Consider the following 110,786-nt stretch of genomic DNA (forward strand, 5'->3'; position numbering starts at 1 on the left):
AGTACCAGAGCCGGTCCGACCGCCAGTACCCCGTGGTCCGCCTCACCCGGCGCTGAGCTCGCGTGTCCGGCGGGTCAGGCTGAGCGGTGCGCGGTCGCCAGCCTGACCGCGAACGCCACCAGCAGGCCGCCGGTGACGCGTTCGATCGCCGCCTTCACGCGGGGGCGGCGGAGCAGCCGCCCGAACCCGTCGACCGCGGCGACGTACAGGCCGAACCAGGCCAGGTAGAGGAGCGCGAACACCGCCGACAGCAGCAGGGCCCGGCCGCGCGCGGCACCCGCCGACTCGTCCGGCAGGAACTGCGGGAGGAACGTGACGAAGAACAGCGCCACCTTCGGGTTCAGCGCGTTGCTCAGGAACCCCTGCCTCAGCGCGGTCGACGGCCGCCGCCGCGCCCGCTCGGCCCGCTCGGCCGGTGCCTCCTCCGGCTCGCGGCGTGAGCGGGAGGCCGACCGCAGGGTCTGGACGGCCGTCCACAGCAGGTAGGCGGCTCCGACGATCTTCAGGGCGGCGAAGGCGGTCGCCGAGGCGAGCAGCAGCGCGGACAGCCCGATCGCGGCGGCGCCGGCGTGCACCGCCAGCCCGGTCACGCCGCCGGCCGCCGTCAGCAGCCCGGCCGCCCGGCCCCCGGCGAGGGTGCTGCGGGTGATGAGCGCCTGGTCCGGCCCCGGAATCATGATCAGCACGAGCGCCGCGAGGGCGAAGGCCGCTATCGAGCTCTCCATGCCGTCCACCCTGGCGGCTCCGACTCATGGGGTCCAATGCCTATGATCGTTGGAATCCATAGACGGAGTGAATATGTTGGACCTCGCCCGCCTGCGCGTCCTCGCCGCCGTGGCCCGTACCGGCTCGATCACCGCGGCGGCCAAGGACCTGCACTACACGCAGCCGTCGGTGAGCCACCACATCGCCCGGCTGGAGAAGGAGACCGGGGCCGCACTGCTGCAGCGCGTCGGCCGCGGCGTCCGGCTCACGCCGGCCGGCGAACTGCTGGCCGAGCGCGCCATGGAGATCATCGGCCGCGTCGACGCCGCCGCGGCGGAGCTGTCGGCCCACGTCGGCCTGAGCGCCGGCAAGGTCAGGCTCGCCGGCTTCTCCTCGGCGATGAGCACCCTGGTCCCGGCCGCCGCCGCCGTGCTCGCGGACACCCACCCGGGCCTGGAACTGAGCCTCACCGACACGCACCCGCCAGAAGCGCTGCGGCTGCTGCGCACTGGCAAGGCCGACGTGGCGGTCGTCTTCCGCTACGACGAGTCGCCGCCGGAGGAGCCCGGGATCAGGCTGCATCACCTGCTCGACGACCCCACCTACCTGGTCACTCCGGGGCCGTCCGCCACCGGGGCTCTGGAGGCGCACCGCGACGCGCGCTGGGTCGCCGGCTGCGAGCGCTGCCAGGGCCATCTGCTGAACCTGTGCGCCCGGGCCGGTTTCACGCCGGACATCGCCTACAGCACCGACGACATGGTGGTGATGCAGTCCCTGGTCGCGGCGGGGATGGGCGTCACCATCCTGCCGGGCCTGGCACTCCGGGCCCACCGCGGCCCCGGCGTCGAGGCGGCCGAGATACCCGGGTCGACCCGCCGGGTCTACGCCGCCACCTACGGCGAGCCGCCCGACCCGCCGGCCACCGCGGCCCTCCTCACCGCCCTGCGCCAAGCCGCGTGACCCGCCTGCCGCGCCGGCTCGGTGGCGCCGTCCGCGGGCGGCCTTCACGGCCTGGAGTCAGAGGGCGCGCCTATCCAGCGGTGATAGGCGTCCAGGTCCCGGCTTACAGCCCGGAGCCGCCCGTCGCGTCGATCACCTGGCCGGTCACCCAGCGCGCGTCGTCGGAGGCGAGGAACGCCACGATGTCGGCCACGTCCTCGGTCCGCCCGATCCGGCCCAGCGCGGACAGGGCCGCCGCCTGGGCCTCGGCCTGCGGGTTTCCGCGCAGCCAGCCCGCGTTGACGTCGGTGTCGATGATGCCCGGCGCCACCGAGTTCGCCGTGATGCCCCGGGGGCCCAGTTCCTTGGCGAGGTTGAGGGTGAAGGTGTCGAGCGCGCCCTTGGTCGAGCCGTAGGCCATGATCTCCGGCAGGGCGATGCGGGCCGCGCCGCTGGAGATGTTGATGATCCGGCCGCCGTCGCGCAGCCGCCTCAGGCCCTGCTGCACGATGAAGAACGGCGCGCGGACGTTCACGGCGAAGACCTCGTCGAAGTCGTCCTCGGTCAGCGACGCCAGGTCGGGGCTCCGTCCGATGCCCGCGTTGTTGACGATGATGTCGACCGCTCCGCCGGGCGCGTACTCGCCGGCATGGGCGTCGAAGGCGGCCCACAGGCGGGCCGCGTCGCCATGCCGTCCCAACTCCGCGCGCAGCGCGAAGGCCCGGCCGCCGTCCTTGCGGATGCGTTCGACGACCTCCTCCGCCGCCGCCTCGTTGCGGGCGTAGGCGACGGCGACGGCCGCGCCGTCGCGGCCGAGCCGCTGCGCGATGGCCCGTCCGATGCCGCGGCTCCCGCCGGTGACCAGCGCGAGCTTCCCTTCGAGTGCGCGTGCGCCCATGGCTGTGACCACTCCCTCAGTATTCTTGAGCGATGACTCAAGAAATAACCTAGCACGCCTTGTTGAGCGCTCGCTCTAAAATGTGGGGGTGAGCGACACACGCGCGAAGCGGGGGCGGCCGAGGGCGTTCGACCGCGACACGGCACTGGACGCGGCCACGCGGCTGTTCTGGGAACGCGGCTACGAGGCCACCTCCGTCGGCGAGCTGACCGAGGCGATGGGCATCAGGCCCGGCAGCCTGTACGCGGCCTTCGGGGACAAGAAGTCGCTGTTCAAGGAGGTGGTGCACAGCTACGGGCGCTCGGCCGTCGGCGCGTTCATGAGCGTCGCGCTCGACGAGGAGCCCACCGCCTACGGCGCCTTCGCCCGCATCCTGCGCGAGGCGGCCGTGATCTACACCGACCCGTCCCACCCGGCCGGCTGCCTGACGATCAGCGCGGCCACCAACGTCACCCCGCAGGACGCCGAGGTGGCGGCCTTCCTCCGTGATCTGCGGAACAGGAACCTGGACGTCTTCCAAGCCCGGCTTCAGGCGGCGCAACGGGCGGGCGAGCTACCCGCCGCAGCGAACCCGCGCGCCCTGGCCGCGTACTTCGCCGCGGTCATCCAGGGCATGTCGCAACGCGCCGCCGACGGAGCGACGGCAGCCGAACTCACCGAAACCGCCGAACTGGCCCTCACCGCATGGCCCACTTCACCCGAGTGACCCCACCGGCCGTCCCGGGACCGGTACCTGGGGGAGGCTGAGGCTTGCAAGGGGCTCGTCCATCAACTCTCGGGTGGAGAGCCGTAGGAGGCGGCCATCGCGGCGGCGCGGTCGCGCAGGGCGGTGCGCAGCCACTGCGGGGCCAGGGCCTCCGCGCTGGTGGCCAACTGCCACAGGGCCCATTCGGCATGCCTGGGATCTTGGAAGGCCACCTCCATCCGCAGCCGGCCGTCGGCGTCGGCCTCCTCGGCGCGAACGGCAAGCGCGGTGCCCACCAGGTCCTCCCGCCGCCCCGGGTCCACCCGGACCAGCACGGTGACCTGGTCGCCGCCCGTCCGGAACCGCGTGCTGCGCTCCTGCCAGGCGCGGTCCAGGTCGACCCGGTCCGGCCGCGAGGCGGGTTCGGCGAGCTCCTCGGCGGCGAGGATCCGGGACAGCCGGTAGGTGCGGTCCGCGCCGGACCTCGTGGCCAGCAGGTAGCCCTGGTCTCGCACGGTGACCAGGCCGATCGGGTCCACCGTCCGCCACTTCGGGCTCTGGTCCGCGGCCGCGTAGTGGATGCGCAGCTTGTGTCCGGCGAACACCGCCCGCCGGACCTCGGCCACCACGGCGTCGGGCACCTCGTCGGCGACCAGCCGGCGCGAGAGGAGATCGGTCTCCGGGTCGATGAGCAGCCGCTCGGCCGCGCCGGCCGCGGTGTCGCGGTAGCTCTCGGGCAGCGCGTCGACCACCTTGAGCATCGCCGAGGCGAGCGCCGAGCCGAGGCCGAACGCCTGCGCGCCGCGCCGCGAACCCGCGACCAGCAGTGCGAGCGCCTCCTCGTGGTTCAGTCCGGTGAGCTCGGTCCGGAAACCGGGGAGCAGCGCGAACCCCCCGTGGCGGCCGCGTTCGGCGTAGACCGGGACGCCGGCCGCGGACAGCGCCTCGATGTCGCGCAGCACGGTGCGGGTGGACACCTCCAGCTCCCGGGCCAGCGCGGCCGCGGACATCCGACCGTGCCGGCGCAGCAGCAGCACCAGCGAGACAAGCCGGTCGGCGCGCATGCGCGAAGTCTACGGAAATACACGACACAGGATGTCGTGATTTGTTGGGAGCCTCATCAGCGCGGCCCGAAAGATGCGGCCGCCAATGCCGATGGACGTACGCAATGGAGCTGATGTGGCAATGGAGCGAACGGCGGTCAACCCGTGGGCGTGGTCCGTGGAGATGGGCTACAACCAGGGCGAGATCGTCTCCGGCAACACCCGGACCCTGTACTGCGCCGGGCAGACCGCCATGGACGGCGACGGCAAGCCCCGGCACGCCGATGACATGGCGGCGCAGCTGGCGCTGAGCCTCGACAACCTGGAGGCCGTACTCGGCGAGGCCGGCATGTCCCTCGCGGACCTCGTCCGGCTCAACGTCTACACCACCGACGTCGACCGGCTCTTCGAGCACTACGGCGTGCTGGCGTCGCGCCTGGGCGCCGCCGGGGCGGCGCCGTCCACCACGATGCTCGGGGTGACCCGGCTGGCGATTCCCGCCCTGATGGTGGAACTCGAGGGGACCGCCGTCGCCTGACGCGCCCCCGCCGCCTCCGGCACGGGCGCCGGAGGCGGCGCAGCGCGAGTGACGGGCCTGCGGGGACGCCGCGCTCACTTGGCTCCGCCGTCGTCCGGAGCAGCGGACTCGGCGGCCTTGCGTTCGACGCCCCGGCGCATCGCCTCCAGGAAGACCTTGGCCACGATGCCCAGGAAGACCAGGTCGCCGAGCATCTGCACGGCCGTCAGGGCGCGGGCCGTCTGGGACGTCGGGACGATGTCGCTGAAGCCGACCGACGTGAAGATCGTGATGGTGTAGAAGAGGGCGTCGATGTGCGTCAGCGGCTCGGAGAAGCCGGGCGGGGTGTCGTGGCTCATCAGCCGGTAGCTGGAGGCGAACACCAGCACGAAGAGCGAGACGGAGGTGCCCAGCGCCTCGACGGTGCGCATCCGGGGGGAGTGCGACTGCGTGATCGACCGCGCCTGCCACGCGACGAGCAGCCCCAGGGAGATCAGCGAGGCGCTCAGCACCGTGCCGGTCACCGCGGTGAACGACCTGTTCAAGGGGGCCGTGAAGTACACGACGAGCAGGGCCGCCGTGGTCAGCGTCGTGCGCAGGACCACCCAGGTCAAGAGCCCGAACCGGGCCCTTCGCGAGGGAGCGTTCACTCTCCGTGCATGCCCAGGACCGTCCCGTCTGATCCGTGGACCGGGCCACTCGCCCCGATGCCCGCTAGATGAGGCCCTGGGCGAGCATGGCATCGGCCACGCGCTCGAAGCCGGCGATGTTGGCGCCGACCACGTAGTCGCCCGGGGCGCCGTAGCGCTCGGCGGTCTCGTAGCAGGTGTCGTGGATGCTCGTCATGATGGCCGACAGCTCCTCCTCCACCTGGGAGAACGGCCAGGAGGCGCGGCTCGCGTTCTGCTGCATCTCCAGCGCGCTCACCGCGACGCCGCCCGCGTTGGCGGCCTTGCCGGGGCCGAACGCGACGCCCGCGTCCTGGAGGATGTGCACGGCGTCGGGCGTGGTCGGCATGTTCGCGCCCTCGGACACGGCCTTCACGCCGTTGCGGACGAGGATCGCGGCGGCCTCGGCGTCCAGCTCGTTCTGCGTCGCCGACGGGAGCGCGATGTCGGCGGGGACGTCCCACACCCGGCCGCCCGGGACGAACCGCGCGGAGGCGCCGCGCAGGTCGGCGTAGTCGGAGACGCGGCCCCGGTCGACCTCCTTGACCTGCTTGAGGAGGTCGAGGTCGATCCCCTTCTCGTCCACGACGTAGCCGCCGGAGTCGGAGACCGTGATGACGTTGGCGCCGAGCTGCTGCGCCTTCTCGATCGTGTAGATCGCGACGTTGCCGGAGCCGGACACGACGATCTGCTGGCCGTCCAGGTCCTCGCCGCGGCGGCGCAGCATCTCGGCCGTGAACATCACGTTGCCGTAGCCGGTCGCCTCCGTCCGGACGGCGGAACCGCCCCACAGCATGCCCTTGCCGGTCAGCATCCCGGCCTCCCACCGGTTCGTGACGCGGCGGTACTGGCCGAACAGGTAGCCGATCTCGCGGGCGCCGACGCCGATGTCGCCGGCCGGGACGTCGGTGTGCTCGCCGACGTGGCGCTGCAGCTCGGTCATGAACGACTGGCAGAAGCGCATGACCTCCGCGTCGGAGCGGCCGTGCGGGTCGAAGTCGCTGCCGCCCTTGCCGCCGCCGATGCCGAGCCCGGTCAGCGCGTTCTTGAAGATCTGCTCGAAACCGAGGAACTTGACGATGCCGAGGTTCACCGTGGGGTGGAAGCGGAGCCCGCCCTTGTACGGCCCGAGCGCGCCGTTGTACTCGACGCGGAAGCCGCGGTTGACGTGGATCTCCCCGTTGTCGTCCTCCCACGGGACGCGGAACATGATCTGGCGCTCCGGCTCGATCACCCGCTCCACCAGCTTGGCGGTGGCGAGCCCGGGCCGGGCGGCCAGCACCGGGCCGAGGCACTCCAAGACCTCGTGCACCGCCTGGTGGAACTCGACCTCACCCGGATCGCGGCGCAGCACGCCCGAGTAGGTCTCCTCCAGGACGGCCATGGTCTCGGGCGGGGCCGGCAGGCGTGAGGCGAGGGGCATAGCGGGGATCCTTCCTTCAGACCCCTTCACTCTAAAACCCGTTTCCGGGTGCCGGAGGAACGCCTCGCCGCGGCGACCTCGCCAAGACGGCCGCCGATCCGGCCCGCACGTGCTGTTCACAAGTTCGGGGAGGTATCGCTCCGGTGGATTAGGGCACGCTGTCGAGGCAAGGATGTGACCGAGAGTGTTCGGCCGGCCGCGCGCACGAGATCGGCGTGGTCGGTGGAGACCGTGGCGGCGGAGGGAAAGGTGCCCGACCACGGTGGAGGTCGTTACGGGGGGTTACCGATGACGCGGTGGTCATGATGGCGACGGCGGTCTACTCGTTCAGGATGTACATCGCAGGGCGCACGCCAAGGTCGCTCAGCGCGCTGGCCAACCTGCGGTTCCTGTGTGACTCCTTCGTGCCCGACCACCACGACATAGAGGTCGTCGACGTGTCAGAGCGGCCGGATCTGGCGGAGCGGGACGGTGTTCTGGCGACACCGATGGTCATCAGGACCCGGCCGCTTCCGCAGAGCCGGGTCATCGGGGACCTGTCCGATCACCGGAAGGCCGCCGACTTCCTGGGCCTGGTCGAGGTGGACCGGTCGTCTCCGGTGGAAGGGGGCAGTGATGGTCACTGAGGTTCGGCGCACCCCGACCGGGATCAGCGGCTTTGACGAGGTGGCCGTGGGCGGGTTTCCGGCCGGTCGCTCCACGCTGGTCACCGGTACCGCCGGCAGCGGGAAGACCCTGTTCGCTCTGGAGTTCCTCGCCCGGGGGATCATGAAGTACGAGGAACCCGGAGTATTCGTCACCTTCGATGAGAAGCCCGAGGACCTCCGGAGCAACGTCGCCTCCCTCGGCTTCGACATCGCGCGCTGGGAACGTGACGGCAAGTGGGTCTTCGTGGACGTCTCCGCCGTGGAGGAGGAGATGTTCTCGGTCGGCGGGTACGACCTGGGGGGCCTGATTTCGCGGGTCGAGCACGCCGTGGGCCGGGTCGGGGCCGGGCGGGTCTCGGTCGACTCGCTGGGGACGCTGCTCATCCGTTTCCAGGACCGGGAGCTGATACGCCGCGAGCTGGCCAGGCTCACCCGGATGCTGGAGTCGCTCGGGGTCACGTCGGTGCTGACCACCGAACGCGACAGCGAGTACGGCGCCCTGACCCGGCACGGCGTCGAGGAGTTCGTTCTGGACAACGTCCTGATCATTCGTAATGTCCTGCAGAACGAGAGGCGCCGCCGGACACTGGAGATCGTCAAGTTCCGCGGTACCACGCACCGCACCGGGGAGTGGCTGTTCACCATCGACCCGAAGGAGGGCCTTGTCGTCGTTCCCCTGGCGTTCCTGGCCCCGCGCGAGCAGGCGTCGCAGACGCGGGTGTCCACCGGGACTCCGGGACTGGACGAGATGGTCGGCGGCGGGATCTTCCGTGACGCGCTGGCCCTGGTGACCGGACCGCCCGGCTCCGGCAAGACGCTCATGGCCCTGCAGTTCGCCGACGCGGCGTTCCAGGCGGCCGAGCGCAGCCTGTTCTACGTCTTCGACGAGACCCGTGACCAGCTCCACCGCAGCGCCGCCGGCTGGGACATGGACCTGGACGCCATGGAATCCTCGGGGCTGCTGCGGATCACGGCCGGCTACCCGGAGGAGGCGTCGGTGGAAGATCACTTCCTGAGCGTCCGGAGGGACATCGCCGACTTCGCGCCGAGCCGGCTGATCATCGACAGCCTGTCCGCCCTGGAGCGCCGAGGAGCACCGAGGACGCTGCTGGACTTCGTGATCGCGCTGGGCGCCCTCGCGCGGGAGCACGAGATCACGACCCTGTTCACCTCCTCGACTTCGTCCGACACGTGGGCACCGGTCCCCGCGGCTTCGGCCATGGAGGTCGCCAGCATCACCGACGTGACGATCCTGCTGCGCTACGCCGAGAACGCGGCAGTGGTGCAGCGCATCGTCGCCGTGCTGCAGAGCCGCGGATCGCCCCACGATCCCGCCGTGCGCCGAGTCGACATCGACCACACCGGCATGCGTGTGGGAGGCCCCTACACCGCCGGATCCCGCCTGTTCCCCGCCCCGGACGCTCCGCCGCCCGAGCGGCGGCCGGAACGCTGAACGCGATGAGCACGGATGGGTGAGTTCGAAGGGGCTCCGGCCACGCCGGACACCGGACCGGGGTGGCCGGTCGACTTCGCGCGCGAAGCGGGGCCCACGCTGGTGTCGGCGCTGGCGGACGGGCTCGTCGCGGTCGACGACCAGGGCGTCATCCGCGTCTGCAACGCCGCGGCCGAGGTACTGCTCGGCCGTCCGGCGAGCGAGCTGATCGGCCGCCCGTTCGGACACCCGGTCGTCGCCGACCACTCCACCGAGATCGATCTGGTGCTGCCGGGCGGAGGCACCCGGGTGGTCGAGATGTGCGCCAGCGCCACGACGGTGTCGGGACAGCGCCTGCACCTGGCCTCGCTCCGCGACATCACCCTCCGGCGACGGGCGTGGGAGCGGCTCGAAGCGGAACTGGACCTCCAGGGGACGATGATCGCCGTCATGGCCCACGAGATCCGCAATCCCCTCGCCGGGATCGGCCTTCTGATAGACCTGCTCCGCGAGCCCGCGGAAGACCTCGCCGACGACGAACGGAAAAGGATCCTCGACCGGGTCGCCGATCGCATCGCCCGCCTGCAGTCACTGGCGGCCAGGCTCCTGACCACGATCAGGACCGGCGGAGAGCTCCCGCGCCCGACCCCCGAGCCGGTCCCGCTGCTGGAGATCACGCTGCAGTGCCTGGCGGACTTCGGTGAGCTGGCGCAGGACACGCACGTCTACTGCGACGCCGAGATCCAGGTGCTGGCCGACCGTGGCGAACTGGCAGAGATGCTGGTCAACTATCTGCAGAACGCCTTCCGCTACGGAGACCCGCCGATCGAGATCCGAACGACCGTCGCGGGCGACGCCGTCGAGGTCCGGGTATGCGACAGCGGGCCGGGAGTACCCGAGGAGTTCGTGCCCAGCCTGTTCGAACGCTTCACCCGCGCGGAAGGGGCCCAACGCCGCACCGACGGATCGGGGCTGGGTCTGTGGATCGTCCGGCGGCTGGCCCAGGCCAATGGCGGAGAGGCCTACTACCGGCCGGGCGAGCCCCAAGGCGCGTGCTTCTGCCTGCGCCTCCCGCGGGCAACGGGATGAAGGCGCCGGTCAGCGGCAGCCGCGGGGCGGTCAGCCGGAGTCGCGGAGCCGGTCGGCGAGGACGGCGGCCTGGCTGCGGTCGATGTCCTTTGTCGCGGTGAGCAGGGTCACGGTGCCCTGCCGGGCGAGTTCCCGCAGGTGATCGAGAGCCTCGGCCCGCTCTGGCTCGGCCAGTTCGGCGTCGTAGCGGCGGGTGAACTCCTCGAACTTGTCGGGGTCGTGCCCGTACCACTTGCGGAGGTCGGTGGAGGGGGCGACGTCCTTCTCCCACTCGTCCAGGTGCGCCTTGTCCTTCGACAGGCCCCGCGGCCACACGCGGTCGACCAGGATTCGCGTCCCGTCCTCGCCCGATGGCGGCTCGTACACCCTGCGCAGCTTTACCTCCATGGCGGCTGTATACCCGGGGTCAGGGACGACACGCACGTCCCCCTGATCCTTGGCTCACTGCGGGGTTCGCGGGTGGCCCGGCGGCGTCGCCAGGGGTGGGCGGCGGGGCCCGTCGGGGTCCGCTGGGACGGGCGCCGCCGGTGGAGACGCCCCGAGGGCGCGCTCCCCGCCGGGGACGTCGTCCAGGGCCCGGCCGCGGTCGGCGGCGGCGCGGCGGGCGAACTCGGCGGCGGCCGTCCGGCGGGCGAACTCCCCGGCGAGGGCGCGGCCGAGGACGTCGTCGTCGGGATGGTGCCTTTCCAGGTATTCGAGGGCCTCGGCCAGTTCGGCGGTGGTCAGTCGCCGCACGGGCTTCCCGGTCCAGCGCGGAAGGACGCCGAACCGTCCGGCGGACGGTGCGGCGCGGGGTTCGGTGGTCATGTGCGGGGGTCCTTTCAATTCCGGTGCGGCAAGGTTTTCCTCCGAGACCGCCGCGCCCTTGCCCGTCCGGCCGGAACAGCGGCGCGTCCCAGCGAAATACCGGTGCGCCCGTGGAAGGGGGCGCACCGGTATCTCGCGAGTCTCAGGCGTCGCTGAACGATTTGCGTTCCGCACGTCCGTTCGTGCTCGGCCCCCGTCCGTTCGTGCTCGCGGACCGGCCGTTGGTGCTCGGGGCGAGGCGGGAGGTCTTGGCGGGCGAGGGGCGCGGCGGCGCGGTCTCCACCAGGTAGTCGTGGTCGGGCGCCGGGACGGCCGGACGCTGCTCGGCGCCGGCCGCCGGGCGGGGCTCGTCGCGGGGCCGGTCCCGCAGCCGCCGGGCCGCCTGCCGGAGGGCGCGCTCGCCGACGAGCCGCGCCAGTTCCAGGCCCCAGCAGTCCAGCTTGTCGGCGTCGGTGAGGTCGTCGCGGCCGTTCAGCTCGGCCGCGAGGCCGCCGAGCCGCTGCGCCTCGGACAGGTCGAACTCGCGCATGAGGTGGCAGCACAGCTCCGCGAGGGCCGCGTGGTCGCGTTCGAACGACAGCCCGGCCAGGTCGTTGTGCGACAGCCTGCTGAGCGCGCGCTTGCGCTCCAGCTCGCCGTCGGCGAGCCGCAGGATGCCGCTGAGGAGGGCGACGGGACCGGTGCCGCCGCGGCTCTGCGCGGGGGCGAACGACATGCGCAGCACCGCCGCGGAGCCGATCCCGGCGGCGATGACCCGGACGACCATGAGGCTCGCCGGGGGCGTGGCGGGGGGCAGCCCGAACGTCCAGCCGGAGGCGGTCACCGCGATCAGCGCGACGATCGAGGCGCTGGCGTTGACGAAGACGTACAGCAGCCCGCCCGGGGAGAGCAGGGCCGCGACGGGCTTGTCGCGGTAGCGCGCGACGAGCTCGGCGAGGCCGATCGCGCCGCCGATCAGGGCGGCGAAGAGCATCTCGATGGTCATGGACTTCCCTTACGCGCTGCGGGCGGACAGCCGGCCGAACGGGGACTCCTCGGTCCTGCCGCGCCGGGACGGCAGGGGGGCGGGGCGCCGCCGGGACGCCGGCTCGCCGCGTCCGACCTCCAGGAAGACCAGCAGCCACTCGGCGGGCCCGGAGGCGGCCCCGGTGTACGTGCGCAGCGCCTGCTCGCGGGCGCCGAGAAAGGCCAGCATCCACTCGGCGGGGCCGGTCGCCCCGGTGGCTCGAATTCGTGAATCCATGCGGGAGACCATTCCGCAGCCGAAGATCGAAGTCGACTCCTTCCGGGTCAATTTTGCGGGTCCCGTCTCACACGCCGACCATTTTCCGTCATGTCGGAAACGTCGGCCGGGCAGCGCGATCTCCTTCCCGGTGGCACGGCGGACGGAAGGTTGGAACGGGCGCGAGGGTTCCTTTACAAAGAATTGCGGCAATGCGCCGGGCGACCTGCCAGCGGGAGATCCCGATTTATGCGACGGTGCCGCGCCCGCACGCCACCGAGCCGCCCCTCACGACACGCCACGGCGGCGCTGAAGATGGTCCAGGAGATCGAGAGGATCATCCCCGACTACGCGCGCCCGCCGCCGAGCCCCGTACGGGCGGGACGCCCCGTCGCGGACGGTGGTGGCGGCCGAGCGGGGGTGGCCGCCACCACCGTCAGGGACCGGCTGGATCAGCCGGTCGGGCAGGTGCCCTCGTACTGGGCGATGGTCGTGCTCGGGCTGGGTTCGGGGCAGAGGAGCTGCTCGTAGCGGGCGTCATCGTCCACGAACCGCTTCATCCATGCGATGGCGTATTTCGCGATCGTCGTGCTCGGCGCGTTGAACGTCGTGTGCCCGGCGTTCCTCAGCTCCAGGTACGCCTTCTCCGGGACGGCCGTGAGGGTGCCGTAGTACCTCTCCGCCATCGAGTCGGCCGGCGCGATGGTGTCGTTGTCCGCGCCCATGATCATGGTGGGGGCCTGGACGTTCTTCCAGTCGTAGTTCGTGTCCCACGGCGCGAGGGGGACGGCGGCCTGCAGCGACGCGCGCTTGTTCGCCGCCTCCAGCGTCCCGCCGCCGCCCATGGAGTGGCCCATGACGGCGAGGCGGGACGCGTCGATCCGGTCCTTCGCCTTGCTCTTGCCCGTCATGTAGTCCAGCGCGGCGAGGAGCTGGTCGCCGCGGGCGGCCGGGGCGTCGAGGAGGCTCCTGGTCTCCAGGGTCATGACGACGAAGCCCTGGGACGCGAGCCGGGGCCCGTACCAGTCGATCACGCTCTGCGGGGACATGAACCCGGGCGAGACGGCGATGGCGCCGAACGTCCCCTGGCTCGTGTCGGTCGGCGCGTAGATGGTGCCCCTGTTGAAGCCGGTTCCGCTGCCCGCCGGAACATCGATCTTCTCGATGGCGAACGGGCCCCGCTCCGCGGTGACGCTCGCCTCGGTCGGCGCGGGCCCGCGCTCGTAGGGGCCGGCGGCGGCAGGGGCGGCGAGGGGACGGGCGGGGAGGGCGGCGGGGCAGTGCACGGAAACGGACGGAGGGGCCACTCCCCCCGAGTGACCCCTCTCCCCCCGTACCGCCGTCGCCGTCCCGGCGCGGGCACAGGACCGGCCGCTCCCCCCGAAGCGGCTCGCGCCGGTCGTTCGGCGGATGCGAAGACCGTAGCGAGCGGTCCGCGGGCGCATCCCGGCTTTGCCCGGCCTTGTCGACGAACGGGCCGCCGCGTGCGATGAGCGGAGCACACCGCGCGTCCGGCGTGATCGGCGCCGAGGACGTCCGGGCGGAAGCCGCCGGTCAGCCTCGCCAGACGGGCAGGTGGACGGCGGAGGGGCGGTCCCGGTCGCGGAGGACCTCGAAGCGCGTGCGCCGGGACGCGACCGCCCGTCCGGCGGGCTCCGCGGTGCCGTGGTTGCGGGCGAAGCGGGGGAACGCGCCGCCCGCGAGCATCACGCGCAGGCGGTGGCCGCGCCGGAAGCGGTACGCGGTCGGGTGCATCTCGATCTCGGCGCGGACGAGACCGGTGGAGGTGATGCGCAGGATGCCGTCGGTGACGTTGCGCGAGACGCCGCCCCGGTCGACGTCGCAGAGCCGGACGAACAGGTCGCCGCGCCCGGTGCTGGTGCGCACGTGGACCGTCGCGGAGACGGGCCCGATCACGTCGAGGTCCTCGGGGAGCGGCGCACCGGTGAGGACGGCCACATCGTCGCGGCCTTCGAGGGGGGCGTTGTCGCGCTGCTTTCCCTTGCCCGGCGACAGCAGCGGGCCGCCGACGTTCGGGGTCGGGTCGAGGGGGTCGTAGGTGAACGTGGCGGGGTCCGCGTCCGGCTCGTCCCAGACGAGGCCGTGCGAAAGGTAGAGCGGCGTGGGCGTGGTCTCGGGCGGGGGCCACTGGTCGAAGTCCAGCCAGGTGTTGGCCTGTTGCAGGTGCAGCCTTACCGGCGCCCTGCGGAGTTGGGCCCTGTCTCCGTTCAGGTGGGCGTTCAGCCAGGAGACCTGGTCGTAGAGCGTCGCGCGGAGGGCTTTGGCGTCGTGCCCCCAGGGGCCGATGGTGATGCGGACCTGGCGTCCCTCCGCGCGCATGGCGGCGAAGTCCCTGAGCTGGCCGCGCAGGAAGAGGTCCCACCAGCCCGTGACCATCGTGGTGGGGGTGGTGGTCGCCGGGACGGCGGCGCTGTGGTCGGTGGCCTTCCAGAAGTCGTCGCCGGGCTCGGCATGGGCCGCGACCTCGCGCAGGAACGGTTCGGGGCGTCCGATGGCCGCGAGGTCGGCCTCCCCCACCGGCAGGTGCCGCATCGCCTGCCGGACGCGCCGGTTGTGGAACGGCCGCCTTCTCCCGTCCTGCGTGCCCATCAGCGACGACCAGACGAGGGTGTTGTGCAGGGCGAGGGCGCCGCCCGGGTAGAACGAGCTCGCGAACTCGGACGCGGTGATGCCCAGTCCCATCGCGGCCAGCGGCGGGTCCGCGTACGGCGCGACGGCCCACTGGGTGAACCCGAGGTAGCTGGCGCCGGCCATGGCGACCCGCCCGTCGCACCAGGGCTGCGCACGGAGCCACTTGAGCGTGGCCAGGCCGTCGTCCTTCTCGTCGTGGAAGGCATGGAACTCGCCGCCCGACCCGAAGACGCCGCGCACGTTCTGGACGACCACCTGGAACCCGCGGCGGACCAGGACGCCCGCGAACAGCCGGACGACGGCCTGCCGCTTGCCGTAGGGGGTGCGTATCAGCACGACGGGCAGCGGCCCCGCGCCGCGCGGACGGTAGAGGTCGGCGACGAGCACGACGCCGTCCGGCATGGGCATCCGCAGGTCCCGTGCCGCCTCGACGTGCGGGGACGGCGACTCGGGGAGGCCGAGGACGCGGTCGACGAGCCGCCCCGAAATGGTCACTGACCGATCCTTTCCGGCGATTCCGATGTTCCGCTTGTTCCCGTAGTGTGCCGGGACGAGTCCGTGTTCTAGATTGCAGGAATGATCGCAGTGCTCGACGCGGCGTCCAACCTGGGGCTCCGCCCGCCGCGCGAGGGCCACGAGCCCGGTGTGCGGCGGCTCGCCCGCGCGCTGCGCGGGCACGACATCGTCGCCCGGCTGAAGGCCGAGGACGCGGGCCGGGTGGACCCGCCGCCCTACGTGTTCGGCCCGGACCACGAGACCGGCTACCTGAACGGACCGGGCATCGCCGACTACACCGAGCGGCTCGCGGCCCGCATCGGCGAGATCCTGGACCGCGGCGACTTCCCGGTGGTGCTCGGCGGGGACTGCGGCGTCCTGCTCGGCCCCATGCTCGCGCTGCGCCGGCGCGGCGCGTACGGCCTGGCGCATCTGGACGGGCACGACGACTACTCGCCCCGGCGGGACCCGTCGGCCGTCGCCGGACGGCTGACGGCGGGCGGGGCGGCGCTCGGCCTCGCCACCGGGCGCGGCCCGGCCGCGCTCACCGGCATCGAGGGGCTCGCCCCCTACGTGCGGGAGGAGGACGTCGCGCACATCGGCGTCCAGCGGGAGCCCGAGGACTTCGAGCTGTTCGACCTGGACGCGTTCGACGCCTCGCACGTGCGGAGCTTCCCGATCGAGTACATCCGCGAACACGGCGCGGACTCGGCCGCCGAGGGGGCCCGGGCGCACCTGGAGGCCGCTCCGATCGAGGGGTTCTGGATCCACCTCGACGTCGACATCCTGGACAAGAGCGTGATGCCGGCCGTCGACTCCCCCAACCCGGATGGTCTGTCGTTCGAGGAGCTGACGTCCGTCCTGCGGACCCTGGTGGCGAGCCCGCGCGCGGTTGGGATGCACATCGCCATCTACGACCCGGAACTGGACCCGGACGGCGTGGCCGGAGCGGCCCTCACCGAGACGATCGTCGCGGCGTTCTCCTAGCCGTGTCGTCCTGGTGAGCCGTGTCGGCCAACGTCCACTTCGTCTCCAGCGAGGCGATCGACCCCGCTGAGGTCCACGAACTGGTCGTGTCGCTGGGCGGCGACCGCGACCCCCTGCATCACGTCCCGGGCGAGGCGGCCCTCACCCGGGACGGCGCCTGCGTCAACGTCTCCACGCGGGCCGTCGAGGAGGCCGAGCGGGAGCGGCCCCACGTGGCCGCCTGGGAACGGGCGCTCGGCGCCCCGGCCCGGACCCTGGTGACGATGGAGCTGGTGAGCCGGGACCACGCCCAATGGCTCGCCGCCGAGATCGTGCTGGCCTCCGCCGGCCGCTGGCACCTCGTCGTCGAGGACCTCGCGGAAGAGGCCGTCACGGTCCCGGAGTTCGAGCGGCGCCTCGCCAGGCGCCAGGGCGGCTTCTTCCTGCCGGACCGCTGGCTCGATCCCTCGCCCGCCGCGCAGCGCCGCCATCGCACGAAGGACGCCGCGCTGCTCCTGCCGGGCCGTGTCACCGCCGAGCGGTTCCTCGGGCTCGTCCGGTTGCTCGGCGGGGATCCCGCCCCGGACGACCGCACCGACGCGGTCCTCTCGCGCGGCACCGCCCGGGTATGGGTGCGCACTCAGCCGCCGGGGTTCGCGGGCGTCCCCCCGCAGGGCGTCCTGGGCGACCCGCCCTACAACGCGGTCGTCGTGGAGATCTTCGAGGCGGCCGGTTCGCAACCGCTGGCCGCCGAGCTGGTGGAGGCCGCCGCCGCGCACTGGCCGGTCCTGGTGCGGGGCTTCTCGGGGCGGCTGATGACCGTGGACGACGTGCGGGCGCGCGTCGCGGCGGGCGCGCACGACATCTTCGACCCGTGACGGGCGGTCAGACCGCGATCAGTCGTTCGTACTCGTAGAGGACGCCGGCGAACTCGCCCGTCGGCACCTCGCACGTGTGCCCGGGCAGCCACAGGTGCTCCAGCCGGACGGTCTGGACGTCGATCCTGACGTGGCAGGCGTTCCCCGTGTGCTCCCAGCCGGGGCGCGCGGCGCGGACGACTTCCAGGTGGTGGCGGTGGCTCTGCACGTCGTGGAGCAGGAACGCCGTGAGGACGTGCCGCGGCCCGTTCACCGAAGGCGTGAACGCGCCGGCGCTGGAGGCGGCGGCCGCCAGGTCGACACCGGAGTCGGCGAGTTCGGGGAAGAACACCTTGACGCGCCGGGCGACACCCCCGATCTCGATGGGCTCGCAGGGGAGCCGCAGGACGGACTCCGGGTCGACGTAGCCGTGCACAGGCACCCCGGCGACGACACCCGACCACGCCCCCGGGATCCCATTGAGGAAACGTGCCTGGGTCAGGGCGTTTCCCAGCTCGCCCATGAGGCGCTCCGGGTCGATGCCCTTCGGCATGAACGTCTTGGTGCCGCTGCGTAGGCGCGTACCCGATTCGTCCAGGACGGCGAGGTCCGCCCAGCAGGCACCGGAGCCGGTCTCCATGACGCCGTGCGGCAGGCAGGCGTCCGGGTGGGGAGTCAGGCCGGCCAGATCCTCCAGCACGGTGCGAGGGGTCTGGACGAGGCCCCATCCCTGCGTCCGCTGGGAGACCGAGCCGAGGGCGAGGGAGGCGGCCATGGGCTCGCCGCTGCCCGGGCGGCCGAGGTCGCGTTCCACGCTGCGGCGGCTCTTGAGCGCGCCGACCTGCTGGAGGTACTCGTCCAGGCACCGCCGCAGGACGGCCGGATCGAGGTCGCAGGACGCCCATCCGCCGACGTCCCGCACGTGCACGGTCGTCCCGTCGAAGTCGAGGCGGTGGTAGCGGTACTCCTCCTGCCAGGGCCGGGCCGCGCCGTCGCTCAGCCGCCCCTGGGCGCGCGCTATCGCCGAGACGTCCTCGCCCAGGTCGTTGATGAGAAAGTCGCGCAGCGGGGCGTGCAGGGGATCGGTCTCCACCGCCACCCGGACCCCATCGCTGCGGAACCGCACCGGAAGCGACATCGCCATTCGCGTGATTATGCCTATAAGCGAAGATCATCACCGGTATGGCGGAATGTTCGTTCCGATCAGACGGGTTCGTCCGCCATGTACGGGGGCGCGGGCTCATACTGGATGTAGCGGCGAACCGCTCGCGCGTGGTCGCGGCCGTGGATGCGTCCGACCAGCCAGAGGGCCATGTCGATCCCGGCGGACACGCCCTGGCTCGTGACGAGGCCGCCGTCCACGACATAGCGCGCGTCACGGATGACCGTGACGTCGCCCTTGGCCTCCAGAACGTCCTCGGAGGCCCAGTGAGTCGCGACCCTGCGCCCCCTGGCCGGGCCTGCGGCATGCAGCAGGATCGACCCGGTGCACACGCTCGTCACCCAATCGGCCTGTTCGGCGACCTTCGCAATCCAGCCGGTGACGGCCGGGTTGTTCGGCTGCGTCACCCTAGCGCCGCGCCCACCGGGAACCAGGAGGACGTCCAGCTTCGGGTGGTCGTCCAAGGTGTGGTCCGGCACGACCCTCATGCCCTTGTTGCAGCGGACGGGATCCGTCCCCTCGGCTACCAGGACCGCCCTGTCGCCTTGCTCGCGCAACATCGCCGACGCCGTGAACACCTCCCACGGGCCCACGAAGTCCAGCTCCTCGGCCTCCTCGAACACCAGCAGCCCATACGTGGTCATGCGTACTCCCTCGTGCCTCTGAACCGGTCCCGGTAGTCCGACGGCGCGACGCCGACGTGCCTGTGGAACGCCCTGCGCAGCGTCTCGCCCGTCCCGAAGCCCAGCCGCCGCGCCAGCGCCTCGACCGGCTCGTCCCCCTCCGCCAGCGCCCGCCTGGCGGCCTCGATCCGGACGCGCTCCACGTACGCGGCGGGCGGGACGCCCAGCTCGGCGGTGAACCTGCGCTGCAGATGCCGCTCGCTGAGGCCGGAGCGCTCGGCCAGGTCGGCGATGGTGTGCCGCGCTCCCGGATCGGCCTGGACGGACGACACCGCCGCGCGCACCGGGTCCGTCGCGGGCTGCGCCGACCACAGCGGCACGCTGAACTGCGACTGGCTGCCCGGCCGCCGCAGGAACATCACCAGCTCCCGCGCCACCGCGTGCGCGACGTCGCGCCCGTGGTCGTCCTCCACGAGGGCCAGCGCCAGGTCCATCCCCGCCGTGACACCGGCGGACGTCCAGACGTGCCCGTCGCGGACGAAGATCGGATCGCAGTCCACGGCCAGCCCGGGATGCTCCGCGCGGACTTGCTCCTCGCGGGCCCAGTGCGTCGTGACGCGCCGGCCGTCCAGGACCCCGGTCTCGGCGAGCAGCAGCGCGCCGCTGCACACCGACGCGACCCGCCGCGCCGTCCGCGCCACGCGCGCGACCCAGCCGACGAGCTCCGCGTCGCCTCGCGCGTCGTCGACCCCGGCGCCGCCCGCCACGACCAGCGTGTCGATGCCCTCGGGCGCCAGGCCCGTGTCGAAGGGAGCGTGGACGCGGAGCCCGCCGGACGCCGTCACCGGCCCCACGCGCGGGCCGACCACCAGGCACTCGTACCGGCCGGTGGTCTCGAACACCTCGTGCGGGCCGGTCAGGTCCAGGATCTGGAAACCGTCATAGATCACGAACACGACGCGCATGCGTCCAGGCTGTCACCCGGGCCGGCATGGCGTCCACGACGGGCACCCCACAGATCACGCCACCCGTTCGCACACCTCGTCGCTCGCCCGGCTCTCGCCGCGCTGGACGGGGATGCCGCCGGACGTCCGGACGCGCGTGAAGCCCGTCCCGATGACGAGGTCCACGACACCGGGGGCCGTCTTGGCGCGCGGCGCGACCCGTGCACCCGGAAGGAGGCGGGCGAGCGCCCTCGCCTGCGGCTCCGCGCCCGTCCCGTAGCGGACGTAGCTGGCCTGGGGGCGGGACCCGAGGTCGCCGACCCCGGTGACCTGCCAACCGGCGTCCTTGAGCTGCACCGCCACCTGCCCGGCACGGCCGTCGACCCCGGACGCGTTGAACACCCGCACCTTCCCGGGCGGCACGGCCGGGGCCTTGGCAGGCGCCGGCGCCACCACGTCCCTGCGGAGGGCGTCGAAGAACTCGTTCGCGGCGGGCTGGGTGAGCACCACCCGGTTCCGGTTCAGCGCGTACGGCCCGGACGGCACGGTGACGAACCGCAGCTTCCCGGCGTCCAGGTCGCGCATGCCCTGCGCGATCTTCAGCATCTCCCCGGCGCTCAGCCCCTTGTCGGTCGTCAGCGACTCGGCCGTGGCCCTGAGCAGCGCGTTCAGGCGCCCCGGATCGGTGAGGACGCCCGCGCTCATCGCCTCCTTGGCGAGCGCGCCGAAGAAGTGCTGCTGCCGCGTGATGCGCTCGGTGTCGCTCCCGTCCCCGAAGCCCTTGCGGCTGCGGACGTAGGCCAGGGCCTGCTCGCCCTTCAGGCGGTGCCGGCCCTTGGCGAGGGTCAGCCCGGAGTCCTTGTCGTGGACGTCGCCCGTCACGCACACGGGCACGCCGCCGACCGCCGTCGCGATGCGCTTGAAGCCCGTGAAGTCCACCTGCACGAAGTGGTCGATGTGGACCTTCGTGAGCTGCTCGACGGTGTTGACCGTGCAGGTGGGCCCGGCACGGCCGATCGCCTCGTTCAGCATGGCGGCACTGCCGGCCGGCGCCTTCGTCCCGTCCCTGCGCGTGCACGCCGGGATCGGCACCAGCAGGTCGCGGGGGAAGCTGACGGCGACGGCCTGCCCGCCGCCCGGCGACAGGTGCAGCAGCACCATCGTGTCGGACGCGGGCGGCTTGCCCCGCAGGCCCCGCCCGTACCGGGCGTTGGCGCCCTCGCGGGTGTCCGACCCGAGCACGAAGATGTTGACGGCCTCGTTGAGCTTCTTCGGCCGGTTCCCGCCGATCAGCCGGTCGACGTCCTCGTGCTGGACGGCGTTCTGCAGCCGCCAGTAGTACCCGTACGCGGACAGCCCGCCCGCCACCATCACCGCGGCCACCGCGACGGCGACCCAAGCCAGCAGCTTCATGAAGCCTCCCGGCATGTATCGCCGCTTCTCCGGCGCCGGGTTCACGCGTCTTCGCGCGTTCCGTTCCCGCGCCCGGTCCACGCACTGGCGGAATTTATTGGTTGACACGCGTCCGGAGGTATGGCTAACTATTCACCATGAAGCTTTGATTCTTCTCCGGTCGAGCCGCCCCCGGCATTGCCGCGGGCCCGCTCCCGTCTCCTCACCTGGCGCACCCTCCTCGCACGGGCACCTCTGTGTCCTGCGACGATGCCGCGCGCCTTTCTCCACCTTTCTCGCGGCCTTTCACGGCCGAATTCAGACGTGCCCGGAGGTGATCTCTTCATGCGTGCGATGAACCATGAAACGAGCGGCGACCCCTTCATCAAATCCCGGAAGAAGGGCAAGCGGAAGAACTCCGACTTCAGGTCGGCGAATTTCGCGAACAACCGCCGCAACGCCCGGCAGATGCCGACCCGGCAGCTCAACCGGGGCCGCTGACCGGCGCCTCCCGGCCCCGGTCCCGCCCATCGCCGGCGACCGGGGCCGGGAACTCCGCCCACACCACCGTCCGGGCGCCGTCCGCCCGGAACCCCCATCGCGACGCGAGCGCGTCCACGATCCGCATCCCGCGCCCCGTCTCCGCGCCCGTCTCGTCCTTCAGGTGGGGGCGCCCGCCCGCCGCGCCCTCGTCCGCGACCTCGACCCGGTACCTCCCGTCCCCGGCCAGGACGGCGACCGTCACCAGCCCGCCCTCCAGCCCGGACGCCGTGTGCGTGATCGCGTTCGCGACCGTCTCGCTCACCACCAGGACCAGGTCCTCCAGGGCGGGATGCCCGGCCGCCACACACCGGACGAAGCTCCGCGCGCACCCCACCGACCGCCGCACCCCCGGAAGCGTGATCTCGCCGATCACCACACGGTCCCGCGTCCCGACCACAGCACCGCCTCCCCGTCCCGACCGCCCTCACGTCCGGAAGGCGGCCCGTCACCCAGGATGTACGGATCGCGGCCCCTGTCCTGTTCACGGCGCCTCGCCCCGGCGCCGCACGCGGACCTCCGCCCCTCACGTTGCGTCACTTAGAGTGACGTTGTGCACGGTTCCGGGATTCCACTGTGACGACGGTGAAGCGGGAGCACGCCCACGTGCTGAGCAGGCGCCTGCTCTTCTCCATGCGGGGGCGCGCGACCCTCATCACCGTCGCGGTGTCGGCGCTGATCCTGCTGCTGGCACTGGTCCTGATGCTGCTGCTGGCGCGCGACTGGGCCGAGAACACGGTCGCGCGGGAGACGGAGCGGACCGCCGAGCGGATCGCGTTCGGCGTCTCCAGGGGGACGAACCCCGGGATCATCGACGTCCGCCCGGACGAGGCGCAGATGGTGCAGGTCGTGAACACGCGGGGAGAGGTCGTGGCGGCCAGCGAGGCGATCCGCGGGCGCCCGGCGCTCGCGACCGCCGACCTGGCGCGCGGCGAACTGCTGATCGACCAGCGGGTCTGCCCCGGCTACCTGGACAAGTGCGTGTGGGCGTTCGGCCTCCGCCTCCGCACGTCGCCCTGGGGCCCGGACGTCATGGTCATCGCCGCGGCGCCGCTGCCCGGCCTGCTGAACGTGTGGCTGCTGCCCCTCACCCTCTTCGGCCTGCTGGTCGCGCTGCTCACCCTGATCGCGTGGTGGACGTGGCACACGATCGGGCAGGCGTTCGTCCCGGTCGACCTGATCCGTGCCGAGATGGCCGGCATCAACGAGCGGGGCCTCGACCACCGGGTCCCCGTCCCGGAGGCCGGCGGGGGGATCCAGAGCCTCGCCGAGACCGTCAACGCCACCCTCGACCGGCTGGAGGCGGCGGCGAACCGCGAGCGCCGCTTCGTCTCCGACGCCTCCCACGACCTGCGCAACCCGATCACGGGCCTGCAGACGCGGCTGGAGGTCGCCCTCGGCGAGCCGGACGACGCCGACTGGAAACCGATCGTGCGCGGCGCGCTCCGCGACACGCAGCGCCTGAACGACATCGTCGCCGACCTCCTGGAGCTGTCGCGGCTCGACGCCCGCGCGCCGCAGCCGGTGGAGCCGGTCGACGTCGCCGCCCTGGTCCGCCGCGAGGTCGGCATGCGGGGCGGCGACGTCCCGATCACGACGCGCCTGGAGCCCGGCGCGGTCGTCCGCGCGAACCCGGTGCGGCTGAGCCGGGTGCTCGGCAACCTGCTGGGCAACGCCGAGCGGCACGCCGAGTCACGGATCGAGGTGACCGTGTCGCGGGACGGCGGCGACGCGGTCGTGGAGGTCCTCGACGACGGCTCCGGCATCCCCGAGGACGCCCGCGAACGCGTCTTCGAGCGCTTCGCCCGCCTTCCCGAGTCGCGGACCCGGGACCCCCACGGCACCGGACTCGGCCTGCCCATCGCCCGCGAGATCGCCGAGATCTACGGCGGCTCCCTCCGCATCGCCGACTCCGGCGCCGGTGCCCGGTTCGTGCTCCGCCTCCCGCTGGTCACCGGCGGCGGATCGCCGTGATCACGCTGGACAGCCCGTCCTCGCCGTGACCGGCCTCCACGGCCCGCCAGAACAGGTCCCGCAGGGCGGTCGGGCCCGCGACGTCGATCCCGGCCTCCCGGGCGGCCTCCACGACGTGGTCGGCGCCGACGGCCTGCATGCGGAGGCTGTTGTCCGCGCCCGGGGAGGCGCCCGCGTCGATCTCCTCCGCGAGGTGCTTCAGGAAGCCCATCGGCCCTTCGCCGCCGAGGTCGAGCAGCATTGACGCCGCGAACGGGCGGAACCGCTCGGCGGAGACGCCCGCCGTGCCCAGCAGCGCGACGGCGTGCATGTAGGCGGTCAGGGTCGACCAGAAGAGGTACAGCTGCGACTGGTAGTAGAGCATCGCCAGGCCGGGGTCCTCGCCGACGAAGGTGACGTCCCCCAGCTCGCCCAAGGTCTCGCGGTGGCGCTCCAACACCTGCTCAGGGCCGCTGTAGAAGACGTACGAACCCGGCCGGCCGATGCCCGGCGGAGGCACCATGATCCCACCGGTGATCAGGACGCCGCCGCGCCCGGAGACCCCTTCGCTCGCGCGGCGCAGTTCGCCGGGGCTGCCGGAGCTGAGGTTGACCAGGACGCGCCCTTTCAGGTCCGCGCCGTCGAGCGAGTCGTGCATCGCCGCGTAGTCGGTCTGGCTCACGACGACCAGTTCCGAGGCCGCGAGGGCGTCGGCGGCGGTGGGGGCGAGCGTCGCCCCGGCCTCCACCAAGGGGGCCGCCTTGGACGCCGTCCGGTTCCAGACCGTGGTCGGGTGGCCGTTCTCCAGGAACGTCCTCGCCATCGTCGCGCCCATGGGCCCGAGGCCGATGACGGTCACTGGGGTGCTCACATGTCCTCCTGAGATGTGTTTCCTCCACACTCGCCTCGGCCGCTACGGACCTTCCTCGGGTCCGTCCGTAGCGGTGGCTACGCTGGCGCCGTGCGTTTCGGGGTGCTGGGACCGCTCGCGGTGTGGACGGACGCCGGGGCGCCCGTCCGCGTACCGGAGGCGAAGGTCCGCACGCTGCTCGCCGTCCTGCTCACCGAGCCCGGCCGTCCCGTCCCCGTCGACCGGCTGATCGACGCGCTGTGGGGCGACCGGCCGCCCCGCAACCCGCTCGGCACGCTCCAGGCCCGGGTCTCGCAGCTCCGCAAGGCGCTGGAGGAGGGCGAGCCGGGCGGCCGCGGCCTCGTCGCCGCCCGCCCGCCCGGCTACGTGCTCGACACCGCTCCGGAGGCGGTCGACGCCGGGCGGTTCATGGCGGCGCTCGGCCGCGAGGCCGCCGACCCCCTCGCCCGCAAGCGGCTCCTCGGCGACGCGCTCGCGCTGTGGCGCGGGCCGGCCTTCGCCGACTTCGCCGACGCCGAGTTCGCCCGCACCGCGGTCATCGAGCTGGAGGAGGCGCGGCTCGCGGCGCTGGAGCGGCACGCGCAGGCCCGGCTCGACCTCGGCGAGCACGCGGCGGTGGCGGCCGAGCTGGCCGCGCCCGCGGCCGACCATCCGCTGCGCGAGCGGCTCCACGCCCTCCACCTGCGCGCCCTCCATCTGGCCGGCCGGCAGGGCGAGGCCCTCGCGGGCTACCACGCGCTGCGCGAGCGGCTCGCCGAGGAGCTCGGCGCCGACCCGAGCCCTGAGCTGGCGGCGCTCCACATGTCGATGCTCGCGGGCGACTCCGTCCCGCCGCCGCGGCCTGCGCCCCGGCTGCCCGCCGCGCTCGACGAGCTGATCGGCCGCGCGGACGCGGTCGAGCGGGGCCGGGCCCTGCTGGCCGAGCACCGGCTGGTGACCTTGACCGGGCCCGGAGGCGTCGGCAAGACCCGGCTCGCCGTGGAGATCGCCGCCCGGTCGATCGCCGAGCATCCCGACGGGGTGTGGATGGTCGATCTGGCCGCCGTCGACGACAGCGCCGGCGGCGTGGCCGGGCAGGTCGCCCGCGCGCTGGGCCTGCGCGAGGAGTCCGCCGGGCGGCCGATCGCCGACGCGCTGCGGGGCCGGCGGGCACTGCTCGTCCTGGACGACTGCGAGCGCGTGCTCGAACCCGTCGCCGAGCTCGCCGGGCGCCTCCTCGCCGACGCGCCCGGCCTGCGCGTCCTCGCGACCTCGCGCGAACCGCTCGGGATCGCCGGGGAGCGGCTCCAGGTCGTCCCGCCGCTCGACCTCCCCGGCCGCGACGCCTCTCCGGACGCGCTGCGGGAGGCGGGCGCGGTCCGGCTGTTCGTCGCGCGGGCCGCCGCGGCCTCCCCCGGCTTCGCGCTGGACGGCGGCACCGCACCGTGGGTCGCGGCGATCTGCCGCCGCCTGGACGGGCTGCCGCTCGCGCTCGAACTGGCCGCGACCCGCGTCCGCGCGCTCGGGGTGCGGGAGCTGGCGGCGCGGCTGGACGACCGCTTCCGCGTGCTGGCCGACGGGCGGCGCGGCGGCCCGGCCCGGCAGCGGACGCTCCGCGCGGTGATCGACTGGAGCTGGGACCTGCTCACCGCGCCCGAGCGGGTCGCGCTGCGGCGCCTCGCCGTCCACGCGGGGGGCTGCACCCCGGCCGCGGCGGAGGCGGTCTGCGGGACCGGCGTCGAGGTGCTCGCCCGGCTGGTCGACCGCTCGCTCGTCGTCCGGACGGAGCAGGGCCGGTACCGGCTGCTGGAGTCGGTCGCCGCCTACGCCCTGGAACGCCTGCGCGAGGCGGGCGAGGAGGACGAGTTCCGCCGCCGCCACGCCGTCCACTACACCGGCCTGGCCGAGCGGGCGGCGCAGGGGCTGCGCGGGCCCGAGCAGGGCCGCCGACTAGCGGTGCTCGACGAGGAGGCGGCGAACCTCGGCGCGGCGCTGGCCGGCGGCACGGGGTTCCGGCTGGTGAACGCGCTGGCCTGGTACTGGTACCTGCGGGGACGCTTCGAGGAGGCCCGCCGCGCGTTCGCCGCGGCCCTGTCCGCACATCCGCAGGCGTCACCGGCCAGAACCGAGGCCGCGACGTGGCTGACCGCCTTCACCATGCTGGTCGGCGAAGGCGTCGATTCGGAGGAGCTCCGGCAAGCCGCCTTGGCCGAGCACGACGATCCGCTGGCCAGGGCCAAGGCCGAGTGGCTCCTGAGCCACGTGCACTGGGCGTACGGCGACCTGGCCATGAACGAGCGGCGCGTCGACCGCGCCCTTGCGGTGTTCCAGGAGCAGGGCGACCGCTGGTTCACGGCCGCCGCGCTCGCGACGCGGGCCAAGCTCGCGGTCGGGCACGGCGACCTGGCCTCCATGGAGAGGGACGCGGTGCGCAGCGCCGCGCTGTTCGCCGAGCTCGGCGACCCGTGGGGGCGGCTGGAGGCGTCCGACGCCCTCGTCCGGCACGCCGAGATCACCGGCGCGTACACCGAGGCCGCGGGGCTCCTGCGCGACGGTCTCCGGCTGGCCGAGGAGATGGGGATGTGGCCGGAGGCCTCGTTCCGGCTGGCCGGCCTCGGCCGTGTCGCGCTCCTCACCGGCGCCCTCGGCGAGGCCCGCGACCTGCACGAGCGGGCCCTCGACCTGGCGCGCCGGCACACGGCGCGGTCGGCCGAGGAGTTCGCCGAGGTCGGGCTGGGGCTCGTGGCCCGCGCCCGCGGCGACCTCGCCGCCGCCGAGACCCACCTGCGCGCCCGGCTCGGCTGGCTGCGCGGCATCGGCGGGACGGCCGGCATCGCGTTCGTGCAGGCCCAGCTCGGCTTCATCGCCGAGGAGCGCGGCGACGCCGTGGCCGCGCTGGCCCTGCACACCGAGGGGCTCGCCGCCGCGCGGGCCGTCGGCGACCCGCGCGGGATCGCCCTCGCGCTGGAAGGGCTGGCCGGGGCGCGGTCCCTGGCGGGCGAGCACGAGGCGGCGGCCGGGCTGCTCGCCGAGGCGGGCTCGCTCCGCGCGGCGGCCGGGGCGGCCCTGCCGCCCGCCGAACGCCGCGACGTCGAGCGGATCGCCGGGAGGATCCGGGGCGCCTCCGGTGTTGTCGCCAGGGACGGTGGTCCGGCGCCACCGGGATGATCGGCACCGGCGGGGAGAGGGAGACATGAGCGAGGACCTCGGATACGGGTGGGAGGGCGAGCTGCTCGACCTGCCCGCCTACCTGAAGCGGATCGGCCACGACGGCGACCTGGCCCCGACCGGCGCGACGCTGCGGGCCCTGCACCGCGCGCACGTCACGTCCATACCGTTCGAGAACCTGGAGATCATGCTCGGGCGGCCGATCGACCTGTCGCTGGAGGCCGTCCAGGCGAAGCTGGTCCAGCGGCGGCGCGGCGGCTACTGCTACGAGCACAACCGGCTGTTCGCGGCGTTGCTGGAGAAGCTCGGGTACGAGGTCACGGCCCTGGCGGGGCGGGTGACGCTGGGGGCGCAGAAGATGCTGCCGGCCACGCACGCGCTCCTGCACGTCCGCCCGCCGGACGCGCCGCGGGACGAGCCGGCCTGGCTGTGCGACGTGGGGTTCGGCGCCGGCCCGCTGGAGCCGCTGCGGCTCGTGGACGGCGAGGAGGCCGACCAGGACGGCTGGGGCTTCCGCCTCCGGCGAGGCCGCACCGTCACCGCCTGGACGCCGAACACGGCGGGCTGGGAGATGCACCAGCGCGGCCCGGACGGGTGGGTCCAGCGGCACACGTTCGTGCTGAGCGAGGCGTTCCGCATCGACTTCGAGGTGGGCAGCTACTTCGTCTCGACCAGCCCGCGTTCGCCGTTCACGACCCGCCCGTACGTGCAGAAGTTCACCGCCGACGACCTCCGCGTCCTGGACGGGACGACGGTGACCGTCACCCGCCCGGACGGGAGCGCCGAGGTTCGCACGCTCGCCCCCGAGGACGTGCCCGACGTTCTGGCCCGGGATTTCGGGATCGTCCTGGAAGGCGAGGACCCTGACCGCCTCGTCGAGTTCATCCGCACGAAGAACTAGCCCAGGTCGAGGCGGGCGAGTTCCGTCCGCGCGGTGATGCCGAGCTTGGGATAGGCGTTGTAGAGGTGGTAGCCGACGGTCCGGGGGCTGAGGAACAGCTGCGCGCCGATCTCCCGGTTGCTGAGGCCCGTCGCCGCCAGCCGGGCGACCTGGAGTTCCTGCGGGGTGAGGCGGGCGGCGAGGTCGTCCCCGCCGCCGCGCCCGTCGGCGAGGCTCTCCCCGGCGGCGCGCAGCTCGGTACGGGTGCGCTCCGCCCACGGCGCGGCGCCGAGCCGCTCGAACGCCTCCAGCGCCGAGTGCAGCCGCGCCCGCGCGTCGTTCCTGCGCCGCGACCTGCGGAGCCACTCCCCGTACAGCAGCTCGGTGCGCGCCTGCTCGAACGGCGTCCCGCCCTCGCGGTGCAGATCGAGGGCCCGCGAGTACGCCGAGCCTGGATCGTCCGTGTCGAGGAGGGCCGCGCAGCGCGCCGCTATGGCCTGCACCCACGGCTGCTGCGTCTGCGCCGCCCACTCGGCGTACCAGTCGGCGGCGTCCCGCGCGCGCTCCGGGACACCGGCTCTGACGGCCGCCTCGACCAGGTCGGGCAGAGAGGCGATTGCTCCCTGGCGGTTGGGCCCGGCGACGGCGTCCGCGAGACGTTCCAAGGCGGCCTCGTACCGGCCCAGTCCGAGGTCGAGCAGGCTGCGCGCGGCGGCGGCATGCACGTTGCTCGGCGGGAGACCGCGTGACAGCGCCTCCTCCGTCAGCTCCATGCAGCGCTCCTCGTCGCCCTGGATCGCGGCGAGCAGCCCCCGGCCGGTGTCGAGGTAGACGCGGATGCGGTGCTGGCCGGTGTCGGCGGCGATCCGCGCGCCCTCCGTCGCACCGGTCAGCGCGTCGCGGTACCTGCCGAGGATCAGGTCCGTCCGGGTCCGGAGCATCAGGACGGGCGCGAGCAGCCCGACGGCGCCCCGGTCGCGGACGCGCCGCTCCAGCTCCGCCGCGACCTCGGCCGCGCCTCGCACGTCGCCGACCATGAGATGCCACATGCCCGCGCGGATCCGGTCGCGCGGGGCGTAGCAGACGCTCATCTCGTCCATCAGCTCGCGCAGCGCCGCCACACCGTCCGCCGGATCCGCGTCCGCGAGCGGGTTCTGCCCGGCGAACACCCGGCTCAGCGCCCGCAGGTGCGGCGCGTTCGGGACGCCGCGGCGCACGCCCTCGGCGGTGATGCGGTCCATCGCGGCGAAGTCCCCGGCGTTGGCGGCGGCGGCCGCGGCCTGGAAGAACAGGTAGCCGGACGTGCGGGGTTCGAGATCGGCGACCGACGCCGCCGTCTCGGCGAACAGCCGGTGCGCGTCGTGCGCCCGGTCCTGCTCGTCGGCGAGGGACGCCCTGATCAGCGTCAGCTCCGCCCGGGACAGCGGGTCCGGCAGGTCGGCCTCCGCCCGGACCGCCAGCTCGACCGCGCGCTCGGGCAGCCCGGCGTCGGCCGACGCCCGCGCCGCCGCCGCCAGCCGCCGGCCGCGCTCGGCCCGGTCCGGCGTGAGGTCGGCGGCCGCCTCGTACATGGCGGCGACGGCCGCGTTGCCGCCCGCGTTCCGCTCGGTCTCGGCGGTCTTCTCCAGGACGGCCGCGACGCGCTCGTCCGGTTCCGTCACCGAGCGGGCCAGGTGCCAGGCGTGATGGCAGACGTCGCCGCGGTCCAGGTACGCCTGTGCCAGCGCCTGGTGGGCGGCCAGCCGCCGGCCGAGCGTCGCGTCGCGTGCGGCGGCGGTGCGGATCAGCGGATGCCGCACCTCCAGCCGCCCATCGCGGGTGCTGCGCAGCAGGCCCGCGCGCTCGGCGGGCTCCAGGTCGCCGACGGACGCGCCGAACCGCTCCGCCGCCTTCACCACCACGCCCGCGTCGCCGAGGTCGTCCACCGCCACCAGCAGCACGAGCCGCCGCGCCGGCTCCGGCAGCGCTGCGATCCGCTCGGCGAACGACCGCAGGATCCGCTCGTAGGCCGACCCGTGCCCGCCGCTCCCCGGGAGTTCGAGCAGCGCCAGCGGGTTGCCCGTCGCCCCGGCGAGGATCTCCCGCCGGACGTGGCCGGGCAGGTGGGGGGCGCGCTCGGCCAGCAGGGCGGCGGCCGCGTCGCCGTCGAGGCCGTGCAGGCGCAGCTCCGGCAGCCCCTCCGCGACGAACTCCGGCGGGGCGGACTCCGGGGAGGCGAGTCCGGGCGCGTCCGCGTCGCGGGCCGCGAAGACGATCGCGATGGGCTCGGCGTCGAGGCGGCGGGCGGCGAACAGCAGCGCCTCGGCGGACGAGCCGTCGATCCAGTGCGCGTCGTCGACCAGGCAGAGCAGCGGCCGCTCCTCCGCCAGGTCGGACAGCAGGGTCAGCACCGCGAGCCCCACGAGGAACCGGTCGCTCTCGGCCTCCGGACCGCCCATGTTGAGGGCCGCTCGCAGGGCCTCGGCCTGCCCCTCCGGGAGGCCCGCGATCCTGTCGAGATGGCGGCCGAGCAGCAGGTGCAGGCCCGCGTACGGCATGCCGCTCTCGCTCTCGAAGCCCGTCCCGCGCAGGACGCGCATGCCGGCCGCGGCGCCGGCGGCGTGGTCGAGCAGGGCCGACTTGCCGATCCCGGCCTCGCCGCGCAGCACGAGGACCCCGCTGCGCCCGGCGCGGGCCCGGCCGAGGAGCTCGTCGATCGCGGCCAGTTCCCCGTCCCGCCCGTACAGCATGCGCTCACCCTACTCAGCCCGCCGAGCGGGGAAAAAGCCGCGCGCCCCTGCCCGGCCCGTCGCGGCGCCCGGATGGTTGAAGCCCTCACCTCGGGTATCGCCACGAGTCGGACCACCACGGGAGTCGAGCACTCACAGGAGGTTGTGTCATGGCCGACCAGGCCACCAAGGAGAACGTCGTCGACCTGCTGCTCGCGCAGCACCAGGAGATCCGCCACCTCGCCTCGACCGTGGAGAAGAACCACGGCAAGGTGCGCAAGGACGCCTTCGACCGGCTGCGCAGGCTCCTCGCCGTGCACGAGACCGCCGAGGAGGAGGTCGTCCACCCGTTCGCCCGGCGCGCCGCCGCCGACGGCTCCCAGGTGGTGGACGCGCGGCTGAAGGAGGAGAACAAGGCCAAGGGCGTACTGTCCGACCTGGAGAAGATGGACCCCGAGTCCGCCGACTTCGAGGAGACCTTCGCCAAGTTCCGCAAGGACATCGAGGCGCACGCCTCGCACGAGGAGAAGGAAGAGTTCCCACGCATCGCCCGCGAGGCCACGCCCGAGCAGATGCGGGGCATGGCCAAGGCCGTCAAGGCCGCCGAGGCCGTCGCCCCGACCCATCCCCACCAGGGGACGGAGTCGCCCACCAAGAACCTCGCGCTCGGCCCGATGGCGGCCGTCGCCGACCGTGTCCGCGACGCGATCGGCAAGGCGCGCAGCTGAACGTCAAGGGGCGGCCCGGCGGGCCGCCCCTCTCCGGAGGAGGGTGCGATGACCGACCGCAGGAACGACCAGGACAAGCCGCTCGCCGACCGGCGCGCCGAGGCCGGGGCACCTCAGGAGGACGACGCCGACGTGGGGGCCGAGCACACGCCCGGCCCCACCGACCCGCCGAACGCCGAGGCCGACACCCCCGGCGGCGAGGACGAGGGCTACAGCCCGCAGACCGAGGTCCCCTAGCGCCCGGTTCGCCCGGCCGGACGCCGGGGGACGCCGGTCATTGCGGACCAGGCCGCGAGCAGCAGACGGGAGGCCGCCCCGGACTCTCTCCGGGGCGGCCTCCGGTCTGCTGCTAGGCGGGGTGCGGGGGCTGCTGGTCCGGCGGGGTGCCGCCGCCCTTGCCGCCTCCCCTGTTCCCCTTGTCGGTGCCGTGCGCGTGGCCCTTGGACCTCGTCGACTTCGGGTCGGTGGCCTCGGGCGCCGGCTCGTCCGTCACCGCGGTCTTCCCGGACCGCCGGATCTCGGGCTGCTGCGGGTTCGGCATGCTCTCGCCTCCTATGCGCTGGACGGTTCGGGACGCAGGGGGTCGTGGCCCACGCTCATCAGCGCGTGCCGCCACTCCTCGTCCCGTTCCGCGTTCGGCGGTCGGTTCTCCAGTCGGTCCTCCACGAAGTCGACGACCTCCTGCATCACCTCCCCGTCGCTTTCGGTCAGGTCGACCTTCCGCTTGCGCAGCACGTCCACGACCCGGGCGCCCAGTTCCGACACCCCGGGCCCCCGGCCGTCCGCCGGGAACGCCTCCTCGCCGGACGCGTCCGTGAGCAGCCAGGTGCGCAGCTCGTCGGAGGTCATGTTCACGACCCGGTGGAAGTCCTCCCAGGCCAGCTCCACCTCGGGCGATACGCGGTTGTTCATCGGCAAAACTCCCTGTACGCGTTCATGGCCGCCCTACCCGACAACTGCTGCCCCATTCGCCCCAGCTTGTGGTTACTTGGCGTTGAACCGCCCGTGTTACAGCCCGACCCGCACGGGAACACGTCGGCCATGGACCATTCGGAAGCCCCCGTTCTGGACGCCCTTGCCGCCTACCACCGCGAGGAGCAGCTTCCCTTCACCCCGCCCGGCCACAAGCAGGGCCGCGGCGCGGATCCGCGCGCCCGCGAAGTGCTGGGCGACGCGGTCTACCGCTCCGACGTGCTCGCCATCTCCGGCCTGGACGACCGGACCTCGAGCAACGAGGTACTCGAACGCGCCCAGGAGCTGATGGCGGACGCCGTCCACGCCGAGCAGGCGTTCTTCTCGACGTGCGGCAGCTCCCTGTCGGTCAAGAGCGCGATGCTGTCGGTCGCCGGCCCGGGCGAGAAGCTCCTGGTCGGACGGGACGCCCACAAGTCGGTCGTCTCCGGGCTGATCCTCTCCGGCGTCCGCCCCATCTGGGTCGAGCCGCAGTGGGACCCGGACCGGCATCTCGCCCATCCGCCCTCGCCCGCCGCGTTCGCCGCGCGGTTCCGGGAGCACCCCGACGCGCGCGGCGCCCTCGTCACCAGCCCGACGCCCTACGGGACGTGCGCCGACCTCGCCGCCATCGCCGCCGTCTGCCACGAGCACGGCAAGCCCCTCATCGTGGACGAGGCGTGGGGCGCGCACCTGCCGTTCCACGAGGACCTGCCCACCTGGGCCATGGACGCCGGCGCCGACGTGTGCGTGACGAGCGTCCACAAGATGGGCGCCGGGCTGGAGCAGGGGTCGGTCTTCCACCAGCAGGGCGACCTCGTCGACCCGGCCGTCCTCAAGGCGCGGGAGGACCTGCTCGGCACGACCAGCCCGTCCGTGCTGATCTACGCGGGCCTGGACGCGTGGCGGCGGCAGATGGTGGAGCACGGGCACGCCATGCTGCAGGACGCGCTGGACCTCGCCTCCGACGTCCGCGCGCAGATCGCGGCCATCGACGGCTTCGACGTCCAGGGCCGCGACGAGTTCACCGGCCCCGGCCGCTCCCACGACCTCGACCCGCTGCCCCTCGTCATCGACATCGCCGGCCTCGGCGTCACCGGCTACCGGGCCGCCGACTGGCTGCGCGAGCACCACCGCGTCAACATGCACCTGGCCGACCACCGGCGGATCAGCGCGCAGATCACCTTCGCCGACGACAAGGAGACGACCGGCACGCTGCTCGCCGCCCTGCGCGACCTCCGCGCCCACATCGACGACCTGCGCGGGTCGCCGACCGTCCAGGTGCCATCGCCCGAGGAGCTGCGGCTCGAACTCGTCGTGCTGCCCCGGGACGCGTTCTTCGGCCCGGCCGAGCAGGTCTACGCGTCCGACGCCGTCGGCCGCGTCTGCGCGGAGATGCTGACCCCGTACCCGCCCGGCATCCCGGCCGTCCTGCCGGGCGAGCGGATCACCGCACCGGTCATGGAGTACCTGCGCTCCGGCGTCGCCGCCGGGATGGTCGTCCCGGACGCCGCCGACAGCACCCTCGACAGCGTGCGGGTGTTCATCGAGGAGTGACCTTCGAGGGCCGCCGGGCCTGACGGCGGGCGAAACCGCGTCCACGAACGGAAGCAACCTTTCGCGGGTTCGTTGGTTCTAGGGGCATGAGGTTGCATCGTGGACTGGCCGCAGCCGACGGCGGCGCGGCCCGCGACGGCGCGGAGGCGCCCGAGGGCGCCGGCGGCGACGGGACGGCGTCCCAGGAATCTGATGACGGCTCGCAGGCGCCCGAGGGGCCCGGCGGGGACTTGGAGGCGGCTGGACGAGCCAGGGGCCCCGACGCCGGGGTGGACACCTCCGTCACGGCCGACGCGGTGACCGGCATGGTCGCCGACGGAGGGAGTGGCGTCGGGAACGACGTGGCCGGCGATGGGCTGACGAGACTGTTCCGCACCCACCACCTCTCGCTCGTCCGGCTCGCGGTGCTGCTGGTGGGTGACCAGGGCAGCGCCGAGGACGTCGTCCAGGACGTCTACGCCCGGATGCAGCGGCGCCACGACAGGCGCGGCAGAGGGGGCGGGCTGCCCGCCGCGCCGCCGGAGCTGCTCGCCTACGCCCGCGCCGCCGTGCTGAACGCCTGCCGGACGCTGCTGCGTCGCCGGGCCCTGACGCACCGGCTGTTCCAGAGCCCGCAGCACGTGTGGTCCGCGGAGAGCGACGCGCTGATCGCCGACGACCGCCGGCGCGTGTTCCAGGCCCTGACCCGGCTGCCCGCCCGGCAGCGGGAGGCGATCGTCCTGCGCTACTACCTCGACCTTTCCGAGGTGGAGATAGCCGCGGCCATGGGCGTGCGCCCCGGCACCGTCAAGTCGACCATCTCCCGGGGCCTGGACGCGCTCCGCGACCGGTACGAGGAGGAACGATGACCGAACTCTCCGATGAGCTGCTGCGGGCGACCCTGTCCGGCGCCGCCGCCACCGTCCGCCCCGAGGACCTGCGGCCGCTGACCGCCGCACCGCCGCGACGCCGCCTGCGCCTGGTGCCGCTCGCCGGACTGGCCGCGGTGACCGCCGTGACCGCCGCGGTCGTCCTCGTCCTCGCGCCGTGGTCGCGGCACGGCGGAGGCGGCGCGTCGCCCCGCTTCTCCCTCGCCGCGAACGCGGGCGTCGACTACGTCCTCGACGGGGCGTGGCCTCCGGGAGGAGCCTCGGTGACGGTGCACGAGACCGATACCGCTCGGAAGATCGCCACCGTGCCCGCACCCAAGGGGTCTTCAGGCTTCCGCGACTCCGCCGACTCCGGGGACCACAGGACGTTCGTCCTCACCACCGCCGACCCGCAGGCCTGCCGCATCGGCTTCTACCGGCTCACTCTGGGGGCCGACGGCCGACCGAAGGAGCCGCTGACCGAGCTGCGCAGCGCCTCCCTGCGGGGGCAGATGGGCGAGGGCCGGGACCAGCTGGCCGTCTCCCCGGGAGCGCGCCGCATCGCCTACGCGGGCAGGGAGTGCGGAGACGCTTCCGCCAGAGGCACCATCACGGTGATCGACCCGGGCACCGGGGACCGCCGTGTCACCCGCCTTCCGGACCGCGCACTGGCCGGCTCTCTGCGCTGGGCGCCGAACGGCCGCGAACTGGTCTTCGAGACCTTCGGCGACTACCTGGACCCAAGCCTGCACACCCTCGATACGGCGACGGGCCGTGTCAGCCCGATCTCCCTGGGGACCGGTGACGCGACCGAGCTCGGCGCCGAGTTCGACAAGAACGGCGCCCACATCGTGGCGCTGGTGCGCAGCGGCAGGGACAACCGAGTGGTCTGGTACGCGATGGCCACCAAGACGATCACGCGCCAGGTGTCCCTCCCGCCGAGCGCCCCTGACGCGCCGACCATGTTCTCGGCGTCCGGCGACCGGACCGTGGCCATGATCGGCGATCACGTCTACGTCGTCACCGGAACCAAGGTCACCACCGAACGCGTCGGCGAGGCCGGATTGAACATGCCCTGACGCCCCGGGTGCTCGTCGAGGAGTGATCGTCGAAGGCCGCCGAGGACCTGCTGCGGGGCGGAGCCGCCGCAGGTCGCGGGGCGGCGCTGTGGAAGACTCCTACCGGCAGGACGGTGAGGGTGAGGAGCGTCATGGAGCTGGTCCACTCCGGCAAGGTAAGGGACGTCTACGCGGACGGCGACGAGCTGATCCTCGTCGCGTCCGACCGGGTGAGCGTCTACGACGTCGTCCTGCCGACGCCGATCCCCGACAAGGGGAAGATCCTCACGCAGCTGTCGCTGTGGTGGTTCGAGCGGCTCGCCGACATCGTCCCGAACCACGTCGTGTCGGCCACCGACGTGCCGGAGGAGTGGGCCGGGCGCGCCATCCGCTGCCGCCGCCTCACGATGCTCCCCGTCGAGTGGATCGCGCGCGGGCACCTCGCCGGGCTCGGTCTCAAGGAGTACCAGAAGTCGGGGACGGTCTCGGGCGTCCCGCTGCCGGAGGGCCTGGTGGAGGCGTCCCGGCTGCCCGAGCCGATCTTCACCCCGACCACCAAGGCCACCGAGGGCCACGACGAGTTCATCACCTACGACGACGTGGTCCGCGAGATCGGCGACGACACCGCCGCGCGGCTCAGGGACACCACCCTGGAGATCTACCGGCGGGGCGCCGCCCTCGCCGCCGAGCGGGGCATCATCATCGCCGACACCAAGCTGGAGTTCGGCCGCGCCGCCGACGGCACCCTCGTCCTCGGCGACGAGGTGCTCACGCCCGACTCGTCCCGCTTCTGGCCCGCCGACCAGTGGGTGCCCGGCCGCCCGCAGCACTCCCTCGACAAGCAGTTCGTGCGCGACTGGAGCAGCACGCTCGACTGGGACCGCACCCCGCCCGGGCCCGCCATCCCCGACGAGGTCGTGGAGGCCACCCGCGCCCGCTATGCCGAGGTCTACGAGCGCCTGACCGGCACCGCCTGGAGCTCCTGACCGGACGGACATGAGGAGGGGCCCGGCGGAGGTTCCACCGGGCCCCTGATTCAGGGCGTCAGCGGCCCTGGAGGCCGCGGACGTTGTCGCCGAACGTCCAGCCCTTCGACCCGTCCCAGTTGAGGGACCAGGTCATCAGGCCCTTCAACTGGCCGTTGAAGTGGTTCCACGCCTGGCCGACCAGGCTCGGCGACATGTGGCCGCCGCCCGCGCCGGGCTGCGCGGGAAGGCCCGGGGCCTGCTTGTCGTAGGGGACCTTGATGGTGGTGCCCTGGACGGTCAGGCCGTTGTTCAGGCACTCGGTCTGCTTGACGAAGCCCTCGACCGTCCCGGCGGAGTAGGAGTCGCCCGAGCAGCCGTACATGCTGCCGTTGTAGTACTGCATGTTCAGCCACCACAGCCGGCCGTTGTCCGCGTACTTCTTGACGATCGGCAGGTAGGCGCCCCAGATGGAGCCGTAGGTGACGCTGCCGCCGGTCACGTACGCGGTCTCGGGGGCCATCGTGAGCCCGAAGTTCGACGGCATCTGGCCGAGGACGCCGTCGATGATGCGGATCAGGTTCGCCTGCGACGGCGACAGCCGGGTGATGTTCCCGCTGCCCGACAGGCCCGTTTCGATGTCGATGTCGATGCCGTCGAAGTTGTACTTCTTCAGGATCGGCACGATCGTCTGGACGAACCGGTCGGCGACGCTGCTGGAGCTGAGGTCGATGCCGGCGGCGGCCCCGCCGATCGACATCAGGATGGTGGCGCCTGCCGCCTTCGCCGCGCACATCTGGGCGGGGGTCGCGACCTTGACGGTGGAGTCCATGCCGTCCTCCCACAGGACGGTGCCGTCCGAGCGGATGACGGGGAACGCCGCGTTGATCACGTTGTAGCCGTGCTGCCTGATCAGCGGGTTGTCGATCGGCGTCCAGCCGAACGGCGGGTGGACGCCGTTGGACGCGCCGTCCCAGTTCTCCCAGTAGCCCTGGAGGATCTTGCCGGCGGGCTTCGACTTCACCGCGCAGGTCTCGTCCCCGCCCGGCGGCGGGGTGGTCGGCGGATCCGTGGTGGGCGGGGTGGTCGGAGGCGTGGTGGGCGGGGTGGTCGGCGGCTGCGAGGCGTCGCAGGCGCCGATGTCGCGCCACAGCGTGGGGGTGGACGCGGGGTTCCAGCCGGCGCCCGGGTAGGCGGTGTGGGCGACGAGCGCCTCGTAGCCGCGTCCGCTGTAGGCGACCTTGTCGCCGACCTTGTAGGAGGCGTCCTCCGCCCAGGCCGGATACGTGCAGGCGGTCGCGGCGGCGGGCTGGGCCGACGAGGGCGCGGACACCGCGACCAGCGTGCCGAACGACAGGACGGCCGCCGCGGCCGCCGAGGCCAGCGCGGCTCCCGCCGCGGACCATCTCGGCTTGGACCGTCTGTGCTTGACGTGCGGGTGCTTGGGCTTCACGGGGACGACTCCTCAGCTGAGCGGGACACAGAGGAGCCGGTGCAGGAGCCGAACAAGCCCCGTGGGGACGGGACTCTCCCAGAGCAAGGCGCATACGACCGGCGTGGACGCCAAGAAGAGGGTAACCTCGCCGCCCGACCCCGGGAAGCCCCAGAAGTCCGCCGACGCGCCCGCCCCCGCCCACCGCGGTCAGTGCAGCGGGAGGATGCCGCGCCGCATCGCCGCGGTGACCGCCGCCGTGCGGTCCGAGACGCCCAGCTTCTCGAACACCCGCAGCAGGTGCGTCTTCACCGTCGCCTCGCCGATGAACAGCTCACGGCCGATCTCCGCGTTCGTCCGGCCCGCGCCGACCAGCCGCAGCACCTCGATCTCGCGCCGGGTCAGAGCGCCCGGCGAACGCTTCCGGGACGCCAGCCGCGCCGCGACCGCCGGGGCGAGCACCGTCTCCCCGCGCGCCGCCGCGCGGATCCCCTCGGCCAGTTCCCCCTGTCCGGCGTCCTTCAGCAGGTACCCGGTGGCGCCTGCCTCCACCGCCCGCAGGATGTCCGCTTCGTTCTCGTACGTGGTGAGCACCACCACCCGGCAGGCGGGGTCCCGCGCCAGCAGGTCCCGCGTCGCCTGCACCCCGTCGCCGTCCGGCATCCGCAGGTCCATCAGCACCACGTCCGGCTCGCACGCCCGGGCCGCGACGACCGCGTCCGCCACCGACCCGGCCTCGCCCACCACCTCGATGCCGTCCTCCAGGCCGAGGATGCCGCGCAGGCCCTCCCGCACCACCGGATGGTCGTCCACGAGCAGCACCCGGATCATGCCGGCGCCTCCACAGTGAGCACGGTGCCGGAACCCGGCGTACTGCTGATGGCCAGGCGGCCGCCGGCCTGCGCGACCCGCTCGCGCATGCCGGCCAGGCCGAAGCCCGCCGGAGCGGTCGGGTCGAAGCCGGCGCCGTCGTCCGAGACGTCCAACCGGACCCCGTCCGGCAGGTACCGCAGGCACAGCGCCGCCCGTGTCGCGCCCGCATGCCGCCGCACGTTCGCCAGCGCCTCCTGGGCGCACCGCAGCAGGACCACCTCCGTGCCGGCGGGCAGCCGGCGCGGCTCGCCGACCAGCTCCCACGAGGCCGCCGCACCGGTCTCCTCGCCGATTCGCTCGACCAGCCGGCGCAGCGCGTCCGGCAGCGAGGAACCGGCCAGCCCCGCCGGCGGCTCCGCGCAGACCAGTGCGCGCGCCTCCGCCAGGTTCTCCCGGGCGGCGCGCGCCGCCCGCTCCCGGTGCGCCCGGGCCTGCTCCGGCGGCGCCGACTCGGCCGCGTCCAGCAGCATCAGGATGCTGGTGAAGCCCTGCGCCAGCGTGTCGTGGATCTCCATGGCCAGCCGCTGCCGCTCGGCGAGCATCCCCGCCTGCCGCTCCGACTCGGCCAGCTCCGCGCGGGTGGCGGCGAGCTGCGCGATGAGGTCGGCGCGCTCCCGGCTCTGCTGGATGATCTGCTGGATCCACCGGCCGAACGTCGCCCCGAACGCCACGCCCAGCACGACCGCGCCGGCCGTCACGACGCCGCCGGAGTCCGGCGCGCTGACCGCCTCGGCCATCGGCACCGCGTTGAACGCCGCCAGCGCGAGCATGCCCCAGCCGGCCGGCAGCAGCATGAACGACTGCGGGACCAGCGCGAACAGCACCACCGAACTGGTCAGCGTGGCCAGTTGCGCGGTCACCAGCAGGGCCAGGACCCCGAGCTGGTAGCAGGCGGTCCGGGCCGGCACCGGGCTGTCCCGGCGGGCCCCGCGCCCGACCAGGAAGTACCACGGGACGAGCGCGCACAGCGCGGGGATCGACACGACGCGGCCGACGCCGGCGCCCGTGGCCCACACGGCGGCGACCGTTCCGGCCAGCACGACCCCGTAGTACGCGTCGCGCATGAGCACACCCCGTGTCCAGGCATGCTCGTCCGGCACGTGGGACAGGCTCTCCGACACGCGACAAGCATGCCGTACGGATCACCCCGCCCGGACTTCCCGTAACGCGGCGCCCGGCGGGCTGGGCCCCGCGGGCCTCAGAAGGGCTGTCGTTCGTAGCGTCGCATCTCGTCCGATGGCACGATCTCGACGCCCAGCGGGGCGAGCGAGATCGGGATCAGCTTGAAGTTGGCGATCCCGAACGGGATGCCGATGATCGTGAGGCAGAGCAGGAAGCCGGTGACGAGATGCCCGAGGGCCAGCCACCAGCCCGCGAAGACGACCCAGATGACGTTCCCCACGAACGACCCCACTCCCGCGTCCCGCCTGGGCACGGTCGTCCGGCCGAACGGCCAGAGCACGTAGGCCGCGATGCGGAACGCGGCGATGCCGAACGGGATGGTGATGATGAGGATGAAGCAGATGATCCCGGCGAGCACGTAGCCCATCGCCATCCAGAAGCCCGCCAGGACCAGCCAGAGGATGTTCAGCACCGTGCGCACGAGAACCCCCCGAAAGTAGCCCAGAGCAGTTATTTCTCGCCGCCCCCACCCTCAAACAGGGAGGCCCGCGCGAAGGAGACCCGCAGGTCGACCCGCCTCGCCCCCTCTTGACCTTGACACAGTGGCAGGCGCTTGGCTGGAGCCGAGGAGGTGGCCCGATGACCATGCCGCGACAGGACGCGGATCGAGCCTTCCGGGGGCTGGAGAACAGCGATGCGTCGGTGCGGCTGCGGGCGGCGATGGCGGTCGGAACGTCCCCTGACCCGGCGTTCATCGACAAGCTCATCGAACGATGCGCGGTCGAGCCCGAGTTCTTCGTGCGCGACATGCTGACGTGGGCACTCACCCGCCACCCGGCGTCGGCGACCGTTCCCCGGCTCGTCCATGAACTCCGCTCGGAGCGCGCGCAGGCTCGCAGCCAGGCGCTGCACACGCTGTCCAAGATCGGGGACCGGCGGGCGTGGCCGGCGATCACCCACGGGCTTCTGCGCGACGCCGACGACGAGGTGGCGCGGAGCGCCTGGCGGACGGCGGTCGTGCTCGTGCCCGAAGGGGAAGAACCCGAGTTGGCCGCCGTCCTGGCGACCCAGCTCGGGCGCGGCGGACGCGAGACGCAGCTGAGCCTCAGCCGGGCGCTGATCGCGCTCGGTGAGGTGGTCCCTCCGGTGCTGCGGGCCGCGATGGCGGATCCGGACCGTCGCGTGCGCACCCACGCGATCGCCACGGAACGGCTGCTGCGCGACCCGGAGGCCGGATTCGAGTTCGCGATCGAGGAGGCGAAGCGCGTCGTGGCCCTCGGCACCACCGGTTCCCAGGAGGGATGACAGGCAGTGTTGATCGGTGAGGTGGCCCGCCGTTCCGGGGTCAGCGCCCGCATGCTCAGGCACTACGAGTCGCTCGGCCTGGTGCGGCCGACGGGCCGTACCGGCGCCGGCTACCGGGAGTACTCCAGCGAGGACATCCGGCGGATCTTCCACATCGAGAGCCTGCGGTCCTTGGGGCTGTCGCTGCGCGAGGTCGGGCGCGCGCTCGACGACCCCGGCTTCACGCCCTCCGAACTCGTCGACGACCTCATCAGCCGGACGCGAGAGCGCATCGCACGCGAGACGGAGCTGCTCACGCGCCTCCACCGCATCGATGCCGCCGAGCCCGCCGGCTGGGAGGACGTCCTCCAGACCGTCGCGCTCCTCCAGGCACTGAGGTCGGAGAGCCCGGGGAAGCGGCAGCGCGCGGCCCTCTCCTCGGTCGAAGAGGTGCCGGTCCCGGTGGAAGCACTGGTCGAAGCGGCCCTGGGCGAGACGGACCCGAACGTCGCCGGGGCGCTTCGCTGGGCTTTGGCGCAGGCGGGCGACAGCGCCTTGGCGCCGCTGGCGGACGGCCTGGGCTCCCCGGCGGCCGAGGTGCGGAAGCGCGCCGTCCAGTCCATCGCCGAGATTCCGGGCGATGAGGCCACCGCACTGCTGCAGGACGCCCTCAAGAGCCCTGACATCGTCGTCCGCAGGTATGCGGCCCTGGCGCTCGGAACACGCGGGGTGGCCGACGCCGTCCCGACACTGATCGACATGATCGTGGCGGAGGCGAACGACGTCGACGCGGCCGACGCGCTGAGCACCCTGGCGAGCCGCCCCGCGCCAGCGGACCAGATCGCCACCGCCCTCGTCGACCGCCTCGCCCACAGCACCACGGCCCCGCCCGCACGCCGACGGCTGACCCAAGCACTCGCGGACATCCCCGGAACGACGGCCTCACGCGCCCTCGCAGACCTCTCGCAGGACGAAGACCACGTCGTCGCCCTCACCGCGACCTACATCCTGCGGATGCGCGACGAACAATGAGGGGAAAAGTGCGGCGCCCCTGTTGAATCCGCCCCTTCCCATTCGACGCATAGGTGAGCCAGGGTTGCATCGGTCGATGGGACCGGTCCCGGCCGACCGCGAAGGAGCACAGCGATGAGGGTCATGGTTCTGGGCAAGGCGACGGAGCGGTCCGAGGCCGGGGAGCTCGGCACGGCCGAGGAGTTCGCGGCGATGGAGCTGTACAACGAGAAGCTCATCGAGGCGGGGATCGTGCTGGCCGGCGACGGACTCCAGCCGAGCAGCAAGGGCAAGCGGATCGCCTTCGACTCCGACGGCGGCACCACGGTGATCGACGGCCCGTTCACCGAGACCAAGGAACTGGTCGCCGGCTACGCGATCTGGGAGGTCGCCTCGATGGAGGAGGCCGTGGAGTGGGTCAGGCGCTCACCGCTGCGCGACAGCGAGGTCGAACTGCGGAAGATCCTCGACGCCGACGACTTCACCGAGTCCTTCGGGGACGAGATCGCGGCGGCCGAGCGGCAACTGCGCGCAGAGCCCGCCGCCGACCAGTAGTGGCCTCGGCGACCCAGCAGGCGATCGACGCGGTCTGGCGGATCGAATCCGCCAGGCTGATCGCCGGCCTGACCCGCGCCGTCTCCGATGTCGGGCTGGCCGAAGACCTCGCGCAGGACGCGCTCGTCGCAGCGCTCGAACAGTGGCCCGAGTCAGGCGTCCCGGACAACCCGGGCGCCTGGCTCATGGCCGTGGCGCGCCGCCGCGGCGTCGACGCCGTCCGGCGCGCCGCGACGCTGCAGAGCAAGGTCGAACTGCTCGGTCGCGAGCTCAACGATCACGAGACTCCGATGGACGAGATCGAGCTCGACCCCCGTGTCGAGGACGACGTGCTGCGGCTGATGTTCACCGCGTGCCACCCCGTGCTGTCGGTCGAAGCCCGCGTGGCCCTCACCCTGAAGATGGTCGCCGGGCTGTCGACCGAGGAGATCGCCCGCGCGTTCCTGGTGCGGACGACCACGATGGCGGCGCGGATCACCCGGGCGAAGAAGGCGCTCACCGAGGCCGGGGTGCCCTTCGAGGTCCCGGTCGGCGCGGAACTCGCCGACCGGCTGGGCTCCGTGCTCGAAGCCGTCTACCTGGTCTTCAACGAGGGCTACACGGCCACCACCGGCGAGCGGTGGGCACGCGCCGAGCTGTGCCAGGAGGCGATGCGCCTCGGCCGCATGCTCGCCGCCCTGGCCGCCGGCGAGTCCGAGACGCATGCCCTGGTGGCGTTGATGGAGATCCAGGCGTCCCGCCTCCGCGCCCGCACCGGGCCCGACGGCGGGATCGTCACGCTCGACAAGCAGGACCGCGCCCGCTGGGACCGGTTGCTGATCACGCACGGTCTCGCCGCGCTGGACCGGGCCGAAGAGCTCGGCGCCACCGGCTCCTACGCGATCCAGGCGAAGATCGCGGCCTGCCACGCCAGGTCGCCGCGCGCCGAGGACACCGACTGGGCGCGCATCGCCTCCCTGTACGGAGACCTCGTCGCGCTGACCCGCTCGCCGATCGTCGAACTGAACCGCGCGGTCGCCGTGTCCATGGCCGACGGGCCGGCCGCCGGTCTCGCCGTGACCGACGGGCTGCTCGACGTCGCCGCGCTGCGCGGCTACCACCTGCTGCCGAGCGTGCGCGGCGACCTGCTGGCCAGGCTCGGCCGCTCCATGGAGGCACGTGCCGAGTTCGAGCGCGCCGCCGAGCTCACCTCGAACGAGGCCGAGCGCGCACATCTGCTCGCCCGGGCCCGCACCTGCTGACCCCCCGGGCCGGGCGGGAACGAGCTCGTCGTGGACGTCCCGTCCTGCCCGGCCGCCGAGAATGCCGGTGTCGGCGAGGCCCGCAATCGGGGGATGTCGTGGGACCGCATCGGCGAAGCCCTCGGAATGCGACGCCAATCAGCGTGGGAACGGTTCTCCTGAGACGCCGTATGCACGCCGGTGCCGGCACCACCGGCGTGCCGTGCGCGACCTCATGACTGGCCGGCTGTCGGGCCGTTGATCTAGTGTCATGCCGTTCAGCGGGCCTTGGTGCCTCGGACCACGTGACCGGAGGAGTCGATGACGGCAGGGCGGCCGATGCCCACGCAGGACGACGTGCTCGGGTACTTCGACACGCTGTCGAACTGGGGACGGTGGGGCGACGACGACGAGTTCGGCACGCTGAACCACATCGACGACGACGTCCGGCTGGCGGCGGCGCGGGCCGTGCGCCACGGCAGGAGCGTGTCGTGCGCCTGGGAGGTCGCCGTACCGAAGGACATGGAGCGGTCGACGACGACGTGCCCGTGCGCCGCCGACATGCCGGGTGCCGAGAACATGCCGGCCGCCTTCCACAACGACCGGCGCTGGGGCTTCTCGTCCGAACGGCTCGGCCTCACGTTCCACGGCAACACCCTCACCCACCTCGACTCGCCGTGCCACATCTTCTGGGACGGCCAGATGTACAACGGGCGGTCGCACTCGCTGGTCGACGCCGAGACGGGATCGGCGTGGGCGGCCGTCACGGCGGCGGCGAACGGGATCGTCACGCGTGGTGTCCTGCTGGACGTCGCGAAGGTCCGCGACGTGCCGTGGCTGGAACCGGGGCAGGGCGTGTTCCCCGAGGATCTCGAGGAGGCCGAGCGTCGCCAGGGCGTGCGGGTGCGGCCCGGTGATGCGGTACTCCTGCGGACCGGCTATGGCCGCGTCCGGCACGAGGCCGGCGAGTCCGGCGGTATCCGGCAGGCCGGGTGGCACGCGTCCTGCCTGCCGTGGCTGCACGAACGGGGCGTCGCGCTGATCGGCGCCGACACTCCCCAGGACGTCCAGCCGTCCGGGTACGAGGACGTGTTGATGCCGGTCCACGCCGTGAGCCTCGTCGCGATGGGTCTGTGGCTGCTCGACAACTGCGACCTGGAGGCGTGCGCGACGACGGCCGCGGAGCTCGGCCAGTGGGACTTCCACCTCGCGGTCGCGCCGGTCCGCTTCGCCGGCACGTCCGGCAGCCCGGTCAACCCGATCGCCACCTTCTGACCGGGGGACTCGACCAGCTGCGAAGTCCCGAGCTGTACTTCAACGCGGCCCGGCTGGACCGTTCGATCGCCCTGGCCACCGACGATTACCGGCGCCTGGCCTCCCCCGGATCGCCCCCATCACCCTCACGTCCTGACCCTTGCCGCAATCCCCCGCCCAACCGGTCACAAGGCTGGAACCGTTCTGGCTCCGGGCCAGTCCGATCACGGTGATCACGGAAGGGGATGCCATGGAGACGGGTGCTGGAGAGGCCGACTTCCAGGAGGCGAAGTCGCTCCAGAAGCAGGGCCAGGTGCGGGAAGCCGTACGGCATTTCAGGGCCGCCGCCGAGGCGGGGCACGTCGGCGCCATGCTCAAACTCGGGGTCCTGGTCGTCGGGCGGGACGAGGCCGAGGCCGAGCGGTGGTGGCGCGCGGCGGCCGAAGCGGGCGAGCGGGTCGCGCAGCTCAACCTCGGCATCCTCTGCTCGGACCAGGGTCGCGACGAGGAGGCCGAGAGCTGGTACCGCGAAGCGGCCGAGGCGGGAGAGCTCGGCGCCCGGCACAATCTCGGGCTGCTGCTCATCGGCCGCCGGGACGTGGAGGCGGCCGCCGAGCAGTTCCGCATCGCGGCCGAGGCCGGGCACCTCGACTCGGTCACCAACCTCGGTCTGGCGCTCGGTGAGATGGGCCGGGCGGAGGAGTCCGAGGAATGGCTGCGGCGCGCCGCCGGAGAGGGCGACGGCCGTGCGCTCAGCGCCCTCGCCAACCACCTCTACTCCCAGGGCCGGCGCGAGGAGGCCGACGAGTGGTGGGAGAAGGGGGCGGCAGCGGGCGACCCGGACTCCCTGTTCAACCTCGGCGTCCGTTGCGAGCACAAGAACGACATGGCAGGGGCGGAGGAGTACTTCCGCAGGGCCGGCCAGGCCGGGCATCCGCGCGGTGCGGCAAGGGCGACGGCCGTGGCCCGCGGACTTCGCGAGAACGGCGCCCCCTACATGCCCGGCCTTTTCTGACCGGTCCCTGCTGTCGGCTCGCCCTGCCTCCGTCAGGGGAGGGCGGTGAGCTTGCGGTGGAGGAGGGCGCGTTCCTGGTCGTTGGCCGTCAGTTTCACGGCTCGTTCCAGCTCGGTGCGGGCTTCCTCCGGACGGCCCAGGCGGATCAGCAGTTCGCCTCGGACGCTCGGGAGGAGGTGGGAGTTCGCCAGGGCGCCTGAGGCCGTGAGGTCGTCGACGATCGCGAGGGCGGCGGCCGGGCCACTGGCCATGGAGACCGCTACCGCTCTGTTGAGGTCGACTACCGGGGACGGCGCCAGGCGGCCCAGGGCCTCGTAGAGGAGGACTATGCGGTCCCAGTCGGTCTCGCCTACAGACGAGGCCAGGGCGTGGCATTCGGCTATCGCCGCCTGGAGGCCGTAGAAGCCGAGGCCTCGCCCGGCCTGCTGCGCGTGGGCCAGGGCGGCCCGGCCCCGGCCGATCGCGGCGCGGTCCCAGCGGGTGCGGTCCTGGTCCTCCAGCAGTACCGGCTCGCCGTCCGGGCCGGTGCGGGCGGGAAAGCGCGCCGCGGTCAGCTCCAGCAGGGCCAGCAGGCCGTGGACCTCCGGCTCGTCCGGCATCAGCTGGGCCAGGACGCGGGCCAGGCGCTGCGCCTCGCCCGCGACGTCGAACCGGATCAGCTCGCCGCCGGAACTGGCCGTGGAGCCCTCGGTGAAGATCAGGTACACGACGTTGAGGACGGACGGCAGGCGCTTGGCCCGGTCCTCCGCGATGGGCACCTCGAACGGCACCCGGGCCGCGCCGAGGGTCTTCTTCGCGCGGGTGATCCGGGCCTGGACGGTCGCGGTCGGGACGAGGAACGCCCTTGCGATCTCGTCGCTGGTCAGGCCGCCGACCACCCGCAGCGTCAGCGCGATCCGCGCCTCCCGCGACAGGACGGGGTGGCACGAGACGAACATGAGCGCGAGCACGTCGTCGTCGATCTGGTCGGGGTCCCAGAGCACGTCGTCGGCCTCCTCGGGCGGTCTTCCCGTGACGGCCCCGCCCTCGCCCAGTTCGTGGGCGAGGGCGGCGTACCGCTCGTCGCGGGCGGAGCGGCGGCGGAACGCGTCGATCGCGCGCCGCCGTCCGACGGTGAGCAGCCACCCCGACGGGTTGCGGGGCACGCCGTCGCGCGGCCAGGTCACGAGCGCCTCCGCCAGCGCCTCCTGGGCGAGGTCCTCGGCCAGCGCGAAGTCGCCGGTGTAGCGCGCGAGCGCGCCGACGATCCGCGCCGACTCGATCCGCCAGACGGCGGCGACGGCCTCGCGGCCGGTGGGGTCGCCGGTCACAGCTGGCCCGTGGCCTCGCGCCAGGCCCGCTCCTTCTTGATCCACTCGTTGTCCTGCGGGAACTCGTCGATGGTGGGGACCCGGCGGATCTCGGTCTTGAAGCCGGGACCGGCCGGCGCCCGCTTGGCCCACTCGACGGCCTCCTCCTTCGAGGCCACGTTGAGGATGTAGAACCCGCCGAACAGCTCCTTCGTCTCGCCGTACGGACCGTCGGTGACCACGGGCGGCTCGGAGGAGTGGTCGACGACCACGCTCTCGGACGGGTCGTCGAGGCCCTCCGCGGCGAGCAGCACCCCGGCCCGGATCAGCTCCTGGTTGAACCGGCCCACGGTCTCGATCATCTGGGCGTGGTCCGTCTCCGCCATGCCCGCGTAGGCCTCGTCGGTCGCCCGCATGATCAGCATGTACTTCATGTTCTCCGTCTCCCTGTTCGTCCGGGCCCCCCGCGGGGCCCCTGCACCCCTAGGTCGAACGGGGGACGGCCGGAATCAACACGCCCGCGAATTTTTTCCCGGAGACATTCTGGGCGAACGCTTCCCCCGGTCAAGCAGGGGACGTTTCACGGCCGCCGGTACAGCGCCGGGTCCGGGTGCTCGACGAAGCCGAACTCGCGGTGGAGAGGGGCGCCCTCGCGGGAGGGACTCCGCCCTACGCGCTGGAGGCGGCGGCGCCGAAGGGGTTGTCGAGGACGTAGCGCCAGCGGCCGTCCGGGCCCCGGCGGGCGACATCGGTGGCGGTGCCTTCGAGGCGGACCGGGCCCTCGTCCCCCTCGCCCTCGATCACCCAGTCCACGATCAGCAGCGCTACGTCGCCGGAGGCGTAGACGTGGCGGGGGCTGACCTTGATCGGCAGGCCGAGGGCCATGAAGCGGGCGTTGGCGGCATGGGCGTCGGAGCCGGTCAGCGGGGTGCCCGGCTCGGGGACGAACACCGCCCCCTCCTCGTACAGCTCCGCCACCGCCGCCGGGTCGCCGCTGTTGAAGCGGTCGGCGAACACGAGCATGACGTCCTCGGGGCGTTCGGCCAGTGGGCGCATCGTCGTCCTTCCGGGTAGACAGGGTCGGGACGCGAAACGCTAGGAGGCGCTCTCGTGACTCACCAAACGGTCAGCCGCCCAGGGCTGCCCGACGATCCGCACGCCCGCGTGGCGGAGCCCACGCCCACCTGTCCGGTGGAGATCACCCTGACCGCGCTGCGCGGCCGCTGGACGACCCTGGTGATCCGCGAGCTCCTGCGGGGCGACCGCTCGTACAGCGAGCTGCGGCAGGCCCTCCCCGCCTTGTCCGACAAGGTGCTGACCGACCGGCTGGCGCATCTCGTCGGGACGGGTGTGATCGAGAAGGAGAGACGGGCGGGCTGGCCGCCGCGCACGCGGTACGCGCTCACTCCGCAGGGTCGCCGGCTGGGGCCGGTTCTCCAGGCGCTCTGGGACTGGGGCGCCGAGCGCTAGTCAGCCCAGGAGGCCCCGGATCATGTCGCGGTAGGCATCCTTCATGGGGAGGTCGCGCTCGGTGCGGATCCGGCGGCGGGTGGCGATCACGTCCATGCCGCGGATCGGGTCGTGCCCCACCTTCTCGTAGGCCTCCCACCACAGTCCGACGCCGCGCCGCTGCCAGGACGGGACCTCGTTGAAGTTGACGCCGCGCGAGAAGAGCAGCTCGTTCTTGTCGGCGATGGACGTCCGTTCCAGCCTGCGGCTCGCCTGCCGCGCGGACATGCCCTCGTTGCGCAGCGTCCAGTAGCACCAGCCGTTCAGGGCGCACCGCGCCGCGTCGGCCTGGCGCCAGGACAGGTAGTCGACCACGTCGTCGGTGCAGGCGCCCATCCAGACGCGGCCGTCGAAGACGGCGGGCTCTCCGGCGGCGTGGGTGAAGGCGGCGGTGGCGATGCCCGCGGACAGCGAGACGAGCTTCTCCACCTCGCGGCCGAACAGGTCGAAGGCGGGGTCCAGGACGACGGAGATCTCGTCGCTCTCGGTGTAGGCGTACCGCCCGCCGAGCTCGGTGAGCAGGGTGGTCGCGGTGTCCGCCATGAGGGCGGAGAAGCGCGGGTCGAAGGGCTTGTCGAAGCGGCTCTCGGTGTAGCGGGAGAAGGAGCGGCCGTCCACGCGCACGACGGCCCAGGCGCCGGGGAGCAGCGTCAGGGAGTGGAACCACTCGCGGGCGCGCATTCGCGCTTCAAGGTCCTTCATCCAGGGGCTCCTCGGGCCGGGTCACGACGAAGCCTCCGGCGCCGTCGTGGCCGACGGAGCAGACCTCGTCGAAGCCGTCGGACGGGCGCGGGCGGCGGAGTCGCTTGAGCGTGGCATGGATCCCGACATCCGGCACCTGGATTACGGGCGGGCGCGCCGCGTTGCGGTCCCTCGACGCGGCGATGTCGGGCGGGAACCAGTAGGCGGTGACGCGGGCGCCGTGGCGACGGCCCAGGGCGACGAGCGGCTCCCACTCCTCCGGGGACGGGTTCGTGTTGTCGACGGCGACGCACCGGCCCGATTCGAGGGCTTCGGCGATGAGCCTGAGCTGGCGGGCCTGCTTCCGGCGGGCGGACTTCGGGAACAGGTCCTTGCTCACATGGACGTGTGTGGCGGCGAGTCTCTGCCGGTAGAACGTCGTCTTGCCGGACGCTTGCAGGCCGACGAGGATCACGAGTTCGGGCATCAGGCGGGGGTGAGCTCGGCTACCAGGGCGGCGGCGCCGGTTTCGGTCGTCTCGCGGAAGGACTCGCCCGCCCAGAGGTTGACGCCGTCCGGGTCGCCTTGGGCCGCGGACGCCCGGCGCAGCGGCGCCGTCACGTAGTGGACGTCCGGGTAGGCGGCGGGCGCTTCCCCCGAGTGCTCGGCGAGGAAGCGGTTGACGAGCCCCCGTGCGGGACGCCCGCTGAACGCCCTGGTCATCGCGGTGGAGGTGAAGCGGGGGTCGGTCAGGGCGGCCTTGTGGACGTCGCTGGCGCCGCTCTCCGGGCAGCGCAGGAACGCCGTCCCGAGCTGGGCGGCGTCGGCGCCGAGGGACAGGACCTCGGCGACGTCGGCGGCCGTGGCGAGGCCGCCGGCGGCGATGAGGGGCTGCCGGGTCGCCTCGCGGACGGCCGGGATCAGCGCGCGCAGGGGCTGCGCGTCGTCGAGGGTGTTGGCGAACGAGGCCCGGTGGCCGCCCGCCTCGGGGCCCTGGAGGCAGAGCACGTCGGCGTCGGACGCCCGGAGGGCCTCGTCCACGGAGGTCACGGTGACGATGACGGTGGCGCCGCGGTCCTTGAGCGCGCGGATCACGTCCGCGGTGGGGCAGCCGAACGTGAAGCTGACGAACGCGGGCGGATCGGACACCAGGTCGGCGATCTTCGCGTCGTAGGCGTCGTCGCGGGCGCCCGGGACGCCCGGCTCGACGCCGAGGCGGGCGGCCTCGGGGGCGAGGCGGGCGCGGTAGCGGGCCACGGCGGCCGGGTCGACCTGGTCCAGGGACGGCATGAAGACGTTCATCCCGAAGGGTCGGGACGTCAGCTTCCGCGTCGCGGCGATGTCGGCGCGCATCGCCTCGGGCGCCTTGTACCCGGCGGCGAGGAAGCCGAGGCCGCCCGCCTCCGAGACGGCGGCGGCCAGCTCCGGCGTCGACGGCCCGCCCGCCATCGGGGCCTGCACGATCGGCTTCTCCGGCCACATGGCGCTCACCTCGTCCGACTCCGGCTCATTATCCGCACGATAATCGCGGGGGACACCGGGCGGTGAGGCCGGGGTCGCGGGAGGGAAAGGGGATCGGCATGCGGGTGCTGCTGCACTACGACATGGATCACGAGGAGCCCGGCCTCGACATCGTGAGCTGCTCGGAGCAGGACGACGCCCGGTTCGCCGAGCTGCTGCCCGGGACCGAGGTGCTCTGGCACGTGCTGCGCCCGGTGACGGCCGCCGACATGGACCGGGCGCCCAAGCTGCGGCTGATCCAGAAGCTCGGCACCGGCGTGAACACCATCGACCTGGACGCGGCGGCCGAGCGCGGGATCGCGGTCGCGAACATGCCGGGCCGCAACGCGCAGGCGGTGGCGGAGACGTCGCTGCTGCTGATGCTGGCGGCGCTGCGGCGGGTCGTCCCGTTCGACGCCCGGACGCGGCGCGGCGAGGGCTGGCCCGCCGACCGGGCCCTGGTGGGCGGCGAGCTGGCCGGACGGACGGTCGGGCTCCTCGGCGGCGGTGAGATCGCGACGCTGCTGCGCGGGATGCTGGAGGCGATCGGGGCGACCGTGCTCTACACGACCCGGCGGCCCCGGCGCGAGGACCCGGCCTGGCGGGAGCTGGACGACCTGCTGCGCGTCAGCGACATCGTGTCCGTGCACATCCCCTTGACCGACGAGACCCGTCATCTTCTCGACGCCGAAAGGCTCGCGCTGCTCCCGGAGGGCGCGATCGTGGTGAACACGGCGCGCGGCGCGGTGATCGACGAGGCGGCGCTGGTGGCGGCGCTCAGGTCGGGGCGCCTGGGCGGCGCCGGGCTGGACGTCTTCGAGAAGGAGCCCGTCGACGCCGGCAACCCGCTGCTGGCCCTCGACACCGTCGCGGTCATGCCGCACGTCGCGTGGCTGACCCGCGAGACGTGGGACCGGTACTTCGCGGTCGCCGCGGAGAACTGCCGCCGCCTCGCGCGCGGCGACGGCCTCCTCCACCGCGTCGTCTGAGACCCGGTCGGACGCGTGCGGTCAGGCTTCGGCGGTCTCCCACCAGGTGAGGTTGGCGGCCGCCCGGGCCACCGGCTCGATGATCTCCCAGGCCTCGGCGATCAGCCCGTCCTCGACCCGCCAGATGTCGACGACCGCGATCTCCGGCCCGTCCGGGAGCCGCCGCCGCGTGTGCAGGACCACGTGGTCGCCGTCGGCCAGCAGGTGGCGGATCTCGACCTGCATGGCGGCGAGCGGGGTGAGCGCCGCCTGCACGGCGGCGAGCCATTCCGTCTTGGTCGAGGAGGTCGCGTCCGGCCGGTGGTGCACGAAACCGTCGCCGAGCAGCGGCCGGAGCCCGTCGGTGCTGCCCGTCGTGATCAGTTCCGACAGTGCCCGCTGGACGATCTCCTTGTTGGTCAGGGACGCCGCGTCGTTCGGGAATGCTGTGTCGGTCATGGGCGCAGTGTTTCCGCGACCGTGGCGGATTGTCGATGAAGTCCCATTTCATGGCGTCCCGCCGCACAATGAGTACGCTCGATGACCGTGCACACGGTCGGGGAGCTCCTGCGGCAGTGGCGGCATCGCCGGAGGCTCAGCCAGCTCGACCTCGCGATCGCCGCCGATGTCTCCGCCCGGCACGTCAGCCTCGTCGAGACGGGCAGGTCCAACCCGAGCGCCGCCATGATCCTGCGGCTCGCGGAGCATCTCGACGTACCGCTGCGCGACCGCAACCGGCTGCTGCTCGCGGCCGGATTCGCCCCCCGGTACTCCGAACGGCCGCTCGACGACGACGCGCTGTCCGCCGCCCGGAACGCGGTCGAACGCGTGCTCCGCGCGCACGAGCCGTACCCGGCGCTGGCCTTCGACCGCCGGTGGGACATCGTCATGACCAACCGCGCCATCGAGCCGTTCCTCGCCGAGGTCGACCCCGAGCTGCTCCGGCCGCCGGTCAACCTGCTGCGGCTCGGCCTGGACCCGCGCGGGCTCGCCCGCCTGGTCGTCAACCTGTCCGACGTGCGCGCGGTGTTCCGCTCCCGGGTCAGGCGCCAGCTCGCCGCCGCCCCCGACCCCGGGCTCGCCGCCCTCTACGAGGAACTGCTGGAGCCCGGAGCCGAGGAAGCGCCGGCCGGCGCCGACGTCACGATCCAGATGGTCGTCCGCTTCGCGGGGCGGGAACTGCGGATGTTCTCCACCATCACCACGTTCGGCACCCCCATGGACATCACGCTGGACGAGGTCGCCGTCGAGTCGTACTACCCGGCGGACGCCGAGACCGCCGCCTACTTCGAGGGCCCCGGGAAGGGGGTCACGGGATGAGGACGGGCTTGACGACCTTGCCGGACGTCGTGTCCGCCTCCGCCTCGTTGATCTGGGCGAGCGGGTAGGTGGCGACGAGCCGGTCGAACGGGAACCGGCCCTGCCGCCACAGCTCGATCATCCGCGGGATGAACGTGTGCGGGACGGCGTCGCCCTCGATGATGCCCTTGACCGTCCGCCCCATGAGCAGGAGGTTGGCGTCCAGCCGGTACTCGGCGGCGCCGACGCCGACCAGGCCGCAGACGCCGGTGGTGCGCAGCGACGCGACCGCCGTCGAGACGACCTCCGGGACGGCCGTCGAGTCGAGCGCGTACTGCACGCCCTCGCCGCCGGAGATCGCCCGGATCCGTCCGGCGATGTCGTCGTCCGCCCCGTTCAGGGTGTGCGTGGCGCCGAGTTCGCGGGCCAGGTCGAGCCGGGACTCGTGCAGGTCGACCGCGACGATCATGGAGGCGCCCGCGACCCGCGCGGCCATCACCGCGGCCAGCCCGACCGCGCCCGCGCCGAAGACCGCGACGCTGTCGCCGGCGCGGACGCCGAGCGAGATCAGCACCGAGGCGGCCCCGGTCTGCACGCCGCAGCCGAGCGGCCCGAGCACGTCGAGGGGGACGTCCCTGGTCACCGGGACGACGTTGCGCGCGGTTCCGAGGGCGTGGCTCGCGAAGGACGACTGCCCGAACCAGCGCGTGTGGACGGGCTCGCCGCCCGGGCCGGTGGCGCGGGGCGTGCCGTCCAGCGGCATCGCGAGCATGTTGAGCGCGGTCATCTGGGGGCAGGCGCCGGGCTTGGCCGCGCGGCAGTTGTCGCACGTCCCGCACGAGTCGAACGACATGACCACGTGGTCGCCAACGGTGAGTCCGGTGACGCCGGGGCCGACCGCCTCGACCACGCCGGAGCCCTCGTGCCCGAGGACGACCGGCTTGGTGATCAGGTCCCCGGGGATGCGTCCGAGCATGTCGGTGTGGCACATCCCCGCGCCCGCGACCTTGACGAGGACCTCGCCGGGGCCCGGGTCGGCGAGGTCGAGCGACTCGATCGTGTAGGGGGCGTCTGCGGCGCGCAGCACCGCGGCTTCGATCTGCACCAGGGGTTCCTTAGACGAGGGAGTAGCGGACGGGGAGGCGCTTGAGGCCGCCGACGAAGGTGGTGGCGATGCTCTCGGGCGCTCCGGCGAGCTCGATGGAGCCGAGGCGGGGCAGCAGTTCCTCGAAGAAGGCGCGGACCTCGATGCGGGCCAGCGCCGCGCCCAGGCAGTAGTGGACGCCGAAGCCGAACGCCAGGTGCTTGTTCGGGTCGCGCCCGACGTCGAAGCGGAACGGGTCGTCGAAGACGTCCTCGTCCCGGTTCGCGGACGGGTAGGACAGCAGCACCGCCTGGCCTTCGCGGATGGTGGTGCCGCGCAGCTCGTAGTCCCGCGCGGCGGTGCGCATGAACTCCTTGACCGGGGTGACCCAGCGGATCATCTCGTCCACGGCGAGCGGCATCAGCTCCGGCTTGTCCTGGAGCCGCTTGAGCTGGTCGGGGTGCTCGATGAGGGCGTGCAGGCCGCCGGAGATCGTCGCGCTGGTCGTGTCGTGCCCGGCCGTCGCGATGATGACGTAGTAGGACGCGGTGTCGAAGTCGTTCAGCGGCTCGCCGTCGATGCGCGCGTTCGCGATGGCGGAGGCGAGGTCGTCGGTCGGGTGCTTGCGGCGCTCCTCCGTCAGGCCCTGGAAGTAGGCGAAGAAGTCGAGGAGGACCTGGAGCTTCTCCTCGTTGGTCGTGCCGCGCTGGAGCTCGTCGTCGTCGCCGCCGAACAGCTCCTGCGTCAGCTTCAGCATGCGGTCGAAGTCGCTCTCCGGCAGGCCGAGCAGCGACAGGATCACGTAGAGCGGGAAGTGGACGGCGACCTCGCGCGCGAAGTCGCACTCGCCGCCGAGGTCCACCATCCGGTCGACGTACCGCTTCGCCAGCTCGCGGACGCGCGGCTCCAGGGCCCGCATCGCGCGGGGCCGGAACCAGTCCGCGCCGATCGCCCGGACGACCCGGTGGTCGGGGTCGTCCATGTGGATGAGCGTGCGCAGCGCGATGCCCTGCTCGGCGCGCTGCCGGTTCAGCTCGTCGAACTCGGCGGTGCCGAGCAGCGGGCGCGGCGCGTTCAGGAAGATCTCGTGGTTGCGCTCGATCTCCAGGACGTCCTCGTGCCTGGTGATCCCCCAGAACGGGGTGTAGTCGGGGGCCTCCACCCAGTGCACCGGGGACTCGCGGCGCAGCAGCGCGAGGGAGTCGTGGAACCGCCGGTCATCGGCGTAGGCCTTCGGGTCGGCGAGCGCCAGGCCCGCCTCGTCCAGGGTCAGCATCAGCGCTTCACTCCTCGGTCACGGCGGCCGCCCACCAGGAACCTACGGGCCCGAATTGCATTCGGTCAACGACCTGCGAGGCGATGGCGGACGGGCCCCGGGGCGAGCCCGGGACCAAACGGGCGCGGAGCCACAGAACGGGCACGCGGCTCAGATGTCGGTGAAGTCGCCGTGGCGGCCGCGGCCGCTCGCGAACCTCCCGGCGCCCTTGACCGCGTCCTCCATGGAGCCGAGGCCGTGCCGGTACTCGGCGGCGATCGCCTCGTCCTCGGGCAGGCCCTCCGCCTCCAGCGCCGACAGCCGGTCCCCCCGCAGGCAGGCCTGCGGGAACCGGGCCAGCTCGGCCGCCAGCTCCTCGGCCGCCTCCCGCGCCCTCCCCAGCGGGACGAGCCGGTTGGCGAGGCCGATCTCGAACGCCTCCCGCCCGTCCACGGGCCGGCCGGTGAGGATCAGGTCCATGGCGCGGCTCGCGCCGATCAGCCGCGGGAGCCGGACCGTCCCGCCGTCGACGAGCGGGACGCCCCAGCGCCGGCAGTAGACCCCGAACGTGGCCGTCTCCTCCACGACGCGCAGATCGCACCACAGCGCCAGCTCCAGGCCGCCGGCGACGGCGTGGCCCGCGACCGCCGCGATGACCGGCTTCGACAGGCGCATCCGCGTGCAGCCGAGCGGCGCGTCGGCCGGGGGCGGGTCAAGGCGCGGGCCGCGGTCGGTGCCGACCGACGTGAGGTCGGCGCCGGAGCAGAACGTCCCGCCCTCGCCCCACAGGACGGCGACGCTCGCGCCGTCGTCCGCGTCGAACTCGCGGAACGCCGCGGCCAGCTCGCGCGCCGTCGCGCCGTCCACCGCGTTGCGCGTCGCGGGGCGCGACATCACCACCGTGGTCACCGGGCCGTCCCGCTCGATCCGTACCGCCACGCGCAGCCTCCTAGTCGCCGGTGAACGCGCCGTCCGCCAGGTCCTCGAAGCGCTCGAGGTCGTCCGCCGGGGCGTCGATGCCCCGCAGCGGGCCGGGGTCGGCGAGGTGGCTCCGAGCGTAGAGGCGCGCGACCAGCGCCTTGCGGTCCGCGCCGGAATCGGCGCGCTCCCACCCGGCCTGCTCCAGCAGCAGCGCCGCCGCGTACACGTCGGCCATGTACTGGGCGAGCGGGTAGAGGCGGGCTTCGGCCACGGTCCTGTCGAGCCCCCGCCACTTCTCTATGGCCTCGCGGAGATGCCCGATGCTCTGCCCGACCAGCGCGGCCGTCTCGTCGTCCCCGCCGGGCGCCTGCTCGACGGCCTGGGCGAGCCGTTCGAGGAACGGCTCATGGGCGTTCTGCCGCTCGACCGCGCGGCGGACGTCCAGGCACAGGATGTTGTCGCCGCCCTCCCAGATGGGGTTGACCTGCGCGTCCCGGAGGATCCGCGCGACCGGCCACTGCTCGATGTAGCCGTTCCCGCCGTGGATCTCGATGGCGTCGCTCGCGGCCGTGACGCCCAGCCGGGCGGCCCGCAGCTTGATGAGCGCGGCCCCCAGGCGCAGCCGGGGGCGTCCCAGGTACCCGTCGAAGACGAGCGCCTGCACGGCCTCGGTCTCCACGATCAGCTCGGCGAGCTTGCGGCGCATGAGCGGCTGCGCCCCCAGCGGCGCGCCGAACGCCTCGCGGGCCCGCGCGTAGCAGAGCGACTCGACGAGGGCCCGCCGCGCGCAGCCGAGGCCCATCATGGAGATGCCGAGCCGGGCGCCGTTCGTCAGCTCCATCATGCGGGCGAGGCCCTTGCCGTCCCCGCCCTCGCCCGCGCTCGACGCCGGGGCCAGCAGGAACGCCTCCGCGTCGGTGAACTCGATCTCGGCCGACGCCACCGACCGCGTGCCGAGCTTGTCCTTGAGCCGCCGGATCCGGACGCCGTTGCGCGAGCCGTCCCGCCGCTCCCGCAGGACGAGGAACGGCGCGATGCCCCGGACCCCGTCCACGGCCCCCTCCGGCTTGGCCAGCACCACGAACGCCGAGCCGTTGGCGTTGGACGCGAACCACTTGAACCCGTTGAGGCGCCAGGCGTCCCCGTCCCTGGACGCGGTCGCCTCCAGCGCGCCGAGGTCCGAGCCGCCCGACCGCTCGGTGAGCATCTGTGCGGCCTCGCCGGACATCTCCCCGGCCGCGAACAGCTCCCGCACCCGCGCCTTGACGTCGTCCGGTGCGAACATCTCCGTCAGCCCCACGACCATGTCGCCGCCGGTGCCGAGCGCGCACGCCATGCCGATGTCGGCCTGGTCCAGCAGGTAGCTCCAGGCCACGCCCATCGGCGCGGGGTCGACGCCGCTCCGCTTCGCCTCGGCCACGAAGTCGGGCCGCGTGAACGACGTCGCCACGAGGTCCCGGCGCGCCGCCTCGAACGAGGGCGGCATCACGACCTCGCTGATGTCGCGCCCCCACCGGTCGTACTTCTCCAGGCGGGGCGGGTTGCGGTCGGTCTCCTCGGCCCGCTCGGCGATCGGTCCGCCCATCAGCGCGCCCATCTCCCTGAGCCGGGGCTCGGCCCAGCCGAAACCGTCGCCCAGGTGGCGCCGCATGAGGAACCGCAGCGTGGGGTCGCAGTCGTACCAGTTGCGGCCGACCGCGCCTCGGTAGCGCTCGGTCGCGTAGCGGCGCGCCTTCTCCGCGCCCCCGAACGGCAGCCGGTCGAACGACTCGATGAGGTAAGACGCCATGGCTCGACATTACACTTAGCTCTCACGCGACGGAAAGACTGTAATCTGAGGACGGGGCCACCCCGGGTCCCCGGTAGGGTCACGACCAGCCATGGACAGCCTGGAGATACGCCCGCTCACCGCTCGGTCCGTCGTCCTGAGCACGCTGCTGGGCGTCCACCCGCCCCGGCTCCCGGCCCGGTACCTCGTCCGCGTCGGCGAGCTGTTCGGGATCGCGGAGGGGACGATCCGGGTGGCGCTCTCGCGCATGGTCGCCGCCGGCGACCTCGTCCAGTCCGGCGGCATGTACGCCCTCACCGAGCGCCTCCTCGCCCGCCAGGCCCGCCAGGACGAGGCCCGCCTCCCCCCGACCCGCCCCTGGGACGGCGGCTGGGAGATCGCCGTCATCACCGCCGAGCGCCGTCCCGCCGCCGACCGCGCGGCGCTGCGCCAGGCGATGTCCACCATGCGGCTCGCCGAACTGCGGGAGGGCACCTGGCTGCGCCCGGCGAACCTGACCCGCCCGCGGCCCGAGCCCGTCCTGCGCCAGTGCACCTTCCTCACCGGCCGTCCCGAGGGCGACCCCGCCGCCCTGGCCGCGTCCCTGTGGGACCTCGACGCCTGGACGGCCAAGGCCCACGCCCTGCGCACCGCCCTGGCCGAGGCCGCCTCGATCGCCGAGCGCTTCACCTACGCGGCGGCCATCCTGCGCCACCTGCTGAACGACCCGCTCCTCCCCCAGGAGTTGCTGCCCACCGGCTGGCCCGGGCCCGACCTGCGCGCCCACTACGAGGCCTTCGAAGCCGACTTCGAGCAGCTCCTCACCACCCAGGTCCTCGCCTGATCCGGGCATGGGACGGACCTGGAGCATCGCGGCGGCGGCCATCGCCGCGGCGTTCTTATCGATCACGCAGTGGGACGCGTCCGCCCACATCCCGCCGTACCTGACCGCCTTCCGCTACGGCGACGACCCCGTCGCCCGGGTCTTCTCCTTCTTCGCTCCGCTGACGCCGCACGACTCCGTCGGCCCACATCTGCGGCCGTGGATCTGGCCGCTGCGGCTCGGCGTCTACCTGCTGACCACCGCGCTCGTCTATCTCGTCGCACGCTCCTTCACGCCGAGGACGGGCCTCGCCGGGGCCGTCCTCCGCTGGACGAGCGCGGTGATGCTGGCCTTCGGAGCCGGCGAGGTGGCGGCGCTGACGATCGTGATCCTCGACGGGCTCGGCGACCCGCCGGGCGTCTCCCTGGCGATCGTGATCGACACGCGATGGGACCGCCACTTCTGGCCCTCCGACGCGCTGTTCGCCGGTGCCGGCATGGCACTGTGGACCGGGGTCCCGCTGGCAGGCCTTTACCTTGCGCACCGCGTCTGGCGGGCGAGACGGCCCGACCACGTCCCCGACGTGCTCGCGGGGGCCGTCAGCGACCTGCCGGGGCGGGCGCGCCACATCGCCACGGTCGGCATCATTCCCGCGGTGTGCCTGGCCTTCCTCGGCGGCGCCACGAAATTCGTCTCCTTGGACGACGGCCGGGTCTCGCTGCCGGAAGCGGTGTCGAACATCTCGCTCTATCCGAGGCTGCGGCCGAAGCCGCCGCCGAACGCGGTCGACGACTGGCTCGCCCCCAAGGACGGCGAGAAGTTCATGTTCTACTCCGGCCTCAAGGAGAGTTGGCCGGTGTCGACCGCCGTGGCGCTCGTCTTCATCGCGCTGTTGTGGCTGCTGCTGTGGTGGGTCGTCTCCCGAATGGAGCCAGGGGCTCGACACGGCACCCTGCACGCGTTCCTCTTCGGATGGTCGTTCACCGTTCTCACCGGTGCCCTGACCGGGCTCTCCCATGCCGCGCTGTCCCGCGCGACCTACGGGAGCAGCATCGGTTTCGGGACGCAGGTGACGCTCATCCTGCCGTTCGCGATGCGGTTCGGCGCCGTCTGGGGCTGGCTCGTCGGGCTGGCCGTCGCGTTCTCCTACCGGAGAAGCCGATTCCTTGGCGCGACGACCGGGGCTACGGACACTCCGGCGGAGACGGAGACGACTCCTTGAGCAGCTTCGCGTACTTGGCCGCCGGCACCTTCGTGTAGTGCTGCCTTTGGCAGTTCAGCCCGTCCATGAACACCGTCTGGTACCGCGCGGCGTCGGCGAGCCTGCCGGTCAGCGCGAACAGCCGGTTCCCCGGAGCCCTGATCGACATCTGGTGGCGCCCGCCGCCCGCGATGTAGTCGACCTGCACGCTCCATTGGCAGTACGGCCCCTCCTTGGACGCGGGCCTACCCGGACGCCCGATGGTCGCCACGATCGCGAGCGTCTCCTTCCTGCCCTTCTCCAGGGTCAGCCGCTGCGCCTTGGGGCCGACGAAGAACGGGGAGAGCCTTCCGTCCTCGTTCCGCTGGAAGACCGGGCGCGGGCGCGGGCCGTCGACCACGAGGAAGAGCGCGATCTTGTCGCCCGCCCCCGCGCTCGGGTTCTCGATGAGCGCGCCCGACGGCGCCGGTCCGCACCGCCCGCCGGCCATGACCGGGCGGACGTCCACGATCTCCACGTCCTCGTTCCGGCGGGTCTCGACGGTGATCTCCCAGCGGGAGGCGCCGACGTCGATCGCGCCGTGCGCGGCCAGCCACTCGTCGGTCAGCGAGTCCGGCGGCGCCGCACCGCCGGGGAGCGCGTCCCCGCCGCCCTTCCGCGCCGGCACGAGGACGTCGTTGCCGGCGTCGAGGTCATGGTGGACGTCGACGACCCGGATCGCCTCGCCCGCCGAGACCGAGTCGGCCACCTCCCCGGGCGTCAGCCAGCCTTCGCCCACCGCTCGGAGCGTGTCCTGGAAATAGGCGGCGGTCACGGCCATGACGATGAGCGATAACCAGGCGAACGGCTGCTGGTACCAGCGTTTTCGCGAAGGGGGATGATGGGCGTTCCTGGGCTGCCTGCGCCCGCTGCCATGCCGAGTGCTCATCCACGCCCGCATCGCTCGCCATCCGGTGAGTCAAGACGTTAACACGCGAGTCTGTTCCTTCAAGGAAACGTGATCAGCTGGCGGACGGCCTCGGCGGTGTGAAGGCGGTCGAAGCCCTCGTTGATGGCATCGAGAGGAAGGCGGCCGCTGAGGAGGGCGTCCACAGGGAGGGCGCCGTCGCGGTAAAGGCCGATGAAGCGGGGGACGTCGCGCCTGGGGACGCACGAGCCGAGGTAGCTGCCGCGCAGGGTCCGCTCCTCGGCGACGAGGCTGAGCGCGGGCAGGGACAGCGGCGCGCCGGGGGCGGGGAGGCCGACCGTGACGGTCGTGCCGCCGGGGCGGGTGGCGGCGTAGGCCTGTTCGAGGACGGCCACGACGCCCGTCGTCTCGATGACCTTCTCCGCGCCGCCGGACGTGAGGTCGCGGATCGCCTCGACGGCGTCCGGGCCGCCCGCGACGGGCCGGGCGCCGAGGCGCTCGGCGAGGTCGCGCTTGTGGGCGACGACGTCCACGGCGAGGACGGTGGAGGCTCCGGCGGCCTTGGCGGCGAGGACGGCGGACAGGCCGACGCCGCCGAGGCCGAAGACGGCGACGGTGTCGCCAGGGGCGACGGCGGCGCTGTGGAGGGCGGCGCCGGCCCCTGTGAGGACGGCGCAGCCGAACAGCGCGGCGATGTCGAAGGGCAGGTCGCGGTCGACCTTCACGGCGGACCGCGCCGAGACGACCGTGTACTCGGAGAACGCCGAGACGCCGAGGTGGTGGTTCGGGCGGGTGCCGTCCGGGGCCCGGAACCGCCTGCCGCCGCCGAGGAGGGTTCCGGCGCCGTTGGCCTGGGCGCCCGGTCCGCACAGGGCGGGGCGTCCGGCGACGCAGCGCTCGCAGTGCCCGCAGGCCGGGACGAACGCGAGGACGACGTGGTCGCCGGGCGCGAACTCGGTGCCGGGCCCGGTCTCGACCACCTCGCCCGCGGCCTCGTGCCCGAGGGCCATCGGGAGGGGGCGCGGCCTCGACCCGTTGATGACGGACAGGTCGGAGTGGCAGAGGCCGGCGGCGCCGATCCGGACCAGCAGCTCGCCGTGGCCGGGCGGGTCCAGGCGCAGGTCGGCGATCTCCAGGGGACGGGACGCGGCGTAGGGGGCGGGGCGTCCCGACTCGACGAGGACGGCGGCGCGGGTCGCGGTCATGCTGCCAGCAGCTTCTGCATCTCGGTGCGGACCGCTCCGGTGATCTCGACCGGGCGGCGGGTGTCCCTGTCGACGAAGACGTGCACGAAGTGGCCCTCGGCGACGAGCGCGCCGTCCGACCCGCGCAGCATGCCGACCTCCCACCGGACGCTGGAGCGGCCGAGCTTCCCGACGCGGAGCCCCACGCGGATCATGTCGGGGAACGAGACCTCGGCCTTGTACTCGCAGTGGGACTCCACGCAGAGCGCGATCGAACCGGAGGTCGCGGGGTCGAAGCCGGCGGTCCGGATCATCCACTCGTTGATGACGGTGTCCATCAGCGAGTAGTGGACGACGTTGTTGACGTGCCCGTAGACGTCGTTGTCCTTCCACCGCGTCGGGACATTCTCCCAGTACAGGTACTCGCCGGTCATGAGGAGCAGACTAGGGGCGGGTCCTGGGCGGCGCCGCATCGGCCGGGCACAACGGTGACCGTGCAAAATGTCAGCCGGGTGCGCGAGTGCGCCCGCCCAACACGAGCCGGACCCGCCCCCGGGCGGGGACGGGTCCGGTGCTCGGTATCGGGTGGCCGGTCGGTGGTCAGTAGCGGCGGCGGCCTCCGCCGCCTCGACCTCGCGACAGCAGTCTTCGGATCTTGGCCTGGGTGCGGGGGTCCCGGGCGAGCCGTTCCGCCCGCGCCCGCGCCTTGCGCCCCTGCGGGCTCCGGGCGAATCGCATGATCTTGTCCATGAGCGGCACGTTCTTCCTCCTCGGGCTGGCCTTTACCGTTCAACGACTGCCCGTTCTGGAAGGTTCAGAACGCCTCGTCGAGCGCGACCGTCCCCTCGACCCCGATCTGGTAGGCCGAAACGCGCCTCTCGAAGAAGTTCGACAGCTCCTGGACGTCCTGCAGCTCCATGAACGCGAACGGGTTCGCGGTGCCGTAGCGGACCGGCAGGCCGAGCCGGACGAGCCGCTGGTCCGCGACGTATTCGAGGTAGGCGCGCATGTCGCCGGCGCTCATGCCGGGCAGGCCGTCCCCGCACAGGTCGCGGGCGAACGCCAGCTCCGCCTGGACGGCCTCCTCCATCATCGTGGTGACCTGGGCCGTCAGCTCGGCGTCGAACAGCGCGGGCTCCTCGGCCCGGACGGTGTCGACCACCGAGAAGGCGAAGTCCATGTGCATGCTTTCGTCCCGGAAGACCCAGTTGGTCCCGGACGCGAGGCCGTTCAGCAGGCCCCGCGACCGGAGCCAGTAGACGTAGGCGAACGCGCCGTAGAAGAACAGCCCCTCGATGCAGGCCGCGAAGCAGATGAGGTTCAGCAGGAACGCCCTGCGGTCGGCGGCGGTGCGGAGCTCGTCCAGGGAGCCGAGCGAGTCGATCCAGCGGAAGCAGAACTCCGCCTTGGACCGGATCGACGGGATGTGCTCGATCGCAGCGAACGCCTTGGCGCGCTCGTCCGAATCGGGCAGATAGGTGTCCAGGAGGGTCAGGTAGAACTGTACGTGCACGGCCTCCTCATATAGCTGCCTCGACAGGTAGAGCCGGGCCTCCGGGGCGTTCACGTGCTTGTAGAGGTTGAGCACCAGGTTGTTCGCCACGATCGAGTCGCCGGTGGCGAAGAACGCGACGAGCCGGTTGACGAGGTGCAGCTCGGCGGGCGTGAGCCGGGCGAGGTCGGCCAGGTCGGAGGCGAGGTCCACCTCCTCCACCGTCCAGGTGTTGCGGATCGCGGCCCGGTACCGCTCGTAGAAGTCCGGGTAGCGCATGGGCCGCAGCGTCAGGTCCATGCCGGGGTCGAGGAGCATCCCCCGTCCCTCCGCTCGCTCGTTCACTGGCACGCCTCGCAGGTCTCGGGGTTCTCCAGGGAGCAGACGGCCGCGGCGACCGTCGTCTGCGCGATCCGCGTCGCCGGACGCGACCGCAGGTAGTAGGTCGTCTTGAGCCCGGCCCGCCACGCGTAGGCGTACATCGAGGAGAGCTTGCCGATCGTCGGCGTCTCCATGAACAGGTTCAGCGACTGCGACTGGTCGATGTACGGGGTGCGGGCGGCGGCGAGGTCGATGAGCGCCTTCTGCGGCAGCTCCCAGGCCGTCCGGTAGAGCGACAGCATCTCCTCCGGCAGGTCGACGAGCCCCTGGACGGACCCGTTCGCCTTCTTGACCGCCTCGCGCACGGCCGGCGTCCACAGCCCGAGCGACTTCAGGTCCTCCACCAGGTAGCGGTTGATCTGCAGGAACTCGCCGGACAGCGTCTCGCGCTTGAACAGGTTGGACACCTGCGGCTCGATGCACTCGTAGCAGCCCGCGATGGACGCGATCGTCGCGGTCGGCGCGATCGCGACGAGCAGCGAGTTGCGCAGGCCCACCTCCGCGACCCGGGCGCGGAGCGCGTTCCAGTCGGCGGGACGGGACGGCGCCGCGTCCGGGAAGTGGTCCAGGTGGAGCCTGCCGCGCGCGGTGCGGGTCATGCCGTAGGCGGGCAGCGGCCCGTGGGCGGCGGCGAGGTCGGCGGACGCGTTGTAGGCGGCCAGCGCGATCTCCTCGGCGATGCGCGTCGACAGCTCGCGCGCCTCGTCCGAGTCGAACGGCAGGCGGAGCGTGAAGAACACGTCCGCGAGCCCCATCACGCCGAGCCCGACCGGCCGCCACTTGCGGTTCGCCTTCTCCGCCTCGGGCGTGGGGTAGAAGCCGCGGTCGATGGTGCGGTCCAGGAACCGGACGGCGGTGCGGACCGTCGAGCGGAGCCGCTCCCAGTCGACGCCGGACGGCCCCACGTGCGCGGCCAGGTTCACCGATCCGAGGTTGCAGACGGCCGCCTCGCCGTCGCCCGTCACCTCCAGGATCTCCGTGCAGAGGTTCGACAGGTGGACGACCTTGCCGGGCTCGGCGGTCTGGTTGCAGGCGCGGTTGGCGGCGTCCTTGAACGTCATCCAGCCGTTGCCGGTCTCGGCGAGAGTCCTCATCATCCGCCCGTACAGCTTGCGGGCCGGGATCTGCCGGACGAACCGCCCCTCCCGCTCCGCCGCCCGGTACGCCTCGTCGAACTCGTCGCCCCACAGGTCGGTCAGCTCGGGGACCTCCTTCGGGTCGAACAGCGACCACGTCCCGTCGGCCTCGACGCGGCGCATGAACTCGTCCGGGATCCAGTTGGCCAGGTTGAGGTTGTGGGTGCGGCGCGCGTCCTCGCCGGTGTTGTCGCGCAGCTCCAGGAACTCCTCGACGTCGGCGTGCCACGGCTCCAGGTAGACGCACGCCGCGCCCTTGCGGCGGCCGCCCTGGTTGACCGCGGCCACGGACGAGTCGAGCGTGCGCAGCCACGGGACGATCCCGTTGGAGTGCCCGTTCGTGCCCCGGATCAGCGAGCCCCGCGACCGGACCCGCGTCCAGGAGATGCCGATGCCGCCCGCGTACTTGCTGAGCCGCGCGACCTGGCCGTACCGGTCGTAGATCGACTCCAGCTCGTCGCGCGGCGAGTCGAGCAGGAAGCACGACGAGAGCTGCGGGCGGCGGGCCCCGGAGTTGAACAGCGTCGGCGAGCTGGGCAGGTACGACAGCGTGCTGAGCAGCCCGTACAGCTCGGCGGCCTCGTCCACCGCCGTGTCGCCTGCGGGGGGCCGACCCCCCACACCCCCCGGCCCGACTCCGTCGGGAAATACGAGACCACAGGCGACCCGCAAGAAGAAGTGCTGCGGTCGCTCCAGGACGAGCCGCGTCGTCGGATGCCTGAGCAGGTACCGGTCGTAGACGGTGCGAAGCCCGAAGTACTCGAACCGGTCGTCCGCCCCGAACGCGTTCTCCGAGGCGGGACGGTCTCCCACGCCCCCCGAACCCTCGTCGATGAGCGCGTCGAGCCGGGCGGCGTTGGCGGCGACGAAGGCGGCCAGGCCGTCCGCCAGGAGGCCCTCGCGGTGCGCGGCGGCGACCGATTCGGCGAACGTGCGGACGCCCGCGGCCGCGGCCTCGTCCCGGATCCGGCCGCCGAGCAGGCGCGCGGCGACCCTGGAGTATCCGGGCTCGGCGGGGATGAGCGCGGCGGCCTCCCCGATCGCGAGGTCCCGCAGTGCCATCGCGTCGAGGCCGGCCGCGGACCGGACCGCGGCCAGCACCCGGCCGGCCTCGACCCCCGGTACCGCCTCGCAGGCCGCCTCGACCTCGGCCGTGATCTCCGCCGGCGGCGCGGCCAGAGCCTGTGTCACGTGCTTCTCCCCTCGCAAGCCGCCTCGCGGAGGCATGCGAACGGCGCGCGGCGGCAGGCCGCGCTCCGCCCCCGGCCCACCCGCGAGGCCTGGACGTGTCGATCCGGGACGGACCCGGACCCCCGAAGATGAGGCCGGTCACCCGGCCTCGCGTGCGGGCAGGTCTTCGGACTCGCGGGCGCCGCCTCTCCCGAGGCGTCCTACTGGCCGTCGCTTCCCAGGCCCTTCGGCCCAGTGCTCGATGACGGCGGTCGTTCCCGCTCACCGCTGCGGGGCAGTCCCGGACTCCCACCGGGTTCCCTCTCACGCCGCCCCCGCCGCGAAACGGCGGGGGCGGACCAGCACGGGGTTGAACCCTACATCTAGTTGACGATCAACGCACAACCCCAAGATGTTGGGCGTGTCGGCGCGGTATCCGGGGTCGGCTGCGCATCCCGCACCGCGGGTGGGACGATGGTCAGCGTCATGATCCCCCATGCGTCGCAGCCGCTGTTCCGGGCCGCGCGCGCGGTGGTGTTCGCCACCGTGTGCGCCACGCTCGCGATCCTCGGGCACGTCCTGGCGGGCGGCGCGGCGGTGCCGCCCTGGGCGGCGATCATGGGATTCGGGGCCGTCCTGGGCGTGACGCTGATGCTCGCGGGCCACGAGCGCTCGCTCGCGACGATCCTGGGCGGGCTCCTCGGCGGGCAGTTCGCCCTGCACACGCTGTTCACGGCGGCCACCGCACCGGCGGCCCACACCATGCCCGAGACTCACGCCGCCATGGCGGGCGCCATGGAACCCGTCGCGCTCCCCGCCGCGCACGGCGGGAACGGCCTGGTCATGACGCTCGCGCACTGCACGGCCGCGCTGGTGGCCGCGTGGTGGCTGCGGCGAGGCGAGCGGGCCGCGTGGTCGCTCGCCCGGCGGGTCGCCGCCTTCGCGGACCGCCCGATCCGGCTGCTGCTATCTCTGCTCGCCGTCGAACCGGCCGAGCCTCCAGTACGCCCCTACCGGACCGAGCCGGCGGCGGACGCCGGCACGGCGGTGGGACGGATCCTGCGGCACCAGGTCGTCCGGCGGGGTCCCCCGCCGCGTTCGAGGGCGCTCGCTCACCTCTGAGCGGAGCGCCGTACGCCACCGGACGCCGGCTCGCGGCGCCCGGTCGTTCCCGTACGACTCGAACGGAGTTCCGCAATGCCCTTCCTTCCGCATGCCCGGCGCGCCGGCGCGGTCGCGTCCCTCGCCGCACTGTCCGTGATCGGCCTGGCCGCGGCGGCGTCCGCGCACGTCAGCGTCAACCCCAAGACCGCCGAGCAGGGCTCGTACACCAAGGTCTCGTTCCGCGTGCCGAACGAGCGCGACGACGCCTCCACCACCAAGCTCGTGGTGAACCTGCCGGTCGACCACCCGCTGTCGTCGGTGTCGGTCCGGCCGGCACCGGGCTGGACGGTGAAGGTGGAGAAGTCCAAGCTGCCGAAGCCCGTGAAGACGGAGGGCGGCGAGCTGACCGAGGCCGTCACGAAGATCACCTGGAGCGGCGGCCGGATCGAGCCGGGCCGGTTCGAGGAGTTCGACGTCTCGATGGGGCCGCTGCCCACCGACACCGACCGGCTCGTCTTCAAGGCCGACCAGACCTACTCCGGCGGCGAGGTCGTCAAGTGGGACCAGCCGCCCGCCGAGGGGGCGAACGAGCCGGAGCACCCCTCGCCGGTGCTCAAGCTCCTCCCCAAGGGCTCGCTGAGCCCCACCGGACTCACCGCCCAGGTGAAGCCCGCCGCCGCGGCGTCGTCCGCGGCGCCCGACGACGGGACGGCACGGCTGCTCGGCGGCATCGGCATCGCGGCCGGCGTGGCCGGCATCGCGGTCGGCGCGTACGGCCTGACCCGGGCGCGGAGCCGGTCATGATCCGGGCGGTGCTGCGCGGGGCCGCCGGCTCCGCGGCGCTCGCGGCGGTCCTGGCGACGACCGCGGTCCCGGCGTCGGCGCACACCGCGCTGGCGTCGGCGAGCCCGGCGAAGGGCTCGGCGGTCGCGCCCCCGTCCCAGATCGTCCTGACGTACACGGATCCGGTGCGGCTGCCGCGCGTGGTCGTGACCGACGCGTCGCGCAAGCAGTACCAGGCCGGGTCGGCGCAGGCGGTCGACAACAAGGTCACCCAGGCGGTGAACGGCACGCTGCCCAACGGCGAGTACACGGTGGGCTGGCGCGTCGTGGCGTCGGACGGCCATCCTGTCGAGGGCACCTACACGTTCACCGTGCGGGGCTCCTCCGGTGCCGCCCAGCCCGCCACGCCGACGCCGGTCCGGAAGACCATCGTCGCCGCCGAGGATTCGGGCGGGTCGTCGGGCTGGCTCTGGATCGGCCTGATCGCCCTGGTCCTCGCGGCCGCGGCCGGCACCGCCGCCTGGCTGCGCCGCTCCTCCGCCCAGGATTGATCGTTTTCGCTTCCGGTCGGGTGATTACAGGATTACAGTGATAACCCGACCGGAAGCAGCCTGGGGGCGCCAATGATCGTCGAGTACATCCGCTACAGCATCGATCCGGGGGACGCCGGGGAGTTCGAGGCCGCCTACGCGCGGGCCGCCGTCCCCCTCGCCGCGGCGCCGCAGTGCGTCGACTACGAGCTGTCCAGGTGCGTCGACGAGCCGTCGTCCTACATCCTGCGCATCTGCTGGACGTCGGCCGACGACCACATGCGCGGCTTCCGGGGCGGCGAGCACTTCCCCGCGTTCTTCGCCGAGATCAAGCCGTACGTCCAGCGGATCGAGGAGATGCGGCACTACGAGCGGACGGCCGTGCGCGGCGCCGGGTCGTCCGTCCCGACCATGTACGACTGGGCGGGCGGGAGCGAGGCGCTGGAACGGCTCACCGAGCACTTCTACACGAACGTCCTCAAGGACGACCTGCTCCGCCCCCTCTTCGAGCACATGGCCCCGGACCACCCGAAGTGGGTCGCGGCGTGGCTCGGCGAGGTCTTCCGCGGACCGGAGCGCTACAGCCGCGAGCGCGGCGGCTACCACGCAATGGTGCGGCACCACCTCGGCAGGTCCATCACCGAGGCGCAGCGCCGCCGCTGGGTCTCACTCCTCATGGACGCGGCGGACGAGGTCGGCCTCCCGGACGACCCGGAGTTCCGCGCCGCGTTCGCGTCCTACATCGAGTGGGGCACGCGCATCGCCCTCGCCAACTCCCAGGCGGGCGCCGAGCCGCCCCTCGAAGCCCCCATGCCCCACTGGGGCTGGGGCGTCGCCCCGCCCTACATCCCTTCGAAGTAACCCCAGGCAGTAGCATCCAGGGCGCTGACCTGCACGCACGTCCTGAGAGGTACCGCACCATGGTGGACCGCGACGACGTGGTGCTCGACGACCCCGTGGGCGAGTCGCTCCGCGGCCACCACGCGCGCCTCGCCCGCCGCCTCGGCCGGGCCGCGACCTACCTGCCGGGAGTCGCGACCTTCTCCACGGTGTCCGCCGACCCGGGGCCGGCGGAGTGGGCCGACCTCGCCCGGCTGCTCGGCCGCGGCGAGCTCGCCGACATGTTCAGCAGCCCCGCGGTCCCGCCGCCGGACTGGGAGCCGGTCTTCGTCCTCGAAGGCCGCCAGATGGTCTGGTCCGGCGGCGGCGAGACCGGCACCGGCGTGGTGGAGCTGGGCGCGGACAGCGTGCCCGAGATGCTCGACCTCGTCGCACGGACCCGGCCGGGGCCGTTCTGGCAGCGCACCCGCGAACTCGGCGCCTATCTGGGCGTCCGCGAGAACGGCGTGCTGGTGGCGATGGCGGGCGAACGGCTCCGGCCGCCCGGCTGGACGGAGATCAGCACCGTCTGCACCGCCCCCGAGGCGCGCGGGCGCGGCCACGCCGCCCGCCTGGTCCGCGCGCTCGCGGCCCGCGTCACGGCTCGGGACGAGCGCCCGTTCCTGCACGTGGCCGAGGCGAACACCCGGGCGATCGCACTCTACGAACGGCTCGGCTTCAAGACCCGCAAGCACGTGACCTTCCGCGGCTTCCGGATTCCCTGACCGCCGAAGGCACCGCAAAGCCGTTCCGGATAAGCTTTGCGGCGTTCCTGCGACAGGGGAGGTTGATGAATATGGCCCGCGCGGCGCTTCGTCAGCATGCCCTTGTCCGGGCCGTGCGCGGTTGAGCGCGGCCCGGTCGTCCAGAACGACCAGGAGCCAGACTTGTCATCTTCCGACCTGACCGCATCGGGCCCGCACGACGCGGACCCGGCCGCCGCGGGCCTGCCGAGCACGGATCTCACCACCGGCCGCCTCGTCCTGCGTCCGTGGCCGCGCGACGAGATCGCCGCCGTCCTGTCCGGCGACAGGCGCGCCCACTGGGCGGACGACTTCCCCGCCGAAGGCGATCGCGACATCGCCGGCTTCATCGCCGAGCACCCGTCCGTGCTCGACGCGCACGGCCAGCGCCAGATCATCGAACGCGCCACCGGCCTGGTGGTCGGCACCACCGGCCTGTTCTGGCCGCCCGCCGACGGGGCCGTCGAGTTCGGTTACGGCGTCGTCCCGTCCCGCCGGGGCCGCGGGTACGCCACCGAGGCCGCCCGCGCCATCGTGGCGTTCGCCCTGGCCGCGCCCGGCGTGGACGCGGTCGTGGCGACCGTGGAGCCGAGCAACACGGCGTCGGTCCGCGTCCTGGAGAAGGCCGGCCTCCGCCACGCCGGCACTACCGAGGACATCGCCACCTACACCACCGCCTGACGGCGGGCCGGGCCCCGGCCGCGCGGCCGGGGCCCGGCTTGATGTCCCCATCGATCCCATGTTCACCAGCGCGTGCCGTCCGTCTCACCGAAGGGCGGCACGTTCGCGTTCCGACCTCTCCCCGCTTGACAGATAGCGCTAGCTCACTAACACTTCATACTCCAATAGCGAATTGGGGTGAGCGTCATGGCGGTGTTCCTGGCCCGGCTCGGCCGGTCCTGCTTCCGGCGGCGGTGGGCGGTCGTCCTGGCGTGGACGGGGCTGCTCGTGGCCGCCGTGGCGGGAGCGGCCGCGCTGTCCCAGCCCGCCCCGGACTCGTTCTCGGTGCCCGGCACCGAGGCGCAGCGGGCGAACGACCTGGTCGCGCAGCGGTTCCCGCAGGCCGGCGCCGATCGGGCGAGCGCCAGGATCGTGTTCGCCGCCCCGGCGGGACGGTCGCTCGCCGATCGGCGGGCGGACGTCGAGCAGGCGGTCGCCCGGATCAAGGCCGCTCCGCGGGTCGCCGAGGTCGCCGACCCCTACGTCCGGGGCACGGTCTCGGCGGACGGCCGGATCGCGCTGGCCGAGGTCGGCTACCGCGTCCCCGGGTACAGGCTGACCGGCGCCGACCGCGACGCACTGCGCGAGGCGGCGCGCGTCCCCGGCCTGCGCGTGGAGATGAGCGGCGACGCCGTCGCGCCCCCGGAGGAGGGCGCCGGGGAGTTCCTCGGCGTCGCGGTCGCCGCGATCGTGCTGCTCGCCACGCTGGGCTCGTTCGTCGCCGCCGGGCTGCCGCTGCTCACCGCCGCGGCCGGGATCGCCGTCGGCCTCTCGGCGGTCACCGCCGCGACCGCGTTCGTCGAGCTCAACTCCGACACCCCGGCGCTCGCGCTCATGCTCGGTCTCGCCGTCGCGATCGACTACGCGCTGTTCATCATCTCCCGCTACCGCCAGGAGGTCCTGGACGGACGCGACCTCGCGGACGCGGCCGGGCGCGCCGCGGGCACCGCCGGTTCCGCCGTGGTGTTCGCGGGCCTGACGGTCGTCATCGCCCTGGCCGGGCTCGCGGTCGTGGGCATTCCCGCGCTCACGCAGCTCGGTCTGGCCGCCGCGTTCACGGTGGCCGTCGCGGTGGCCGTCGCGCTGACGCTGCTGCCCGCCCTGCTCGGGATCGCCGGACGCCGCGCCCTGCCCCGCCGCCGCCGCGGCGGCGCTTCCGCCGGGCTCCGCTGGGGCAGGTTCGTCACCGCGCGCCCGGTCCCGGTGCTGGTCGCGGCCGTCGCCGGGCTGCTCGTCGCCGCCGCGCCGGCGCTGGACCTGCGGCTCGGCCTCCCCGACGACGGCACCGCGCCGCCCGGCACGACGCAGCGCCGGGCCTACGACCTGCTCGCGAACGGGTTCGGCCCCGGGATCAACGGGCCGCTGCTCCTCGTCGTGCAGGCTCCCGGCGACGCGAAGGCCGCCGCGGGGCGCGTCGCGAGCGAGGTCAGGTCGCTGGACGGCGTCGCCTCGGTCGACCCGCCGGTCGTCGACCGGACCGGCGGGACCGCCCTCGTGGGCGTCGTCCCCACCGGCGGGCCGACCAGCGAGGCCACCGAGGACCTCATCCACGCGATCCGCGACCGGTTCCGCTCCGGCACCGGCGCCACGGTCGCCGTGACCGGGCAGACCGCGATCGACATCGACATGTCCGAGAAGCTCGCCGGCGCGCTCGTCCCCTACCTCGCGGTCGTCGTCGGGCTGGCGTTCCTGCTGCTCACGCTGGTGTTCCGCTCGATACTCGTACCGTTGAAGGCGACGGTCGGGTTCCTGCTCAGCGTCGCCGCCACGTTCGGCGCGGTCGTCGCCGTGTTCCAGTGGGGCCGGCTGAACGACCTGCTGGGCGTCCACTCCTCGGGCGTCATCGTCAGCCCGCTGCCGGTCATGCTGATCGGCATGGTGTTCGGCCTGGCGATGGACTACCAGGTCTTCCTCGTCACGCGGATGCGCGAGGAGCACGTCCGCGGCGCGGACCCCACCGACGCGGCCGTCACGGGCCTCGCCCAGGGCGCCCGCGTCGTCACCGCCGCCGCCGTCATCATGATCAGCGTGTTCTCCGGGTTCGTGCTGTCGGAGACGCCGATGGTGCAGTCGTTCGGCTTCGCGCTGGCCGCCGCCGTCCTGTTCGACGCGTTCGTCGTCCGCATGACGATCGTCCCCGCCGTGATGGCCCTGCTCGGACGCGCCGGCTGGTGGCTGCCCGCCCGGCTCGGCCGCGTCCTGCCGCACGTGGACGTCGAGGGCGCGCGGCTCGCGGACGCCCCGCCGAAGGTGGCAGTAGGCTCCACGGTCGAGTCGGGGTAGCGAAGGGCCGAGTGGCGAAAGGCTGGGGAGCGTGGCGCCGAAGCAGGGCCTGCGGGAGCTGAAGAAGGCGAGGACCCGGGCCGCCATCCAGCGGGAGGCCCTGCGCCTGTTCCGCGAGCGGGGCTACGAGGCGACGACGGTCGAGCAGGTCGCGCAGGCGGCGGAGGTCGCGCACACCACCGTCTTCCGCTACTTCCCCACCAAGGAGGACCTCGTCATCAGCGACGAGGCCGACCCGGTCGTGTTCGCGTCGCTGCGCGCCCAGCCCCCGGAGCTGTCCCCGCTGCGGGCCCTGCGCGCCGCGATGCGCGAGGTCCTCGGCGGGTTCTCGGCCGGCGACCTCGCCGCCGGACGCGACCGGGCCGTCCTCATCCTGTCCGTCCCCGCACTGCGCGGCGCCGCCTTCGGCAGCTTCGTCGACACCATGCGCACGGTCACCGGCATCCTCGCCGAGCGCGCCGGCCGCGAGCCCGCCGAGGTCCGCGCCCTCACGGGCGCGGCCTTCGGCGTGATGCTCGACCTGATGATCCGCTGGTCGGAGGACCCGTCCCTGGACCTTCCCGAGGCGCTGGACGAGTCCCTCGCCGCCCTCGCCCCGATCGACCCGGGCGCGCCGTGAACCGGGCGCCGGGCCCGGTCAGCCGAACTGGCCGGGCTGGTAGCCGCCGGCGGGCTGCCGGGTGATGACGTTCAGGCGGTTCCAGGTGTTGATGAGAGCGATCAGGGACACCAGCCCGGCGAGCTGCTCCTCGTCGTAGTGCTTGGCGGCGTTCGCCCAGACCTCGTCAGAGACGCCGGGGCCGTCGGCGAGCCGCGTCCCCTCCTCCGCCAGCTCCAGGGCGGCGCGCTCCGCGTCGGTGAAGACCGTGGCCTCCCGCCAGGCCGCGACGAGGTTGAGCCGCACCGAGGTCTCACCCGCGTGGGCGGCGTCCTTGCTGTGCATGTCGACGCAGAAGCCGCACCCGTTGATCTGGCTGGCCCGGAGCTCCACCAGATGCGCCGTCGCGAGCGGCAGCCCCGAGTTCGTCACGGCCTTGGACGCCGACAGGAGGTACTTCATGAACTTTCCGCCGGTCTCGGTGTCGTAGAAGGTGAATCGGGCGTCCATGGTGGTCTCCTTGCCGTATGGAGGGTTACACCAGGTTGACGATCCAGCCCCCCGCCGTGTGACAGCCTCCCGGAAGTGACCCCGGTCACCTGGACCGCTCAAACTTCGTAACGGGCGGGTAAGACCACCCCACTACCCCCGTTCGGGGGTGGCGTGGGTCACCCGGATGGCCAACGATCCTTCTGACCGGGTGCCCGTGCGGCTACGAGGGAGAGACCATGCCCGCAGTCGAGTTCCGCGCGGCGCGCGACTTCCTGCTCGCGCACCGCGACGACTACGCGACGGCGTACGAGAAGTTCCGCTGGCCGGTGCTGACCGGTTTCAACTGGGCGCTGGACTGGTTCGACAAGATCGCCGAGGGCAACGACTCGCCCGCGCTGTGGATCGTCGAGGAGGACGGCGCCGAGGCCAGGTACTCGTTCTCGCAGCTGTCGCGGCGGTCGAACCAGGTGGCGAACCTGCTGCGCCGGGCGGGGGTGCGGCGCGGCGACCGGATCATCCTGATGCTCGGCAACCAGGTCGAGCTGTGGGAGACCGTGCTCGCGGCGATGAAGCTCGGCGCGATCATGATCCCGTGCACGCCGCTGCTCGGCACGGCCGACCTCCAGGACCGGCTGACGCGCGGCAAGGCCCGCCACGTGGTGACCGCCTCGTCCGAGACCGGGAAGTTCGACGGCGTCGAGGGCGAGTTCACGAAGATCGCCGTGGGCGAGCCGGTGGAGGGGTGGCTGCGGTACGCCGACGCCTACGAGGAGGGCGAGTCCTTCACCCCGTACGGCCTGACGATGTCGCGGGACACGCTGCTGCTGTACTTCACGTCCGGAACGACGGCCAAGCCGAAGCTGGTCGAGCACACCCACGCGTCCTACCCGGCCGGGCACCTGTCGACGATGTACTGGATCGGGCTGCGGCCCGGGGACGTCCACCTGAACATCTCGTCGCCGGGGTGGGCCAAGCACGCGTGGAGCAACATCTTCGCGCCGTGGGACGCCGAGGCGTGCGTGTTCATCTTCAACTACACCCGGTTCGACCCCGACCGGCTCCTCGACACCCTCGAACGGTGCGGCGTGACGAGCTTCTGCGCTCCGCCGACCGTGTGGCGGATGCTGATCCAGGCCGACCTCGGACGGCTCGGCAGGCCGCCGCGCGAGGTCGTCGCGGCCGGCGAGCCGCTGAACCCCGAGGTGATCGAGCGGGTGAAGGAGGCGTGGGGCCGCACGATCCGGGACGGCTTCGGGCAGACCGAGACGACCGTCCAGATCGCCAACACGCCCGGCCAGCCGGTCAAGCCCGGCTCGATGGGACGTCCCGTGCCCGGCTACAAGGTGGCGCTGATCGACCCGCTGACGGGGGAGCCGGGCGACGAGGGCGAGATCTGCCTCGACCTGGAGGACCGCCCGCTCGGGCTGATGACCGGCTACCACGGCGACGAGGAGCGCACCGAGGAGGCGATGGCCGGCGGCTACTACCACACCGGCGACATCGGCTCCCGCGACGAGGACGGGTACATCACCTATGTCGGGCGCGCCGACGACGTGTTCAAGGCGTCCGACTACAAGATCTCGCCGTTCGAGCTGGAGAGCGTGCTGATCGAGCACGAGGCGGTGGCGGAGGCCGCGGTCGTGCCGTCGCCCGACCCGGTGCGGCTGGCCGTCCCGAAGGCCTACGTCACGCTCGCGGCCGGCTGGGCGCCGGACGCGGAGACGGCAAAGGCGATCTTCGCGCACTGCCGGGAGCAGCTGTCGCCCTACAAGCGGGTCCGGCTGCTGGAGTTCGCCGAGCTGCCGAAGACGATCTCCGGCAAGATCCGCCGGGTGGAGCTGCGGGCCAGCGAGATCGACAAGCATCCGGGCGAGGGCGACCGCCCGGAGGGCGAGTTCCGCGAGGAGGACCTGCGTTGAACCTCTCCTACGCGTCGGGCATCTCGACCACGCCGCTGCTCGGCGACACCATCGGCGCGAACCTCGACAGGACGGTCGCGGCGCACTCGGAGCGGGACGCGCTCGTCGAGCGGTCGTCCGGCCGCCGCTGGACCTACGAGCAGTTCGCCGACGACGTGGACGCCGTCGCGCTCGGCCTCCGCGACCTCGGCGTCGTCAAGGGCGACCGGGTGGGCATCTGGGCGCCGAACTGCGCCGAGTGGATGCTCGTCCAGTACGCGACGGCCAAGCTCGGGGCGATCCTCGTCAACATCAACCCCGCCTACCGGGTGCACGAGCTGGAGTTCGTCCTCAACCAGGCGGGCATCCGGACGCTCGTCGCGGCGCCGGTGTTCAAGACGTCCGACTACGCCGCGATGATCGAGCAGGTGCGGCCCAGGTGCGCCGCGCTGCGCGACGTCGTGCTCATCGGCACGCCCGGATGGGACGCGCTGCTGGAGGCGGGCCGCACCCCGGCGCCGGGCGTCCTCGAGGAGATCGGGCGGACGCTCACCGCCGACGACCCGATCAACATCCAGTACACGTCCGGGACGACGGGGTTCCCCAAGGGCGCGACGCTGTCGCACCACAACATCCTGAACAACGGCTACTTCGTCGGCGAGCTGTGCGGCTACGACGAAGAGGACCGCATCTGCGTCCCCGTCCCCTTCTACCACTGCTTCGGCATGGTGATGGGCAACCTCGCGGCGACGAGCCACGGCGCGTGCATCGTGATCCCGGCGCCCGCGTTCGACCCGAAGGCGACGCTGGAGGCGGTCGCGGCCGAGCGCTGCACGTCGCTGTACGGCGTGCCGACGATGTTCATCGCCGTCCTGAACGAGCCGTCGCTGACCGGGCTCGACCTGTCCTGCCTGCGCACCGGGATCATGGCCGGGTCGCCGTGCCCGGTCGAGGTGATGAAGCAGGTCATCGAGCGGCTCGGGATGAGCGAGGTCGCCATCTGCTACGGCATGACCGAGACGTCGCCGGTGTCCACGCAGACCCGCGCGGGCGACTCGCTGGAGCGCCGCGTGTCCACGGTCGGGACCGTGCTGCCGCACCTGGAGGTCAAGGTCGTCGACCCCGAGACGGGCGTGACCGTCCCGCGCGGCGTGCCCGGCGAGTTCTGCACGCGCGGCTACTCGGTGATGCTCGGCTACTGGGACGAGCCGGAGAAGACGGCGGAGGCCGTGGACGCCGCCCGCTGGATGCACACCGGCGACCTCGCGGTGATGGACGAGGAGGGCTACGTCAACATCACCGGCCGGATCAAGGACATGGTGATCCGGGGCGGGGAGAACATCTACCCGCGCGAGATCGAGGAGTTCCTCTACACCCATCCCGACATCGTCGACGCGCAGGTCATCGGCGTCCCGGACGAGAAGTACGGCGAGGAGCTGATGGCCTGGGTGCGGCTCCGCGAGGGCGTGCCGGGCCTGACCGCGGGCGAGCTGCGCGCGTTCTGCGAGGGCAGGCTCGCCCACTACAAGATCCCCCGCTACGTGCACGTGGTGGAGGAGTTCCCGATGACGGTCACCGGCAAGATCCGCAAGGTGCAGATGCGCGCCGAGGCGGTCGACATCCTCGGCCTGGAGGACGTCGCCGCGGCACGGCACGCCTAGTTCGTCCGCCTCCGGACTTTCGTGCCGGGGGTCCGGCAGGGCATTCTCGGAACATGGGCGATGACGTGGGAGCCGTCCGGTCGGCGGTGCTGACGCTGCAGCGCACCACCGGCCTGCCCATGGTGTTCGGCGGCGCGCTCAGCGGCCAGGACCGGCTGGTGATCACCGAGCTGGTCGGCAACACGACCGACTCGCTGAACGGCCTCGTCGTGCGGCACGGCAACGGGCTCGGCGGCAAGGCGATGGCCATGGGGCGCCCCGCCTGGGTCAGCAACTACCCGTGCTCGGCGTCGATCAGCCACGACTACGACAAGCCCGTCGGGCGCGAGGGGCTGCTGTCGATCGTCGCGGTCCCGATCGTCGTGCGGCGGCGCGTCCGCGGCGTCCTCTACGGCGCGCTGCGCGAGCCCCTCTCGCTCGCCGACCGCGTCGTGGGCGCGGCCGTGGAGGCGGCGCGCGACCTCGAGCAGGACCTCGCCGTCCAGGACCGGGCCGACGAGGCGCTGGCGCGGACGCCGCCCGGCACCTCGGCGGCGCGCTGGGAGGAGGTCCGGGCCGTGCACGCCGAGCTGCGGGCCCTCGCCGAGCAGGTCCGCGACCTGCCGACCCGCGACCGGCTCCGGGAGGCGTCGCTGCGCCTCGCGGCGGCCGGGCTGGGCGGGCCGGACGCGGCGCCGCGCCCCGTGCTGTCGCCCCGCGAGCTGGACGTCCTGTCGTACGTCGCGATCGGCTGCACCAACGCGGAGGCCGGCGAGCGCCTCGGGCTGCTGCCGGAGACGGTGAAGAGCTACCTGCGGTCGGCGATGCGCAAGCTCGACAGTCACACCCGGCTGGAGGCCGTGACCGCCGCCCGCCGCGCCGGGCTGCTCCCCTGATCCTCCCGCCGCGCCGCCCGGCGCCCCGCGAACGAGGCGCCGGTCGCGGCGAGCGCCGTCCCGCCGAAGCCGAGCATCACGGCGGTGAACGCCGGGCCGTGGCCGCCGGGGACGCCGAGGTACAGGGTCCCGAAGACGGCGACGCCCGCGACGCCCGCGAGCTGGAAGTTCATGTTGACCAGCCCGCTGAGGTCCGCCGCGTGCCGGTCCGGGACGTGCGCCGTCAGCCGCCCGAGCTGCGGCGCGAACCCGAGTCCGAGGCCGAGCCCGCCGAACCCGAGGAGCACGGCGAGCGCCGCCCCGTCCGCGCGGGTCAGCCCCACCGCGGCGTACACCGACGCGAGGAGCAGGTAGCCGGCGACGGGCGCGCGGGCGGACAGGCGGGCGGGGAGGCGCGGGACGAGCGGCCCTCCGATCCCGAACGCGGCGACCCAGGGCACGAGCACCAGGCCGGAGAACAGGGCGCTGTGCCCCAGCCCGTCCTGCAGGTAGAGGGCGAGGACGAACATCATCGCGTAGTAGGTGCCGGTGGCCGCGCCGAGTGCGCCGAGCGTCCACGCCACGACCGGGCGTCCGAGCACGCCCGGGGCCAGCAGCGGGGACTCGACGCGCCGCTGCCGCCTGACGAACAGGGCGGTCACCGGCACGCAGGCCGCGAGCGACGCCCATGTCCACGGCGGCCAGCCCGCCTCGCGCCCGAACAGCAGGGGAACGACGGCCAGGAGTGCCGCGGCCGACAGCAGGGCCGCGCCGCCGAGGTCGAGGCGGGCGCCGCGGCCGCCCGGGTCCGCCGGGAGCAGCCGCGCCCCGGCCGCGAGCAGCACGATCCCGGCCGGCACGTTGACCAGGAAGACCGGGCGCCAGCCGAGCCCGCCCACGTCGGCCGAGACCAGCACGCCGCCGAGCACCTGGCCCGCGACCGCGCCGCCGGACAGCGCCACGGCGAGCAGTCCCTGCGCCCGCGCCCGTGCCGGGCCGGTGAAGTGGAGCTGGATGCCGGACAGGACCTGCGGCACCATCAGCGCCCCGGCCGCGCCCTGCACCAGCCGCGCGGCGACGAGCGCGCCGGTGGAGGGGGCCAGCCCGCACGCGAGCGAGGCGGCGGTGAACGCGCCGAGCCCGAGCAGGAACATCCGCCGGTGGCCGCGCGCCTGCCCGAGCCGGGCGCCCGTCACCAGCAGGACGGCGTACGCGAGCGTGTAGCCGGAGACGACCAGTTCGAGGCCGCCGGCGGACGGGCGCAGGTCCTCCTTGACGGCCGGACCGGCGACGTTCACGACGGCGATGTCGATGTTGACCATGAACTGCCCGGCGAGCAGGACCGCGAGCATGAGTGCGGGCCGGCGGGGGCCGGTGGTCGGGGGCCCGGACACGGAGGTGTGATCGTTCGAGGGCATGGAGGGACAACCCCGGCCGCCGCCACCGGGTGCGGCGGGCACGCCGACGGGGCCCGTACGGGCCGGTGAACACCGCGGGGCCGCGCGGTCTTCGGCGGATCGGGCCCGGCGACGGGGTCAGCGGCGTGGGCGTCGTCCAGTGCAGATCGGCCCCCGCGGCGCACTGCCTGGTCTACCGTCACCGCACGCCGGCTGCGCCGGGCCGTGATCGCTCGGCCGTCCCGCCTGTTCCCCGGGCTGGGACGTCCGGCCCCCGAATCGCAGTGACGACGGTAACACCTCTCCGAACACGATCGGCGCCCCTCGCGGGCGGCTCCAGGGCATCACTCACGGCCTTCCGGCAAGACCGCTGATGTCAGCGGGACGACCCCCGCCAGTGGCCCGACCTGCGACGCTGTGCTCGGTCCCTAAAACGGACCACTCGGGTGAGCCGATTGTGATCCCATAGCACCCCCCTACCCGCCCAAAACCCCGATAGCGTGGGACTTGTGGAGGTTGAGGACTCAGGCCGGACATCTCGCCGCAAAGCTCTCTGGTTGATGGGGGCAGCCGCCGGACTCACGGCCCTCGGCGCGGACAGCGCGCGCCCGCCGCACGGGACAGGGAAGCCCGCGTGGGCCGTACCGACCCCCCGCGCGCGGCCGGTCATCCATCCGACGCCGACGCCCACCCCGACGCCGACGCCCCGGCCCGCCCCGTGGACGCCGGCCAAGCTCACCGCGATGGAGAAGCCCGTCCGCGAGCTGACGCAGCTGAACCCTCCGCCGCCCCCGCAGTCGATCGCCCTCACGATCGACGACGGCCCGAGCCCCCTGTGGACGCCCCGTGTGCTCGACCTGCTGGCCGAGCACCGGATCCACGCCACGTTCTTCGTCATCGGCGAGCAGGTGAAGGAGTTCCCCAAGCTCACCCGCCGCATCGCCGACGCCGGCCACCAGATCTGCAACCACACGCAGACGCACCCGATCAGCATCGGGAGCATGGCGCGCAAGCGGGTCCGCAAGGAGATCGTGGAGGCGCACGACCGGATCGCCGACGTCACCGGCGTCGTCCCCCAGTTCTTCCGCTCCCCCGGCGGCGCGTGGTCGAAGACGATCCTGGAGCTGGTGGCCGAGCACGACATGCTCCCGATCGACTGGGCGGTCGACCCGCGCGACTGGGCCCGTCCCGGCGTCGGGCACATCCGCCGGACGCTCATGAGGGGCAAGGCCGGCAACATCATGCTGTGCCACGACGGCGGCGGCGACCGCTCGCAGACCCTCAAGGCACTGGACACCGTCATCCCGAAGATGAAGAAGCGCGGCCTGACCTTCGTCGCGCTCTGACCGCGCTCGCGCCGGCCCTCACCGGAGGCCCGCGAAAAGGTCGTCCTCGGGGAGTTCCGTGGCGACGCGGGAGCGGGCCAGGTGGTAGTCCTCGGTCGGCCAGACGGCGCGTTCCACGTCGCGCGGATGGGCCATGAAGCCCGCGTTCGGGTCGATCTGCGTGGCGTGCGCCCGCAGGGCCTCGTCCCGGACGGCGAAGTGGTCCGCGCAGTGGACGCGGGTGGTGATGTCGAGCTTCGGCGCGGTGTCCGGCCAGTCGGCGAGCACCGGCCCGATGCCAGACTCCAGGCCGCGCTCGGTCAGCCCGTCGTGCAGCGCCTGGAACCACTCCTTCGAGAAGGCGCCCTGGTAGTAGAGCTTCTCCGGCCGCCACGGCCCGCCCGTCCCCGGGTAGCGGGACGGGTCGGCTGACGACTCGAACGCCTCCACCGTCACCTCGTGCGTCCTGACATGGTCGGGATGCGGGTACCCGCCCGTCTCGTCGTAGGTGACGACCACGTGCGGACGGAACTCGCGGATGAGCGCCACGAGCGGGCGGGCCGCCTCGGCGAGGGGCGTGCGCGCGAAGCAGCCGTCCGGCAGGGGCTCGCCGGGGGCGGGCAGACCCGAGTCGACGAAGCCGAGGAACCGCTGCCGGACGCCGAGGATCCTGCGCGCGGCCTCCATCTCCGCCCGCCGGACCGCCGGCAGGTCCGCCCTGATCTCGGGCCGGTCCATCGCGGGGTTGAGCACGTCGCCGCGCTCCCCGCCCGTGCAGGTCGCGACCAGGACGTCCACTCCCTCGGCCGCGTACTTGGCGAGCGTGGCGGCGCCCTTGCTCGACTCGTCGTCGGGGTGCGCGTGCACGCTGAGCAGCCGGAACCTCATCGGTTCTCCTTCCGGGAGGGGTAGCAGAGGGCGGGGACGAGGGTCAGGGCGGACAGGGCGACCGCCCACCAGAAGGTGTGGCCGTAGGCGGCCGCGGGGGCGTGCCCGTCCAGGGAGCGCTGCAGGACGACCGCGAGGATCGCGGTGCCCAGCGAGCCGCCGACCCGGTTGACGGTGTTGACGGCCCCGGCGGCGCGGGCCACCTCGTGGCGCTCGACGCCGGCGTAGACCGCGGCCATGCCGGGCGCCATGACGACTCCGAGTCCCGCGCCCCGGACGGCCAGCGACGCGACGAGGAGCCACCCCGCCGGGGAGGAGCCCAGCTGGGTGAAGGCGACCGTCCCGGCGAGGGTGAGCAGGATGCCGGCGAGGATCAGCGGCCGGGGCGCCATGCGGTCGGCCAGCCGGCTCGCGAAGAACGTGGCGGCGGCCGTCCCGAGGGCCTGCGGGGCGAGCAGCAGGCCCGCCTCCAGCGCGGACGCGTGCTCCACCTGCTGGTAGTAGAGCGGCAGCAGGAGCAGGGAGCCGTAGAGGGCGGCGCCCTGCAGGAACGAGTTCGCCGTCGCGACCGCGAAGCCGCGCCGGGCGAACAGGCGCAGGTCGATCAGAGCCGCCGCGCGGCGGCGCAGCGCGTGCGCGACGTAGCCGAGCACGAGCGCCGCGCCGGCTAGCAGCGGCAAGGCCACCCGGAGAGCGCCGAAGCCCTCGCCGCCGACCTCGGAGAAGCCGTAGACGAGTGCGGCCAGTCCGGGCGACAGGAGCGCCAGGCCCAGGACGTCCAGCCGGTCGCCGCCGGTCCCGCTCCCGGTGTCGGACGGGATGTGGCGGGCCGCCAGCACCAGGGTCAGCAGGCCCAGCGGGACGTTCACCAGGAACATCCAGCGCCAGTCGAGCCGGTCGACGATCAGCCCGCCGAGGACCGGGCCGAGGACCGGCGCGAACGTCAGCGGCAGGACGGTGATGCCGAAGACGCGGCCGAGGCGGGCGGGCCCGGCGGCCCGGACGACGATCGACTGCCCGATCGGCTGGATCAGGCCCCCGCCGACGCCCTGGAGCACGCGGAAGAGGACCAGGCTCCCGGCCGACCACGCGAGGCCGCAGAGGGCGGACCCGGCGGCGAACAGGGCGACGGAGACCATCCACATCCTGCGGGCGCCGAACCTGTCGCTCGCCCAGCCCGCCAGCGGCATCACCATCGAGACGGCGAGGAGGTATCCGGCCGACACCCATTGCAGCGTGGCGGGCGGGCTGCGGAAGTCGCGGGCGATCGAGTCCAGGCCGACCGTCACGATCGTCGTGTCGAGCAGGGCGAGTACCGGGCCGAGGACCAGGACGAACGACGCCTTCAGCAGCGCCGGGTCCAGCCTCTCGGCCGCTCGGGGCGCGGCGGGGGCGCGAACGGGTGCGGTCATGGGGCGTCCTCCAAGTAAGTTGAGCGGACCTAAATTTAGGCTCGGTCAACTTACTTGGTCAACACTATTTTTAGGTTCGACCTACCTGAGCCATGACCGGAGGCCGAGGGTGTACTCAGCTACACCCCACGCTCGGGTTGCGGGCACACTGTGCTCGGGGGCCGCCGCCAGAAGACTGGACTCCAGACGGCAAGCGACCCGCGGAGGATCCGGTGAACGGTGGACTGGTGCAAGAGACACGGCTGCAACGGCATGTGCGGGCCCCCTGGCGCGGGCTGGCGCTCTGGCTGCTCGGCATCCCCGCGACCCTCGTCGGGCTGTGGTTCATCACGGTCGTCTCGATGATCACGAGCTTCGTCGGGGTGCTGCTGTTCCCGTCCTCGACGATGCTGCTGCGCGAGCGGCTCGACGCGTACCGGGTCCGCATCAACCGGTGGACCGACGTCCGGATCGCGCGGCCGTACCTGCCCGAGCCGGAGCAGGAGCCCGGTCTGAGCGGCATGTTCAAGCGGTTCATCGCGCTGATCAGCGACCCGGCCACCTGGCGGGACTACCTGTGGGTCCTCACCGACCCGGTCGTCTCGGTCTTCACCGCGGCGCTGCCCGGCCTGCTGATCCTCTACGGGCTGTGGGGGTACGTGCTCGCCGCCTTCGCCGGCGACATGATCGGGCACTACGGCGGCAGCGACTGGTACGCCTACGTCCACGTCACCGAGGGGTACGGCCGCGACACCGGGCGGGTCCTGTCCACCGTGGTCGTCGCCACCGCGTGCATCGCCGCCGGGTACCTGATCGGCCCGAAGATGCTGACCGCGTACGGGCACTGGGGCCGCACCATCCTCGGCCCGACGAAGAAGTCCGAGCTCGCGCTGCGCGTCCAGCACCTCACCGAGACCCGGTCCGAGGCCGTGGACGCCTCCGCCGCCGAACTGCGCCGCATCGAGCGCGACCTGCACGACGGCGCGCAGGCCCGGCTCGTCGCGATGGGGATGAGCCTCGGCGCGATCGAGCACCTGCTCGACAAGGACCCGGAGAAAGCCCGCATCCTGCTCGCCGAGACCCGCGCCTCGTCGGCGAAGGCGCTGCACGAGCTGCGCGACCTCGTCCGCGGCATCCACCCGCCGGTGCTCGCCGACCGCGGCATCGGGGACGCGGTCCGGGCCCTCGCGCTCGACCACCCGCTGGACGTCGAGGTGTCCGCCGACCTGCCGGCGCGCCCCGAGCCGCCGGTCGAGTCCGCCGCCTACTTCGCGGTCTCGGAGATCCTCACCAACGCGGCCAAGCACTCCGGCGCGTCCCGCGTCTGGGTCGACATGCGGTACGAGGACGGCATGCTGCGGATCAGCGTCACCGACGACGGCCGCGGCGGCGCGAGCCTGGAGGGCGGCTCGGGGCTGCGCGGGATCGAGCGGCGAATCGGTACATTCGACGGCGTGCTCGCCCTCAACTCCCCCGTGGGCGGCCCCACCATCGTGACCCTGGAGCTGCCTTGCGCGTTGTCCTCGCCGAAGACCTCGCTCTCCTGAGGGAGGGCCTCGTCAGCCTCCTGGAGTCGCACGACTTCGAGATCGCGGCGGCCGTCGACAACGGGCCGTCCCTGCTGAAGGCGCTGCTCGACCACCGCCCGGACGTGGCGGTGGTCGACGTGCGCCTGCCCCCCTCCTTCACCGACGAGGGCCTCCAGGCGGCGCTGGAGGCGCGGCGGCAGGTCCCGGGCCTGCCCGTCCTCGTGCTGTCGCAGTACGTCGAGCAGCTCTACGCCCGCGAGCTGCTCGCCGACGGCACCGGCGCGATCGGCTACCTGCTCAAGGACCGGGTGTTCGACGCGGCGCAGTTCGTGGACGCGGTCCGCCGGGTCGCCGCGGGCGGCACCGCGATGGACCCCGAGGTCATCTCCCGGCTCGTCGCCCGCAACACCCGCGACACCCCCCTGGGGCGCCTCACCCCGCGCGAGACCGAGGTCCTGGAGCTGATGGCGCAGGGCCGCTCCAACGCGGCGATCGCGGAGCGGCTCGTCGTCACCGAGCGCGCGGTCACCAAGCACACCGCGAACATCTTCGCCAAGCTCGACCTCCCCGTCACCGGCGACGACAACCGCCGCGTCCTCGCCGTCCTGGCCTACCTCAACCGCTAAAACCGAGCGGAGCGAGCCGGGGGGCGTGGGGGGTCGCCCCCCCACAGGCTGCATAGTCGTGGCGTCGGGTCGTTCCTTCCGGGGCGCGGCGGTGGCATAGTCTCCCCCGCGAGCAGGCCCGGGGAGGGCGTGATGACGGTGATTCTCGTTCTGCTGTGCCTGGCGATCGCCGGGCGGGAGCTGTACCTGGCGTTCGAGCGCGGGCGGACGCCGGGCGCCCCCGAGATCGCCGACATCCGCACGCAGCTCCGCGCCCTCAAGGGCACCCGCGACGAGCTGGCGGAGTTCCGCACGTCCCAGCGCGAGCGGCTCGACGGGCTCGCCGCCGACCAGGAGCGCGACCGCGCGGCGCTGGAGGAGACCGACGCCCGGATCCGCTCGCTCGTCACGCAGATCAACGACCGGCTGGTACCGGACGTGAGCGGGCGGCTGCAGGAGCATCGGGACGCGGCCGAGGAGCAGCGCGCGGCCGTGGAGCGGCTGGCCGCCGAGACGGCCGAGCTCCGCAGGCACCTCGTCGGGCGGCTCGACCAGGCCGTCGCCGCGTCCCTCGGCGCCGACCCCGCCGACCTAGTCTCCGGGGCCCTCGCCGTCGTCCCGGCCGGCGACCGGCCGGCGCTGACCGGCCCGTTCGAGCGGTTCGCCGGGCATCACGGGCTGCGCGTCGAGCTGACCGACGGGGACCGCTACTACCTGTCCGGACGCAGCCCGCGCGCCCTGGAACGCGACTTCGTCGACCTGGTGGCCGCGCTCCGCGAGCACTGCGTGGACTCCACCGGCCCGGCGCGGACCCTGCTGGGCGCGCTCCGCGACGTCGACCGGGGCGGCGCGCGGATCGGGCCGCTCCTCGTGGTGCGGACGCCGGAGTCGCTGGTGTGCGGGGTGCTGCCGCTCGCCGAGCTGCGCCGCCCCGACACCGCCGGGCTGCTCGACGACCCGGACGCCGCCGCCGGGCGCCTGCACCGCCTCCCCGAGGGACGGTTCTGCGACGTGTCGGCCTGGCCCGCGCTGAACGCCTAGACCTCAGAGCCCGCGCGTCACCGCAGGGGCGCCGTCCAGGGGAACTCGGGCGCGCGGCGTTCGAGGAACGCGGCGATGCCCTCCTCGACCTCGCCGCTGGCGGCGACCTCGGCGAGCCACCGCTGCGTCATCTCCTGCACCGGGCCGGCGGCGACGATGGCGTCCACGATGTCCTTGGTCGCCTGCTGGGTGAGCAGCGAACGGGACGCGAGGGTCTCGGTGAACGCGGCGACGCGGTCGTGCAGGCCGCCCGCGGGGACGACCTCGTCCAGCAGCCCGATGCGCAGGGCGTGCGCGGCGTCCACCAGGTCGGCGGAGTAGAGCAGGTACTTCGCCGCCGACGGGCCCACCAGCCGGACGAGCCGCGCCGTCGCGGCGGCCGGGTAGACGATGCCGAGCCGGGCCGGGGTGATCCCGAACCGCGCGTCCGGCTCCGCGAACCGCAGGTCGCAGGCGGCCGCGAGCTGGCAGCCGCCGCCCACGCAGTACCCCTCGATCGCGGCGAGCGTCGGCTTGCGGAACGCGGCGAGGGCCCGCTCGGCGACCGTCGACAGGTGCGAGTCGTCGTCGCGGTGGATGTCGTCCAGCTCGGAGATGTCGGCGCCCGCGCAGAAGTTGCCGCCCGCCCCCGTCAGCACCACGACCCGGACGGCGGGGTCGGCGGCGAACCCGTCCAGGATGCCGGGCAGCGCCCGCCACATGTCCGCCGACATGGCGTTCCGCTTGGCCGGCCGGTCGATCACGACCGTCCCGACGCCCCCGGCGACCTCGAACCGCAGCCCCTCGCCCATCGTCCTCCCTCACCCCTGAGCAGCGCGGCTCATCGTATTCGCCCGCCGTCCGGCACCGGCCACCGGACGGTCATCGGAACCTGGGGGCCGATCCGGTAGTCATAACCCTCGTCAGCATCGCCACCGATGAGACCGGCGGCGCGGCCGGGGGAAGCCGCGGCGCCGGACGGACGCAGGGGGACATCCGCATGGAAGCCGTCACCGAGCTCGGGGAATGCGAAAGCGCCCCCGATTGCTGTACTGTCATGGCAACGTCCTTGAATTCTCACGACTCGCGTCGAGGACGTCTCTTCCCCGCCCGGGCCATCTGAGCGCCCGGTGACTTTCCGGTCCGGCACGCACGGCGTGCAGGGCCGCCGCACAAGGGAGCCGACGTCAGCCCGGTGAACCGAGCTGCATATCTCGCATTCCTCTCGCGTACGCGCCGCGGGTTCCGCCGCCGTACGCGGACTTCGACTCCGGGCGGCGCCGACCACCGCGCGCCCGCCTGAGAAGGGACCCTTATGTCCGCCCCCACCCTCGAATCAGAACCCGCCGCGGGCCGCAAGGCCCCCGCCCGCGGCGCGCACGCGGTCTCCGCGCAGAGCGCCCGCAAGGACGCGCGCCAGCAGGGACGGCGCCCGGCCGACGACGCGCCGACCGTCCCCTTCCAGGGTCTCCTGTCCGTCCAGGACAAGCACGCGTTCGTCCGCACGTCCGGCTACCTCGCCGGCCCGGACGACGTGCACGTCTCCCTCGCCCAGGTCAAGGCGCACCACCTGCGCCCCGGCGACGTGGTCGCCGGCTTCGCCAGGGCCCCGAAGCAGGGCCGGGGCGACTCGCCCACCCTCGCCCGCGTCGAGACGGTGAACGGCCTCCCGGCCGCAGAGGCCGCCGGCCGCCCCGAGTTCGGCGCGCTGACCCCGCTGTTCCCCGAGGAGCGGCTGCGCCTCGACACCGGCCCGCTCGCGACCCGCGTCATCGACCTGGTCGCGCCGATCGGCAAGGGGCAGCGCGGGCTCATCGTGTCGCCGCCCAAGGTCGGCAAGACGATGGTGCTGCAGGCCGTCGCGAACGCGATCGCGCAGAACAACCCCGAGGTCCACCTGATGGTCGTGCTCATCGACGAGCGGCCCGAGGAGGTCACCGACCTGCAGCGGACCGTGCAGGGCGAGGTGATCCACTCGACCTTCGACCGTCCCGCGCGCGACCACACCGCGCTCGCCGAGCTCGCCGTGGAGCGGGCCAAGCGCCTCGTCGAGCAGGGCCACGACGTCGTGATGCTGCTCGACTCCATCACCCGGCTCGGCCGCGCCTACAACCTCGCGGCGCCCTCCAGCAGCCGCATCCTCGCCGGCGGCGTCGCGACGACCGCGATCTACCCGCCGAAGAAGTTCTTCGGCGCCGCCCGCAACATCGAGAACGGCGGCTCGCTCACCATCCTCGCCACCGCGCTGGTGGAGACGGGGTCCCGCATGGACGACGTCTTCTTCGAGGAGTACAAGGGCACCGGCAACATGGAGCTGAAGCTCGACCGGAGCCTCGCCGACCGCCGCGTCTTCCCCGCCGTCGACATCGAGGCGTCCGGCACGCGCCGCGACGAGCTGCTCATGTCCCCCGAGGAGCTCGCCCTCTCCTGGCGCCTGCGCCGCGCCCTCCAGGGCCTGGACAAGCAGCAGGCCGTCGAGCAGCTCCTGGAGAAGATGAAGGGCACCTCCTCCAACGCCGAGTTCCTGCTCCGCCTCCAGCAGACCACCTGACCGCTAGCCGCGCTTCTCCGGCCTGAAGGACTTGAGGATCTTGTCGTAGAGGCGCTGGCCCGGCGTCCACTCCGGATCGGGCGCGTGGAAGCAGAACTCGTAGCCCGCCGCGCGGCCGCACAGCACGTGCCGGACGGCGTCGTGCACCCCGTCCCGCCAGGTGAACTCCCATTCGGCGGCGCCGTCGACGACCTCGGGCACCGGCTCCAGCCGCAGCCGCCGGTAGCCGGGATAGCGGTGCTCCTTCACCGCGCCGCGCTCCTCGGCGCGCAGCCCGGCCAGCGGGTCGCCGGGAGCCGGGGCGATGCGCAGCCCCCGACCGGTCTCGGCGTCCTTCCAGGTCATCACGCTGCCGCGCCGCTCGGCCTGCCAGCCCGCGGGCACCCGCACCGAGTAGGCGCCCGACTCGTGGTACCGCGCCGTCTTCATCGACACGCCCGCCGCCGGACGCAGCGCGACCGAGTCGCTCTTGCCGATCGACGTCCACCGGGCCGTCCAGGTGCCCGCGCCCGCAGCGACCGCCGCGAGCAGCGCCACGCTGACGACCGCCCCCGGGCGCAGCCGGCGCGACGGCAGCGCCGGGACGCGCCACCGCGCCTGCCGCGAACCGCACGGCGGGCTGCCGGACGGACCGCCGCCGCGCAGCGTCCACGGGACGCGCGGCCCGCGCCGGACGGGCGCGCCCGACGCCTCCCGCGGCACCCGGGCGCCGCCGAGCGCCCGCGAAGCGCGCCGCGGCACGGCCCGGTGCGCGGAGAAACGGCGGGAATGCGGCACCGGAGCCCTGGTGAAACCGGGTTCCGGAAGGGTTCCGATGAGCTTTTGCAGCAATTCCGCGGTGGCCTCGGCCGTCAATCTGTCCTCCGGCCCCTGCCGCAGGAGCCCTTCGATGACCGGGGTCAGCGGTCCGGCCCGGACCGGGCGCGCGTAGTCGCCCAAAAGGACCGCCACCATCGACGCCAGGGCGTGGCAGCGCAGGAACGGCGAGAAGCCCTCGACCGCCGTGTAGAGCGTCGCGCCGAGGGACCACAGGTCGGACGCCTCCACACTCGGCAGGCCGTTCACCCGCTCCGGCGGAAGGTACGCGGGCGAGCCCTCGATGCCCGCAAGCAGCGTGTCGGCCGGCTGCGGCCCCTTGCCGGTGTGGACGGCGAGGCCGAAGTCGCCGAGGAGGACCCGCCCGTCGTCGCAGATCAGGACGTTGCTGGGCTTGACGTCGCGGTGCAGGATGCCCGCCGCGTGCGACGCGCGGAGCACCGACAGGACCGCCGCGCCGATCTCCGCCGTCCGGCGCACGCCGAGCGGGCCGTCCTCCGAGACCAGCCTGTGCAGGGAGCACGCCTCCAGGAACTCCATGACGATCCAGGGGCGGCCGTCCTCGATGATGAGGTCGTGCACGGCGACGACGCCGGGATGCCGGAGCGCGGCCGTCGCGCGGGCCTCGCAGAGCAGACGCCTGCACATCACCCTGCGTTCGCCCTCGGTGATGCGCGGGGGGAGGTGGACCTCCTTGACCGCGACGTCCCGATCCAGCATTTCGTCATACGCCCGCCAAACGGTGCCCATACCGCCTCTGCCGACGACAGAGAGCAGGCGATACCGTCGCGCGAGCGGTATCAGCCGATCCCCACTCATGGGCGGGTAATCGCCGGAACGCGCCCAAGACACGCTCCCACGGCATCAATTGATTTTTGACTGGCGTCCGCCGAGGAAAATGCGCCCGAGCGTGGTAATGACCACACAGGGTAACGTTACCGGTACGCTACGCGAGCAAACTTCTGGCCCACTTGTAATCCGACTTGCCGACGGCGGTTCGCTGTACCTCGTCCACCAGGGTCATCTGCCGCGGGAGCTTGTAGCCGGCGAGGCGGCCGCGGCAGTACTCGGTCAGCTCCTCCAGCGTCACCGTCGCGCCGGGGCGCGGGGCGACGACGGCGGCGACGCGCTGCCCGAACCGCTCGTCCGGCAGGCCCACCACGACCGCGTCCTCCACGGCGGGGTGGTCCTTGAGCGCGACCTCGACCTCCTCCGGGTACACCTTCTCGCCGCCGGTGTTGATCACGAGGGAGCCGCGGCCGAGCAGCGTGATCGTCCCGTCCTCCTCAAGGATCGCGAAGTCGCCGGGGATCGACCAGCGCGTCCCGTCCGGGGCGGTGAAGAACGTCGACGCGGTCTTCCCGGGGTCGTTGTAGTAGCCGAGCGGGATGTGGCCGCTGCGCGCGAGCCTGCCGATCTCGCCGGGCCGGGCGACGTTCAGGTCGTCGTCGAGGACGGTGATGCCCGGCCTCATCATGAACCGGGCCGTCCCCTCCTTGGCGCCGACGGACGGGCCGCACGCGCCGGTCTCCGACGCGCCGTAGTTGTCGAGGAACATGATGTTCGGCAGGTGCTCCTGCAGCGCGGCCTTGGCCCCCTCGGTCAGCGGCGCGCCGCCGGAAGCGATCGCCATCAGCGACGACGTGTCGTGCTCGCCGGAGGCGAGCGCCTTCGCGACCGGCCGCGCCATGACGTCGCCGACCAGCATCATCACGTTCGCCTGCTCCTCGGCGAGCAGCCGCAGGGCCTTGTCCGCGTCGAACGCGTGGTCGGTGTAGAGGACGACCTTGGCGCCGCTGAACAGGCCCATGAACGCGACCCACTGCCCCGCGCCGTGCATGACGGGCGCGCAGTCGAGCACGGCCATCGCGGGCTGGTCGGCGTTGGCGGCCAGCTCCTCGGGGCTGCCGATGGGGTCGCCGAGGACGTTCCCGCCGCCGAGCGCGCCGAAGAAGATGTCCTCGCAGCGCCACTCGACGCCCTTCGGGTAGCCCGTCGTGCCGCCCGTGTACATGATGTAGCGGTCGTCGCCGGAGCGTTCGGGGAAGTCGTCGTCCGGCGCGGCGGCCGCGAGCGCCTTCTCGTACTCGACCGCGCCGGGGATCTCGGCCTCGGAGCCGTCCTCCAGCACGAGGACGTGCCGCAGCTTCGGCAGCTCGCCGCGGATCTCCTCGACCTTCTCCAGCAGCGAGCGCTCCCCGACCAGCGCCACCGAGTCGGAGTCGGCCAGGACGTGGCGCAGCTCGGCGGCGACGTAGCGGAAGTTCACCGGGATCGGCACCGCGCGGACCTTGAACGCGCCGAGCATGGCCTCGATCCACTCGGCCCTGTTGTAGGCGAGGATCGCCACGTGCTCGCCCGGCCGCACGCCGGCCTCCGCCAGATGGTGCCCGAACCGGCTCGCCCGCTCGCTGAGCTGCCGGTACGTACGCCGCTCGTCGCCGGCGACCAGGGCGGGGCGGTCCGGCCCCGCCGCCGCCAGGATCTCGAGCAGGTCGGCCAGGTTGTAGCTTCGCGCCATGCCACGTCCTCGCGTGTCGGGGTGGGGACTGCCCCTGATCCTCCATGCGGAGGGGCGCCGACTCAATCCTTGTCGACATTCAGTCCAATGAGATGAGTCACATCTCACGCCGCCTGATCCGGCCACGCGGATGCTTCTTACACGGCTCTTATCTGGGTACCGGCATGCTTGGCCGTAACGATTGAATATCAGACGGGGGTAGTGGTGAGCGCAGGCGCGATGGCGTGGACCCCGCCGACGTGGGATGAGATCGTCAGCGAGCACTCGACCAGGGTGTTCCGGCTGGCGTACCGGCTGACGGGCAACCGCCACGACGCCGAGGACCTGACCCAGGACGTCTTCATCCGGGTGTTCCGCTCCCTGTCCTCCTACAGCCCCGGCACGTTCGAGGGCTGGCTGCACCGGATCACGACGAACCTGTTCCTCGACCGCGCCCGCCGCAAGCAGCGCATCCGGTTCGACTCCCTCGGCGACGAGGCCGCCGAGCGCCTGCAGGGCCGCGAGCCGGGCCCCGCGCAGGCCTACGACGAGCGGCACCTCGACCACGACATCCAGAAGGCGCTGGACGGCCTCGCCCCCGAGTACCGCGCCGCCGTCGTGCTGTGCGACATCGAGGGCCTGTCGTACGAGGAGATCGCCGCGACGCTGAACGTCAAGCTCGGCACCGTCCGCTCGCGCATCCACCGGGGCCGCGCCCAGCTGCGCGCCGCCCTGGAGCACCGCCGCCCCGCCGAGTGCACGCAGTGACGGCCGCGCACGCGACGAGTGAGCACGGCGACGAGTGAGCACGGCGAGAGCGAGCACGACGTCCCTGGGCGCGTGACGAGCGTCACTAGTGACCGCTGAGTAACTTCCGGCCTACTCTTCGCCCGTGGACAAAGCGCGGGTGAACATCGCTTACGAGCGCCGCGGCGAGGGTCCGCCCCTCGTCCTGCTGCACGGCATCGGCCACCGCCGCCAGGGCTGGGAGCCGGTCATGGACCTGCTCGCCGCCGAGCGCGACGTCGTCGCGATCGACCTGCCCGGCTTCGGCGACTCCCCGCCGCTGCCCGCCGGCACCCCCTACACGCTGGACGCGGCCGTCGCCGCCCTCAGCGAGGCCTTCGCCGCCCTCGGGCTGGACCGCCCGCACATCGCGGGCAACTCGCTCGGCGGCCTGTTCGCCCTCGAAGCCGCCGACCGCGGCCTCGCCAGCTCGGCGACGGCCCTGTCCCCGGCCGGCTTCTTCAACGCCCTGGAGCTGCGCTACGGCATGTCGGTGCTGCGCGCCTCGCGGCTCGGCGCCCGCGTCCCCGAGACGTTCCTCACCCGGCTGGCCCGCTCTCCTCGCCGCCGGAACCTCATGTTCGGCATGATCTACGGCCGTCCGGACCTGATGGACATCGAGACCCTCGCGGGGGACGCCCGCGCCATGCGCGACGCGCCAGGCTTCGAGCCCACCCTCCGCGCGGGGCGCACCACCCGCTTCCTCGGCTCCTGCGCGGACGTCCCCGTGACCATCGCATGGGGCACGAAGGACCGCCTGCTCCTGCGCAGCCAGGCCGTCCGCGCCCAGCGCCGCCTCCCGCACGCCCGCTTCGTCTGGCTGGAGGGCTGCGGCCACGTCCCCATGGCCGACGACCCGGCCCTCGTGGCGAAGGTCCTGCTGGAGGGCAGCGCACACCCCGTCCTCGGCGCCAAGTCCGAAGCCGCCGCGTCCTAGGCCGTCCTTCGAAGGCGGAGCCGGAGCAGTCGATGGTCCCGGTTCACGCCTCGCGGCGGCATCCGGCGAGGAGGATGGCGACCATCTGCCTGGCTTCGGCCTGGCCGTAGTCGGGGCCGGTGATGCAGAGGTTTCCGATGGCGCGCATGAGCGTGTAGGCGGTGATGTCGGGGCCGAGTTCGCCGGCGGCGGCGCATGCCTCGAGCAACGTCGCGCAGGCCGGGACCAGGGTGTCGAGCATCAGGGCGTGGAGGTTCTCCAGCCCTGGATCGCCGGACCCCAGGGCGGCTCCGAGGCCGTGCTTGGTCACCAGGAACTCGACGAACGCGTCCACCCAGCGGGTCAGGGCGGTGAACGGGGAGGCCGACTCCTCCAGGAGCCGGGGGGCGAGTGCGGCGGCCGTGTCGATCTGGTGCCGGTAGACGGCGGTGACGAGATCCGCCCGGGTCGGGAAGTTCCGGTAGATCGTGCCGACGCCGACGCCGGCGCGTTCGGCGATGTCGCGGACAGGGGCCTGGACGCCCTGTTCCACGAAGACCGCCGCCGCGGCCGCCAGCACGCCGCTGCGGGTGCGCTGCGCCTGCGCTCGGCGCACTCCGACCGGTTCCGGCACGGGACCCTCCTTTTGCTCGCGGAACGATGTTCCGCTACTTTGGCGGAACAACGCTCCGCCAAATTATGGCAGAGCGGTCCCACGGAGGAAGCGCAGGTCTCCCATGTCCCACCGTCAGCTCGACCAGCGGATCGTCTCGGTCAAGCCCATCACCGTCCCCGCGCCCGGCCGCGGCATCGACCTGCAGGTGAAGGTCACCGCCCCGCTGTCGGGCCGGAACCTGCCGGTCATCGTGTTCTCCCACGGCAACGCATGGTCCCTGGACGCGTACGAGCCCCTCGTCGACCGGTGGGCCGCAGCCGGATTCATCGTGGTGCAGCCCACCCACCTGGACTCCCGCCGCAACGCCATCGGTTGGGACGACCCGCGCTTCCCCACCATCTGGCGCGTCCGGATCTCCGACCTGCACGCGGTCATCGACGGCCTCGGCGACGTCCTCCTCCAGCCCGGCGGCCTGGAGACCCGCGTCGACCGTGAGCGCATCGCGGTCGTCGGCCACTCCTGGGGCGCGCAGACCGCCGGCGCGATCCTCGGCGCGCGCGTGCTCGACGCCGACGGCGTCGCCGGAGAGGACTTCTCCCACTCCGCGGTCTCGGCCGGTGCGCTGATCGCCGCGACCGGGACCGGCGACTCGCTCACCCCGTTCGCCGCCGAACACCTTCCGTTCATGAGGCCGGACTACTCCACCATGACCACCCCGGCCCTGGTCGTCGCGGGCGGCGAGGACCGGTCGCGGCTCTCCACCCGGGGGCCGGACTGGTTCACCGACGCCTACCACCTCAGTCCATCCCCGAAGAGCCTGCTCGTCGTCGCCGAGGGCGAGCACACCCTGGGCGGCGTCGCCGGCGAAGCGGTCGCCGAGACCACCGACGAGGACCCCGCCCGCGTCGACCTCGTCGCCGATGCGGTCTCCGCCTACCTCCTCGACGCCTTCAAGGTCGACGACGCCGCGTGGACCGCCTTCCGCAACGCCGCCGCGGGCGACGAAGGCGCGTGGAGCATCTCCAGCAAGTGAACCGGCCGGACCGCTCCGCCGACCGAGCCGGGCAAGAACATGGCGGCTCGCGGCGACCGACCGCTGTGAGCGCCGCGTGTTCGAGTGGCCGGCGCTTTCGGGAGCACGGCCGCTAGGGCTTCAGGCGCTCGGCCAGATAGGCGAGGATCTCGTCCCTGGCCCGGAGCGTGGGATGTCCCTCCTCGTCGACGAGGTGGGCGGTGACGACGCTGTGGGGGGTGCCGACCACGTCGCGGAAGAACGGCGGCGGGTCGGTGCTCGCGGCGCCGGCCGGGAGGACGCGGCCGTCGAAGGCGTCCCCGAGCAGGGCCCGGTAGGCGGCGAAGCGCCGGCCGGTGCACCAGCGGTCGCCCTCGAAGCGGTAGGCGAGGACCTTCAGCCCGTCGCGCGCGACGCGCTCCTTGACCGCACGGGCGTCTTCCTCGCTGAGTTCCAGCCCGGCGGGGTCGTCCAGCGGCAGTGACGGGTGGTTGACGACCGGCGCGATGACGGCCGGTTCGAGCGCCATGGTGAGCGCGAAATTGCCGGTGAAGCAGAGCCCGATCGCGCCGACCCCCGGGCCGCCGCACTCGGCGTGGGCCTGCCGGGCGAGCCCGCGCAGCCACGCCGTGACGGGGCTGGTCCCGCCTCCGGCGAACGCCCGGAACTCGGCGCTCACGCAGGTCCGGCGGACGATCCGCTCGCCGTCCTCGACCGTGGGGTAGGCGCCGTCGCGGCCGAAGAGCGAGGGGACGTGGACGGTGAAGCCCGCGTCCCGCACCCACCGCGCCAGCCGCAGGACGTCCGGGCTGATGCCCGGCATCTCGGGCATCAGCACGACGGCGGGGCCTGTACCCGCGACGTACACCGTCTTCACCACCCCGTCCACGTCCACGTACCGGCGGTCGAAATCGGTGATCGGGTCGTCGAGATGCCCGGTCTCGGGACGGTCGTCGGCGCCTGCGGCCTCGCCAAGGCCCTCGTCAGGCCCGGTTGCGTCGTGCGTGCTGATGGAGTCGTTGATTTCCATGGGGACAGCGTGGCCGGGGGACGGACGGCACGGGGAGAGGCCAGATCGCCATGTCCGGGGGTAATCTCGCCATCGGCGGCAAGCGGCGGGAGGCGAGCGTGGGCGCATTGCGGGTCGGCGTGCTGGCCTATCCGGGCTGCTTCGCGTCGGAGGTGTTCGGCGTCCCCGACCTGCTGACGATGGCCGGGCACGTCGCCGGTCCCGACCGCGCCGGGTACGAGGTGGCGGTGCTGTCGCCCCGCCGCCGCGTCGTCGCCTCCGGCGGCGTCGCGCTGGCCGTGGCCCCGCTCCGCGAGACCGACGTGCTCGTCGTCCCGGGGTTCGAGCTGCACCGGGCGCTCGACGTGGACGCGAGGCTGGCGGGGCTGTCCCCGGAGATCGCGGCGATCCGCTCGCACGCCGCGGGCGGCGGTGCCGTCGTCTCGATCTGCGTCGGCGCGTTCCTGCTCGCCGAGGCCGGGCTGCTCGACCGGCGCCGCGCCACGACGGCCTGGCTGTTCGCGGACGAGCTGGCCCGGCGCTGCCCGGACGCCGACGTCCGGTCCGACCTCCTGGTGGTCACCGATGCCGGGGTGACGACGACGGCGGCCTTCAGCGCCATGTACGACTTCGCGCTGCAACTCGTCCGGCGGCACAGCGGTGCCCGCGTGGCGCGGGCGACCGCGCGGATGGCTCTCGTGGACGACGCGCGCTCGTCCCAGGCCCCCTACGTCGACGCCCGCCTCCTCCCGCAGCCCGGGCACGAGTTCTCCCGCAGGGTCATGCGGCGGCTCGACCAGAACCTCGCGGCCCGGTACGACCTCGCCGCGCTGGCGGAGGCGTTCAGCGTCAGCACCCGGACGCTGCTGCGGCGCTTCGCCAACGAGACGGGCCAGAGCCCCCTCGAGTACCTCCAGTCGGCCCGCGTCCGGCGAGCCCGCCACCTCCTGGAGACCACCGACCGGACGGTCGCCGCCATCGCCGCAGCCGTCGGGTACCGGGACCCCGGAACCTTCGCCGCCCTCTTCGCCAAGCACACCGGGCGGCGCCCGAAGGACTACCGCGTGGCCTTCGGGCGCCCCGCCGACTGACGGCGACGGGCCGGGCTCGGAAGCGAAAGGCCGGGGCCCGCGCGTCGCATTCGCACGGACCCCGGCCCCGGGGTTCGCTCGGCTCAGCCGGTGACGGGAAGGTCGCCGGGAACCGGGGTCGGGGCGGGGGCCTCGCCGGGCGGGGTCGGGGACGGCGTGGGCTTGCCCGGCTGCGACGGCTGCGACGGCTGGCCGGGCTGCCCGCCTCCGCCGCCCTTGCCGCAGGTGGCGGACGCGATGCTGATCGTCTGGGTCTTGCCCGCCAGGGTCGCCGACACCTCGATGGCGGTGACGGTGAGGTTCCCGTCGTGCCCGCGGACCTGCTTGTTCAGCGTGACCGTGACGGCGCCGAGGCCCTTCAGGTCGGTGGTGACGGTGGTGTTGGGCGTCGCGCCGATCCGCAGCGTCCGGGTGCCGAGCGTCGCCTTCGCCACGTTGGAGACGCCCGTGCCGTTCTCGCACCTGGCGGTGACGGCGTGCGCGGACAGGCCGAGCCTGGCCACCCGCACGTCGGCGACGGACGCGCGGCCGTGCCCGGCCCAGGCGGCGCCGTTCAGCAGCCGTGCCTCGACCAGCGGGTTGGCGGGCAGTTCGGCCGCGCTCTTGCGGACCGGCCGCTGCGCCGAGGACGCCACCGAGGACGTCGGCGGGACGACGACGGAGCCGGTGGCGGAGACGGCGACCGCCGAGCCGACGCCGCCGGGGGACGCGATCGGGGCGGCGGAGGCGGGGGAGGCCGACAGGCCGAACGGCAGGGCCAGCGCGCCGGCGACGGCCGCGCACTTGGTGAGTGCCTGCAAACGCACGGTTCTCTCCTTCAGGGGTTCGTATTCGCGGGGATGGTGGAAGTCGGTGGGATGTCGAGGGCCGGTGGGACGGTGAGCGGTCCGGCCGCGGGGCCGGACGACCGGACGGCCGTCAGTCCGTGATCTGGACGGGCGTGCCGAGCGGAACCTTCGCGAGCCGCTTCAACGCGTCGGCGGGCACCCGGACGCACCCGTGCGTGACGGCCCTGCCGAACACCGATCTGGTCGGCCAGCCGTGGAACGCGACCGTCCCGGGGCCGCCGCCGAAGCTGTCGAGGGTGGCGGAGTGCGCGCCGACGGGCAGGATCAGCGGGCTGTAGGTGGGCTTCTCAGGGGCGAGGGAGGCGAGCAGGAACGTCCGTCCTGTGGGTGTCGGCGTCTTCGGGGCACCGACCGCCACGGACCATGAGCCCACCTGGCGGCCGCCCTGGTACAGGGTCATCTTCCGGTCGCCGAGGTCGACCCTGACCGAGCTGGAGCTGCGCGCGGCCTTCAGGCCGGCGTCGGGGATCCAGCCGGTCACGCCGTTCGGGCGGCTCGGCAGCAGCACGCGCCGCCAGCCGGGGCGGCTCTCCACGACGGGCACCCAGGTGGGGCCCTTGAGCTGGGTGCTCGGCAGTTCGGCCACGGCGGGCGCGCCGGGTTTCGCCGACACCGGGACCGTGTCGAGCGGGTGCACCACGGTCCCGTCGCCCTTGGCGGACGGCGCGTCGTCCTTCGGCAGGTCGTCCAGCGTCGTGTACGTGGTGGCCTGGGGCAGCTTGTCCAGGCCCCCGGCGGGGGTCGCGCCGGCGGACGGCCCTTTGCCGCCTCCCCCGCATCCGGTCACGAGCAGGGCCGTCACCAGCAGGGCCGGTGCCGCCGTCAGGGCCGTCCGCCCGGCGGCGCGCGGTGGTTCGTCGCTCACGAAGACTCCAAGTGATCCCGCCGGAGAGGGCTCCGGCTCGCCTCTGTGCCCGCTGTCTACGCACGAGGAGCCGGAGGGGTTGCACGGTGTGCGGGACGGATCGCACTCCGTACCGTGCGGTCGGCTCCGAAGAGGGCGGCAGAACCGGGAACAAGCCGGGATTGACAGCTGTTTGAACCCTCAACTAACCTTCGACAAGTCGTTGAAGTTTCAAGCATCACGGACGGAGTCACCATGAGCATCACCGCCGTTGCCCCCGGACTGACCGCAGGCACCTGGAACATCGACCCGGCCCACTCCGAGGTCACCTTCGTGATCCGGCACCTGATGACCAAGGTGCGCGGCACGTTCACCGACTTCACCGGCAGCGTGCAGATCGCCGAGGAGCTGGCCGAGTCCACCGCCACCGCGGAGATCAAGGTCGCCTCGATCGACACCCGCAACGCCGACCGCGACGCCCACATGCGCACGGCGGAGGTCCTGGACGTCGAGAAGTACCCGACCATGACGTTCGCGACCAAGGGCGTCCGCGAGGAGGACGGCGAGTACCTCCTGGACGGCGACCTGACGATCAAGGGCGTCACCCGGCCGGTCACGCTCACGGTCGAGTTCAACGGCGTGGGCGAGGACCCCTGGGGCGGCACGCGCGCCGGCTTCTCCGCCGTGACCACCATCAGCCGCAAGGAGTGGGGCATCGAGTTCAACGTCCCGCTCAAGGGCGACAAGGCCCTGCTCGGCGACAAGGTCGAGATCCAGCTGGAGATCCAGGCCGTCCGCGCCTGAGCACCTCCCCATCGCCGGAAGGGCCGCCCATCCCGGGCGGCCCTTCCGCCGTTCCGGGACCGGGTCGCAAGCCAAGGCACCTTCGCTCCGGAGCAGCCCGCCGTCCGGGGCAGCCGGCCGTTTTGAGGGCCTCGCTCCAAGGGACCGCCTCTCCAAGGAGGGCGCCGGTTCCCAAGCGGGCCGCTAGTCCAGGGGGAGGCGGAGGGCGAAGCGGGCACCGGAGGGGTGGTCCTCGATCCGCAGCGTCCCGCCGTGGGCCTGGGCGATCTCGCGGGCGATCGCGAGGCCGAGGCCCGCGCCGCCGGCGTCGCGGCTGCGCGCGGTGTCCAGGCGGGTGAAGCGCTCGAAGACGCGCTCCCGGTCGGCGGGCGCGATGCCGATGCCGTCGTCGGTGACGACGAGCAGCGCCCGGCCGGCCCGCCTGCCCACCTCAACCGCCACGCGGGACTCGGCGTAGCGCTCGGCGTTGTCGAGCAGGTTGCCCAGCAGCCGGACGAGCTGCATGCGCACCCCCCGGACCATGACGCCGGGCGCGAGCTCGGTGACGATCTTCACCTCGAACGTGCGGCGGCCGACCTCGGCGGCGGCGAGCGCGGACAGGTCGAGCGGCTCCTGGACGGTGCTCCCGCCGGTGCCGATCCTGGCGAGCAGCAGCAGGTCGGTGACGATCGACTCCAGCCGGTCGGTGTCGCGCAGCGCCGAGTCGATGACGCCCCGCAGATCGTTGTCCTCCGGGTGCATCGAGGCGTCCTCCAGGTTGGCCCGGAGCCCGGCGATCGGGGTGCGCAGCTCGTGCGAGGCGTCCGAGGCGAACTGCCGCTGCCGCGTGACGGCCCGCTCCAGCCGGTCGAGCGTCTCGTTGGCGGTGCGGGCGAGCTGCGCGATCTCGTCCTGGCCAGGCGGCTGCGGCACCCGGCGGCTGAGGTCGGTGGCGCTGATCTCCGCGAGCTGGGCGCGGATCGCCTCGACCGGGCCGAGGGTGCGCCCGACGACGCGCCAGGTGATCCACGCGGCGACGGCCGCCAGCAGCAGCACGCCCGCGCCGAGCACCGCCTCCAGCAGCCCGTTCACCAGATACGACGGCTGCCGCGCGGCCGCGTACACGACCACGGAGTCGGGCGCGGTGCTGACCCGGATCGCCTCGACCACGAGGCACTCGCGGTCCGGCCACCGGCCGCGGCACTCGGTGAAGTCCTGGACGCGCATGTTGCTCGGCGGCCAGAGTCTGCTCACCGGTGGTCTGTCCGTTCCGGGGGGTGTGGCATTCGTCACCCGCCCGCCGGGCTCCACGACCTGGATGAGGATCTGGCCGCGGGTGTCGTCGCGGATGACGCCCTCCAGCGTCCCGTCGCGGACTCCGCCGCTCACCCGCCGCGCGTCCACCTGCGTCCGGCGGAGCAGTTCCGCCTTGACGGCGCCGCGAACGGCGACGTCCGCGCCGATCGCGGTCACTCCGAGGGCCAGCGCGGCGATCACCGCGGCGACGAGCGTGTCCCTGGCCCGGATGGAGCGGGGGCGCATGCGCATGGGGCCTCCAGGACCGGCGTACCGGTTTCCCGGCGCGACGACACACGGTACCGGCCGGTCACGAAACGGGGAGCCCGAAACTTCGCGCCGTGTTTTCACCTTCGCCTACTGGGACATCCCGTTTTATGACGATTCCCTCCGGAGTACAGGGACGGACACATGGGCAGGGACGTGGCTTCGGTCGCCATCAGCGGTGAGGACCGGCGGCGGTATCGCGAGAAGGTGCGCAGGTGCCTCGACGTGCTGGCCCGCATGCTGGGCGAATCCCAGTTCGACTTCGAGCGCCCGCACATCGGCCTGGAGATCGAGCTCAACCTGATCGACTCGCTCGGCGATCCGCTGATGCGCAACGCGGACGTGCTCAAGGCGATCGCGGACCCTGCGTGGGCGACCGAACTCGGTCAGTTCAACCTTGAGATCAACATCCCGCCCCGCGAGCTCGGCGGGGAGGGCACCGGCGCCCTGGAGACGGAGGTCCGCGACCACCTCGCGCACGCCGACGACCGGGCCCGCGAGGTCGGCGGGCGGCTCGTCATGATCGGCATACTGCCCACCCTGCGGCGCACCGACATCGGCGAGGAGACCCTGTCGTCGAACGCGCGCTACAAGATGCTGAACGACGAGATCTTCGCCGCGCGCGGCGAGGAGATGCGCATCGCCATCGACGGCCCCGAGCCGCTGCGCATGCACACCGACACCATCATCCCCGAGGCCGCCTGCACCAGCGTCCAGTTCCACCTCCAGGTCAGCCCCGACGAGTTCGGCGCGTACTGGAACGCGGCCCAGGCCGTCGCGGGCGCGCAGGTCGCGATGGGCGCCAACTCCCCGTTCCTGTTCGGGCACCGGCTCTGGCACGAGACCCGCATCACCCTGTTCGAGCAGGCCACCGACACCCGGCCCGACGAGCTGAAGGCGCAGGGCGTCCGGCCCCGGGTGTGGTTCGGCGAACGCTGGATCACCTCCGTCTTCGACCTCTTCGAGGAGAACACCCGCTACTTCCCGTCCCTGCTGCCGCTGTGCGACGACGAGGACCCCCGCGAGGTGCTGGACCAGGGCGGCATCCCGGAACTCGGCGAACTCACCCTCCACAACGGGACGATCTACCGCTGGAACCGGCCCATCTACGCCGTCGTGAAGGGCCGCCCCCACCTGCGCGTGGAGAACCGCGTCCTGCCCGCCGGGCCGTCCGTCGCCGACGTCGTCGCCAACGGCGCCTTCTACTACGGCGTCGTCCGGATGCTCGCCGAGGAGGACCGTCCCGTCTGGTCGCGGATGTCCTTCGCCACCGCCGAGGAGAACCTCCACCGCGCCGCCCGCGACGGCCTCGAATCGACCCTCTACTGGCCCGGCATGGGCGAGGTGCCCGCCTCCGAGCTCGTCCTGCGCAAGCTGCTGCCGCTCGCCCACGAGGGCCTCGACCGCTGGGGCGTCGACCCCGCCCGCCGCGACCGCCTCCTCGGCATCATCGAGCGCCGCTGCGTCACCGGCCAGACCGGCGCCGCCTGGCAGATCAAGACCGTCCAGGCCCTGGAGGAGGAGCACGGCGTCGGCCGCCACGACGCCCTGCGCATGATGACCCGCGCCTACGTCGAGCACCTGCGCGGCAACGAGCCCGTCCACACCTGGTAACCCGAGGATCTTCACAGCTCCCGCACAAATCACACTCGGCGCCCCCAAACCGTCCTTCTAGAGTCGGGTGCCGTGACCGAGAACGAGACGCGCGTCCTCATCGTGGAGGACGAGCCGACCATCGCGCGCGCGGTGGCCGACCGGCTGGCGGCGGAGGGTTTCGCCGTCGAGGTGGCCGCGGACGGGCCGTCGGCGGTCGAGCGCGCCCGCGCGTACGAGCCGCACATCGTCGTGCTGGACGTGATGCTCCCCGGGTTCGACGGCCTCGAGGTCTGCCGGCGCGTCCAGGCGGAGCGTCCCGTGCCGGTGCTGATGCTGACGGCGCGCGACGACGAGACCGACCTGCTCGTCGGCCTCGGCGTCGGCGCCGACGACTACGTGACCAAGCCGTTCAGCATGCGGGAGCTGGTGGCGCGCCTCCGCGCCGTGCTGCGCCGCGTCGAGCGGCCCGCGATGGACGACGGCGACGGGCCGGTGCGCGTCGGGGACCTGGAGGTCGACCAGCGGGCCCGCCGGGTGCGCCGCGACGGCCGCGAGGTCCACCTCACGCCGACCGAGTTCGACCTGCTCGCGTGCCTGCTGCGCAACCGGGGGGCGGTGCTCACCCGCGCCGTCCTGCTGGAGCAGGTGTGGGACTGGGCGGACGCGTCCGGGACGCGGGTGGTCGACAGCCACGTCAAGGCGCTGCGCCGCAAGCTCGGGCAGGAGCTGATCCGGACCGTGCACGGCGTCGGGTACAGCCTGGAGGCCGCGCAGTGACCCGCACGGGGACCGCCCGCCCCGAGGGCGCCCGGCTCGCCCGCAGCCTGTGGGCGCGGCTGCCCCGGCCGCTGGACCCGCTCCGGTCGATCAAGGTGAAGCTCGGCGTCGTGGTCGTCGTGACGGCGTGCGTCGCCGTGCTGATCGTGCTGTGGGGGTACCCGTTCGGGTTCCGCGCCCGGGAGACGATGCCCGTCGGGGTGCTGATCTCGCTGGTCGTGACCCAGCTGCTCGCCCACGGCATGACCGCGCCGCTGCGCGAGATGACGGCGGCGGCGCGGGCGATGGCGCGCGGCGACTACAGCCGCCGGGTCCGCGCCACCTCGCGCGACGAGGTCGGGGAACTGGCGCAGGCGTTCAACCGGATGGCCGCCGACCTCGCCGAGGTCGACCGGCAGCGCCGCGAGTTCGTCGCGAACGTCTCGCACGAGCTGCGCACCCCCCTCAGCGCGCTGCGCGCCGTGCTGGAGAACGTCGCGGACGGCGTCACGCCAGCGACGCCGGACGTCCTGGAGACGGCCCTCGACCAGACCGAGCGCCTCGGACGCCTCATCACCCAGCTCCTGGACCTCTCCCGCGTCGAGGCGGGCGCGGCGGCCCTCGACGTGGCCGACATCGACATCGCCGCGTTCGTGTCCGACGTCATCGCGGAGGCGCGGGCGGGCCGCCCCGACACGCTGTTCGAGGCGGACGTCCCGCCCCGCCTGCGCGCCGCCGCCGACCGCGACCGGCTCCACCAGGTCGTCGCGAACCTGCTCGACAACGCCGCCCGGCACGGCCCGGCCGGCCGCCCCGTCACCGTGACGGCCCGTTCCGCGAACCCTTCCGGCGGTCTGATCATCGAAGTAGCCGATGAGGGACCAGGCATTCCACCCGAGGAGCGCGCCCGCGTGTTCGAGCGCTTCTCCCGCGGCTCCGCGCCGGGCACCGGCACCCCCGGCGGCGGCACCGGGCTCGGCCTCGCCATCGCCAACTGGGCCACCGAACTGCACGGCGGCGACATCACCGTCATGGACACCCCCACCGGCTGCCGGATCCGCGTAGTGATCCCCCCGATTCCCGGAGACCCCCGATGACCGACCACCCCACGAACCCGTCCGACGACCCGCCGTCCACCAACCCCTCCGAACCCGCCGCGTCCCCCGCCCCGGAAACACCCGCACCCACCCCCGCCACGCCACAAAAACCCGCCGCCGCCACACCTCCCACACCAGCCGAACCGCCTGCGCCCGACACCCCTCCCACTCCCAGCGCGGCCCCCGCCCCTGACGCGGCCCCCGCCCCCGACGCGACTTCCGCCCCCAACGCAGCCTCCACCCCCAGCACGCCTCCCGCCCCCGGCACGGCCTCCGCGCCCGGCGCGGCCTCCGCGCCCGGTGCGGCCTCCGCCCCCAGCACGCCTCCCGCGCCCGGTGCGGCCTCCGCGCCCGGTGCGGCTTCCGCCCCCAGCACGCCTCCCGCGCCCGGTGCGGCCTCCGCGCCCGGTGGGGGTTCCTGGGACTGGCCCGGCGCGCCTTCGGTGCCTGGGGCGGGTGCCGCGCCTGGTGGGGCTTTCGCGCCGCGGGCGGGGGGTTATCCACCGCCTGGGTATCCGGCGCGGACGGGGGCTCCGCCGCGGCCCGTCGTTTACAAGCCGACCAAGCTGGAGCAGGCGATCGTCGGGTGGAAGAGGCCGGCGCGGCCCATGTCGGGGGCGCTGGCCGCGGGCGCGCTCGTCACGGCGTTGATCGGCGCGGTGACGCTCGGCCCGTCGATGGCGCACGGCCTCGGCGTGGGCGTGCTCATCACCGCGACGGCCGTGGCCTACGTGGCGGCCGCGTCGGCGTGGTCGGCCGGGCGGGGGATGCGCGCCGCGTCCGGCGGGCGGCGCGGGCTCGCGTCGGTCAACCGGACCGGGGCGGCGTTCCTCCTGCTGTCGGTGGGGCTGGCCGCGACCGCCGCCTACCGGGACGCCGACTGGGTCGTCGTCCCGGCGCTCCTGCTCGCCGTCGCCGTGGGCTCCTACGGGACGTCCGGCGGACGGTCCTGGGCGGAGGTCCTGTTCGGCGGCCTCGCGGTCATCCCGGCGGTCGGCTGCATGGTGCCGTGGACGACGCGCGGCGCGTACGGCGCGCTGACGTCGGGGCGCGGCAACGCGTGGCCGATCCTGCGGACGGGCATGATCGCGGGCGGGCTGGTCGCCGTGTTCGGCGCGCTTTTCGTCGGCGCGGACGCCGCGTTCGGCAGCCTGGCGTCCGGGCTCGTCCCGGAGATCTCGCCCGGCACCGTCGTGCTGTACGGGTTCGCGGGCGTCCTCACCCTGGTCCTGGCGTGCTCCGCCGCCTTCCTCGGGCAGGCGCCGCCGCCGCTGCACCTGCTGAGGCCGGAGCCCGGCAAGCCCGCCGGGCGCTGGTCGTGGGCCGTGCCGATCGCGGCGCTCGACCTGCTCTTCCTGCTGTTCTGCGCGATCCAGGCCGGCGTCTTCCTCGCCGACGACAAGGACGAGCTGCTCCGCTCGACCGGCCTCACCTACGCCGAGTACGCCCGGCAGGGATTCTTCCAGCTCGTCGTCGCGACGGTGCTCGTGCTGGCGGTCGTCGCCGTCGCCAAGCGGTACGCGCCTTCCGGCGGCAAGGGCGACCGCGTCACGGTCCAGACCCTGCTGGGGCTGCTGTGCGCGCTGACCCTCGTCGTCGTCGCGGTGGCGCTGCGCCGGCTGTACCTGTACGAGGAGACCTACGGCTGGACGAGGCTGCGCCTGTGGGTGCATGCGTTCGAGCTGTGGCTCGGCGTCGTCGTGGCGATGGTCGCGCTCGCCGGCGTCCTCCGGGGACGCGTCGCGTGGCTGCCGAGGGCGGTCGCCGGGAGCGGCGCCGCCGCGATGATCGTCCTCGCGCTGGTCGGCCCGGACGGGTTCATCGCCGAGCACAACGTCGCCCGGTACCGGCAGACCGGCAAGATCGACGTCGGCTACCTGCGGAACCTGTCCGCCGACGCCGTCCCGGCCCTGGACCGGCTGCCCGAGCCGCTGCGCTCCTGCGCGCTGCGCGAGATCGCCTACGACCTCGAGGACGACGAGCCCGCGATGAGCGCCAACCTCGCGCGCAACCGCGCCCGCGCCGTCCTCGGGGAGCGCCCCGCCGACGACTCGGCCGACTGCTCCACTATCCGGTCCGATCGATGGTGAGCAGGGCGTACGCCGCGAGGGTCGAGTCGTCGGTGATGCGGCCCTCGCGGATGAGCGCCTTGAACTCCTCCTCGCTCACCCACTTCTGCCGCATGTCCTGCTCCTCGGGCTCCCGGTCGGCCTCCCCGGCCTCCAGGTCGGACGCGACGAAGATGGTGAAGCCCTGGCCGCTCGTCCCGTGCGAGCAGTTCAGGTAGCCGAGGCGCCGGAGCGTCCCGGCGCGCAGCCCGGTCTCCTCGGCCAGCTCGCGCCGGGCGAGCTCCTCCGGGTCGGCCTCCCGCCGGCCCGGGAGCGCGCCCTGCGGGAAGTTCCAGGTGCGCCTGCCGATCGGGTAGCGGTACTCCTCCACGAGGTGGAAGCCGTCGCCCTCCACCGGGATGACCAGCACGAAGTCGGGCTTGTCGACGACCCCGTAGATGCCGCGCGAGCCGTCCAGCCGCTCGACCGCGTCCTCCCGGACGACCATCCAGGGGTTCTCGTACACCACGCGGGACGAGACCTGCCGCACCGCGGGCCGCTCCTCCTCGCTCATGCGCCCGCCCCGTAGCGGTAGACGAGTTCGTGCCGGTCGCCGACCACCACCCGGTGGGTGACCTCGACGACCCGGTCGTCCTGGTCGTGGGCGCGCCGCCACAGCGTCAGGACGGGCTGGTCGGACCCGATCTCCAGCGTCCGCTGCTCGTCGACACGGGGCAGCCGGCACGTCACCGACTCCTCGAACGTGATGCGGAAGCCCGCCTCCTCCAGCCGCGAGTAGATGCCGCCCGAGCCCGTGTCGACCTGGCGCAGCACCGGGATCCTCTCCACGATGTCCAGGATCACCCAGGTCGTCGCCGTCTGGACGGGCGGCTCCCCCTCCACGCCCTGGACGCGCGCCCGCTCCAGCACCCGCGTCCCGACCGGGACGTCGAGGCGCGGCGCGAGCCGGTCGTCGGCCTCGACCTCGGCGACGGCCGTCCGGGTGAACGGCGTGCGGCCGTCCCGCCGCGCCGACACGTGGAACCCGCGCCACTCGCCGACCTGCCGCGTGATGTCGGCCGCCGCGCGCCGCACCCGCGGGGCCGTCCGCACCTGCGCGCCCGCGCCGTGCCGCAGCTGGACGAGGCCCTGGTCGGCCAGCAGGCGCAGCGCCCGCCGGACGGTCGAGCGGTCGGCCTCGTAGACGCGCGCCAGTTCGCGCTCGGACGGCAGCCAGGCGGCGGGGTCCAGTTCGCCCTCGACGATGCGGGCGGCGAGCGCGTTGCTGATCGCCTGTGCCTTCGTGGGGGGTCGCGGCATACCAGATCCTGCTCCAGGTCGGTGCATTGACCTCATACCGTACAGATCCCACTTGCGCCCGCACCCTCTTGGGGTTGCGGCTAACGCATTGTGGCCAGTGTTTGGTGGTTCTATGGTAGACCTACCATAAACCGACCGAGGGAGCCCCGCTTCATGTCGGCGACCATGTGCATGCCCGGCTGGCACAGTGAACGCTCGGACGGCGGCCTGCGCGCGACCCGTGTCACC

Annotated in this window: 110 protein-coding genes, 1 pseudogene and 1 riboswitch (2 of these 112 cut by a window edge); of the genes and pseudogenes, 56 read left to right on the plus strand and 55 right to left on the minus strand. The window is 73.2% G+C overall.

Going from position 1 to position 110,786, the window contains the following annotated elements; translation table 11 throughout:
• On the plus strand, window positions 1-56 hold the final stretch of the coding sequence (locus AB0C21_RS06890; protein ID WP_500203097.1) for a nitroreductase family deazaflavin-dependent oxidoreductase. 409 nt of this gene lie to the left of the window's left edge; the window shows 56 of its 465 coding nt (coding positions 410-465); the start codon falls outside the window, past its left edge; it ends in the stop codon at window positions 54-56.
• Between the two features lie 18 nt (window positions 57-74).
• On the opposite strand, the gene AB0C21_RS06895 is transcribed toward AB0C21_RS06890, so the two are convergent.
• Window positions 75-725, minus strand: coding sequence for a LysE family translocator (locus AB0C21_RS06895; protein WP_500203098.1), 651 nt, complete (start codon window positions 723-725; stop codon window positions 75-77).
• A 73-nt stretch (window positions 726-798) separates the two neighbouring features.
• Between AB0C21_RS06895 and AB0C21_RS06900 the strand changes: the two genes are divergently transcribed.
• Window positions 799-1,665 (plus strand): LysR family transcriptional regulator, encoded by an 867-nt coding sequence (locus tag AB0C21_RS06900; protein WP_500203099.1) that lies wholly within the window; start codon window positions 799-801, stop codon window positions 1,663-1,665.
• 103 nt (window positions 1,666-1,768) lie between these two features.
• Here the strand turns inward: AB0C21_RS06900 and AB0C21_RS06905 are convergent, their stop codons facing one another.
• Window positions 1,769-2,542: an SDR family oxidoreductase gene (locus AB0C21_RS06905; protein WP_500203100.1), complete on the minus strand. Its 774-nt coding sequence runs from the start codon at window positions 2,540-2,542 to the stop codon at window positions 1,769-1,771.
• 88 nt (window positions 2,543-2,630) lie between these two features.
• On the opposite strand from AB0C21_RS06905, the gene AB0C21_RS06910 reads away from it, so the two are divergent.
• The gene (locus tag AB0C21_RS06910) at window positions 2,631-3,248 is read left to right on the plus strand and encodes a TetR/AcrR family transcriptional regulator (protein ID WP_500203101.1); all 618 of its coding nucleotides are present in this window, start codon (window positions 2,631-2,633) and stop codon (window positions 3,246-3,248) included.
• A 62-nt stretch (window positions 3,249-3,310) separates the two neighbouring features.
• Here AB0C21_RS06910 and AB0C21_RS06915 read toward each other — a convergent pair whose 3' ends face one another.
• Window positions 3,311-4,291, minus strand: a complete 981-nt coding sequence (locus AB0C21_RS06915) for a helix-turn-helix transcriptional regulator (RefSeq protein WP_500203102.1) — start codon at window positions 4,289-4,291, stop codon at window positions 3,311-3,313.
• Window positions 4,292-4,412: 121 nt separating this feature from the next.
• On the opposite strand from AB0C21_RS06915, the gene AB0C21_RS06920 reads away from it, so the two are divergent.
• Window positions 4,413-4,808 (plus strand): RidA family protein, encoded by a 396-nt coding sequence (locus tag AB0C21_RS06920; protein WP_149260180.1) that lies wholly within the window; start codon window positions 4,413-4,415, stop codon window positions 4,806-4,808.
• A gap of 74 nt (window positions 4,809-4,882) precedes the next feature.
• Here AB0C21_RS06920 and AB0C21_RS06925 read toward each other — a convergent pair whose 3' ends face one another.
• Both AB0C21_RS06925 and gdhA read right to left on the minus strand, forming a co-directional pair.
• The gene (locus AB0C21_RS06925; RefSeq protein ID WP_235036903.1) at window positions 4,883-5,392 is read right to left on the minus strand and encodes a potassium channel family protein; all 510 of its coding nucleotides are present in this window, start codon (window positions 5,390-5,392) and stop codon (window positions 4,883-4,885) included.
• 109 nt (window positions 5,393-5,501) lie between these two features.
• The gene (gdhA, locus tag AB0C21_RS06930) at window positions 5,502-6,839 is read right to left on the minus strand and encodes an NADP-specific glutamate dehydrogenase (RefSeq protein ID WP_500203316.1); all 1,338 of its coding nucleotides are present in this window, start codon (window positions 6,837-6,839) and stop codon (window positions 5,502-5,504) included.
• A gap of 344 nt (window positions 6,840-7,183) precedes the next feature.
• On the opposite strand from gdhA, the gene AB0C21_RS06935 reads away from it, so the two are divergent.
• The 3 genes from AB0C21_RS06935 to AB0C21_RS06945 are packed head-to-tail and all read left to right on the plus strand — an operon-like array spanning window position 7,184 to window position 10,046.
• Window positions 7,184-7,504: a circadian clock KaiB family protein gene (locus AB0C21_RS06935; RefSeq protein WP_500203103.1), complete on the plus strand. Its 321-nt coding sequence runs from the start codon at window positions 7,184-7,186 to the stop codon at window positions 7,502-7,504.
• Window positions 7,494-8,978, plus strand: coding sequence for a circadian clock protein KaiC (gene kaiC, locus AB0C21_RS06940; protein ID WP_500203104.1), 1,485 nt, complete (start codon window positions 7,494-7,496; stop codon window positions 8,976-8,978). Before AB0C21_RS06935 ends, kaiC begins: the two co-directional genes overlap by 11 nt.
• Before the next feature lie 15 nt (window positions 8,979-8,993).
• A complete protein-coding gene (locus AB0C21_RS06945; RefSeq protein ID WP_500203105.1) occupies window positions 8,994-10,046 on the plus strand; it encodes a sensor histidine kinase in 1,053 nt (350 codons plus the stop codon).
• A gap of 30 nt (window positions 10,047-10,076) precedes the next feature.
• On the opposite strand, the gene AB0C21_RS06950 is transcribed toward AB0C21_RS06945, so the two are convergent.
• From AB0C21_RS06950 to AB0C21_RS06975, 6 genes are all read right to left on the minus strand, one after another.
• Window positions 10,077-10,433 (minus strand): DUF488 domain-containing protein, encoded by a 357-nt coding sequence (locus AB0C21_RS06950; RefSeq protein WP_500203106.1) that lies wholly within the window; start codon window positions 10,431-10,433, stop codon window positions 10,077-10,079.
• Between the two features lie 54 nt (window positions 10,434-10,487).
• On the minus strand, window positions 10,488-10,853 hold the full coding sequence (locus AB0C21_RS06955) for a hypothetical protein (protein ID WP_500203107.1): 366 nt from the start codon (window positions 10,851-10,853) through the stop codon (window positions 10,488-10,490).
• A 142-nt stretch (window positions 10,854-10,995) separates the two neighbouring features.
• Window positions 10,996-11,838 carry a hypothetical protein gene (locus tag AB0C21_RS06960; protein ID WP_500203108.1) on the minus strand — a complete coding sequence of 281 codons (843 nt, stop codon included), beginning with the start codon at window positions 11,836-11,838 and terminating at the stop codon, window positions 10,996-10,998.
• A 9-nt stretch (window positions 11,839-11,847) separates the two neighbouring features.
• Window positions 11,848-12,096 carry a hypothetical protein gene (locus tag AB0C21_RS06965; protein WP_149259981.1) on the minus strand — a complete coding sequence of 83 codons (249 nt, stop codon included), beginning with the start codon at window positions 12,094-12,096 and terminating at the stop codon, window positions 11,848-11,850.
• A 431-nt stretch (window positions 12,097-12,527) separates the two neighbouring features.
• Window positions 12,528-13,361 (minus strand): dienelactone hydrolase family protein, encoded by an 834-nt coding sequence (locus AB0C21_RS06970; protein ID WP_500203109.1) that lies wholly within the window; start codon window positions 13,359-13,361, stop codon window positions 12,528-12,530.
• 268 nt (window positions 13,362-13,629) lie between these two features.
• On the minus strand, window positions 13,630-15,222 hold the full coding sequence (locus AB0C21_RS06975; protein ID WP_500203110.1) for a CocE/NonD family hydrolase: 1,593 nt from the start codon (window positions 15,220-15,222) through the stop codon (window positions 13,630-13,632).
• 81 nt (window positions 15,223-15,303) lie between these two features.
• On the opposite strand from AB0C21_RS06975, the gene AB0C21_RS06980 reads away from it, so the two are divergent.
• Together AB0C21_RS06980 and AB0C21_RS06985 are read left to right on the plus strand one after the other, a co-directional pair.
• Window positions 15,304-16,209 carry an arginase family protein gene (locus tag AB0C21_RS06980; RefSeq protein ID WP_500203111.1) on the plus strand — a complete coding sequence of 302 codons (906 nt, stop codon included), beginning with the start codon at window positions 15,304-15,306 and terminating at the stop codon, window positions 16,207-16,209.
• 20 nt (window positions 16,210-16,229) lie between these two features.
• Window positions 16,230-17,066 (plus strand): hypothetical protein, encoded by an 837-nt coding sequence (locus AB0C21_RS06985; RefSeq protein ID WP_500203112.1) that lies wholly within the window; start codon window positions 16,230-16,232, stop codon window positions 17,064-17,066.
• Between the two features lie 7 nt (window positions 17,067-17,073).
• On the opposite strand, the gene AB0C21_RS06990 is transcribed toward AB0C21_RS06985, so the two are convergent.
• The 4 genes from AB0C21_RS06990 to AB0C21_RS07005 are packed head-to-tail and all read right to left on the minus strand — an operon-like array spanning window position 17,074 to window position 21,187.
• On the minus strand, window positions 17,074-18,189 hold the full coding sequence (locus tag AB0C21_RS06990; RefSeq protein WP_500203113.1) for a hypothetical protein: 1,116 nt from the start codon (window positions 18,187-18,189) through the stop codon (window positions 17,074-17,076).
• A 59-nt stretch (window positions 18,190-18,248) separates the two neighbouring features.
• The gene (locus AB0C21_RS06995; protein WP_500203114.1) at window positions 18,249-18,851 is read right to left on the minus strand and encodes a DJ-1/PfpI family protein; all 603 of its coding nucleotides are present in this window, start codon (window positions 18,849-18,851) and stop codon (window positions 18,249-18,251) included.
• Window positions 18,848-19,795 (minus strand): GlxA family transcriptional regulator, encoded by a 948-nt coding sequence (locus tag AB0C21_RS07000; protein ID WP_500203115.1) that lies wholly within the window; start codon window positions 19,793-19,795, stop codon window positions 18,848-18,850. The genes AB0C21_RS06995 and AB0C21_RS07000 overlap by 4 nt, the downstream gene beginning before the upstream one ends.
• A 54-nt stretch (window positions 19,796-19,849) precedes the next feature.
• Window positions 19,850-21,187, minus strand: a complete 1,338-nt coding sequence (locus AB0C21_RS07005; RefSeq protein ID WP_500203116.1) for an LCP family protein — start codon at window positions 21,185-21,187, stop codon at window positions 19,850-19,852.
• A gap of 324 nt (window positions 21,188-21,511) precedes the next feature.
• Here AB0C21_RS07005 and AB0C21_RS07010 point away from each other — a divergent pair, with 324 nt between their 5' ends.
• Complete coding sequence (locus AB0C21_RS07010) at window positions 21,512-21,667, plus strand: hypothetical protein (protein ID WP_500203117.1); 156 nt, start codon at window positions 21,512-21,514, stop codon at window positions 21,665-21,667.
• On the opposite strand, the gene AB0C21_RS07015 is transcribed toward AB0C21_RS07010, so the two are convergent.
• Complete coding sequence (locus AB0C21_RS07015; RefSeq protein WP_500203118.1) at window positions 21,651-22,106, minus strand: ATP-binding protein; 456 nt, start codon at window positions 22,104-22,106, stop codon at window positions 21,651-21,653. The two genes, AB0C21_RS07010 and AB0C21_RS07015, sit on opposite strands and share 17 nt — an antisense overlap.
• Before the next feature lie 176 nt (window positions 22,107-22,282).
• On the opposite strand from AB0C21_RS07015, the gene AB0C21_RS07020 reads away from it, so the two are divergent.
• A complete protein-coding gene (locus AB0C21_RS07020; protein WP_500203119.1) occupies window positions 22,283-23,680 on the plus strand; it encodes a sensor histidine kinase in 1,398 nt (465 codons plus the stop codon).
• Here AB0C21_RS07020 and AB0C21_RS07025 read toward each other — a convergent pair.
• Window positions 23,658-24,530, minus strand: coding sequence for an NAD(P)-dependent oxidoreductase (locus AB0C21_RS07025; RefSeq protein ID WP_500203120.1), 873 nt, complete (start codon window positions 24,528-24,530; stop codon window positions 23,658-23,660). The genes AB0C21_RS07020 and AB0C21_RS07025 overlap by 23 nt on opposite strands.
• A gap of 90 nt (window positions 24,531-24,620) precedes the next feature.
• On the opposite strand from AB0C21_RS07025, the gene AB0C21_RS07030 reads away from it, so the two are divergent.
• Together AB0C21_RS07030 and AB0C21_RS07035 are read left to right on the plus strand one after the other, a co-directional pair.
• Window positions 24,621-27,677, plus strand: a complete 3,057-nt coding sequence (locus AB0C21_RS07030; RefSeq protein WP_500203121.1) for an AfsR/SARP family transcriptional regulator — start codon at window positions 24,621-24,623, stop codon at window positions 27,675-27,677.
• Between the two features lie 25 nt (window positions 27,678-27,702).
• The gene (locus tag AB0C21_RS07035) at window positions 27,703-28,578 is read left to right on the plus strand and encodes an arylamine N-acetyltransferase family protein (protein ID WP_500203122.1); all 876 of its coding nucleotides are present in this window, start codon (window positions 27,703-27,705) and stop codon (window positions 28,576-28,578) included.
• Here the strand turns inward: AB0C21_RS07035 and AB0C21_RS07040 are convergent.
• Window positions 28,575-31,286, minus strand: a complete 2,712-nt coding sequence (locus tag AB0C21_RS07040; RefSeq protein ID WP_500203123.1) for a helix-turn-helix transcriptional regulator — start codon at window positions 31,284-31,286, stop codon at window positions 28,575-28,577. The genes AB0C21_RS07035 and AB0C21_RS07040 overlap by 4 nt on opposite strands.
• A gap of 149 nt (window positions 31,287-31,435) precedes the next feature.
• On the opposite strand from AB0C21_RS07040, the gene AB0C21_RS07045 reads away from it, so the two are divergent.
• Both AB0C21_RS07045 and AB0C21_RS07050 read left to right on the plus strand, forming a co-directional pair.
• Window positions 31,436-31,993, plus strand: coding sequence for a hemerythrin domain-containing protein (locus tag AB0C21_RS07045; protein ID WP_500203124.1), 558 nt, complete (start codon window positions 31,436-31,438; stop codon window positions 31,991-31,993).
• A gap of 48 nt (window positions 31,994-32,041) precedes the next feature.
• Complete coding sequence (locus AB0C21_RS07050) at window positions 32,042-32,230, plus strand: hypothetical protein (RefSeq protein WP_500203125.1); 189 nt, start codon at window positions 32,042-32,044, stop codon at window positions 32,228-32,230.
• Between the two features lie 112 nt (window positions 32,231-32,342).
• Here AB0C21_RS07050 and AB0C21_RS07055 read toward each other — a convergent pair whose 3' ends face one another.
• Complete coding sequence (locus AB0C21_RS07055) at window positions 32,343-32,534, minus strand: hypothetical protein (protein ID WP_500203126.1); 192 nt, start codon at window positions 32,532-32,534, stop codon at window positions 32,343-32,345.
• An 11-nt stretch (window positions 32,535-32,545) separates the two neighbouring features.
• A complete protein-coding gene (locus AB0C21_RS07060) occupies window positions 32,546-32,905 on the minus strand; it encodes a DUF3140 domain-containing protein (RefSeq protein WP_149259996.1) in 360 nt (119 codons plus the stop codon).
• Window positions 32,906-33,034: 129 nt separating this feature from the next.
• Here AB0C21_RS07060 and AB0C21_RS07065 point away from each other — a divergent pair, with 129 nt between their 5' ends.
• The 4 genes from AB0C21_RS07065 (at window position 33,035) to AB0C21_RS07080 (ending at window position 37,393) form a co-directional block, all read left to right on the plus strand.
• On the plus strand, window positions 33,035-34,501 hold the full coding sequence (locus tag AB0C21_RS07065) for an aminotransferase class I/II-fold pyridoxal phosphate-dependent enzyme (RefSeq protein WP_500203127.1): 1,467 nt from the start codon (window positions 33,035-33,037) through the stop codon (window positions 34,499-34,501).
• A gap of 86 nt (window positions 34,502-34,587) precedes the next feature.
• Window positions 34,588-35,349: an RNA polymerase sigma factor gene (locus tag AB0C21_RS07070; protein ID WP_500203128.1), complete on the plus strand. Its 762-nt coding sequence runs from the start codon at window positions 34,588-34,590 to the stop codon at window positions 35,347-35,349.
• Complete coding sequence (locus tag AB0C21_RS07075) at window positions 35,346-36,428, plus strand: hypothetical protein (protein WP_500203129.1); 1,083 nt, start codon at window positions 35,346-35,348, stop codon at window positions 36,426-36,428. Before AB0C21_RS07070 ends, AB0C21_RS07075 begins: the two co-directional genes overlap by 4 nt.
• A 131-nt stretch (window positions 36,429-36,559) precedes the next feature.
• Window positions 36,560-37,393 (plus strand): phosphoribosylaminoimidazolesuccinocarboxamide synthase, encoded by an 834-nt coding sequence (locus AB0C21_RS07080; RefSeq protein ID WP_500203130.1) that lies wholly within the window; start codon window positions 36,560-36,562, stop codon window positions 37,391-37,393.
• Between the two features lie 58 nt (window positions 37,394-37,451).
• Here AB0C21_RS07080 and AB0C21_RS07085 read toward each other — a convergent pair whose 3' ends face one another.
• The 4 genes from AB0C21_RS07085 to AB0C21_RS07100 all read right to left on the minus strand — a co-directional run bounded on the left by AB0C21_RS07085 (window position 37,452) and on the right by AB0C21_RS07100 (window position 41,280).
• Window positions 37,452-38,825, minus strand: coding sequence for a carbohydrate-binding protein (locus AB0C21_RS07085; protein WP_500203131.1), 1,374 nt, complete (start codon window positions 38,823-38,825; stop codon window positions 37,452-37,454).
• Between the two features lie 189 nt (window positions 38,826-39,014).
• Window positions 39,015-39,635, minus strand: coding sequence for a response regulator (locus tag AB0C21_RS07090; protein ID WP_500203132.1), 621 nt, complete (start codon window positions 39,633-39,635; stop codon window positions 39,015-39,017).
• Window positions 39,632-40,798: a sensor histidine kinase gene (locus tag AB0C21_RS07095; protein ID WP_500203133.1), complete on the minus strand. Its 1,167-nt coding sequence runs from the start codon at window positions 40,796-40,798 to the stop codon at window positions 39,632-39,634. Before AB0C21_RS07095 ends, AB0C21_RS07090 begins: the two co-directional genes overlap by 4 nt.
• Before the next feature lie 77 nt (window positions 40,799-40,875).
• A complete protein-coding gene (locus AB0C21_RS07100; RefSeq protein WP_500203134.1) occupies window positions 40,876-41,280 on the minus strand; it encodes a YccF domain-containing protein in 405 nt (134 codons plus the stop codon).
• Between the two features lie 158 nt (window positions 41,281-41,438).
• Between AB0C21_RS07100 and AB0C21_RS07105 the strand changes: the two genes are divergently transcribed.
• The 6 genes from AB0C21_RS07105 (at window position 41,439) to AB0C21_RS07130 (ending at window position 47,138) form a co-directional block, all read left to right on the plus strand.
• The gene (locus AB0C21_RS07105; RefSeq protein WP_500203135.1) at window positions 41,439-42,104 is read left to right on the plus strand and encodes a HEAT repeat domain-containing protein; all 666 of its coding nucleotides are present in this window, start codon (window positions 41,439-41,441) and stop codon (window positions 42,102-42,104) included.
• A gap of 6 nt (window positions 42,105-42,110) precedes the next feature.
• The gene (locus tag AB0C21_RS07110) at window positions 42,111-43,115 is read left to right on the plus strand and encodes a HEAT repeat domain-containing protein (protein WP_500203136.1); all 1,005 of its coding nucleotides are present in this window, start codon (window positions 42,111-42,113) and stop codon (window positions 43,113-43,115) included.
• A 114-nt stretch (window positions 43,116-43,229) separates the two neighbouring features.
• Window positions 43,230-43,649, plus strand: a complete 420-nt coding sequence (locus tag AB0C21_RS07115) for a YciI family protein (protein ID WP_500203137.1) — start codon at window positions 43,230-43,232, stop codon at window positions 43,647-43,649.
• A complete protein-coding gene (locus tag AB0C21_RS07120) occupies window positions 43,649-44,890 on the plus strand; it encodes an RNA polymerase sigma factor (protein WP_500203138.1) in 1,242 nt (413 codons plus the stop codon). The genes AB0C21_RS07115 and AB0C21_RS07120 overlap by 1 nt, the downstream gene beginning before the upstream one ends.
• 300 nt (window positions 44,891-45,190) lie before the next feature.
• Window positions 45,191-46,144: a cyclase family protein gene (locus AB0C21_RS07125; protein ID WP_500203139.1), complete on the plus strand. Its 954-nt coding sequence runs from the start codon at window positions 45,191-45,193 to the stop codon at window positions 46,142-46,144.
• Window positions 46,145-46,373: 229 nt separating this feature from the next.
• The gene (locus tag AB0C21_RS07130; RefSeq protein ID WP_500203140.1) at window positions 46,374-47,138 is read left to right on the plus strand and encodes a tetratricopeptide repeat protein; all 765 of its coding nucleotides are present in this window, start codon (window positions 46,374-46,376) and stop codon (window positions 47,136-47,138) included.
• 32 nt (window positions 47,139-47,170) lie between these two features.
• On the opposite strand, the gene AB0C21_RS07135 is transcribed toward AB0C21_RS07130, so the two are convergent.
• The 3 genes from AB0C21_RS07135 to AB0C21_RS07145 all read right to left on the minus strand — a co-directional run bounded on the left by AB0C21_RS07135 (window position 47,171) and on the right by AB0C21_RS07145 (window position 49,483).
• Window positions 47,171-48,448 (minus strand): RNA polymerase sigma factor, encoded by a 1,278-nt coding sequence (locus AB0C21_RS07135; RefSeq protein WP_500203141.1) that lies wholly within the window; start codon window positions 48,446-48,448, stop codon window positions 47,171-47,173.
• A complete protein-coding gene (locus tag AB0C21_RS07140) occupies window positions 48,445-48,861 on the minus strand; it encodes a YciI family protein (RefSeq protein ID WP_149260010.1) in 417 nt (138 codons plus the stop codon). The genes AB0C21_RS07135 and AB0C21_RS07140 overlap by 4 nt, the downstream gene beginning before the upstream one ends.
• Window positions 48,862-49,096: 235 nt before the next feature.
• Entirely contained in the window at window positions 49,097-49,483 is a 387-nt protein-coding gene (locus tag AB0C21_RS07145) for a YybH family protein (protein ID WP_500203142.1), read from the minus strand.
• A gap of 54 nt (window positions 49,484-49,537) precedes the next feature.
• Between AB0C21_RS07145 and AB0C21_RS07150 the strand changes: the two genes are divergently transcribed.
• Window positions 49,538-49,897, plus strand: coding sequence for a winged helix-turn-helix transcriptional regulator (locus tag AB0C21_RS07150; RefSeq protein WP_500203143.1), 360 nt, complete (start codon window positions 49,538-49,540; stop codon window positions 49,895-49,897).
• Here AB0C21_RS07150 and AB0C21_RS07155 read toward each other — a convergent pair whose 3' ends face one another.
• The 3 genes from AB0C21_RS07155 to AB0C21_RS07165 are packed head-to-tail and all read right to left on the minus strand — an operon-like array spanning window position 49,898 to window position 52,099.
• Window positions 49,898-50,638, minus strand: a complete 741-nt coding sequence (locus tag AB0C21_RS07155; protein ID WP_500203144.1) for a tRNA(His) guanylyltransferase Thg1 family protein — start codon at window positions 50,636-50,638, stop codon at window positions 49,898-49,900.
• Entirely contained in the window at window positions 50,625-51,104 is a 480-nt protein-coding gene (locus tag AB0C21_RS07160; RefSeq protein WP_500203145.1) for an AAA family ATPase, read from the minus strand. Before AB0C21_RS07160 ends, AB0C21_RS07155 begins: the two co-directional genes overlap by 14 nt.
• Window positions 51,104-52,099: a nitronate monooxygenase gene (locus AB0C21_RS07165; RefSeq protein WP_500203146.1), complete on the minus strand. Its 996-nt coding sequence runs from the start codon at window positions 52,097-52,099 to the stop codon at window positions 51,104-51,106. The genes AB0C21_RS07160 and AB0C21_RS07165 overlap by 1 nt, the downstream gene beginning before the upstream one ends.
• A 98-nt stretch (window positions 52,100-52,197) precedes the next feature.
• Between AB0C21_RS07165 and AB0C21_RS07170 the strand changes: the two genes are divergently transcribed.
• A complete protein-coding gene (locus AB0C21_RS07170; protein WP_500203147.1) occupies window positions 52,198-53,106 on the plus strand; it encodes an NAD(P)-dependent oxidoreductase in 909 nt (302 codons plus the stop codon).
• A 21-nt stretch (window positions 53,107-53,127) separates the two neighbouring features.
• On the opposite strand, the gene AB0C21_RS07175 is transcribed toward AB0C21_RS07170, so the two are convergent.
• Window positions 53,128-53,544 (minus strand): nuclear transport factor 2 family protein, encoded by a 417-nt coding sequence (locus AB0C21_RS07175; protein ID WP_500203148.1) that lies wholly within the window; start codon window positions 53,542-53,544, stop codon window positions 53,128-53,130.
• An 81-nt stretch (window positions 53,545-53,625) separates the two neighbouring features.
• Here AB0C21_RS07175 and AB0C21_RS07180 point away from each other — a divergent pair, with 81 nt between their 5' ends.
• On the plus strand, window positions 53,626-54,405 hold the full coding sequence (locus AB0C21_RS07180) for a helix-turn-helix domain-containing protein (protein WP_500203149.1): 780 nt from the start codon (window positions 53,626-53,628) through the stop codon (window positions 54,403-54,405).
• Here AB0C21_RS07180 and AB0C21_RS07185 read toward each other — a convergent pair.
• The 4 genes from AB0C21_RS07185 to AB0C21_RS07200 form a co-directional block, all read right to left on the minus strand.
• Window positions 54,395-55,489, minus strand: coding sequence for an NAD(P)-dependent alcohol dehydrogenase (locus AB0C21_RS07185; protein ID WP_500203150.1), 1,095 nt, complete (start codon window positions 55,487-55,489; stop codon window positions 54,395-54,397). The two genes, AB0C21_RS07180 and AB0C21_RS07185, sit on opposite strands and share 11 nt — an antisense overlap.
• Window positions 55,490-55,499: 10 nt before the next feature.
• Window positions 55,500-56,744, minus strand: a complete 1,245-nt coding sequence (locus AB0C21_RS07190; protein WP_500203151.1) for a cytochrome P450 — start codon at window positions 56,742-56,744, stop codon at window positions 55,500-55,502.
• Window positions 56,745-56,894: 150 nt separating this feature from the next.
• Entirely contained in the window at window positions 56,895-57,662 is a 768-nt protein-coding gene (locus AB0C21_RS07195) for a crotonase/enoyl-CoA hydratase family protein (RefSeq protein WP_500203152.1), read from the minus strand.
• A 10-nt stretch (window positions 57,663-57,672) separates the two neighbouring features.
• Window positions 57,673-59,433, minus strand: a complete 1,761-nt coding sequence (locus AB0C21_RS07200) for an acyl-CoA dehydrogenase family protein (protein ID WP_500203153.1) — start codon at window positions 59,431-59,433, stop codon at window positions 57,673-57,675.
• 91 nt (window positions 59,434-59,524) lie between these two features.
• On the opposite strand from AB0C21_RS07200, the gene AB0C21_RS07205 reads away from it, so the two are divergent.
• Together AB0C21_RS07205 and AB0C21_RS07210 are read left to right on the plus strand one after the other, a co-directional pair.
• Complete coding sequence (locus AB0C21_RS07205) at window positions 59,525-60,256, plus strand: PaaX family transcriptional regulator C-terminal domain-containing protein (protein WP_500203154.1); 732 nt, start codon at window positions 59,525-59,527, stop codon at window positions 60,254-60,256.
• 7 nt (window positions 60,257-60,263) lie between these two features.
• A complete protein-coding gene (locus AB0C21_RS07210; RefSeq protein ID WP_500203155.1) occupies window positions 60,264-61,457 on the plus strand; it encodes a hypothetical protein in 1,194 nt (397 codons plus the stop codon).
• Here AB0C21_RS07210 and AB0C21_RS07215 read toward each other — a convergent pair.
• The 6 genes from AB0C21_RS07215 to AB0C21_RS07240 form a co-directional block, all read right to left on the minus strand.
• Window positions 61,420-62,250 carry a hypothetical protein gene (locus AB0C21_RS07215; protein WP_500203156.1) on the minus strand — a complete coding sequence of 277 codons (831 nt, stop codon included), beginning with the start codon at window positions 62,248-62,250 and terminating at the stop codon, window positions 61,420-61,422. The two genes, AB0C21_RS07210 and AB0C21_RS07215, sit on opposite strands and share 38 nt — an antisense overlap.
• Before the next feature lie 173 nt (window positions 62,251-62,423).
• A complete protein-coding gene (locus AB0C21_RS07220) occupies window positions 62,424-63,548 on the minus strand; it encodes a zinc-dependent alcohol dehydrogenase family protein (RefSeq protein ID WP_500203157.1) in 1,125 nt (374 codons plus the stop codon).
• Window positions 63,545-63,961 (minus strand): acyl-CoA thioesterase, encoded by a 417-nt coding sequence (locus AB0C21_RS07225; RefSeq protein WP_500203158.1) that lies wholly within the window; start codon window positions 63,959-63,961, stop codon window positions 63,545-63,547. Before AB0C21_RS07225 ends, AB0C21_RS07220 begins: the two co-directional genes overlap by 4 nt.
• Before the next feature lie 166 nt (window positions 63,962-64,127).
• Complete coding sequence (locus AB0C21_RS07230) at window positions 64,128-64,286, minus strand: hypothetical protein (protein ID WP_500203159.1); 159 nt, start codon at window positions 64,284-64,286, stop codon at window positions 64,128-64,130.
• A 55-nt stretch (window positions 64,287-64,341) separates the two neighbouring features.
• Complete coding sequence (locus tag AB0C21_RS07235; RefSeq protein WP_500203160.1) at window positions 64,342-65,364, minus strand: ribonucleotide-diphosphate reductase subunit beta; 1,023 nt, start codon at window positions 65,362-65,364, stop codon at window positions 64,342-64,344.
• Window positions 65,361-67,727: a ribonucleoside-diphosphate reductase subunit alpha gene (locus tag AB0C21_RS07240; RefSeq protein ID WP_500203161.1), complete on the minus strand. Its 2,367-nt coding sequence runs from the start codon at window positions 67,725-67,727 to the stop codon at window positions 65,361-65,363. Before AB0C21_RS07240 ends, AB0C21_RS07235 begins: the two co-directional genes overlap by 4 nt.
• Before the next feature lie 140 nt (window positions 67,728-67,867).
• Window positions 67,868-68,085, minus strand: a riboswitch (cobalamin riboswitch).
• Window positions 68,086-68,192: 107 nt separating this feature from the next.
• On the opposite strand from AB0C21_RS07240, the gene AB0C21_RS07245 reads away from it, so the two are divergent.
• The 8 genes from AB0C21_RS07245 (at window position 68,193) to AB0C21_RS07280 (ending at window position 75,367) form a co-directional block, all read left to right on the plus strand.
• Window positions 68,193-68,828 (plus strand): MFS transporter, encoded by a 636-nt coding sequence (locus AB0C21_RS07245; protein WP_500203162.1) that lies wholly within the window; start codon window positions 68,193-68,195, stop codon window positions 68,826-68,828.
• A 75-nt stretch (window positions 68,829-68,903) separates the two neighbouring features.
• Window positions 68,904-69,614, plus strand: a complete 711-nt coding sequence (locus AB0C21_RS07250; protein ID WP_500203163.1) for a YcnI family copper-binding membrane protein — start codon at window positions 68,904-68,906, stop codon at window positions 69,612-69,614.
• Window positions 69,611-70,144, plus strand: coding sequence for a copper resistance CopC family protein (locus AB0C21_RS07255; protein WP_500203164.1), 534 nt, complete (start codon window positions 69,611-69,613; stop codon window positions 70,142-70,144). Before AB0C21_RS07250 ends, AB0C21_RS07255 begins: the two co-directional genes overlap by 4 nt.
• Window positions 70,145-70,216: 72 nt before the next feature.
• Window positions 70,217-70,984: a group II truncated hemoglobin gene (locus AB0C21_RS07260; RefSeq protein WP_500203165.1), complete on the plus strand. Its 768-nt coding sequence runs from the start codon at window positions 70,217-70,219 to the stop codon at window positions 70,982-70,984.
• Window positions 70,985-71,043: 59 nt separating this feature from the next.
• The gene (locus AB0C21_RS07265; RefSeq protein ID WP_500203166.1) at window positions 71,044-71,727 is read left to right on the plus strand and encodes a GNAT family N-acetyltransferase; all 684 of its coding nucleotides are present in this window, start codon (window positions 71,044-71,046) and stop codon (window positions 71,725-71,727) included.
• 162 nt (window positions 71,728-71,889) lie between these two features.
• Complete coding sequence (locus AB0C21_RS07270) at window positions 71,890-72,426, plus strand: GNAT family N-acetyltransferase (protein WP_500203167.1); 537 nt, start codon at window positions 71,890-71,892, stop codon at window positions 72,424-72,426.
• 186 nt (window positions 72,427-72,612) lie between these two features.
• Window positions 72,613-74,748, plus strand: a complete 2,136-nt coding sequence (locus AB0C21_RS07275) for an MMPL family transporter (RefSeq protein ID WP_500203317.1) — start codon at window positions 72,613-72,615, stop codon at window positions 74,746-74,748.
• Window positions 74,749-74,779: 31 nt separating this feature from the next.
• Complete coding sequence (locus AB0C21_RS07280) at window positions 74,780-75,367, plus strand: TetR/AcrR family transcriptional regulator (RefSeq protein ID WP_500203168.1); 588 nt, start codon at window positions 74,780-74,782, stop codon at window positions 75,365-75,367.
• Window positions 75,368-75,385: 18 nt separating this feature from the next.
• On the opposite strand, the gene AB0C21_RS07285 is transcribed toward AB0C21_RS07280, so the two are convergent.
• On the minus strand, window positions 75,386-75,856 hold the full coding sequence (locus AB0C21_RS07285) for a carboxymuconolactone decarboxylase family protein (RefSeq protein ID WP_500203169.1): 471 nt from the start codon (window positions 75,854-75,856) through the stop codon (window positions 75,386-75,388).
• A gap of 218 nt (window positions 75,857-76,074) precedes the next feature.
• On the opposite strand from AB0C21_RS07285, the gene AB0C21_RS07290 reads away from it, so the two are divergent.
• From AB0C21_RS07290 to AB0C21_RS07300, 3 genes are read left to right on the plus strand one after another with little or no spacing between them, the layout of a single operon-like run.
• Window positions 76,075-77,757 (plus strand): AMP-binding protein, encoded by a 1,683-nt coding sequence (locus AB0C21_RS07290; RefSeq protein WP_500203170.1) that lies wholly within the window; start codon window positions 76,075-76,077, stop codon window positions 77,755-77,757.
• Complete coding sequence (locus tag AB0C21_RS07295) at window positions 77,754-79,397, plus strand: AMP-binding protein (protein WP_500203171.1); 1,644 nt, start codon at window positions 77,754-77,756, stop codon at window positions 79,395-79,397. The genes AB0C21_RS07290 and AB0C21_RS07295 overlap by 4 nt, the downstream gene beginning before the upstream one ends.
• 53 nt (window positions 79,398-79,450) lie before the next feature.
• Window positions 79,451-80,272 carry a helix-turn-helix transcriptional regulator gene (locus tag AB0C21_RS07300; protein WP_500203172.1) on the plus strand — a complete coding sequence of 274 codons (822 nt, stop codon included), beginning with the start codon at window positions 79,451-79,453 and terminating at the stop codon, window positions 80,270-80,272.
• On the opposite strand, the gene AB0C21_RS07305 is transcribed toward AB0C21_RS07300, so the two are convergent.
• Window positions 80,218-81,669, minus strand: a complete 1,452-nt coding sequence (locus AB0C21_RS07305) for an MFS transporter (RefSeq protein ID WP_500203173.1) — start codon at window positions 81,667-81,669, stop codon at window positions 80,218-80,220. The genes AB0C21_RS07300 and AB0C21_RS07305 overlap by 55 nt on opposite strands.
• A gap of 722 nt (window positions 81,670-82,391) precedes the next feature.
• On the opposite strand from AB0C21_RS07305, the gene AB0C21_RS07310 reads away from it, so the two are divergent.
• On the plus strand, window positions 82,392-82,994 hold the full coding sequence (locus AB0C21_RS07310) for a polysaccharide deacetylase family protein (protein WP_500203174.1): 603 nt from the start codon (window positions 82,392-82,394) through the stop codon (window positions 82,992-82,994).
• Window positions 82,995-83,012: 18 nt separating this feature from the next.
• On the opposite strand, the gene mca is transcribed toward AB0C21_RS07310, so the two are convergent.
• Window positions 83,013-83,861: a mycothiol conjugate amidase Mca gene (gene mca, locus AB0C21_RS07315; RefSeq protein WP_500203175.1), complete on the minus strand. Its 849-nt coding sequence runs from the start codon at window positions 83,859-83,861 to the stop codon at window positions 83,013-83,015.
• Window positions 83,858-85,273, minus strand: a complete 1,416-nt coding sequence (locus tag AB0C21_RS07320) for a DHA2 family efflux MFS transporter permease subunit (RefSeq protein WP_500203176.1) — start codon at window positions 85,271-85,273, stop codon at window positions 83,858-83,860. The genes mca and AB0C21_RS07320 overlap by 4 nt, the downstream gene beginning before the upstream one ends.
• Before the next feature lie 227 nt (window positions 85,274-85,500).
• Between AB0C21_RS07320 and AB0C21_RS07325 the strand changes: the two genes are divergently transcribed.
• The 3 genes from AB0C21_RS07325 to AB0C21_RS07335 all read left to right on the plus strand — a co-directional run bounded on the left by AB0C21_RS07325 (window position 85,501) and on the right by AB0C21_RS07335 (window position 88,427).
• Complete coding sequence (locus tag AB0C21_RS07325; protein ID WP_235036874.1) at window positions 85,501-86,799, plus strand: sensor histidine kinase; 1,299 nt, start codon at window positions 85,501-85,503, stop codon at window positions 86,797-86,799.
• Entirely contained in the window at window positions 86,763-87,407 is a 645-nt protein-coding gene (locus AB0C21_RS07330; RefSeq protein WP_353817936.1) for a response regulator, read from the plus strand. Before AB0C21_RS07325 ends, AB0C21_RS07330 begins: the two co-directional genes overlap by 37 nt.
• A gap of 132 nt (window positions 87,408-87,539) precedes the next feature.
• Window positions 87,540-88,427: a hypothetical protein gene (locus AB0C21_RS07335; RefSeq protein ID WP_500203177.1), complete on the plus strand. Its 888-nt coding sequence runs from the start codon at window positions 87,540-87,542 to the stop codon at window positions 88,425-88,427.
• A gap of 17 nt (window positions 88,428-88,444) precedes the next feature.
• Here the strand turns inward: AB0C21_RS07335 and AB0C21_RS07340 are convergent, their stop codons facing one another.
• A complete protein-coding gene (locus AB0C21_RS07340; RefSeq protein WP_500203178.1) occupies window positions 88,445-89,218 on the minus strand; it encodes an enoyl-CoA hydratase/isomerase family protein in 774 nt (257 codons plus the stop codon).
• 590 nt (window positions 89,219-89,808) lie between these two features.
• Between AB0C21_RS07340 and rho the strand changes: the two are divergent.
• Window positions 89,809-90,957, plus strand: a pseudogene (rho, locus tag AB0C21_RS07345) (transcription termination factor Rho); the annotation flags it as partial.
• 3 nt (window positions 90,958-90,960) lie between these two features.
• Here the strand turns inward: rho and AB0C21_RS07350 are convergent.
• Together AB0C21_RS07350 and AB0C21_RS07355 are read right to left on the minus strand one after the other, a co-directional pair.
• A complete protein-coding gene (locus AB0C21_RS07350) occupies window positions 90,961-92,592 on the minus strand; it encodes a serine/threonine-protein kinase (RefSeq protein ID WP_500203179.1) in 1,632 nt (543 codons plus the stop codon).
• 127 nt (window positions 92,593-92,719) lie between these two features.
• The gene (locus AB0C21_RS07355) at window positions 92,720-94,294 is read right to left on the minus strand and encodes an acyl-CoA synthetase (protein WP_500203180.1); all 1,575 of its coding nucleotides are present in this window, start codon (window positions 94,292-94,294) and stop codon (window positions 92,720-92,722) included.
• A gap of 219 nt (window positions 94,295-94,513) precedes the next feature.
• Here AB0C21_RS07355 and sigE point away from each other — a divergent pair, with 219 nt between their 5' ends.
• Entirely contained in the window at window positions 94,514-95,041 is a 528-nt protein-coding gene (gene sigE / locus AB0C21_RS07360) for an RNA polymerase sigma factor SigE (protein WP_149260191.1), read from the plus strand.
• A gap of 124 nt (window positions 95,042-95,165) precedes the next feature.
• Window positions 95,166-95,996 carry an alpha/beta fold hydrolase gene (locus tag AB0C21_RS07365; RefSeq protein ID WP_500203181.1) on the plus strand — a complete coding sequence of 277 codons (831 nt, stop codon included), beginning with the start codon at window positions 95,166-95,168 and terminating at the stop codon, window positions 95,994-95,996.
• A 43-nt stretch (window positions 95,997-96,039) separates the two neighbouring features.
• On the opposite strand, the gene AB0C21_RS07370 is transcribed toward AB0C21_RS07365, so the two are convergent.
• Entirely contained in the window at window positions 96,040-96,609 is a 570-nt protein-coding gene (locus tag AB0C21_RS07370) for a TetR/AcrR family transcriptional regulator (protein ID WP_500203182.1), read from the minus strand.
• 103 nt (window positions 96,610-96,712) lie between these two features.
• On the opposite strand from AB0C21_RS07370, the gene AB0C21_RS07375 reads away from it, so the two are divergent.
• Window positions 96,713-97,624: an alpha/beta hydrolase family protein gene (locus tag AB0C21_RS07375; RefSeq protein ID WP_500203183.1), complete on the plus strand. Its 912-nt coding sequence runs from the start codon at window positions 96,713-96,715 to the stop codon at window positions 97,622-97,624.
• Between the two features lie 112 nt (window positions 97,625-97,736).
• Here AB0C21_RS07375 and AB0C21_RS07380 read toward each other — a convergent pair whose 3' ends face one another.
• A complete protein-coding gene (locus AB0C21_RS07380) occupies window positions 97,737-98,633 on the minus strand; it encodes a dienelactone hydrolase family protein (protein WP_500203184.1) in 897 nt (298 codons plus the stop codon).
• A gap of 50 nt (window positions 98,634-98,683) precedes the next feature.
• Between AB0C21_RS07380 and AB0C21_RS07385 the strand changes: the two genes are divergently transcribed.
• Complete coding sequence (locus AB0C21_RS07385; RefSeq protein ID WP_500203185.1) at window positions 98,684-99,703, plus strand: GlxA family transcriptional regulator; 1,020 nt, start codon at window positions 98,684-98,686, stop codon at window positions 99,701-99,703.
• A gap of 83 nt (window positions 99,704-99,786) precedes the next feature.
• On the opposite strand, the gene AB0C21_RS07390 is transcribed toward AB0C21_RS07385, so the two are convergent.
• Together AB0C21_RS07390 and AB0C21_RS07395 are read right to left on the minus strand one after the other, a co-directional pair.
• The gene (locus tag AB0C21_RS07390; RefSeq protein WP_500203186.1) at window positions 99,787-100,509 is read right to left on the minus strand and encodes a choice-of-anchor P family protein; all 723 of its coding nucleotides are present in this window, start codon (window positions 100,507-100,509) and stop codon (window positions 99,787-99,789) included.
• Window positions 100,510-100,621: 112 nt separating this feature from the next.
• Window positions 100,622-101,416: a L,D-transpeptidase gene (locus AB0C21_RS07395; protein WP_500203187.1), complete on the minus strand. Its 795-nt coding sequence runs from the start codon at window positions 101,414-101,416 to the stop codon at window positions 100,622-100,624.
• Between the two features lie 234 nt (window positions 101,417-101,650).
• Between AB0C21_RS07395 and AB0C21_RS07400 the strand changes: the two genes are divergently transcribed.
• Window positions 101,651-102,199: a YceI family protein gene (locus AB0C21_RS07400; RefSeq protein ID WP_500203188.1), complete on the plus strand. Its 549-nt coding sequence runs from the start codon at window positions 101,651-101,653 to the stop codon at window positions 102,197-102,199.
• A gap of 183 nt (window positions 102,200-102,382) precedes the next feature.
• On the opposite strand, the gene AB0C21_RS07405 is transcribed toward AB0C21_RS07400, so the two are convergent.
• Entirely contained in the window at window positions 102,383-103,726 is a 1,344-nt protein-coding gene (locus AB0C21_RS07405) for a sensor histidine kinase (RefSeq protein ID WP_500203189.1), read from the minus strand.
• 159 nt (window positions 103,727-103,885) lie between these two features.
• Between AB0C21_RS07405 and AB0C21_RS07410 the strand changes: the two genes are divergently transcribed.
• The 4 genes from AB0C21_RS07410 (at window position 103,886) to AB0C21_RS07425 (ending at window position 109,280) form a co-directional block, all read left to right on the plus strand.
• Window positions 103,886-105,355 carry a glutamate-cysteine ligase family protein gene (locus tag AB0C21_RS07410; RefSeq protein WP_500203190.1) on the plus strand — a complete coding sequence of 490 codons (1,470 nt, stop codon included), beginning with the start codon at window positions 103,886-103,888 and terminating at the stop codon, window positions 105,353-105,355.
• 72 nt (window positions 105,356-105,427) lie between these two features.
• Window positions 105,428-106,114 (plus strand): response regulator transcription factor, encoded by a 687-nt coding sequence (locus AB0C21_RS07415; protein ID WP_500203191.1) that lies wholly within the window; start codon window positions 105,428-105,430, stop codon window positions 106,112-106,114.
• On the plus strand, window positions 106,111-107,190 hold the full coding sequence (locus AB0C21_RS07420) for a HAMP domain-containing sensor histidine kinase (RefSeq protein WP_500203192.1): 1,080 nt from the start codon (window positions 106,111-106,113) through the stop codon (window positions 107,188-107,190). Before AB0C21_RS07415 ends, AB0C21_RS07420 begins: the two co-directional genes overlap by 4 nt.
• 608 nt (window positions 107,191-107,798) lie before the next feature.
• Window positions 107,799-109,280 carry a DUF4153 domain-containing protein gene (locus tag AB0C21_RS07425; RefSeq protein ID WP_500203193.1) on the plus strand — a complete coding sequence of 494 codons (1,482 nt, stop codon included), beginning with the start codon at window positions 107,799-107,801 and terminating at the stop codon, window positions 109,278-109,280.
• Here AB0C21_RS07425 and AB0C21_RS07430 read toward each other — a convergent pair.
• Entirely contained in the window at window positions 109,258-109,812 is a 555-nt protein-coding gene (locus AB0C21_RS07430; RefSeq protein WP_500203194.1) for an NUDIX domain-containing protein, read from the minus strand. The genes AB0C21_RS07425 and AB0C21_RS07430 overlap by 23 nt on opposite strands.
• On the minus strand, window positions 109,809-110,558 hold the full coding sequence (locus tag AB0C21_RS07435) for a GntR family transcriptional regulator (RefSeq protein ID WP_500203195.1): 750 nt from the start codon (window positions 110,556-110,558) through the stop codon (window positions 109,809-109,811). Before AB0C21_RS07435 ends, AB0C21_RS07430 begins: the two co-directional genes overlap by 4 nt.
• 153 nt (window positions 110,559-110,711) lie before the next feature.
• On the opposite strand from AB0C21_RS07435, the gene AB0C21_RS07440 reads away from it, so the two are divergent.
• Window positions 110,712-110,786 carry the 5' end (the start) of a hypothetical protein gene (locus AB0C21_RS07440; RefSeq protein WP_500203196.1) on the plus strand. 150 nt of this gene lie beyond the right edge of the window, so 75 of the gene's 225 nt are visible here — the first part of the coding sequence; it begins with the start codon at window positions 110,712-110,714; the stop codon falls past the right edge of the window.

This window comes from Spirillospora sp. NPDC049024, assembly GCF_040649235.1.
Classification (GTDB): Bacteria; Actinomycetota; Actinomycetes; order Streptosporangiales; family Streptosporangiaceae; genus Spirillospora.

Bases quoted from the DNA above. Each gene is read 5' to 3' on its own strand.
- AB0C21_RS06980 (WP_500203111.1), top strand. From the start codon at position 15,304: ATGATCGCAGTGCTCGACGCGGCGTCCAACCTGGGGCTCCGCCCGCCG.
- AB0C21_RS07350 (WP_500203179.1), bottom strand. From the start codon at position 92,592: ATGAGTGGGGATCGGCTGATACCGCTCGCGCGACGGTATCGCCTGCTC.
- AB0C21_RS07205 (WP_500203154.1), top strand. From the start codon at position 59,525: ATGGACAGCCTGGAGATACGCCCGCTCACCGCTCGGTCCGTCGTCCTG.
- mca (WP_500203175.1), bottom strand. From the start codon at position 83,861: ATGAGGTTCCGGCTGCTCAGCGTGCACGCGCACCCCGACGACGAGTCG.
- AB0C21_RS07380 (WP_500203184.1), bottom strand. From the start codon at position 98,633: ATGGAAATCAACGACTCCATCAGCACGCACGACGCAACCGGGCCTGAC.
- AB0C21_RS07055 (WP_500203126.1), bottom strand. From the start codon at position 32,534: ATGCCGAACCCGCAGCAGCCCGAGATCCGGCGGTCCGGGAAGACCGCG.
- AB0C21_RS07080 (WP_500203130.1), top strand. From the start codon at position 36,560: ATGGAGCTGGTCCACTCCGGCAAGGTAAGGGACGTCTACGCGGACGGC.
- AB0C21_RS06990 (WP_500203113.1), bottom strand. From the start codon at position 18,189: ATGGCGATGTCGCTTCCGGTGCGGTTCCGCAGCGATGGGGTCCGGGTG.
- AB0C21_RS06920 (WP_149260180.1), top strand. From the start codon at position 4,413: ATGGAGCGAACGGCGGTCAACCCGTGGGCGTGGTCCGTGGAGATGGGC.
- AB0C21_RS07290 (WP_500203170.1), top strand. From the start codon at position 76,075: ATGCCCGCAGTCGAGTTCCGCGCGGCGCGCGACTTCCTGCTCGCGCAC.
- AB0C21_RS07310 (WP_500203174.1), top strand. From the start codon at position 82,392: ATGGAGAAGCCCGTCCGCGAGCTGACGCAGCTGAACCCTCCGCCGCCC.
- AB0C21_RS07435 (WP_500203195.1), bottom strand. From the start codon at position 110,558: ATGCCGCGACCCCCCACGAAGGCACAGGCGATCAGCAACGCGCTCGCC.
- AB0C21_RS07245 (WP_500203162.1), top strand. From the start codon at position 68,193: ATGATCCCCCATGCGTCGCAGCCGCTGTTCCGGGCCGCGCGCGCGGTG.
- AB0C21_RS07265 (WP_500203166.1), top strand. From the start codon at position 71,044: ATGGTGGACCGCGACGACGTGGTGCTCGACGACCCCGTGGGCGAGTCG.
- AB0C21_RS07385 (WP_500203185.1), top strand. From the start codon at position 98,684: ATGTCCGGGGGTAATCTCGCCATCGGCGGCAAGCGGCGGGAGGCGAGC.
- AB0C21_RS07165 (WP_500203146.1), bottom strand. From the start codon at position 52,099: ATGTGGCCGGAGAAGCCGATCGTGCAGGCCCCGATGGCGGGCGGGCCG.
- AB0C21_RS07425 (WP_500203193.1), top strand. From the start codon at position 107,799: ATGTCGGGGGCGCTGGCCGCGGGCGCGCTCGTCACGGCGTTGATCGGC.
- AB0C21_RS06915 (WP_500203102.1), bottom strand. From the start codon at position 4,291: ATGCGCGCCGACCGGCTTGTCTCGCTGGTGCTGCTGCTGCGCCGGCAC.
- AB0C21_RS06960 (WP_500203108.1), bottom strand. From the start codon at position 11,838: ATGACCATCGAGATGCTCTTCGCCGCCCTGATCGGCGGCGCGATCGGC.
- AB0C21_RS07260 (WP_500203165.1), top strand. From the start codon at position 70,217: ATGATCGTCGAGTACATCCGCTACAGCATCGATCCGGGGGACGCCGGG.
- sigE (WP_149260191.1), top strand. From the start codon at position 94,514: ATGGCGTGGACCCCGCCGACGTGGGATGAGATCGTCAGCGAGCACTCG.
- AB0C21_RS07180 (WP_500203149.1), top strand. From the start codon at position 53,626: ATGACCGTGCACACGGTCGGGGAGCTCCTGCGGCAGTGGCGGCATCGC.
- AB0C21_RS07255 (WP_500203164.1), top strand. From the start codon at position 69,611: ATGATCCGGGCGGTGCTGCGCGGGGCCGCCGGCTCCGCGGCGCTCGCG.
- AB0C21_RS07170 (WP_500203147.1), top strand. From the start codon at position 52,198: ATGCGGGTGCTGCTGCACTACGACATGGATCACGAGGAGCCCGGCCTC.
- AB0C21_RS06900 (WP_500203099.1), top strand. From the start codon at position 799: ATGTTGGACCTCGCCCGCCTGCGCGTCCTCGCCGCCGTGGCCCGTACC.
- AB0C21_RS07335 (WP_500203177.1), top strand. From the start codon at position 87,540: ATGACGGTGATTCTCGTTCTGCTGTGCCTGGCGATCGCCGGGCGGGAG.
- AB0C21_RS06955 (WP_500203107.1), bottom strand. From the start codon at position 10,853: ATGACCACCGAACCCCGCGCCGCACCGTCCGCCGGACGGTTCGGCGTC.
- AB0C21_RS07225 (WP_500203158.1), bottom strand. From the start codon at position 63,961: ATGACCGGCGAGTACCTGTACTGGGAGAATGTCCCGACGCGGTGGAAG.
- AB0C21_RS07160 (WP_500203145.1), bottom strand. From the start codon at position 51,104: ATGCCCGAACTCGTGATCCTCGTCGGCCTGCAAGCGTCCGGCAAGACG.
- AB0C21_RS07000 (WP_500203115.1), bottom strand. From the start codon at position 19,795: ATGCGCGTCGTGTTCGTGATCTATGACGGTTTCCAGATCCTGGACCTG.
- AB0C21_RS07355 (WP_500203180.1), bottom strand. From the start codon at position 94,294: ATGGCGCGAAGCTACAACCTGGCCGACCTGCTCGAGATCCTGGCGGCG.
- AB0C21_RS06995 (WP_500203114.1), bottom strand. From the start codon at position 18,851: ATGACCACGTATGGGCTGCTGGTGTTCGAGGAGGCCGAGGAGCTGGAC.
- AB0C21_RS07275 (WP_500203317.1), top strand. From the start codon at position 72,613: ATGGCGGTGTTCCTGGCCCGGCTCGGCCGGTCCTGCTTCCGGCGGCGG.
- AB0C21_RS07155 (WP_500203144.1), bottom strand. From the start codon at position 50,638: ATGAAGGACCTTGAAGCGCGAATGCGCGCCCGCGAGTGGTTCCACTCC.
- AB0C21_RS07070 (WP_500203128.1), top strand. From the start codon at position 34,588: ATGAGGTTGCATCGTGGACTGGCCGCAGCCGACGGCGGCGCGGCCCGC.
- AB0C21_RS07285 (WP_500203169.1), bottom strand. From the start codon at position 75,856: ATGGACGCCCGATTCACCTTCTACGACACCGAGACCGGCGGAAAGTTC.
- AB0C21_RS07105 (WP_500203135.1), top strand. From the start codon at position 41,439: ATGACCATGCCGCGACAGGACGCGGATCGAGCCTTCCGGGGGCTGGAG.
- AB0C21_RS07140 (WP_149260010.1), bottom strand. From the start codon at position 48,861: ATGAAGTACATGCTGATCATGCGGGCGACCGACGAGGCCTACGCGGGC.
- AB0C21_RS07035 (WP_500203122.1), top strand. From the start codon at position 27,703: ATGAGCGAGGACCTCGGATACGGGTGGGAGGGCGAGCTGCTCGACCTG.
- AB0C21_RS06945 (WP_500203105.1), top strand. From the start codon at position 8,994: ATGGGTGAGTTCGAAGGGGCTCCGGCCACGCCGGACACCGGACCGGGG.
- AB0C21_RS07125 (WP_500203139.1), top strand. From the start codon at position 45,191: ATGACGGCAGGGCGGCCGATGCCCACGCAGGACGACGTGCTCGGGTAC.
- AB0C21_RS07010 (WP_500203117.1), top strand. From the start codon at position 21,512: ATGCGTGCGATGAACCATGAAACGAGCGGCGACCCCTTCATCAAATCC.
- AB0C21_RS07130 (WP_500203140.1), top strand. From the start codon at position 46,374: ATGGAGACGGGTGCTGGAGAGGCCGACTTCCAGGAGGCGAAGTCGCTC.
- AB0C21_RS07005 (WP_500203116.1), bottom strand. From the start codon at position 21,187: ATGAAGCTGCTGGCTTGGGTCGCCGTCGCGGTGGCCGCGGTGATGGTG.
- AB0C21_RS07375 (WP_500203183.1), top strand. From the start codon at position 96,713: ATGTCCCACCGTCAGCTCGACCAGCGGATCGTCTCGGTCAAGCCCATC.
- AB0C21_RS06905 (WP_500203100.1), bottom strand. From the start codon at position 2,542: ATGGGCGCACGCGCACTCGAAGGGAAGCTCGCGCTGGTCACCGGCGGG.
- AB0C21_RS07145 (WP_500203142.1), bottom strand. From the start codon at position 49,483: ATGCGCCCACTGGCCGAACGCCCCGAGGACGTCATGCTCGTGTTCGCC.
- AB0C21_RS07400 (WP_500203188.1), top strand. From the start codon at position 101,651: ATGAGCATCACCGCCGTTGCCCCCGGACTGACCGCAGGCACCTGGAAC.
- AB0C21_RS07040 (WP_500203123.1), bottom strand. From the start codon at position 31,286: ATGCTGTACGGGCGGGACGGGGAACTGGCCGCGATCGACGAGCTCCTC.
- AB0C21_RS07305 (WP_500203173.1), bottom strand. From the start codon at position 81,669: ATGCCCTCGAACGATCACACCTCCGTGTCCGGGCCCCCGACCACCGGC.
- AB0C21_RS07405 (WP_500203189.1), bottom strand. From the start codon at position 103,726: ATGCGCATGCGCCCCCGCTCCATCCGGGCCAGGGACACGCTCGTCGCC.
- AB0C21_RS07430 (WP_500203194.1), bottom strand. From the start codon at position 109,812: ATGAGCGAGGAGGAGCGGCCCGCGGTGCGGCAGGTCTCGTCCCGCGTG.
- AB0C21_RS07090 (WP_500203132.1), bottom strand. From the start codon at position 39,635: ATGATCCGGGTGCTGCTCGTGGACGACCATCCGGTGGTGCGGGAGGGC.
- AB0C21_RS07210 (WP_500203155.1), top strand. From the start codon at position 60,264: ATGGGACGGACCTGGAGCATCGCGGCGGCGGCCATCGCCGCGGCGTTC.
- AB0C21_RS06965 (WP_149259981.1), bottom strand. From the start codon at position 12,096: ATGGATTCACGAATTCGAGCCACCGGGGCGACCGGCCCCGCCGAGTGG.
- AB0C21_RS06935 (WP_500203103.1), top strand. From the start codon at position 7,184: ATGGCGACGGCGGTCTACTCGTTCAGGATGTACATCGCAGGGCGCACG.
- AB0C21_RS07045 (WP_500203124.1), top strand. From the start codon at position 31,436: ATGGCCGACCAGGCCACCAAGGAGAACGTCGTCGACCTGCTGCTCGCG.
- AB0C21_RS06950 (WP_500203106.1), bottom strand. From the start codon at position 10,433: ATGGAGGTAAAGCTGCGCAGGGTGTACGAGCCGCCATCGGGCGAGGAC.
- AB0C21_RS07115 (WP_500203137.1), top strand. From the start codon at position 43,230: ATGAGGGTCATGGTTCTGGGCAAGGCGACGGAGCGGTCCGAGGCCGGG.
- AB0C21_RS07190 (WP_500203151.1), bottom strand. From the start codon at position 56,744: ATGCTGACCCTGGACGAGGCGGGCCTGGCGCTCGCCGACCCGAAGGCC.
- AB0C21_RS07320 (WP_500203176.1), bottom strand. From the start codon at position 85,273: ATGACCGCACCCGTTCGCGCCCCCGCCGCGCCCCGAGCGGCCGAGAGG.
- AB0C21_RS06895 (WP_500203098.1), bottom strand. From the start codon at position 725: ATGGAGAGCTCGATAGCGGCCTTCGCCCTCGCGGCGCTCGTGCTGATC.
- AB0C21_RS07075 (WP_500203129.1), top strand. From the start codon at position 35,346: ATGACCGAACTCTCCGATGAGCTGCTGCGGGCGACCCTGTCCGGCGCC.
- AB0C21_RS07050 (WP_500203125.1), top strand. From the start codon at position 32,042: ATGACCGACCGCAGGAACGACCAGGACAAGCCGCTCGCCGACCGGCGC.
- AB0C21_RS07060 (WP_149259996.1), bottom strand. From the start codon at position 32,905: ATGAACAACCGCGTATCGCCCGAGGTGGAGCTGGCCTGGGAGGACTTC.
- AB0C21_RS07410 (WP_500203190.1), top strand. From the start codon at position 103,886: ATGGGCAGGGACGTGGCTTCGGTCGCCATCAGCGGTGAGGACCGGCGG.
- AB0C21_RS07065 (WP_500203127.1), top strand. From the start codon at position 33,035: ATGGACCATTCGGAAGCCCCCGTTCTGGACGCCCTTGCCGCCTACCAC.
- AB0C21_RS07340 (WP_500203178.1), bottom strand. From the start codon at position 89,218: ATGGGCGAGGGGCTGCGGTTCGAGGTCGCCGGGGGCGTCGGGACGGTC.
- AB0C21_RS07200 (WP_500203153.1), bottom strand. From the start codon at position 59,433: ATGGCGTCTTACCTCATCGAGTCGTTCGACCGGCTGCCGTTCGGGGGC.
- AB0C21_RS07250 (WP_500203163.1), top strand. From the start codon at position 68,904: ATGCCCTTCCTTCCGCATGCCCGGCGCGCCGGCGCGGTCGCGTCCCTC.
- AB0C21_RS07175 (WP_500203148.1), bottom strand. From the start codon at position 53,544: ATGACCGACACAGCATTCCCGAACGACGCGGCGTCCCTGACCAACAAG.
- AB0C21_RS07220 (WP_500203157.1), bottom strand. From the start codon at position 63,548: ATGACCGCGACCCGCGCCGCCGTCCTCGTCGAGTCGGGACGCCCCGCC.
- kaiC (WP_500203104.1), top strand. From the start codon at position 7,494: ATGGTCACTGAGGTTCGGCGCACCCCGACCGGGATCAGCGGCTTTGAC.
- gdhA (WP_500203316.1), bottom strand. From the start codon at position 6,839: ATGGCCGTCCTGGAGGAGACCTACTCGGGCGTGCTGCGCCGCGATCCG.
- AB0C21_RS07300 (WP_500203172.1), top strand. From the start codon at position 79,451: ATGGGCGATGACGTGGGAGCCGTCCGGTCGGCGGTGCTGACGCTGCAG.